Raw genomic sequence first — 115343 nt, forward strand, 5'->3', positions numbered from 1 at the left:
TCGACGGTCAGCGCATTGCTTCTGCTGAACAATTGCTCTGTGTCGCAATCAAACCCATCAATAGCTTACGGTGACAGCGCCTCGACATATGGCATCTGCCCGAGCAGATGATGAATGCAGTTGAGACGCGCACGCTTCTTGTCCACGCCTTGCACCACCCACCAGCGCGCTTCCGGAATATGGGTACGCTCGAGCATGATCTCCTTGGCGCGCGTGTACTCCTCCCAGCGCCGGCGCGATTCCAGGTCCATTGGACTGAGCTTCCACTGCTTCAGCGGGTCGTGGATCCGGCTCAGGAAGCGCGCATTCTGCTCCTCATCCGAAATCGAGAACCAGTACTTGATCAGCTGGATCCCGGAGCGTACCAGCATGCGTTCGAATTCCGGCACGGTGTCGAAGAACTCATCGTACTGCTGCTCGGTGCAGAACCCCATCACGCGCTCGACCCCCGCGCGGTTGTACCAGCTGCGGTCGAACAGCACGATTTCGCCGGCCGCAGGCAAGTGCGACACGTTACGCTGGAAGTGCCATTGCGTGCGCTCGCGGTTGTTCGGCGCCGGCAGCGCGGCCACCCGGCATACGCGCGGGTTCAGGCGCTGGGCGATGCGCTTGATCACGCCGCCTTTCCCGGCGGCGTCGCGCCCTTCGAACAGGATCACCACCTTGTGCCCGGTATGGACGACCCAGTCCTGCAGCTTCACCAGTTCCGCTTGAAGTCTGAACAGTTCATGGAAATACTGTCTGCGGTTTTCCTTCTCCTGAGCACTGCGCGCAGGTTGCGGCAGCAGCGATTCAGGATCGAGATCGCGGTCGTGGAGTTCCAGTTCCAGCTCTTCATCGTAACTGTCGGCCAGGTCGCGCTGCACGCGCAGGGTCAGATCGGGGTCGTGGTCTGCTTGCGTGCGAATCCTCGTAGAAAATGGGATTCGGGTCGATGATGCTGACGTCCGTTATGGATGTAGACCCGAAGCATGGCGCTGCCCGCGGCGCCCGGCAAAAAAAAACCGCCGGCCGCGAGGCCGACGGATAAACATGCGCTTCGTTTGAAACACAAGAAAGAGACATGCGCATTGTATTGGTGCGATATTTCCCCTGCATGACAGGTGTTTGCGCCTTGTCACGTTTCCGCTCAGGCGTCGAACGGCCCGGTCACCAGCTTGACCATGTCTCGTTCGTGGGCGTTGCCGGTTACAGCAACATAGAAACGCTCGCCGCCCGGTGGCACGCGCACCACGACGTGTCCGTCATGGCTGTGCATCCTGCGCGTCAGCCGACCGTTGGCAAGCAGGTTTTCGCGCATGACCGTGGTGGCGAATACCGCGCGCGGACCCGGATAGAGCCGCTCGCTGAACATGCGTTCCAGCTGCAGCATGTCGGGATGCGCGATGTGCCACGACGGGATGACCCAGGCCCGCGGCCTCAGGGTGCGCACGACCTCGGCGTCGATACCGTCGAACATGCCGTGGTGATCCGCGGTGGCCACCGAGACCGGTCCGGCCGCGCGCGCCGCCGGGCCAAGGACGTTGTGCCACGGCAAGGCGCCGTCCTGCGTATAGCTGGTCAGGTCCCCGGCGGTGAAATAGCTGAAGCGGCCGCTGGCGATGCGGATCGCTGCCGAACAGTGATTTTCGTTCGGTCAGTCGGCGCGCGCCAGCGGAGCCAGTGGCGGGAACAATCGGCGTGTGGCCGCTGCTTCGCCGGTCCAGACCTCGCCACTGGCGGCGATATTGCGCACCTCGAACGGTACTGATGTACGGTGGCGGCCGCGCCCCGCAAACTGGATGTTGCTGCCCACCTGGAATGCTTCGACGCGCTGCCCTGACTTGCGGCGCGCTGCGATGAAGGCGCGGTAGTTGTCGGCGAAAGGGGCCGTGATTCGCAGCGGGAAGTCGTAGTCGGGATAGCCACGGTCGACCACGGTGCCAATGGGGACCTGGGCCGCGACGTCGGTGACGCCGCTCAGCCGGTAGGCGCCGCCGGAGGCTGGCGGCGAAGCGGCTTCGACGTCACCGGTGTGGTCCGGATGCAGGTGCGTTACCAGCAGGTAGTCCAGGTCTTCCAACCCGGCGCGCACCAGGTGACGACGCGCATAGCGTCCGATCCACTCGCCGGCGCGCCGAGTGGCGTCGGGGCGCGGCGCCATCGACACATCGAGCGCGTTCAGCGAAGCGCCGGCATCGATCAGCATGCTGGTGCCGTCCGGCAGCATGACGAAGGTTGCGTTGCCGCGGCCGGTAGCGATGTGGTGGATGTCGAGCCAGCCGGGCTGCCATGGCTCCAGCGCCGTTGCCATGCGGTCCGGCGCGGCTGCAGGCGCGGGCGTCGAAGCCTGCATGGATGCGGCGCACCAGGCTCGCGGCGCCGCGCCCAGCGTCAGCGGCAGCAGGGCGCCCAGCAACAGGCGGCGGCGCTCGTTCATGGCCGCCATCAGAAGCGTCCCGTCAGGCTCAGGCCGAAGGTGCGCGGTTCGCCCGCGTAGCGCGCGCGCACCACCTGGGTCGAACGGGTCAGCAGGTATTCGGTGTCATTGGCGTTCTTTACCCAGGCCAGCACGCGCCAGCTGCCATCGGGCGATTCGACGCCGGCCGACAGGTTAGCCAGGCCGAAGCCGGGCAGCTGCAGGTTGGGATCGTTGGCGGCGCCGGTGTTGTAACTGTCCTTCCAGGCATAGCTGGCGGCGCCGACCAGGTAGCCGAACGGTACCGGGTAACGCAGGTCGGCCGCCACGCCGGCCTGGCGGCGCGGCGAGTTCGACATCGGGTTGCCGCTATTGTCGACCGTGCCGATGGCGAAACGGTCGTAGCGCCCGTCCAGGTAGGCGACGTTAGCGGACAGGTCGAGCCAGGGCGCAGGCTTGTAAGCCAGCTCGATCTCGCTGCCGTCGACCGTGGCTTTGCCGGCGTTGAAGATCGACAGGATGCCGGTGACGGTGTTGTTGACCAGCTCCTGCTTGTCGCGGTACTTCATCCGGAACAGCGAGGCGTTCATGCGCACCCGGTTGTTCAGCCACTGCGATTTCATGCCGAGCTCGAAGTTGTCGACAGTCTCGGGTTCGAACGGCGTACGAAACGCCGCGGCGCTGGCGGCGTCGGCATTGAAGCCGCCGCTGGTGAAGCCGCGCGTGGCGCTCAGGTAAGTCATGAGACCGGCGCGCGGACGCCAGGTCAGCACCGCGCGCGGGGTCACTTCGCTCCAGGCGTGGCTCAGACCATCCAGGCGGAAGCTGGCGGCAGGGCGCACCAGATCGCTGCGCGCCAGGCTGGCGCGCTTGCGGTCGCGCGTATAGCGCGCACCCAGGGTCAGGTCGAGCCGGGGCGCCAGGTGCAGCACGCCGTCGGCGAACGCGCCGATGCTGCGGCTGTCGACCCGCTGCTCGGCCAGGGTGGCGCTGGCCAGTGCGCCGGTGCGGGCTGCCAGAGCACGCACGCCCAGTTGCCGCGCGCCGTCTTCGTCGGCGAAGTACAGGCCGGCGACCAGATTGCCGCGCTCCCATCGGGGACTGGCGTAGCGCAGTTCCTGCGAGAAGGTGGCGATGTCGTCGGCGTCGCTGGTGATGCTCTGGCTGCCGCTGGCGAGCAGGGTATGGCTGGCGCCGACGCCGGAATAGTCTTCGCTCGAGACCGAGCCGCGCCAGGCACTGATCGCGGTCAGTTCTCCCGCGTCGAGGCGCCACACCAGGCGCGCCGAGGCGCCCTTGATGGTACGCCGGTAGGCCTGGGCGACACCGAGTTCCGAGGTGCGCACATCGCCGTCGTCGCCCAGCGTGTCGGACGACAGCGTGCGCCCGCCATTGTCGTCCTCGCCGTAGTCGGCGCTGAAGGTGGCGTCCAGATTCGGCGCCAGGCGCACGAAGACCTGGGCGCGCAGGTTCTGGCTGTCGATGTCGTCCTGTTCGCGCCCGCTCAGGCGGTCGCGGCCGAGTCCGTCGCGCCGGCGGCTGGAGACCGACAGCTTGAGCGCCGCCTGTTCGGCGAGCGGAACGTTGATCAGGCCCTTGGCGTGGCGTTCGCCGTGGTTGCCGGCGATGAACTCGCCCTCCAGCGCGAAGCGCTCCGGGTCCGGACGCCGGGTATTGATCACGATCGCGCCGCCGGTCACGTTGCGGCCGAACAGCGTGCCTTGCGGACCTTTCAGGACTGCGATCGATTCGAGGTCGAACAGCTCGAAACTGGCGGCACTGTTGCGCGGGATGAAGACGTCATCGACGAACACGCCGACCGGCTTGTTGACGCCAATCTGGGAAAAGGTGTTGCTGATGCCGCGAATGGCGATGGTCGGATTGGCCTGGCTGAACGCCGACACCAGCAGACCGGGCGTGAGGCGGGCAAGGTCCTGCAGTCCCTGCACCCGGTGCGCTTCCAGCGTGCGCGCGGACAGGGCAGTCATGGCGATCGGCACATCCTGTGCCGACTGCGCCCGCTTTTGCGCGGTGACGGTGACGGTGTTCAGTTCGCCGCTGGAGGCATCGGTGGACGTGCTCGACTGCGCGCCGGTGCTGGGCGCCGCGCGAAAGACCAGTACCGCGTTGCCGTCGCGCCGCACTCTCAGTCCGGTGCCGGCCAGCAGTGTGTCGAGCGCCTCGGTGGGGGGTATCCGGCCGCGCACGCCACTGCTGCGCAGCGACTGCACGTCGTCGGCACGGTACAGCAGCTGGACGCCGGTTTGCAGCGCGTATTGGTCGAGCGCGATCTTGAGTTCGCCTGCGGGAATGTCGATTGCCAGGGTCTGGGCCTGGAGTGTGGTGCAGAAGGTCAGCGCGCACAGGGCGCCGAGCAGGGTTGGTTTCGCCATCGTTATCTTTCCTGGCCATCTTTGCTTGCATGAGGGGAGCCGTGGTGGCTGCTTGGTGTTGCTTCCCTGTAAGACGGACGGCGCGACAAAATCCGGAACGCGGACCGAACAATTAATTGCGCGATGGCGGCGGCGAGGGTGATGCAGGCGGCACGGGCGACAGCACGATGCGTTCGCTACCGCGCTGCGCCTGCAGGCCGAAACCCTGTTCCAGCAGGCGCACGAAGCCGTCCAGGTTGGACGGCGCGAAGCTGCCGCCGATCGGCAGGGCAGCGGCGCTGCGGTCGGCCAGCACCAGCTGGCGTTCGTTATAGCGGTTGAATTCGGCCACCGCCTCGCCCAGCGTGGCGCCGTCGAACACGATGCGCCCGGCGCGCCAGGCCATGCGCTGCTCGGTCTGGATCGGGCTGCGTTCGGCACGCCGGATGTGGCCGGCCTCGGCGCGCGCTTCCTGGTTGCGGCCCAGTTCCACCACCTGTTCCGGCGCCAGCGCGGCATCGCGCGCGCTGACCCGCACCCGTCCCTGTTCCACCAGCACCAAGACGGACTCGCCGTCGCGCCGCACCGTGAAGCGGGTGCCGAGCACCGTCACGCGGCTGCTGCCGGCCTCGATCACGAACGGGCGCGCCGGATCGTGGGCGATATCGAAATACGCTTCGCCGCGGTCGAGCCACACCTTGCGTTGTCCATCGGGCGCGGCGCGCAGGCGGGTGGCGGTGTTGAGGGTCAGGCGCGAGCCGTCGGCCAGCGCCACGGTGCGGTTTTCCCCGGTGCGGGTGGCGTAGCGCTCGTCCTGGCGCCAGCCGAGATCGGGTGCCAGGACGGCGCCAAGGCCGCAGGCGAGCAGCAGGCCGGCGGCCAGGCGCCAGGCCGGGAACGGCGCCGACGCCCGTACCGGGCGCGCAGCCGGAACGAGAGCGGGCGCCGAAGCGAACTCCGGAGCGAAAACCGGAGCGGCACCGCCGGCCGCGCCGTCCAGGGCGTCGGCGCGGCGCCAGGCGGCGCGCAAGCGCAGGTAGGCCACGCGGTGGCGCACGTCGGCGTCCAGCCAGGCGTCGAGTTCGGCTTGAGACGAGGCCTCCCAACGTGCGCCGTCCTGGCGCGCCAGCCATTGCGCAGCCTGGTCCTCGATGCTTGCTGCTGTCTTGTTCGCCTGTTCCATTGCTACGATGATGTGGTTGAGGATGGCTGTCGATCCTGCGCATGTCGCTTGCCCAGCTTGCGTTCGAGCCGGGCGATGCCGGCGCCGATGCCGCGCGCGAACAGGGCGTCGGCGATGGCGCGCATGCCTTTCGCCAGCTGCTTTTCCACCGTGTCCTCGGTGATGCCCATTTCGGCCGCCACATCGCGCTGCGACAGGCCGTCCACCTTGCGCAGCATGACCGCCTGGCGACAACGCGCCGGCAGAGCGTCGATCGCTTCCACCAGCACATTCAGTTCGGCGCGGCCGCTGGCATGTCGCTCGGGCGTGAGCTCGCAGGCCGACAAGTCGTCCAGATTCGGCAAACGCCTCGATCGACACCACCTGCTGGCGGCGCGCGCGGTCGGCCAGCAGGTTGCGTGCGGTCGCCAGCACGAATGCCGCGGGACGTTCGGGCAAGCCGTCGCGCGCCGCTTCGTACACGCGTGCGTACACTTCCTGGCGCAGATCGGGCCATTCGGCGCTGTCGCGCCAGTTCTGGCGCAGGTAGCGCATCAGGATCGCCTCCAGCGGCAGCACTTCGGTGGTGAACCAGTCGTCCAGGTGGTTGAACATGTCTTGTGTGATAGACGAATGGCGATGAAAAATCCGGTATCGCCGCGGCGCCGGGCGCACGCAAACGGCGCCTGCAAGAGTAGCAGCGCTGTATGACCGGATGATGAACTGCGGCGCCGGCGCACGCCCCTATCCCAGGCTCCACTTGTTGATGCGGGTCTTGTAGCGGTAGCTCGGCACGTAGCGCATCTCGCAGTATTCGATCGGCTGGCGCCGGTCGGACAGGGTAATGCGTTCGCACGCCAGCAAAGGGCTGCCGGCCGGTACGCCGAGCAGCCCGGCCTCGTCCTCGCCGGCCGCGGTCGCGCTCAGGCTTTCCAGGCACTCGGACGGGTGCAGGTCCAGATCCTCGACCAGCAAGCGGTAGAGCGAACCCTTGGCTTCGAGCTGCTGGCGGCGGATGGTCTGTCCGGCCGGCAGGTGCAGCCACGAGTCCTGCAAGCCGACCGGCGTGCCGTTCAACAGGCGCAGGCGTCGCAGGCGCAGCAGCGGCGCTCCCGCTTCCAGGTGCAGCAGGCTGGCCACCGCCATGTCGGCGGCGACAGCATCCAGGCCGAGAATGCGCTGGCCCGGTACGCCGCCGCGTTTCAGCGCGTCGTCGGTGAAGCTGTCCAGGAAGCGCGACATCTGGCGCACGGCCTCCGGCGCCGCGAAGGTGCCGCGTCCATGGTCGCTATAGAGCACCCCCTGTTCCTCGAGCAGGCGGATTGCCTTGCGCACCGTGTCGCGGCTGACGCTGAACGAGGCTGCCAGCTCGCGCTCGGCCGGTAGCGGCGCGTTCGCCGTGTAGCGGCCGCGTTCGATTTCCTGCTGCAGCGTGGCGGCCAGTCGGCGGTACAGCGGCATCTCGGCCGCGCGCCGCTTGTCGTCTGATGTGTTTGGCATTGTCGTCGTGTCTCCATCCAGTCCGCAATCCTAGCACGGCGGCTCGTCCCTCAGAAAATCTACTCGGAAAAGGTCCGTACCAATTGTGACGCCGTGATGACTGCAAAGGGTGTCTACCTCACTTTGTTTGAAGGTGTTGTTTCTCTGTCTCGCAGAAGAGCGCGCCTGGCCGCTTTCAGAAAACTCTTGTTGAGTAGTGGTACGTACCAGTGTATTCTCCGGTCACAATAACGACAGCTGGTCCGGAGAGCGGTGTGCGGCCTGAGGGCCGGTTTGATCATCCAGAACAAGGGGAATATCGTGTACAAGTATGTAGGTTTATCGGCGGCGGTCTCGCTCGCGCTGCTGCAGTGGCATGGCGACGTGATGGCGCAGCAGGCCCAGGATGCGCCAACGGCTCAGGCCGCGCCGGCGCAATCGACCGTGGTCGAAGTCACCGGCAAATTGCTGGGCAAGGGCGAAACCCGCGCCAACAGCGTGATCGACGTCGAGACCATCCAGGCCCAGCCTGCCGGCCTCGATCCACTCAGGCTGCTGGCGCGGGTCCCGGGCCTGCAGGTCGGTTCGAGCGATGCGCTCACCGGCAGCTTCTCGATGCGCCTCGGCATGCGCGGCCTGAACAAGGAACAGATCGGCATCTCGGTCGACGGCGTGCCGAACGGCTCGACGCTGTCGAACGGCGGCACCATGCCGACCCGCCTGCTCGACAGCGCCAACCTGGTGCGCATCGACGCCAGCCAGACCGCGGGCGACCTCGGCACGCCGTCGGACCAGGCGCTGGGCGGCTACATCAACTTCCAGACCCGCGACCCGAGCAAGGAAGCCGGCGCCGAGATCGAGCTCACCGGCGGCAATTACGGCTACAAGCGCGGCTATGCGCGCATCGAGACCGGCAAGTCGGCGGGCGGCACCAGCGCCTATGTCAGCGTGTCGCAGTCGAGCGTGAACACCTGGCCGGGCGAGGAGTCGGGCTCGAATCACCGCCGCTACGCCAGCGTGCGCGTGCTGCAGGACCTGGGCGGCGGGTCGAGCCTGCGCGCCACCGTCAGCTACAACGACTTTGCCGACAACGACTACGACGCCGTGGCCCTGCGCTCGGTGGTCGGCACCGGCTACAAGGCGGTGTTCGAGATCGATCCGGACACCGACGGCCTGCTCGACCGCTGGACCGGCAACCCGGCCATCGACCAGAACAACCGCCGCACGCGCGGCATCAACAGCAAGGACATCCTGGCCCACGTGGACTGGACCCAGCGCTTCGGCAGCAGCGGCAAGTTCACCCTGAAGCCGTATATCCATACCCAGGAAGGCAACGGCTGGTTCTACGTGCCGTATCGCCAGCTGCCGGTCAACGGCCAGGTGTTCAGCACCGTCGCGCAGGGCGGCAGGCCGACCGGCACCGTCCAGGAATGCTATGCGAACCAGTACCGGCGCGGCGCCAACGGCGCCTTGATCCCGGTGGCGGCGGGCACGCTGCCGGCCGGCGTCAGCGCCGCCTCGCTGCGCGCGGCCGGCTGCCCGGCCGCCGCCAACTATGCGATGAATCCGCAAAGCGCCTGGGGCGAGCGCGAAGCCACCACGCGCCGCAGCGACAACGGCATCAACCGCCGCGGCGCCCTGAGCGAAGTGGCGTATTCGATCGCCGACGGCCATCGTCTGCGCCTGGGCGGCTGGTACGAGCACACGCGCCGCAAGAAGATCCGCAACTGGTTCGGCGCCAGCGATCCGGGCCGGAGCAATGTCTACGACGAGACCGACCTGTACTCGGTGACCCAGGACCGCCACTACACCCAGAACACGGCCATGGCCTATATCCAGGACAAGATGACGCTGCTGGACGGCCGGCTCGAGCTCGACGCCGGCGCGACCTACCAGCGCTTCCGCGCTTCGTACAATTCGGTAGTCGAATTCGCCGGCGAGCGTTCACTGAAGGTGTCGTCGGGCGTGCTGCCGAAGCTGGCGGCGCTGTACCGCATCAGCGACGAACTCGAAGTCTTCGCCAGCGGCTCGAAGAACTTCAGTGCGATCCCCGATTCGGTGTTCGAAGGCACGGCCGCGATCGACTCGCGCAGCGGCATCGAGCCCGAGACCTCGGTCAACAAGGACATCGGCCTGCGCTGGCAGAAGGGCGGCGCCGGCTTTGCCATCACCGTGTACGATATCGACTTCCGCGACCGCATCTCGACCCAGAACGGCAACCCGAACGGCGACATCTTCAACCGCGACGCCACCACCAGCTTCATCAACCAGGGCGGCATCGAGTCGCGCGGCGTGGAGCTGAGCGGCCGCCTGGCCGGCGCCGGTTACGAGCTGTACGCGAACTATGCGCACAACCGCGCCGAGTATGCCGGCGACACCCCGTTCGAGGGCATTCGCGCCGGCGACCCGGTGCTGGGCGCGGCGAAGCACAGTGCCTTCGCCGAGGCGGTCTGGAAGCCGGCCGGCAGCTGGCGCCTGGCGCTCAACGCCAAGTACACCGGCGAAGCGGCCGGCACCTATGGCGAGGTGCGCAATACCCTGAACAACGGCGGTCCGGCCTTCTATCCGCGTGAATACATGCCGTCGTACACGCTGGTCGGCGTGTCGGCGCGCTACAAGCCGCAACTGGGCCTGGCCTGGCTGAAGAACGCCGAACTGTCGTTCAATGTCGACAACCTGTTCGACAAGCGCTATCTGGGCGGAATCGGCGCGGAGCTGACCACCTCCAATCCGTTGACCTCGGGCCGCTACTTCCTGGGCAGTCCGCGCGCGCTGTACGTGTCGCTGCGCGGCGGTTTCTAGGCGCGCGATGACGCGGCCACGCACCTTTGCCGCACGCCTGGCAGCCATGGCGGTCCGCGGCCTGCTGCTGCTCGCCTGCCTGGCCGCAATGGCCGCACTGGCCGAGCATCTCGGCCGGCCGGCGGATGGCGACGCGCGGCTGCGCGTGGCCCTGTTCATCAACGGCGCCCTCGGCGACAAATCGTTCTTCGACGCCGCCGCACGCGGCGTGCGCCAGGCCCAGGCCAGCCTGCCGGTGCGCGCCCGCGTGGTCGAGGGCGGGACCGACCCGACCCGCTGGCAGGCCGCGCTGGCCGACCTGGCCGACAGTGGAGAACACGACGTGATCGTCGCCGGCACCTTCACCATGGCGCCGGCGATCGAAAGCCTGGCGCAGCGCTATCCCGCGCTGCGCTTCATCGTGTTCGACGCCAGCGTCGACTACGGGCGCTGCGCCTGCCCGAACGTGTATTCGATGCGCTTTCGCCAGAACGAAGGCGCCTACCTGGCCGGCTATCTCTCCACGCGCCTGCTGCAGGAGGGGGCGCCCGGGATTCCCGCCGGCGCCGGCCTGGGCGTGGTCGGCGGCCTGCAGTTGCCGGTGATCGAGGATTTCATCCTCGGCTACCGTGCCGGCGCGCAGGCGGCGGACCCCGACATCGCGCTGCAGGTGCAGTACGCCAACGGGTTCTCGGACCCGGCCGCCGGCAAGGAAATCGCGCGCCTGCAGTTCGCGCGCGGCGCCGGCATCGTGTTCCATGCGGCCGGCGCCACCGGCCAGGGCGTCAACGAGGCGGCCGAGGAGGCCGGGCGCTATGCGATCGGCGTCGACATGGACCAGGCCGCGCTGTACCGCGAACGGCAGCCCAGGCGCGCCGCCGCGATCGTCACCTCGGTCATGAAGGAGGTCGACGTCGGCCTGGTGCGCGCGCTGGGCCTGGCCCTGGACGGCAAGCTGGCCTACGGCCGCCTGGAATCGATCGGCCTGGCCGAGGGCGGCGTGCGCCTGGCGCAGGGTGCTAGCGTGATCGATGCGCTGCCGCCGCCCGTGCGCCAGCAACTGGACCTGCAGCTCGCCGCGCAGCAGGCCGCCATCGTGGCGGGCCGGGTGCGGGTGCCGTCCGCGTTCGGGAACGTGCCATGACCGTTCCCCGCCTGGCGCTGCGCGGCCTCACCAAGCGCTATCCCAACGGCCTGCTGGCCAACGACGGCATCGACCTGACCCTGGCGCGCGGCGAGATCCACGCCCTGGTCGGCGAGAACGGCGCCGGCAAATCCACCCTGATCAGGATGCTGTACGGCCTGGAGCAGCCGTCCGCAGGCGCGATCCTTCTCGACGGCGAACCCGTGCGCTTCGACGCGCCGGGCGCGGCGATCCGGGCCGGCATCGGCCTGGTGCCGCAGCATGTGCAACTGGTGCCGTCGTTCTCGGTGGCGCGCAATGTGGTGCTGGGCGCCGAGCCGCAGCGCTGGGGCTGGTTGCGCCACGGGGCGGCGACGCGCGCGGTGCACGCGCTGGCCCGGCGGTATGGCCTGGCGGCCGATCCTGACGCACTGGTGTCGACCCTGTCGCTGGGCGCGCAGCAGCGCGTCGAGATCCTCAAGGCCCTGTACCGCGGCGCCGACCTGCTGCTGCTGGACGAGCCGGGCGCCGTGCTCGCGCCCGACGAATCGAGCGCGCTGTTTGCGGCGCTGCGGGCGCTGGCCGATGCCGGCATGAGCGTGCTCCTGATCACCCACAAGATCGCCGACGTGCTGGACGTGGCCGACCGCTACACGGTGCTGCGCGGCGGGCGCGTCGTGGCATCGGGCCGCTCCTGCGACGCCGCTGCCGCCGGCCTGGCCGCGCACATCGTCGGCCGCCCGCTGGCGCCGGCCGCGCGTCCCGTTCCGCGCGCGCGCGGCGAGGTGCTGCTGCGCGCGCGCGGCCTGGTGCAGGCCACCGGCGCGGCCGAGTGCCTGGCCGGGGTCGACCTGGACGTGGCGGCCGGCGAGATCCTCGGCGTCGCCGGCGTCGACGGCAATGGCCAGTCGCTGCTGGCGCGGGCACTGGCGCGCATGCCCGGCGTGGTCCTCGTGACCGAAGACCGCCTGCACGACGGCGTCGCGCCCACCCTGAGCATCGCCGAGAATGCGGTCGCCTCGACCTACCGCGCGGCGCCGCTGTCGCGCCACGGCGTGCTCGACCTGGATGCGATCGATGCCGCCACCCGCGCGATGATCGACGACTTCGGCGTGGCGGCGACCGGGCCGCAGCAGGCGATCGGCGCGCTCTCGGGCGGCAATATGCAGAAGATCGTGCTGGCGCGCGCATTGGCTGCGCATCCGCGCGTGCTGGTGGCCTGCCAGCCGACCCGCGGCGTCGACATCGGCGCCGCGCGCTTCCTGCGCGCACGCCTGGTGGCGCTGCGCGATGCGGGCGCGGCGATCGTGCTGGTGTCCGGCGACCTGGATGAAATCCTGGAACTGTCGGACCGCATCGCCGTCATGTTCCGCGGCGCCATCGCCGGCCACTTCCGCGGACCCGGCCTGGGGGCGCGCGCGCTGGCCGGCTACATGACCGGCGCGCGCCGCCAGCCGCAGGCCAGCGCCCGGCTCGATGCGCCGTTCGTGGACGCGGGGGAGGCCGCATGAAGCCCCTGTTCGACTTCCTGGTGCCGCCGGCAGCGCGGCGCACGGTGGGCGCGGCCTGCGGCGCGCTGCTGGCCGGCCTGCTCCTGATCGCCTGCGTGAGCGACGAGCCGCTGCGCGCCTGGCTGATCCTCCTGAGCGGTCCCTTGCCCGAACTGCGCCAGGACGCCGATGGCGGCTGGCACTGGCACCGGCTGGTGCGCTTCGGCACCGTGCTCGAAGACGCCATCAACCTGACGCTGCTCGGGCTGGCCGTCCTGATACCGCTGCGCGCGCGCCAGTTTTCGCTCGGCGCCGATGGCCAGTTGTTCCTGGGCGCCCTGGCCGGCGTGGCGCTGGCGCTGGGCTGGCCGGGGCCGGGCTGGATGGCGCTGCCGCTGGCCTGCCTTGCCGCGATGCTGGCCGGTGCGGCCTGGGGCGGGGTCGCCGGCGTGCTGAAATGGCGCTGCGGCGCCAACGAGATGGTGGTCAGCCTGATGCTGAACCTGGTCGCGATCGAGTTCTACCGGCTGGCCATCACGCGCTGGTTGCGCGACCCCGGCGCCGGCTTTCCGGCCACGCCCTTCCTGGCGCCGGACGCGATGCTGACGCCGTGGCTGGCGCACACCGGCGTCGGCGTCATGCTGCTGTGGGCGCCGCTGGCGGTGTGCGCGGTGGCGCTGCTGCTGGCGCGCACGACGCTCGGCTACGAGATCCGGCTCACCGGCGCCGCACCGATCTTCGCGCGACAGGCCGGGCTGCCGGTCGGCCGCGCCACCGTCGCCTCGATGGCGCTGGGCGGCATGCTGGCGGGCCTGGCGGGTTTCCACATTGGCCACGCGGTGCTGGGACGGCTGCCGGTCGACCTGGCCCCTGGCCTGGGCTTCGAGGGCCTGCTGGTGGCGCTGCTGGCGCGCCACCAGCCGCGTGCGATCCTGGGCGCCGCGTTCTTCTATGCCTGGTTGCGCGCCGGCGGCCAGGCCATGGAGCGCAGCACCGACGTCGCGCGCGAGATCGCCCTGGTGCTGCAGGCGCTGGTGATCGTGCTGGTGATGGCTGAACGCTGGCCCTGGCGCGCAGGCGTCTGGCATCGCATACGCGCGATGCGCCAGTTGGACGGGAGCCGCGCATGAACGTCGACCACCTCGGCTGGAGCGGCGCCGCCGTGCTGGCGCTGCTGGCCTGCCTGCGCGCCGCCACCCCGGTCCTGTACGCCGCGCTCGGCGGCCTGCTGTCCGAACTGGGCGGCAAGATCAACGTGGCGCTCGAGGGGCTGATGCTGGTGGCGGCGTTCAGCGGCGTGATCGCCACCATCTTCGCGCCGTCCGGCCTGGCGCCGGCGCTGTTGCCGTGGTGGGGCGCCGGCGCGGCCTTGCTGGCGGCGCTGCTGCTGGCCGCGCTGCTGGCGCTGCTGCATCTGGCATGCCGGGCCGACCTGATCGTGGCCGGCATCGCCCTCAACCTGCTGGCTGCGGGTCTGACCGTGTTCCTGCTGGCCGAGCTGGCGGGCGACAAGGGCTCGACCGCACGCTTCGCCACGCCGGCGCTGCCGGCGCTGCGGATCGGCGGCCTGGATCGCTGGCCGCTGCTCGACCTGCTGCTCAATGGCGAAGCGGGGCGTGGCCATCACGTGCTGATCCTGGGCGCGCCGCTGCTGGCGCTGTGCCTGTGGCTGTTCCTGGCGCATACCCGGCCCGGGGCCTGGTTGCGGGCGGCGGGCGAAAATCCGGACGCCGCCCACGCCGCCGGCATTCCGGTGCGGCGCATGCAGTATCTGGCGCTGCTCGGCAGCGGTGCGCTGGCGGGGCTGGGCGGGGTCTACCTGAGCATGGGCTACCTGACCCTGTTCCAGGCCGACATGAGCGCCGGCCGCGGCTTCCTGGCACTGGCCGCGGTGTTCGTCGGGCGGCGCAGCCTGCGCGGGGTCTGCGGCGCCGCCTTGCTGTTCGGCGCGGCCGGGGTGCTGGCCACCCGGCTCGGCGCGTTCGAGGTGGCGCCGCAACTGCTGACCATGGTGCCGCCCGTCATCACCATCGCCGTGCTGGCGCTGCCGGGGTGGCGGCGCCGCGCGCACTGAATTTCATCACAAGGAAACAAGCGTGCAACGACAACAGCAACTGGAAGACCGGATCTTCGCCTCGTTGGCGCTGGCCGGCATGGGCGACGCACTGGGTGCGCCGACCGAGCAGTGGACCATCGCCGAAATCTATGCCGCCCACGGCGGCCCGGTCACGCGCTTCGTCGCGCCGCCACCGGACACCTTCGCCGGCGCGAATCGCGGCGGCTGCGCCGAAGTGACCGACGACGCCAGCCAGATGTATTACCTGGCGCACGCGCTGGCGCGCTCCGGCGGCGCGCTCGACCGGGAAGGCTGGGTCGCCTGCCTGCTCGACTGGGCCGCGCACAGTCCCAAGGCCGGCTTCATGGGACCGAGCACCGCCGGTATCGTGCAGGCGCTGCGCGAAGGCCGCGACACCGGTGGCGTCGGCGTGATCGGCGCTTCGCGCCGCAAGATGACCACGGTCGGCACCACCAACGGCGCCGCCATGCGCGTGGCGCCCGTGGGGCTGCTGCACCCGGGCCAGCCGCGCGCCGCCTGCGCCCAGGCGCTCGCCACCTGTCTGCCGTCGCACGACACCGAGGTCGCCATCTCGGCCGCCTGCGCGATCGCCGCCGCCACCGCGGCCGCGGTCGGCGGGGCCGGGTTGGATGATGTCATCGCGGCGGCGCTGGACGGCGGCGCGCAGGGAGAACAACTGGCAGCGCGCCATGCGCGCCTGGTGGCCGGGCCGAACTTTCTGGCGCGCACCCGCATGGCGCTGGCGATCGTCCACGATGCGCACGCCGCGCCGGCGGGCCCGCAGCGCGACCGGCGCTTTCTCGAGCGGCTCGAGCGCGAGGTCGGCAATTCGGTGCTGGCGGCGGAATCGGTGCCCAGCGCGCTGGCGATCCTGGCCTATGCCGCGGCCGACCCGGCGCGCACCATCGTGCTGGCGGCGTCCGCCGGCAACGACACCGACTCGATCGCCACCATGGCCGGCGCCATCGCCGGCGCCATGCATGGACGGCAGGCGCTGCCGCAGGATATGCTGGCGCAGTTTTGCGCGGTGAACGCCGCCTACGGCCTGGAGCCGCTGGCGGCGCAGCTGGCGCAACTGGCGCAGGGCGCGCATCACGCCAGATGAAGGAGAATCGATGACAGGGCAATCATGGTAATCGTATTTGGTTCGGTCAACCTGGACCTGAGCGTGCCGGTGCCGCACGCGCCGCGCGCCGGCGAGACGGTGCTGGGCGGAGCGCTGCTGGTCGACGGCGGCGGCAAGGGCGCCAACCAGGCGCATGCCGCGCGCCGCTATGGCGCCCGGGTGATGCTGGCCGGCGCGGTGGGCGAGGATGCCCTGGGCGCGCCGGCGCTGGCCAACCTGGAGCGCGCCGGCGTGGGCCTGGATGCGCTGCGCCGGATCGCGGGAACGGCCACCGGCAGCGCGCTGATCACGCTCGACGCCCATGGCGAGAACCGCATCGTGGTAGCGCCCGGCGCCAACGCGGCGGCATGCGCCGATTCGGTGACGGACGACGATCTGGCGCGCGCCAGGGTGCTGTTGTTGCAGCTGGAAGTGCCGTTCGAACAGTCGCGCCGGCTGGCGCGCCGTGCGCGCGCGCAGGATTGCCGGGTGATGCTCAACGCCGCGCCGGTGCTGCCTGGATGGCGCCCCGAGCTGGCCGACATCGACGTCGTGATCGTCAACCGCATCGAGCTGCACCAGCTGGCCGACAGCCTCGGGGTGGCGCCGGGTGCGCCGGCCACGCGCGCCCGGGCGCTGGCGCGCGCGCACGGCTGCGAGGTGCTGCTGACGCTTGGCGCGCATGGCGCCATGCTGGCGGCGCCCGACGCCAGCGTGTGCAGCATGAATGGCCACGCGCTGCCGGTGGTCGATACCACCGGCGCCGGCGACACCTTCGCCGGCGTATTCGCCGCCGCCGTCGCCGAGGGGCAGAACCGCGCCGGCGCGCTGCGCGCAGCCAACGCCGCTGCCGCCCTGAGCTGCGGTGCGCGCGGCGCCCAGGCCGCGCAGCCGCAGCGCGCGGCGGTCGAGCACTTCTTGCGCGCCGGCGCGGATCAACCGAAGGAGATTCCATGAGCATGCACGTCATCATCGATTGCGACCCCGGCATCGACGACGCCCTGGCACTGTTGCTGGCGGCCGGCCTGCCGCAGATCGAGCTGCTGGCGGTGACCACCGTCGCCGGCAACCGTCCGGTCGAGATCACGGCGCGCAACGCGCGCCAGCTGCTGGACCTGGCCGGACGCAGCGCGGTGCGGGTGTACGCCGGCGCGGCGCGCCCGTTCGGCTACCGCGAGGCGCGCTGCAACCTGGTGCATGGCGCGGATGGCCTTGGCGGGGTCGCGCTGGCGCCGGCCGGCCCGATCGCGCCCGGCGCCGCCGCGCTGCGCCTGGCGCAGTTGCTGCATGAGGCGCCGGCGCGCAGCATCGATCTGGTCGCGATCGGGCCGCTGACCAATCTGGCGTTGTGCGAGATGCTGGCCCCGGGCAGCCTGGCGCGCGCGCGCCGGGTGCTGGTGATGGGCGGCGCGCTGCGGGTGCCGGGCAATATCACCCCGGCCGCCGAATTCAACTTCCATGCCGATCCGACCGCGGCGCAGATCGTGTGCCAGGCCGGCGCCGAACTGCTGCTGTTCCCACTGGACGTCACCAGCCAGGCCGTGATGGCGCCGGACTGGATCGCCGCATTCGGCGGCGCCGCCAACGCCTGCGGCATGGTGGCCGGACAGATGCTGGCCGCCTACGCGCTGCAGGACCCCTTGCTGCACGATGCCTGTCCGGTCGCGTGGCTGGCGCGGCCGGGACTGTTCCGGACCGAGGATTGCCATGTGCAGGTCGACTGGCGCGACGGACCGAGCGCGGGCCACGTGCAGGCCTGGTTTGGCGAGCGCGGCGATGCTCCCGGAGCCCCGAACGTGCGCGCCGTGACCGGCGTCGACAACCACGCGCTGCTGGACATGGTGGCGCAGGCGATCGCGAGGCTGCCTTGAGCCGGCGCCGGGTATCGGCCATGCTTGCGCTGGCGCTGCTGCTGTGCGGCTGCGCGCAGCCTGCGCAGCTGCGCCTGATCGGCATGCATCAACTGGCCCCCGACCTCCGGGTCGATGGCACCCTGGTCGGCGGCATCTCGGGCATCGACTACGACGCCGCACGCGACGAATGGTGGCTGGCCAGCGACGATCGCGGCCAGCATGGTCCCGCGCGCCTGTACCGCGCCCGCATCGTGGCCGATGCGGCCGGCGCGCCGACGGTGGCGCCGGGCGGCGCGGTGGTGCTGCGCCAGCCCGATGGGGCGCGCTATCCGGCGTGGGGCGCGCCGGGCGTGCCGGCCGACATCGAAGCGCTGCGCATCGATCCGCGCGACCGCAGCCTGTGGTTTGCCAGCGAGGGCGACCGCCAGGCCGGAGTGCCGTCGTTCGTGCGGCGCGCCGGCTTCGACGGCCGCCACCTGGGCGAGCTGGCCTATCCGGCCGCGCTCCAGATCCGGCCCGGCTGCGAGTGCGGCGGGCGCAGCAACCTGGGGCTGGAAGGCATGGCGTTCACGCCCGACGGCGAGCGCCTGTGGCTGGCGATGGAGGCGCCGCCGCTGCAGGACGGAGCGGCGCCGGCGCCGGGGCAGGGTGCGCTGACGCGCATCACCCTGGTCACGCGCGCGGGGGCGATCGTGGCGCAATACGCGTATCCGCTGGACGGCGCGCCGGCGCCGGCCTACGACGGCGGCTTCGTCGACAACGGCCTGTCCGAGATCCTGGCCCTGGACGACACCCGCCTGCTGGTGCTGGAGCGCGCCGGACGCCAGATCGAAGGCAGGCATTTCTCCTTCGACATCCGGCTGTACGAGGTCGACCTCGCGCACGCCAGCCGGCTCGACCCGGACGCGCCGCTCGCGCGCCAGCCGCATCCGCTGCGGGCGGCGCACAAGCGTCTGCTGATCGACAGCGCGCGCCTGCCGCAAGGCTGGAGCGACAATTACGAAGCCATGGCCTGGGGACCGGCGCTGGGCGGCGCGGCGCGCACGCTGGTGATCGCTTCCGACAACAACTTCAACGGCGGGCCGACCCGTTTTTTGCTGTTCGACGCCGGCACGCTGAAGGCCGGGGCCGGGGCCGGGGCCGGGGCCGGGGAGGGGGCCCGGCATGAGTGAGCCCTGTGCGATTCTGGCGGGGATGCCGGGCCTGGACCGGGAGCGTGCATTCCATGTGCTGGCCTATGGCGACCCCAACGTCGACCTGATGTTCTCGGTTGCAGGCCTGCCCGGCGCCGGCGACAAGACGCTCGGCACGCGTCTCGGCAGCTTCGCCGGCGGCACCGTGGCCAACGCCGGCTGCGCCGCCAGCGCGCTGGGCTGCCGCACGCTTGCGTTCGGGCGCGTCGGCGACGATGCCGACGGACGCTTCCTGCTGCAGGCATATGCCGCCCACGGCGTGGCCACCGACCGGGTGCGCATGCTGGCGCGCACGCCGTCGGCGTGCGCGATGGTCATGATCGAGCCCGATGGCGAGAAGGCGCTGGTCTACGCGCCGATGCCCGGCTCGCCGTTCGATGGCGCCGCCCTGCTCACGGCGCTGGAACAGAGCGCGCTGCTGTACGCGATGCCTTACGACATTGCGGAATTCAAGACAGTGCACGCGCTGGCGCGCGCCGCCGGCGCGCTGGTGGCGATCGATGTCGAGGCGGCGATGGCGCCGCGCCCGGGCGACATCGAGCACCTGCTGCGGCTGGCCGACCTGGTGTTCATGAACGACGCCACCTATCTGCGCCTGTTCGGCCAGGCACCTGGCATCGAACACATGCGCGCCCTGCTGGCCCACGGCGCACGCGCGCTGGCGGTCACCTGCGGCGCCGCGGGCGCACTGGCGGTCACGCGCCAGGGCCAGGCGCGGCACGATGCGTTTCCCGCCGTGGCGCGCGACCGGACCGGTGCCGGCGACTGTTTCAACGGCGCTTTTCTGGCGGCGCTGTGCGAGGGCCGCGGCCTGGCAGCGGCGCTGCGCTTTGCCTGCGCGGCCGCCAGTTTCGCAGTCACGCGCGTCGGCGCGCGCGAAGGCATTCCGGCGCGCGCCGAGGTCGACGCACTGCTGCGCACCGGCGCTCAGCCGGCGTGCGCCTGAACCACACCCGGCGCCGGACGGCGCTGCGCTGCGAAGACGCCGGCAAGCGCCAGGCATGCCAGCGCGCCCGCGAGCGGGATCGCGCTCATCGCCAGCACGAGCGTCAACGTCGGCCCCGGCCCGGTGCCCGTTGCAGCGGCCTGGGAGGCCAGCATGGCCCCGATCGCCAGCGTGCCAAGGGCAGACGCCGCTTTCTGGCTGAAAGCCAGCAGGCTGAACACGACGGTCGGCGCCAGCGATGGATGCGCGCGCGCCGCAGCCAGGTCGGCGATGCCGCTCCAGAGCAGCATCGCCAGTCCATTGAGGCCAAAGCTGACCAGGAAGCCCGCGGCCGACGCCCAGGCCGCGCCGTGCGCGCCAAGCGCCAGGAAACCGGGCGCGCCGGCGAGCGCGGTCACGGCGCATGACCTGAACGCCGCCGCCCGGCTCCAGCGCGCCATGCTCGAGCGGAAAAGGTTGCTCGAATATTCCACGATGTTGAGCGTTGTATATCGACCGCGACAGCGTAGTCGGCAGACTCCCAGCCATTAACAGCGCGTCACCGCGACTGCGCGAAGCCAGCGACAGTGCTGCCATGAATTGAATTCATGAAGCGCTGCAAAGTTTTCTTTTGTCGACCCGTGGCCTTCCTGCAAGAATGGCCATCCTGCGCGGGTGACCTGGTTGCGTGAGCACCATCTCGCCGCGACGACACAGATGTCGGCGCCCTGGCTGGCGACCGCACACACATGGAGACTGACGCATGAACGCAGCGAAGCTCGCCTGCGCCTGGCTTGCCTTGGCCATCGCACCGGCTATTGCCCAGGACACCATCACAATGTACGGCGTGGTCGACATGGCGCTGGTACGCGAGGCCGGAGGCAAAAACGGTTCGCTCACCAAACTCACCAGCGGCGTGCCGATGGGGTCGCGCATCGGCATCATGGGCAGCGAACAGCTTGGCAATGGATTGAAGGCGGTCTTCGTGCTGGAAAACGGTTTCCAGGCCGACACCGGCGAGGTCGGGCAGGGCGGCCTGCTGTTCGGACGCCAGGCCTATGTCGGCCTGCAGGGCAGGTTCGGCAGCGTGCTGGTGGGACGCCAGTACACGCCCCACTACCAGGCCGTGGTCATCGCCGATCCATTCGGTTCCGGCTACGTCGCCGACAGCAAGAACCTGTTCGCCACCAGCGGCAACGCTTTCAGCCGCATGGACAACACCGTCAAGTACATCACGCCGACGATGGCTGGAGCGAGCGTCGAACTGGCGGTTGCACCCGGGGAAAGCAACGCCGGGCGCGCAGGCGGCCGCCAGCTCGGCGCCGCCGTCGATGTCAGGCGCGGCCGGCTGCGGATGCGCTTTGGTTACCACGCGCGCACGGAGGATGGCGCGCCGGGGCATGCGGCCGACACCGGCCGTAACACCGTGCTCGCCGCCGTCTACGATGTGGGTGTCGCCCGTGTGCATGGCGCCTATGGACGCAACCGGGGCCCCAACAGCGCTGTACTACGTCATACCGCGAACCCCTACGGGCAGCCGCAGCCGGCGACGGCGTCGACCGACAGCGCCGACGCGATGCTGGGCATCCTGCTGCCGTTCGGCCAGCATGCGCTGATGCTGTCCGTGATCCGCAAGGACGACCGCGGCGCACTCGACCAGGATGCGCGCCAGACTGCGGTCGGCTACCGCTACGCGCTGTCGCAGCGCACCGAACTGTATGCGGTGCACGCGCACATCGACAACCGCCACGGCGCCGCCTATACGGTCGGCAATGCCAGCGAAGGCGGCAGCGGCGACCGCGCCACCAGCCTCGGCATGCGGCACGCCTTTTGACGGAAGGCTCAGGCCGCGGGCGCGCGCGGCGCGGCGAGTTCGGCCAGCAGCCAGCGCTTGAAGCGCGCTGCCGCGCCATGCGGATCGAGTGCGCGTGGATGCACCAGGTGGTGCCCGACATAGCGCACCGTCGTGCTGCGTCCCATCAGCGGCGCCACCAGCTTGCCTGAAGCCAGTTCGCGCTGCGCCAGCAGGGTCGACTCCAGCACCACGCCCAGTCCGTCGACCGCGGCGGAGATCGCCATTGCGCTGCGGTCGAATGCCAGCGTGAAGTCGGCGGGCGTGGCCAGGCCATTGGCGCTGAACCAGCCTCCCCATTGCACCGACTGGCCTTCGCTCTGCACCAGCGGCGTCGCGTACAGGTCGTGCACCCCCGCGATGCGCTCGGCGATCCGTGGGCTGCACATCGGCGTCAATTCTTCGACGACCAGCGGGATGATCTCATGGCGCGAGGTGGCCGGCGTGCCGTACACGATGTCGATATCGTGATCGTCGTCGTCGAAGGTCGCATACCGGGTGTCGGCGGAAAAGCGCAGCGCGATGCCCGGATTGGCCTCCATGAACGCCCCCAGGCGCGGCATCAGCCATTGCGTGGCGAACGCGGGCGCGGTGTGCAGGCGCAGCGGCACCACGTGGATGTCGGGCAGCGCGCGCTGGAAGCCGCGCTGCATCTCCTCGAAGCCGCGCTGCACGTGCTCGAGCAGCATGCGTCCCTCGCGCGTGAGCACCAGTGAGCGGGTGGTGCGCACGAACAGGCCCATGCCGGCGCTTTCCTCGAGCTTGCGAATGGCATGGCTGACCGCGCTCGGCGACAGGTCGACCTCCCTGGCGGCGGCGGCGAAGGAACCGGTGCGGCCGGCGGCCTCGAACACCCGCAGCGAACTCAAGGGAATTCGGCGGAATTGCTTGACTAGTGAAAATGATTCACTACCCGGCGTAAATAATTCTTTTGTCCCACTCATCGCTTTGCGTGAAAATTGGTTCAGGCATAAAACAAGACGCCCACTGCTGAACATTTTGCATGAAACAGTAGGCGCGGCGCCATTCTTTTTCATCTCATCTACCGGGGGAGACCATGCCCGATTCAGGCGACCTTGTCGCGGCGCCAGCGCGCGCTCATGCGGCAGGCAACATTTTCGATCAACTCCAGACGCATGCCTGGCGCATGCGCCGCTTTGCCCTGCGCATGGGCGAGGTACAGGGCCAGGGCTATGTCGGCCAGGCGCTGGGCTGGGCCGACGTGCTGGCGGTGGCGTACTGCCACGCCATGAACATCCGCCCCGCCGAGCCGGAATGGGAAGGGCGCGACCGCTTTCTGCTGTCGCACGGCCATTACGCCATTGCCCAGTACGCGGCGCTGTTCGAGGCCGGCGTGCTGGCCGAGGACGAGCTCGACACCTATGGCGCCGACGACAGCCGCCTGCCGATGTCGGGCATGGCGACCTACACGCCGGGCATGGAAATCTCGGGCGGCTCGCTCGGCCAGGGGCTGGCGATCGGGGTCGGCATGGCGCTCGGGCTGCGCATGAAGGGCAGCGCAGCGCGCGTGTTCAACTCGATGTCCGACGGCGAACTGGACGAAGGCGCGGTATGGGAGGCGGCCATGTCGGCCTCGCACCACAAGCTGTCGAACCTGATCAACCTGGTCGACATCAACCGCCAGCAGGCCGATGGCGCGTCGCACGAGATCATGAACTTCGAGCCGCTGGCCGACAAATGGGCGGCCTTCGGCTGGCACGTGCAGCGGGTGGACGGCAACGACATGGCGGCGGTCATCGCCGCGTTCGACGCCGCACTGGCGCTGGACGAGCCGCGGCCGCGCGTGATCCTGTTCGACACCCTGATGGGCAAGGGCGTGCCTTTCCTGGAACAGCGCGACAAGAACCACTTCATCCGTGTGGAAGCCGACGAGTGGCAACAAGCCATCGCCGCGCTCGATACCACCTACGCCAACCGGAGCCAGGCATGATCCCGACCATTTCCGCCAACCCCGCCACCCCGGCCCCTGTCGCCAAGCCGCGCTTGACGACGTCGGCCATGATCGCCTCGATCGCTTCCGAGGGCCAGCGCACCGAAGCGGCGCCGTTCGGCCACGCGCTGGTCAGGGAAGGGCAACGCGATCCGCGGATCGTCGGCATGACCGCCGACCTGGCCAAGTACACCGACCTGCACATCTTCTCCCGTGAGTATCCGGAGCGCTTCCTGCAGATGGGGATGGCCGAGCAACTGCTGATGGCGGCCGCGGGCGGCATGGCGAAGGAGGGCTTCATTCCCTTCGCCACCACCTACGCCGTGTTCGCCACCCGCCGCGCCTACGATTTCATCCACCAGGTGATCGCCGAGGAAAACCTGAACGTCAAGATCTGCGCCGCGCTGCCGGGATTGACGACCGGCTACGGACCGAGCCACCAGGCGACCGAAGACCTGGCCATGATGCGGGCGATTCCCGGCCTGACCGTGATCGATCCCTGCGACGCGCTCGAGACCAGCCAGTGCGTGGCGGCCATCGCGCGTCACCAGGGTCCGGTCTACATGCGCCTGGCGCGCGGCCGGGTGCCGCTGATCCTGGATGAGTACGACTACCAGTTCGAAATCGGCAAGGCCAAGCTGCTGCGCGACGGCAAGGACGTGCTGGTGATCGCAAGCGGCCTGATGACGATGCGGGCGCTGGAAGTCGCCGATCTGCTCTCGCGCGACAAGATCGACGTGGGGGTGCTGCACGTGGCCACCATCAAGCCGCTCGACGTCGACACCATCGTCGCCGCCTGCCGGCGCGAAGGGCGGCTGGTCGTCATCGCCGAAAACCACAGCCAGGTCGGCGGTCTGGGCGAGGCGATCGCGATGGCGCTCCTGCAGGCGCGCGTGATGCCGCAACTGCGCCACGTGGCGCTGCCGGACCTGTTCCTGGACGCCGGCGCGCTGCCGACGCTGCACGACCGCTACGGCATCTCGCGCGATGTCATGGCGGGCAATATCCGCACCTGGCTGGGCTGAGCCAGCCGTCGCCGGTCCCGCGCGGGCCGGCGGCAAACCTGCACCGTCAAAGACGGGCATAGACACCATAAAAAGGATAACGGAGATGAATATCGAACAGGTAGTGGCGCCGGTTTCCGACGCCACGACGCAAGTGCACGGCCCGAAGAAGCGGATCTGGATCTATGTCTTCCTCTTCACGCTCACGCTCATCAACTACATCGACCGCATTTCGCTGTCGGTCGCTTCCACCGCCCTGAAAGAAGAATTCGGCATTTCGCCGGTGGCCATGGGCTACCTGCTGTCGTCCTTCGTGTGGCTGTACTTTATCGCGCTGATCCCGATGGGCTACCTGGTCGGACGCTACGGCCCCAGGCAGGTCAACACCTATGGCATCGGCGTGTGGTCGATCGCCACCGTGTGCACCGCCTTCGCCACGGGCTTCTATTCGCTGCTGGCGGCGCGCCTGGTGATGGGCGCCGGCGAGGCGACCACCTATCCTGCCGGGGCGCGCGTGGTGCGCGACTGGATGCCACTCAAGGAGCGCGGCATGGCCACCGCCGTGTTCCATAGCGGCAGCCTGGTGGGCCCGGCAGTGGGCGCGATCGGCTTCGGCTGGCTGATCACCACGGTCGGCTGGCGCATCGCCTTCGTGGTGGCGGGGGCGACCGGCTTCGTCTGGCTGGCGGCCTGGCTCAAGTGGTACCGGCATCCGAGCAAGGCGCCGTGGCTGAGCGCGGCCGAGCTGCGCGAGATCACGGCCGGCGACGCCGCTGCCAATGACGTTGCCAACACCGCCGCCGTCGGCGCCAGCGCAGCCGCGCCGCTCGGCATCCGGGGGCTGGCGCGCTCGCGCACCATGTGGGCGATCGGCCTGTCGCACGGCTGCGCCGTGTATGCGACCTATTTCTTCCTGACCTGGCTGCCGTCCTACCTGCAGGCCGAGAAGGGGCTGTCGGTCATGACCAGTTCGATGTACACCGCGATCCCTTATCTGGGCGCGGCGGTGCTGGCGATCGTGGTCGGCCGCGTCAGCGACCTGGTGGTGAGCCCGGCCGCGGCGGGGCGCGGCGGCCGCCGGCTGGTGGTCGGCGCCGTCCTGCTCGGCTCGTCGGTGATCCTGCTGGTGCCGATGCTGGCCGAGACCTGGGCCATCCTGCTGGTCATCACGCTGTCGCTGGCCACCTGCGCCTCGGCCATCTCGCTCAACCTGTCCCTGGTCAACGACCTGCTGCGCTCGAGCGAGGACGTGGGCACCGCCGCCGGTTTCGTCACCGCCGTCGGCAACCTGTTCGGCCTGCTGGCGCCGATCGTCACCGGCTACGTCGTGGCGGGTACCGGGGGATTCGCCGCCGCCTTCGCCGTGGTCGGCATCCTGCTGATCGTCGGCTCGGCCCTGTCGGTCTTCGGAGCGCGCCGCCCGGTGGGCTGAAAGCGCCGTCGCAAGACCTGTTCATCTTTATCGTCGTGAAAACTGGAGCACCATGAGTACTACCAACAAGAAGGGCAATCCGGCCCAGCCGTCCGCGCCAGCGGCCGGCACGGGCTGGCGCATCGCCCTCGTCGCCATTACCCTGTTCATCGGCCTGTTCGGCCTGGCCATGCTGGGCGGCGGCATCTGGCTGATCGCCGTCGGCGGCAGCCCCTACTATGCGTTGGCCGGCGCCGCCCTGCTGGCCGGCGCCGTGCTGCTGGCGCGCAGGAAGCGCGGCGGCCAGGCCGTGATCGGCATCGCCTGGCTGGCCACCCTGGCCTGGGCGCTGTGGGAAGTCGGTTTCAATGGCTGGGGCCTGGTGCCGCGCGTGGTCGGCGTCACGGTGCTGTTCATGCTGGCGCTGGTGTTGTCTCCGATGCTGTCCCGGGCCGCAACCGCCGGCGCGCGCCGGCGTGCGCTCGATCCGCTGCAGAGCGCTTCGGCGCTGGCCTCGATCGGCGTACTGGCGGCGCTCGGCGTGCTGGTCGCGCGCGAAGGCGTGCGCAGCGTCGAGTCGGCGCAGTTCCCGGCCGTCCTGGCCGGCGCGGGCGGCGGGACCACGGCCGACTGGCCGACCTATGGCGGCGACGCCAGCGCCCAGCGCTACAGCGCGCTGTCGCAGATCACGCCGGATAACGTCGGCCGCCTGGAGCGCGCCTTCGTGTTCCACACCGGCGACCTGCCGGCCAAGGGTGAGCGTTATTCGCCGGCCAATACGCCGCTCAAGATCGGCAACGACCTGCTGGTGTGCTCGGCCAAGAACATCCTGTTCGCCGTCAACGCCGCCACCGGCGAGCAGCGCTGGCGCTACGATCCGCAGGTGCCGAGCGAAGGCATCGCCCACGCCGCCGTCTGCCGCGGCGTGGCGGTGTACACCGCGCCCCAGCTGGCGGACGACGCCGCCTGCAAGACGCGCGTGATCAGCACCACGCTGGACGCCCGCATCGTCGCGGTCGACCTGCGCGACGGCAAGCCGTGCGCCGACTTCGGCGGCGCGGGGGGCAAGCCGGGCCAGGTCGACCTGTGGCAGGATCTCGGCAAGAAAGTGCCGGGCTGGTATTCGCCGACGGCGGCGCCGACCGTGGTGCGCGGCGTGATCGTGACCGGCGCCCAGGTGCGCGACGGCCAGGACGAAGATGCGCCGTCGGGCGTGATCCGTGGCTACGACGCCGTCACCGGCCAGCTGGCCTGGGCCTGGGACCTGGGCAATCCGGACAACGTCAAGGGTCCTGCGGCGGGCCAGACGTACACCCGCGGCACCCCGAATATGTGGACCACGGCGGTCGGCGACGAAGCGCTCGGCCTGGTCTACCTGCCGATCAGCAATTCGTCGATCGACTATTTCGGCGGCAACCGCAGCGCCGCCGAGAACAAGTACTCGGATTCGCTGGTGGCGGTGGACGTGACCACCGGCCGCGACGTCTGGCACTTCCAGGCGCTGCAGCGCGACCTGTGGGACTACGACCTCGGCAGCCAGCCGAGCCTGCTGGATTATCCCGGCGCCGACGGCAAGCCGGTCGCCGCCATCCTGCTGCCGACCAAGCAGGGCGACATGTACATTTTCGACCGCGCCACCGGCAAGCCCCTGATTCCGATCGGCAGGGTCAAGGCGCCCAAGCTCGGCTCGGTGGAGCCGGCGTTCGTGGCCGACACCCAGCCGACGTCGCTCTGGCACAGCCTGCGCAAGGACCCGAAAACCGAAGCCGACATGTGGGGCTTCTCGCCGGTCGACCAGATGATGTGCCGGATCCAGTTCCGCCAGTCGAACTACGCCGGCTACCTGACGCCGCCGTCGAGCGACAAGCCGTGGATCCAGTACCCCGGCTACAACGGCGGCTCGGACTGGGGCTCGGTCGCGATCGACCCGGTGCGCCGCATCCTGATCGCCAACTATAACGACGTGCCGAACCGCAGCCAGCTGATCCCGCGCGAGCAGGCCAACAGGATGGGCGTGCAGCCGATCTACGCCAGCAAGGACGCCAACGCCAAGGCGGCCGGCAAGGGCGAGGGCGGTGCCTCGGTCTACCCGCAGATCAACGCGCCATACGCCATCAGCGTGAATGCGGGCTGGCGCAATATCGGCACCGGGGTGCCCTGCACGGCGCCGCCGTACGGCGGCATCCGCGCCGTCAGCCTGGACACCGGCGCGACCTTGTGGGATGGTCCGCTCGGCACCGCACGCCGCAACGGCCCGTGGGGCATCCCGTCTTACATCCCGTTCGACATTGGCCTGCCCAACAACGGCGGTTCGGTGGTGACGGCCGGCGGCCTGGTGTTCATCGGCGCCGCCACCGACAACCTGTTCCGCGCGATCGACATCCGCACCGGCAAGACCATGTGGACCGACGTGCTGCCGGCCGGCGGCCAGGCCAACCCGATCGCCTATGAAGTCAACGGCGAGCAGTACATCCTGATCGCCGCCACCGGTCACGCCTTCATGGAAACCGGCAACAGCGACGCCATCATCGCCTACAAGCTGCGCAAGTAAGCCAGCGAGGCGCCATCAGGCCAGTCATCCGACTGGCCTTTTTCACTTCAGAAAGGACACTCTCATGGATCTCGGACTGCAAGGACGCAAGGTACTGGTCAGCGGCGGCTCGCGCGGCATCGGCCGCGCAATCGTCGAATGCTTCCTGGCCGAAGGCGCGCAGGTGGCGTTCTGCGCGCGCAGTGCCGACGGCGTGGCGGCGGCGCAGGACGCCCTTGGCGCGCGCGCTTGCGGTACGGCCGTCGACGTCACCGATGCGGCCCAGGTAACGGCCTGGGTGGGGGAGGCAGCGCGCCGCATGGGCGGGCTGGACATCGTGGTGCCGAACGTCAGCGCGCTGGCGGGCGGCGACGACCTGGCCACCTGGCGCCGCGCCTTCGAGACCGACCTGCTCGGCACGGCGGCGATGGTCAAGGCGGCGCTGCCGCATTTGCAGGCGTCGGACGCGGCCTCGATCGTGCTGATCTCGAGCGTGTCGGGGCGCGAGATCGACATGTTCGCCGAACCTTACGGGGTGCTCAAGGCAGCGCTGACGCATTACGGAAAGACGCTGTCGGTGCGGCACGCGGCCGACGGCATCCGCGTCAACACGGTATCGCCGGGAAATGTGTATTTCGCCGATGGTGTATGGGGCGATATCGAGCGCAATCAGCCGCAAACCTTTGCCGCCTGCCTGGCCGCCAATCCGCTCGGCCGCATGGCGACGCCCGACGAAGTGGCGCGCGCCACGGTATTTCTTGCCAGCCCGGCGGCAGGTTTTACGACCGGTAGCAACCTGCTGGTCGATGGCGGGCTGACGCGTGGGGTGCAGTTCTGACGAGCCCGCGGTATTTGTTCCGCCGAGTCCGCATGGCAGTCGCCGCCGAAGCGTACCGTCTGATCAGGAGACGACCGCAGTCCGGCGAGTCGCGGTTTGGTACACGGGAGCTCGCCATTGGACGGGCCCGTTGAAACCGGCATGCCCGGACGATGTTCTGCCGTGCACGCTGGCGCAACGACATTATGCGATCCTGTCGGGATCGGCTTAGCCCATCCCGATCATGGACTCGCAGAAACCTGACCAGCCAACTCCCGACACTCACGCACAAGCCCGGCTTCCTTTTCCGATCGTCGGAATCGGAGCGTCCGCCGGCGGCTTTCGGGCACTCGCCGCGCTGCTCGAGAAGCTGCCCAGGTCCCCGGGCGTGGCGCTGGTCATCGTCCTCCACCTGCCGGTTGACCAGCAAAGCAAAGCAGACCGCGTCCTGCAACGCTCCACCCGCCTGCCGGTCGTGCAGGTGAACCATTCGATGCCGATCCTGCCCGACCAGGTCTACGTCGTTCCGCCGGCGCGCAGCCTGAAAATGGAAGACGGGCGCCTGGTCCTGCACCAACTGGACAGCGCACCGGGCGATCCGAAGACGATCGACATCTTCTTCCGTACCCTGGCCATGGCGCATCGGGAGAACGCCGTCGGTGTGATCCTGTCGGGCATGGGTTCGGACGGCAGCGCCGGCCTGGCGTGCATCAAGGAGCAGGGCGGCGTCACCCTGGTCCAGTCGCCGGCCGATGCCGAACAAGCCAGCATGCCGCAGTCGGCCATCGATGCCGGCATGGCGGACTTCGTGCTCGCGGCCGCCCAGATGCCGGCCAAGCTGATGGAACTGCGCGGCATCACCCAGGCGATCCGGGAACACGCCCGGCATGGTCATCCGCCCACCGAGGTCGGCTTCGACATGGGCGCCGATCCGGAACGGACGCTGCAGGACGTGCTGTCGCTGCTGCAAGAACATACGGGCCACGACTTCCACCAGTACAAGCACGCAACCCTGCTGCGCCGCCTGGAGCGGCGCCTGCAGGTAAGGGGACAACCGGATTTGCCCAGCTATCGCGATCTGCAGAGGCGGGACGCCGGCGAATCGCATGCCCTCCTCAAGGACCTGCTGATCGGCGTGACCCAGTTCTTCCGCGACCGCGCGGCTTTCCTGGCACTCGAGCATACGGTGGTGCCGCATATTTTCCTGGGCAAGGAACGCGCGGATACGGTACGCGTCTGGGTGGCGGCCTGCTCGACCGGGGAGGAAGCCTACTCGCTGGCCATGCTGCTGGCCGACCATGCGGCCACGCTGGCCGACCCGCCCGCGATCCAGGTATTCGCTTAAGACATCGATGCGCAGGCCATCCGCACGGCACGGGCCGGCCTGTATCCCGCGTCGATCGCGCAGGACGTCCCGCTCGAACGGTTGCAGCGTTATTTCACGATCGAGAACGGGGCTTACAAGGTGCGCAAGGCCTTGCGCCGGCAAGTGCTGTTTGCCGAACACAACCTGCTGCACGATCCGGCTTTTTCCTCGGTGGACCTGGTCAGCTGCCGCAATTTCCTGATCTACCTGAATACGGAGATGCACCGGCAGGTGCTGGGCACCTTCCATTTCGCGCTGCGTCCTGAAGGCTACCTCATGCTTGGCAGCGCGGAAAACGTGGACGATGCGTCCGACAAGTTCGCCGCAGTCGACGCCGGCATGAGGCTGTATCGGGTGAAGCCTGGATCCCGGCCGCATTCGGCCCCTGCGCCGGCCCCTGCGCCGGCCGCGGCGCCGCGCCACGACGTGCTGCATGCCCGCGCCGAGCCGGTCGGGCGCGACCCGGCGCCGCCCGCCGGGCGCCCCAGCCGTGGGCGCCTGTTTTCCTTCGCCGAGATCCACCTGCACAAGGCGGCGGAACAGGCGCCGCCCAGCATCCTGGTCAACGGCAACGGGGAAGTCGTGCATATCGCGGCGCAGGCCAGCCGGTTTCTACGCCACGCCGGCGGCGAGCCCACGCGCGACCTGGTGTTGCTGGTCGCCCCGGCCTGGCGGCTGGTGTTGCGCACTGCGCTGTTCCAGGGGCAGAAGAGCGGCCGCGAGGTCAGCACCGGCCCGGTGCGCTACGAGCAGGATGGCGCACAGCGTGCTGTCGACATGACGGTGCTGCCATTTCACGATGAGCACGCCGAAGGCCTGCTGATGCTGGTGAGCTTCCGGGAAACGCCTGGCATCCCCGTCAGCGCCGCGCCCGCCGACGTGCGCGACCAGTCGCTGCTGGAGCGGCTCGACGCGGAACTGCGCCACACCCGCAACAAGTTGTTGGAAACCATGGACCAGGCGGAACAATCGAGTGCCGCGCTGCGTACCACCGTGGAAGAGCTGAAGACCACCATCGAACAGCTGCGCGCGACGAACGGGCAGCTCGAAGGCGCCCTGGAAAAGAAGCATGCGGCCAACCAGGAGCTCGGGATCGCCAACAGCGACCTCACGCAGCGCCTGCAAGACGTGGCCAGATCCCATGACGATCTGACCAACCTGATCGCATCGTCCGATGTGGCGACACTGTTCCTCGACCGCAAGATGCGCATCCAGCGCTACACGCCGCGCATCGCCGACCTGTTCAACGTGATCCCGGCCGACGTCGGCCGCCCGCTGCCGCACATCACCAACCGGCTCGAGCATGCCCACCTGGCCGAGGACGCGGCGCGCGTGTTCGAGACGCTGCAGCCGCTGGAGCAGGAAGTGCGCGGCAAGGACGGGCGCGACTACATCGTACGGGTGCACCCCTACCGCACCGGCTCGCACCGCATCGATGGCGCGGTCATGAGCTTCTTCGACATCACCAGCCGCCGGATCGCCGAAAAAGCCCTGCTCGCGAGCGAACAGCGCCTGGCGCTTGCCTTCGCCGCGGTCCCGGTCGGGATCTGCACCGTCGACACCGCCGGGAATACCGTCATCCTCAACGACGTCATGCGGCGCTTCCTGCCGACCCACAGGATACCGTCGCGCGATCCGGCAGAAGCGCCGCGCTGGCGCGGCTGGGACGCGTCCGGGGCGCCCGTCCAGCCCCATGATTTTCCGGGCGCGCGCGCGCTGCGTGGCGAGGACGCCGTGCCGGGCATGCAGATGCTGTACCTGGACCACGGCGGCAAGGAGACCTGGACTGAAGTGCGTGCGCAGCCGCTGCGCGACAGCGATGGCAGGATCACGGGGGCACTGAGCGTGGTGATCGACGTCGACCGCCTGAAACGGAGCGAGGAAGCGGCGCGACAAGGCGAAGAGCGCCATGCATTCCTGCTCAAGTTTGGCGATGCACTGCGCGCCCAGCCGGATGAACAATCGATCAGGGAACAGGCCGTCGACATGCTGGCCGACCACCTGCGTCTCGACCGGTGCTACATCAGCGAGGTGTTCGAGGAGCAAGGCATATCGACGGTCGGCCCCGAGCGTATCCGGCCCGGCCTGCCGCCAATGTCAGGCATCTTCCAACTGACGGACTATCCCGAAACGATGCTGCAGCTCGCGACGCAGCCCATGGTGATCCCGGACGTGACGGAGGATGCGCGTTTCTCCGAATCCGAAAGGCAGTTGCTGGACAAGTTACAGCTGCGGGCGTTGCTGGTGGCGCCACTGCGCCAGGGGCGCGGACGCGTCATCTGGGCGCTCGCGACCGCCATGGCGACGCCGCGGCAATGGAGCGACGGCGAGCGGGTACTTCTGGAAGACGTTGCCGAGCGGACCTGGTCCGCCATCGAACGCATGCGCGCGGAACGGCGTGCGGAAAGCATTCTTGAACGCATGAGCGAGGCGCATTGCGTGCTCGGCCCCGACTGCCATATCCTGGTCCTGAACGCGGCTGCCGAGCGCCAGCTCGGCAGGCAACGCGCGACGCTGCTCGGGCGGTCGTACCTGGAGGCATTCCCGTGGATGGTCGACAGCCCGGTCGAGCGCGCCTGCCGGCGTGTCGTCGAAGACGGCGTGGAACAGCATTTCACCTACCACCGCAAGGGAGGCGGGTTCGATGTCCGCCTCGAGATCGATGCCTATCCGACCGACGAGGGCGGCGTGGCACTGTTCTGGCGCGACGTCACCGAAAAGCTGCGCACCGCGCAGGCACTGCAGGCGAGCGAAGAGAAGTACCGCACGCTGTTCAACGAAATGGACGAGGCCTATGCCGTGGTCGAGGTGCTGGCTGACGCAGAAGGCAACTGGCACGACTTCGTGTTCCTCGATGCGAATCCTGCCTTCATGCGGCACACGGGCATGCCCTATCCCGTGGGCCACAGCGCGACCCAGCTTCTCGGCACCCCGAATCCGCGCTGGGCCAGGCTCTACGGGCGCGCCGTGGAGACGGGCGTGCCGATCCGCCTGGAAGAGGGTGAGCTGACGCTCGGACGCGTGTTCGATCTGAACATATTCCGCATGGGCGCAGAAGGCAGCCGCCGCGTCGCGGTGTTGTTCCGCGATGTCACCGAGGCGCGCCGCATCCAGCAGGCGCTGCGCCGCAGCGAAGAACGCTATCGCATGCTGTTCGAAGCCTCGCCGTTGCCGTTCATCGTCACCAAGCCAGACGCACCGGACTTTACCGTCGTCGGCGTCAACGACGCCTATCTCGCGGCTACCATCCGAACCCGCGAATCGTTGGTCGGGCACGGGTTCTTCGAAGCATTCCCCGACGATCCAGCCCGCGGCATCCCGAGCGTCCTGCACGCGTCATTCGAACGGGTGCTCTTCACGCGGCAACAAGAGGTGATGCCGGTGATGAAATACGGCATGGTGCGGCTGGATGGCACCTCCGAGGAACGGTGGTGGATCCCGCTGCAATCGCCCGTGCTGGACGACGACGGCCAGGTGACGGCGATCATTCACAGCGCCACGGACATCACCGACATGCACCGCGCAGAGCTGGCTTTGCGCGCCAGTGAAGAGCGGCAGGCATTCCTGCTGAAGCTGAGCGATGCAGTCAGGCCCCTGACCAGCGTGGAGGAAATCCAGTCGGTCACGAACCAGTTGCTCGGGACCCATCTCGGCGTGGACCGGGTGATGTTTGCCGAGGTCGAAGGCGCACCTGGCGCCGAGACCGGGTTCATCCGCACCCAATATGTCCGGCAGGCGCAGGCGGGCCGGGCGCCGCTCAGTCGCTTCCCCGCGCACTTCGATTACCGCTCGTTCGGGGAACACGCGATGGCGATACGCTATCGCGGAGATCTTTTCGTCGTCGCCGATATCGATGCCGGCCCGGACTTCATGGCATCCGAGCGGGCGGCCTGGGCGGCGGTCAGCGTCAAGGCCGCCATCGTCGTGCCGCTCGCCCGGGGCGGCCGGTTGCTGGCCGAGTTCGGCGTGCAAAGCGCCACGCCGCGCGACTGGACCGAGGCGGAGGTGGCGCTGGTGCGCGATGTGGGCGAGCGTACCCTGGCGGCAGTCGAACGCGCCGTCACCGCCGAGGATTTGCAGGAAAGCGAAGCGCGCTTCCGGGCGCTGGCGGAAGCCTCGCCGGCGCTGATCTGGCAGTTCGACGCCAGCGGCGCATTGAGCTATTTGAACGGGCGCTGCCAGACGGTCATCGGGGCCAGCCTGGAGCAGCTGAGCGGCACCGGCTGGCACCGCGTACTGCATCCGGACGATGCGGCCGGGTACCTGAGCGTGCTGGCGCATGCCCTGAACACGCAGGACGCCTTCCAGCAGCGGGTCCGGGTGCGCACACAGGACGAGCGCTATCGCTGGTTTGCATCCTACGCGCTGCCCTGGCATGCCGCCGACGGCCGGTTCCAGGGCCTGGTCGGCATGTCGATCGATGTTGAAGAGGCGGTCGAGGCCGAAGACGCGCTGAAGACAGCCGATCGCCGCAAGGACGAGTTCCTCGCCACCCTTGCGCACGAATTGCGCAATCCGTTGGCGCCGATCAGCAACGCGCTCCAGTCCCTGCGCTACCCGGAAGGCAAGCGCCGCGCCGACCGCCTGCTGGCCATGGTGGAGCGCCAGGTGCGGCATATGGTGCGCCTGGTCGACGACCTGATGGAAGTAACGCGCATCAGCCGCGGCAAGGTGGACCTCCAGCGGGCGCCGGTCGCCCTCGCCGAGGTCCTGAACGGCGCAGTCGAGACCAGTCTGCCCTGGTTCGAGCAAAAGCGTCAGCAATTGACGGTCGAGGCCACGGACGAACTCTTCACGCTTTATGCCGACAAAGTACGCCTGACCCAGGTATTCGCAAACCTGCTCAACAACGCCGCCAAGTACACCGCATCGGGTGGCAAGGCCTGGCTCACGGTTTGCCGCGACGGACAACAAGTCCGGGTCACGGTACGGGATACGGGAATGGGCATCGACAAGGAGCAACTCCCGCTCATATTCGACATGTTCTCTCAGCCACATGGCACGAAGGGGCATACCGACAGCGGCCTGGGCATCGGCCTAGCGATGGTGCGCAGCCTTGTCGAGCTACACGGCGGCACAGTGCAAGCGCGTAGCGAAGGTGCAGGGCATGGCAGCGAATTCGTCGTTTGTCTGCCGCTGTCCGACTGCCCTGGCTGAAACGTCACCACGATCATAGACGCTGCTGCACCATCATGTTGGGGCGGATGAAACATCCTAAGGTCTGAAGACTCGGTAGCAGCTGGTTGTAACAATCCGAGGATTTTCCCGCCGAGCAAGCTGGTATCCTGCTGCGAAAGACGGGTTTCGGCCCAAACCGTATGAACATTCCGGATGTGTACACGGAGGCCGCCGGGCGCGCGGCGGCCGATGCGGCCGCATCGGAAAACGCCGCTGCCATTCGTTCGGCACTGCGCCGCCGGCCGAACAGCCCCCAAGAAATCTTGCCATATCACTCTGCTCGGGGCCGTTGGATAGCGCTCCTTGCGCCCCACCCGCAGCACATTGAAAGCATGCATGAAACAAACACTTCTGGCGCTGGCCCTGATGGGAATGGGACTTGGCCCGGCAAGCGCCGTCCAGGCCGATCTGACCACCGCGTTGAGCGCCCATGAGGACGGCCGTTGCGATGAAGCAGTGGCGATACTCACGCCGATGGCGAAAGCGGGTGACGTTGCGGCGCAGCAGGCGCTCGGCGACCTGTATCTCGACGACGGACGGTTTTGCGAGGCAGACGGCCGCCAGACATCGAAGGCGCTACCCTGGTACCTGCTGGCGGCAGGCTCCGGGAATGTGGCGGCGCAGCGCCGCCTGATCGAACTGTATGACGGCGTCGGCACAATGGACGACCCGGTGCAGCTCACGTTCTGGCTGGCGAAAGTGGCGGCGCTGGGCGGCGCCGGCGATTTGTCGCGCCTTGCCACGCGCCACGAGCGGGCCGAGGGCGTGCCGCACGACCGCGTGCTGGCCCACGCCTTCAACCTGCTGGCCAGCCGCAGCGTGGACCGGGGCAAAAGAAAAAGCAATGACGACGAACTGGACAAGACACTGATCAGAAACGCCGCCGAAATGTCGCCGGAACAGCTGGCCGAAGCCGAGACCCTGGCCGCAGCCTGGAAGGTGGGCACGCCGCTGCCGGCCGTGTCCACGACCGGCAAGCGCGATCCGCGCGACTGGTACAAGGCTGCGGCCGAAGCGGGCGACCTCGAGGCCGCGTACAAGGCGGGCACGCTGTACTGGAAGTTTGGCTACGGCCTGACGGCGCAACCCGAGCAGGCAGCGTTCTGGCTGCGCAAGGCCGCGCAGGGCGGCATCGTGGACGCCCAATACCAGCTCGGGCAGCTGTACGCGATGGGCTATGGCGTACCGAAAGATTATGTGCTCGCCTATGTGCTGCACCGGCTGGCCGTCAAAGGCGGCAGCGAGGCAGCGCTGGCCCGTAAGGACGGGTGGGACGATGCCTTGACAGCGCAGCAGCTGGCCGAAGGCAAGGCGCTGCTTGCACGGTGGGAGAAGGGCGGCACGTTGCCGCAAGCGTCGCGCTACGGCATGCAGCGCAAGGTCAATTATGTCGAGGATGCCAGCGGAAAAGCGACGCCGACAGCCGACGTGCTGGCCCTGTTCAAGGCCGCCAACGAAGGCCAGGAAGCGCAGTTCATCGCGCTGCTGGCCAAGGTGAAGGACATCAACGACTATCTGGTCGAGGAGGAGAAGCTGCTGCATGCGCTGTTGCTGCCCGCGCAGAGCTTGCGCGCGGAAGCGGACGAATGGCGCAAGGCAGGAAAGAGCGGCCGCGACGTCGTTCACTGGAAGGCGCAGCAGGCTCGCCACGCCGCACTGTTACCAGCGAAGACGCGCATGCTGGCGCAAGCGTTGCGGCGCGGCGCGCGCGTCGATGAAGGCACCCGGCGCCACAACGCCGCGCCGCTGCACCTGGCCGCGATGTTCGGCACGCCCGACATGGTCAGGCTGCTGCTGGAACATGGCGCCGATCCGCGCCAGTACGGCGGGCAGAATAACAATATGGCGCCGCTGGAGTTCGCGCTCGACCAGAACGAGTATGCGCGGGACGTGCCAGAGCTGATCACGCCGGAGCAGCGCACCGGCAATCTGCTGGCGTTGCTGCGCGCCGGGGCGGCGCGTCCTTACATTCGCATCGATCTTGCCCAAAGCCGCAAGCAGGATGGGGACAAGAAGGCCGCGAGCAAGAAGGATGGGAGAGCAGCGCTCAAGCGGCCCGTGGCCGACTATCTGCTGTGGCCAGCCGTGCTGGCCCAGACCCGGGGCACGGCGGTGCTCGACGCGCTGCTGAAAACCGGCACCCGTCCGGCCGCCGACGATGAAGGCAGAACCGTGTTCGACTACGCGGCCGAAGCGGGCAACGTGGAGGCGATCGGCTGGCTGAAACAGCGCGTGCCGCGCTACGGTCGACAACAGCGCGATCGCTGGCTCGACGCTGCCATGCTGGCCATGCACAGCAGCGCGCCGGGACGCGAGCAGGTGCTGCAGCAGTTGCTGGTAAAGGGCATGCCATGGAGTCAGACGGGACCGCAGGACGAGGGTTACAGCCGCGACCACCGCACGCTGTACGGCGGCGAAGGTATCGCCAGCGGCACGCTGCTGGCGCACGCCACCGCCGCGCGCCGCTTCGACTGGATACCGAAACTGGCCGCGCTGGGCGCGCCGGTGACGACGGGCGGCAGCGCGGAGAGCCTGTCGGACGCGGTAAAACGAAACGATATCGAGGCCGTGAAAGTGCTGCTGGCGCAGGGCGCCGACCCGCTGGGCGGATTCGATCCGGCACTGTCATTGGCCCTGAAAACGCCCGATCATGAGGACGCGCTGCTCGATTTACTGCTCGACCATGTCGTGCGCGTGCAAAAGAAGTCGCTGGCCGAGATGCGCCGTTCGCCGCTGGAAACCGTGCTCTGGGAACCGGCGGCCATCAGCGTGACGCGGCTGCGCAAGCTGCTCGAGGCAGGTGCTTCGGTGCAGGAATTGAGCGGCAGATCCATCGATGCCGCCTTCGCGGCGCCCGACCGCGACGTGGCGCGTCTGCTGATCGAGCACGGTTTGCTGCGGCGCGCCGATCGTGACGCGGCCGGCGCCACGGCCGCCCCGATTGACACCGATGTCAGCGCTCCGGGCGAGCCGTACTTCCTGTTTTTCGCCATCTACAACAACCGGACCGACCTGCTGCCCGCGATCCTGGCCCGTCCCGAAGACCCGAACCGGCGCGTTCGGGGACGTGACGACACGTGGGAGCCAAGTCCCGTCGAATCGGCTATCTCGCAAGGAAATACCGAGCTACTCAAGGTATTGCTGGCGCATGGCGGGGTCATCGATACAAGCTCCGGCCAGCACGGTGGCACGGCGCTGGACCGCGCCGTCGGCTCGCTCGATGCCGATATGCTGCGGCTGGTCAGCAAGGACTTCAGCCAGCCATTGAACCAGGTTTGCCTCGAGGCGACGGGGCAGCTGGCCACCGTACTGCTGGACGCATCCGCCAGCTACTGGGGTCTGCTGCGCCGGCATGGCTTTGCCACTGGCAGCAGCTGCACCGGCATCCAGGCCCGCCTGGTCCGCTATCTGGCGGAGAAGCCCGACGTGCTGCTGGAAGGCTGGGTCGGACAGCGGCTGGCAGAGCGCCTTGCGCAACTGGGACCGGTGCGCGAGCGCTTCGACGGCGCGTTGTGGGCGACGGTTGCGGCCAGCGGGAACGATGCGCTGGCGCGCTTGCTGACTGCCGCTGGCTGGAAAGCAGTCGACAGTCCGGTCGCGGCGCCGGACGAAGCGGCGCCGCAACGGGACAAGGCCGCCGACGTGGCGTTGCAAGCCACATTACCAGGCCACTATTACCTGAGTGGTGTGACCGAAGTGGGCGCTGAAATCCTGCTGCGCCCCAATGGAAAATTCGAATATTCCATGGCGTATGGGGCGGCCGATGAATATGCCAGGGGCGAGTGGACGGTGTGGAACCAGCAGGTGATGTTCCGTTCCCGGCAGTCGCAAGGCAAGGCCGCATCGATGCGGCCATCGACCGATGCGCCGCCGGTCACGCTGCCCCAGGGGCAGTTGCTGGTCGACCTGCGCTACCGCGGCAAAAGCATCCCCGGTTTCAATGTGGTTGCGCTTGGCGAGGCGCCGGTCAAGGTGGAAGGCGAGACCGCAGAGCAGGGCTGGCGCACGCCGTTCGGCGGCCCGGTGCGGCACATCGCCGTAAGCCATCCCGAAATCGACCGTGGTAAATGGATGGTGTATGCCGTGCCGATGACGGACGCGCTGCGCGGCAGCTTCCAGCTCGACTTCGATCCTCCCGTCGCGGCCACGAAGGGATTCAACGCGACGCTCGTTGTGGAAGACGGCAGCCTGATATTGCGCGGTGAAGGGCGCTCCATGCGATTCGAACGACAATGATGACGGCGCCAAAAAAATGGGTCCACACTGGACGCGCAAGGCCATTTCCATTGGCGCTGTCACCGTAAGCTATTGATTGACGGGCGCGGTATCCTGGCCGACGTGCTGGCGCGCGGCGCGCGACACGGCCACTGGGGCTTGACCGGGATGCGCGAAAGCGCCCGGCTTGCCGGCGGCGAGCTCCGGATCGATAGTTCGGCAAGCGGCACCAGCATGACGGTCTGGGTGCCGCCGACGGCGGCGTGACCGGCCCGCGAACGCAGCTGATGACGGCGCACCCGGCGCGCCTGCGGCGTTGTCGCGTGCTCAGGATACCTGGCGCCGCAGCGTGATGCGGGTCAGCTCGGCCGGCACGCCAAGGCGCAGGGCGAAGCCCGGCCACAGCGCCGTGCCATTGTTCAGGTACAGCGTCATGCCGTCGACATCGTAGCGGCCCGACACGAAACCGTTGTTGGCGCGCGCCACCACGCGATCGAGCCCGACGATCATGCCGCCATGGGTGTGGCCGGACAGTTGCAGCGCGACGTTGCGGCTGGCCGAGAAGCGGGCGTTCCTGGGCTGGTGGTCGAGCAGGATCACCGGCACGCCGGCCGGCGCGCCGCGCAGCGCCGCATCGAGGTCGGGCGCCGGGGCGCCGCTGCGCGGGGCGGTCACGTCGTTGACGCCGGCCAGCACCAGTTGCCCGGCGCCGCGCCTGAGGATGGCGTGGCTGTTGTCCAGCGGCTTCATGTTGAGCCCGGCAAAATAGGCCATCCATTCGGCGTGGCCGAAAAAGTATTCGTGATTGCCGGGAATCACCCACACGCCGTCGGCGGCGCGCAGGTCGCGCAGCGCGGCCACGTCGGCTTCGCGCCGGGCGACGTTGCCGTCGATGAGGTCGCCGGTGATCACGATCAGGTCGGCGCCAAGGGCATTGGCATCGTCGACCACCTTGCGCGTCCACGGTGCGTCGAACAGGCGGCTGATGTGCAGGTCGGTCAGGTGCAGTACCCGGTAGCCGTCGAATTCGTGCGGCAGGTTGCGCACTTCGATCAGCACGTCCTTCAGCGGCGGCGACTTGATCGCCTGCATGACCCCGAGCGCGGCGAGCAGCATGGCGGCGATGCCGATCGCAATCCGCAGGCGCGGCGCGATTGCCACCCGGCGGCGGCGCACCAGCGCGACCACGGCAGTGCCGAGGTCGAGCAGCAGCTGGAACACCGCCAGCAGCAGGATGGCGCCGAAGGTCCAGTTGAACAGGATGACCAGGGGTTTTGGAAACTCCGGCGAAAACACGCTGCCCGACGACAGGCGCGACCACAGGTGATATTGCGAGGCCAGCAGCAGGACCACGGCGCTGGCCAGCTTGGCGCGCATGGACAAGGGCAACGGCCAGAGCCAGCGTACCAGCACGACCAGGCAGGGGAGGGTGAACATCAGGTGAAACATCAGGCGCGCTCCATGGAGTAGCGGTGGTGGCCCGGGTGTGCGGCGCCGTGTTGCAGGCGGGTGGCGGCGCCCGCAGATCGAATGAAGAGATTACGCATCGTGCTGTGTGTCCAAAGCTGTCAAACGGGCAAGCATAGCCTAGATTGCATGAACGCACCGGCGAGCTGGCTCGGCCGCGCCGGCAGGCGCAGCGAACTATCGTCTGCATCTGTCTGCCGCGCCGCGCCGGCAACAGCGTCGACGAGGTCGATCCGGATGCGGCCGGCGGCGCTGGGGTGTGCCGAAAACCCGATGAAAATCAGATACTTGCAATCGTAAGGTATCCGGAAGGTCAGGATTGTCGCGGCTCGTTAGAGTCCGCTTCAGGCACCCCAGAGTGCTTCCCCGAATCCCTGTCCTGACTGGAACCGCAATGAACGCACGTCGTTACGATGTCATCCAAACCGGCACATTTTCCATGCAAGACGACGCGCGCTGGCAGTTGCTGCAGCGCGTGCTGGCGAGCCCGTTCTTCATCAAGGCCCCGCGCATGTCCGCCTTGCTGTCCTTCCTGGTCACGCGAACGCTCGATGGGCTGGCCGCGACGCTCAACGAATTCACCATCGGCGTGGAAGTGTTCCGCCGCGTCGCCCGCGATTTCGATACCACCATCGACCCGGTGGTCCGGGTGCAGATGGGGCGGCTGCGCGAACGGCTGGCGCGCTACGACGCCATGCCGGGCAGTTGCCCGCAGGCGCGCATCGTCATCCCGCCCGGCAGCTACGTGCCGGTGCTGACGGCGCCCGACAGCGCGCCCGTCAGCGCGCCTCTCAGCGTGCCTCTCAGCGTGCCGCCGACGCGGCCCCGATCGATCGGATTGGCGCCGCTGCGCACCCTCTCCCCCGCTGCCAACGCCGAATTCGTGGCCGGACTGGAAGAAGAACTGGCCTTGCAGCTGTTCCGGCGCTTCGGCGCCGCACCCGTCCAGGATCGCTTGCTGCAAGACAGCCTGGAGGTGAGCGTCAGGGTCGACCGCGGCCACGTGCGCGCTTCGGTGCGCCTGAGCGAGGCCGGCAGCGGCCGGCTGGCGTGGCTGCAGCAATGCGACGTGCATGGCGAACTCGGCATTCGCTTGCAGGAAGCGCTGGCGCTGGCGATCTGCGACGATCTGCAGCGCCACGTCGGCGCTGCGGCCAGCGCTCCCGCGCCGTTCAGGCCCGCACTGCAGGCTTGAACAGCGCCGCCGGCTTACTTCGGCTGGTGGACGTTGCCTTCCTGCGGATCGTTCTGGAGCCTGGCTTCCGTGTAGCGGTTGTGGAAGACCAGGTAAAAGCGATGCTTGGCGTATTCCTGTTCGTTGACGGTGACCATCGTCATCGCGTTGTCGGCCAGCCAGTGCTCGGTCTTGGGCGCGCCTTCGCGGTCGATGATCTCGTCCCTGAAGATCCAGCCGTTGCGCGTGCTGGCATAGTCGAGCACGAACGCCGTATGGTAGGGAACGACTGCAACGACATCGGCGAAGACATCGTTCACGTGCAGCATGCCGGTGGCCAGATCGGTATAGGTATAGAACACCTCGGCAAGATGGTCGACACCGACCACCGTGACGGTGACGGTAAATTGCGAAGCGTGGCTCGCGCGCTGGCTGGATTCGGAAGTGCTCATGCGTTTTCCTCTCATGGTGAAGGTTTAACTGCGGTCAACTGACGATAGACGGAGTCGCGATAGCCGATCTGTTGCAAGCGCCTCCAGGGGATGCCTGCATCGGCCGATTGTGGCAGACACAGGGTGGTACGTGCCCAGGGGTCGAGCACTTCGAAATCCATGGTGTCCATGGCCGGCCGCAGGACGTCCAGCGCTTGCCGGCACGCCTGTTGCGCCAGCGCCGGCTGCATGCCGGCCCGATGCGCCGCAGCCGCCGCCAGCTGGGCTTCGACCAGCGCCAGCCGCACCGCCAGGCTGGCCGGATTGGCGGCCTGCAGGCGGCGCAGCTGGTCGAGCGCCGCGCCGATCTCGCGCTGCGCCCGCGCCACGTCGCCGCTTGCCAACAGGGCCGGGGCGATGCGGCCGCGCGCCACCGCCGCGCTGGTGGCCCAGCGGGCATTCTTCGGATCGAACCGGTGCGCCGCAGCCAGCGCCGCATGCACGCGCTCGAACTCGCGCAACAACGCGGCGGGCGGCTGCAGGCGCGCTTTCACCTTCAGCAGTTCGAGCTCGATGTTGGCCAGTTCAACCTGCCACTCGCGGTTGTCCTGCTCGGCTTGCGCCACGCTCGCGAACAGCGCGCGCGCCGCCTCGAAGTCGAGCAGCGCAGCGTTGTCGCGGCCGAGCGCCAGCGCCAGCGCCGCGCGATGCTGCAGCGCGCGCACTTGCCGGTGCACCCACATCGGTTCGTCGGGGTAGCGCGTGCGCAAGCGCCCCACCAGGTCCAGCGCTTGCCGGTGCAGCTGGCCGGCCGCTTCCAGCTGGCCGAGCGACTTGCGCGCCGACGCCAGCCAGGAATGGCTGTCGGCCAGTTCGGCGATCAGCATCTTGTCGTCCGGCGTGTGTGCCAGTGCGCGCTGCTTCAGCGCGATCGAGGCCGCAAACTCGGCGGCGGCCGCGGCCGGCTGGCCGCGCGCCTGCGCCAGCGAGCCGAGGTTGTTGCGCGCATAAGATTGCTCGATCCACCATGCCGGCTTGTCCGGCTCGAGCGCATGCAGGCGGTCGGCGAACTGCGCATACTGGCGCCAGGCGCGTTCGGCCGCCGCCAGGTCGTTGCGGTCCTTGTGCAGCTGGCCGATCCAGTAGGCATTGATGCCCAGGTTGTTCAGCACCCCGGCGTCGCCCGGGGCCGCCGCGTGCTGGCGCACCAGGATCGCGTTGGCCTTGTCCAGCGCATCGATGGCCTGGGTGGCGTCCCCGCGCGAGCGGCTGACTTCGCCGATCACCTGCAGCGCCCGGGCGCGCAGCGTCAGGCTGGCCGGACTGAGCGCACTCAATGTATCGCCCTGTGAGCCGCGCAGGTATTCGAGCGCCTTGCCGCTGACGCTGTCCAGCAGGTCGAGTTTACCCAGCGGGCGCAGCTTGTCGGCGAAGTCGCCCAGCATGAAATCGACCAGGCCTTCGACTTCGGCGCGGCGCGCCTCGGCGCTGCGCTGGGCGCGGTAGGCGCTGAACGCCAGCGCGGTGTCGAGGATGGCCAGCGCGATGATCAGTCCCAGCGCGGATAGACGAAATACTTCGAAGCGGCGCGCCTTGCGCACCGACAGGCGGATCAGTTCCTGTTCGGCGCCGGTCAGCGACCACAGGCCGGAGGCGCCTAACTCCCTGGCCTCGTCCAGCGGTTTGCCGCGCGGGATGAGCAGGTCGGACGCGCGGCCCTCGGCGTCCCAGCGCAATGCCCCCTGCGCCAGCCTGGCGCGTGCGCGCAGGGCCGCGCGGTGGGCGGCGATCCAGTCGCGCATGCGCGGCCAGCGCCGCAGGATCGCTTCGTGCGCGATGCCGAACACCGGCGCGCCGCCGGCCAGGTCGGTCACGAACAGGCGCGCGTCGACCAGCGCCGTCACTGCCTGGCGCGCCGCTTCGCTGCGCAGCGCCGACCATGGCGCGCGCTGGCTGGTCACCTGCTCGTCGTCGACCGACAGCACCGTCACCAGCGACATGATATGGGGCAGGGCGGCGCGCTGCGCCTCGTCCAGCCCGAGCACGACCTGCTCGGCGCGGCGCCCGATGGTGCCTTCCAGCCCGCCCAGTTCGTGGAACACGTCGAAGCTCAACTCGCCTTCGTGCGTGCGCAGGCGGTACAGCTCGTGCAGGCAGTACTGCAGCAGCGGCAGCACGTCCGGACGCGCGGCCGCGCTTTCGCACAGCACGTCGTCCAGGCTGGCCCCCGTGGCCGGGTCGACGCCGAAGCGCAGCTGCGCCGCCGCCGCCGGCTTGCGGATCATCTGCGCGATGTCGCTGAAGCCCGGCGGCGCCAGGTCGACATGGCCGCCATGCGCCTTGCATTCCATGAGCAAGGGGGTGCGCGCGATGCTCGGATAAAAGTCGTTGCGGCAGGCCAGCACGATCAGGCAGCTGCTGCTGCGCGCCAGGCGTTCGAGCGTGGCGAGAAAAGCCGTACGCTCCGCTTCGGTGATGCGGTTGCCATTGAACAGCGCCTCGAAGCGGTCGATGAAGACGGCGAAGCGCAGGCCGGGTGCGCGGCCGGCGAGCGCTTGCCGCAGTTGCGCGACCACCTCGTCGGGGGCGTGCGCCAGCCGATGCCCGAGCGCCACCGCATTGTCGCTGTCGAACACCCAGCTGTCGTCGGCCTGCAGGTCGAGCAGGGCGCCGGCCAGCGCCACGAACAGCGGCTGCCCGCCCTGGTCGGCAACGTCGAAGCTGACCGATGCCAGCAGCGTCGCAGCGCCGGCTTGCGGGCGCGCCAGCGCCGGCAGCAGGCCGGCCTGCACCAGCGAGGTCTTGCCGGCGCCGCTGGGGCCGAGCAACAGCAGCAGGGCCAGGCCGCTCGCGATCTGCGCCTGCGCGGCGCCCACCAGGCGCTGGGTCGCTTCGTCGCGGCCGTAGAACACGGCGGCGTAGGTTTCGTCGAAGGGCAGCAGGCCGCGGAATGGCGAGCCGCGTTCCCAGCGCGCCGCGCGCCCGGCGTCGTCCACGTCGAATGCGACCGGCGCCACGGTGCGGTAGCCGCGCTTGCGGATGGTCTCGATGAAGACCGGGGCGGTGGCCTGGTCGCCCAGCAGCCGGCGCAGCTGGGCGATGTTCTTGTGCACCGGGCTGTCGCCATGGATGGTGCTGCCCCAGCATGCTTCCAGCAGCTGCTCGCTGCTCACGATCGCGCCATCGGCGCGGCACAAGGCCACCAGCACGTCCATCGTGCGCGGCTCCATCTGGCGCAGCTCGTCGCCCTGGCGGAGAGCGTTGGCGGCCGGGTCGACCAGCCACGCGCCAAAGCGGAAGCGCGCCGGTTTCCTGTCGATGGGGACAGGCGGACGGGCAATGGCAAGCGCAGGGCGACGGGTCGGAGTGTCGAGAGCCATAGTAGCCAAATAGCAATAATTAATGGTAGCACTCCTGGATCGACTGGCAACCATTTCTTTTTACAAGTGGTCGTTCAACGGGCTCCGCTGTTGCGTGGTGTTGTTATCCGTGGCTGTTACTTGTGTTACGTGCGAACGGCTTCTTACCATCGACGCCGAACTACCCGCTTTACGGGAGTCGACGGCGCCAACCCCGCAGGGACATGCATGCGCGGCCGTCCATCGTGGTCCAACTCAATGAGGGTGTCATGGCAGACAGCTTGCAAAAATGGGTGGGGCGGAACCGTCCGCCGCGCGTCCAGATCACTTACGACGTCGAGATCGGCAACGCCATCGAGAAGAAGGAATTGCCGCTGGTGGTCGGCCTGCTGGCCGACCTGTCCGGCCAGCCCCTGGCGCCGCCGCCGAAGCTCAAGGAGCGCCGCCTGGTCGACATCGACCGCGACAACTTCAACGAGGTCATGGCCAAGATCGCGCCGCGCCTGGACATCTCGGTGCCGGACACCTACCAGGGCGAAGGCAACCTGAAGATCGAACTGAACTTCAAGGAGTTCCAGGACTTTCATCCCGACGCCATCGTCCGCCAGGTGCCGCGCCTGGCCAGGCTGCTCGAGGTGCGCCAGCAGCTGCGCGACCTGCTCGGCAAGCTCGACGGCAATGACGAGCTCGACGCGCTGCTGGACCGGATCGTGCAGAACTCTGACGAGCTGAAGTCGCTGCAGCCGGATGCCCCGAAAGACGCCGCCGCCGACAGCACCGAACCGGCCGCATCCTGATGGCGCGCCGCGCCGTCGTCTCTTATTTCGACTGAAAGGGTCACCATGGCCAGCACTGAAGTGGCACAGGGCGCTGCAAGCACCACCACCAACGAGGAACTCAGCCTGTTGGATCGCATCGTCCAGGAAGGAAAGATGGCCGTCGAGCCATCGCAGAAAGCTTACGCACGCACGCTGCTGGGGCAGTTCGCCACCCAGGTGCTGGACGAAGGCATGAAGAAGGCGCCGGACAAGGGCGTGGTCGACATGATCAACCTGCGCGTGGCGCAGATCGACAAGATCCTGAGCGACCAGGTGAATGCGATCATGCACGACGAACGCTTCCAGGCGCTGGAGTCGTCCTGGCGCGGGCTGCACGACATGGTCATGGGCACCGAGACCGGGCCGCGGCTCAAACTGCGGCTGCTGAACGTGTCGAAGAAGGAGCTGCTGAAGGATCTGGAAGGCGCGGTCGATCACGACATGAGCGTGCTGTTCAAGAAGGTGTATGAGGAAGAATATGGCACCTTCGGCGGCGACCCGTACTCGCTCCTGATCGGCGACTATTATTTTGGACGCGATCCGCAGGACATGGCGCTGCTGGTGCGCATGTCGAAGGTGGCCGCCGCCGCCCACGCGCCCTTCATCGCCGCTGCCGCCCCATCGCTGTTCGACATGACCTCGTTCACCGAACTCGGCGTGCCGCGCGACATGTCGAAGATCTTCGACAGCGCCGAGCTGGTGTCGTGGCGCGGCTTTCGCGAATCCGAGGATTCGCGCTACGTCTCGCTGGTGCTGCCGCGCTATGCCGCGCGCATGCCGTACGGCGCCAGGACCAACCCGGTCGAGTCGTTCAGCTTCGAGGAAGCCGTCGATGGCACCAACCATGGCAAGTACCTGTGGGCGAATTCGGCTTACCAGCTCGGCCTGCGCATCACCGACGCCTTTGCCAAGTACAGCTGGACCACGGCGATCCGCGGCGTCGAGGGCGGCGGCAAGATCAGCAGCATGACCACGCACGCGTTCAAGACCAGTGACGGCGACATCGCGCTCAAGGGCCCGACCGAGGTCAGCATCACCGACCGGCGCGAAAAAGAGCTGAACGACCTTGGCTTTATTGCCGTGGTCAACGCCAAGGGTACCGATTCGGCCACCTTCTTCGGCGGCCAGTCGGTCAACAAGCCGAAAGTGTACAACCTGGACGCAGCCAACGCCAACGCAGCGCTGTCCTCGCGCCTGCCGTACGTGCTGGCGGCATCGCGGTTTGCGCACTACATCAAGGTGATCATGCGTGACAAGGTCGGCAGTTTCCAGACCCGGCAGAGCGTCGAGAACTACCTGAACAACTGGCTGAGCGGCTACGTGCTGCTGAGCGCGAACGCCACGCAGGGTGAGAAGGCGCGCTTTCCGCTGGCGGAAGGGCGGGTCGACGTGACCGAGATCGCCGGCAAGCCGGGCGCGTATTCGGCGACGGTGTTTCTCAAGCCGCACTTCCAGATGGAGGAGCTGACTACGTCGATCCGGCTGGTAGCGGAGTTGCCGGCGGCCGCTTGATCAGTTGCCGGGCCGGGCGCCCGGTATTTTCCAAGATGGCGGTGGCATGCGCCTGCTGCTAATGCCACTGCATCCGCTTATCGGAGATTCACATGTCTGACGTTCTCATTCTCGACCTGGGCGATTCGATCAAAGGTAATTGCACTATTACCGATTACGCCAACAAGATCATTGTCAATTCGTTTTCGCACAACGCCTATCTGCCGATGAGTAACGACGCCGGTAATACGGAACGCACCCTCGGGCGTCCCGTCCTTTCTGAAATGTCGTTCTCCAAATCGTCGGATCTGTCGACGACCGAACTGTTCAAGGCCTGCACCCAGGGTACCAAGATCGGGCCGGCCAAACTGCATATTGGCCGGGTTGAAAACGGTGTTTATATGAATTTCATGACCTATGAAATGACCAACGCCATGGTTTCGCAGATGAGCTGCAGCGGTGGCGGTGGCATTCCGAATGATTCGTTCTCAATCAACTTTACCAAGATCAAGGCTGATTTTACTCAGCAACAAACGGATTCGACGGCCAAGGGGACCGGCACCTGGAACTGGAATCTGGAGACAATGAAGGCGGATTGAGTAACTTGAACGAACACGTGATCAGCGAAAACTGCAGTGACAATGCATGCGCCGCATTTGCAGGTGTCGGCTTTGCCATCCGTTGGTGACGTGTTGATCCGGCGGAGCAGCACATCGCTTTGACAAGATGATCCGGAGGAGGCAATGGGAATTTGCAAGACATGTGGAGAAAAAATAGCTGACAGCTTCAGTTATTGCGGCAAACACAACCCGAATGCAAAGAAAAATGCCAAGGCTACTCAGAAGGCCATTGAGCAGGCCGCCAGGAACGCACAAATAGAAGCTGCGCTCCGGGCTGCGGAGAAGGAAAGGTTGAAGAAGATAGCCGCCGATCTGGCGGCCAAGGAACGCGCCGAGGCGGTGATAAGACAAAAGCAAGCGCTTATCCCAGCGCAGGCTGCAGCGGCGAAGATGGCCATTCGTGGCCTGGTGCAGCAGGTGGAGACACTGCGAGCGGCAAATCCAGGGCGTCAGAATATCAACGCAGGCCAGAATGCGGATCTGCAGACGATTACGGGCGGAACCAATAATCCGCACGCGATTACCGCGCAATCGCCTGTCACAAAGGATGAAATCATCAACTACCTGTACGAGAGCGGATTTCTGGAAAATTCTGATTCCGGATTATTCAAGCACAGGACCCCGGACCAGATCTTCATTCATGTTACTTGATAACGAAGCACTTATCGACAGACGTAGCACGATAGTGGCCGCTCCCGAAAAATCCGCGCAGCGCGGGCATTGTCGTCTGGAACGCCATACGGTAAAGGCAGAGTCACGAAACCGGACAAGTTCCGAAATCAAGAAACAATTGGAGCTTCATTCTGGTCAACTTGACCAATCGTTCTCAATGTAATGCATGCATTTCCAGTTGCCACTGCGAGAAAAGTATGTCCGCTTCTGACCGCGAACTCGACTACTTTCGTCGCGAACTGAGCTACCTGCGCACCGCGTCTGCCGACTTCGCCAGGCGCCATCCAAAGGTGGCCGGCAACCTGGCGTTAAGCGACGCGCATTCGGCCGACCCCCATGTCCAGCACCTGATTGAGTCGGTCGCCTTCCTCACTGCTGGTATCCATCGCGAAATCGACGGTTTAGCATCTGCCACCGCGTCGAGTATCCTGGATCATCTCTGCCCAAATTTGGCCCAGCCAGTGCCAGCAATGACGATCATGCAGATGACGCTCGATGCAGACGAAGGCAAGGTCACGGCCGGCAGCCGCGTTGTGTGTGACACGCTGCTTTCTACAATTGGCGCGTCCGGTGCGCGGTGTTGCTTCCGTACCGGCTGGGACACCACCGTGTGGCCCCTGCATGTAAGCGCTGTGGCACTGCAGGAAGCGCGCGTGCTTCGTATCGAGTGCCGGGCCAACGACAGCGCCGACGTGGCCGACCTGGAACTGGACACGCTGCGCCTGCATCTTGGCGGCGAATTGCTGACAGCCATGCCCTTGCACGAGTTGCTGCTCACCAGCCTGGACTGCATCGAGATCGCCGGCAGCACCGGCGTACAGCGTCTGCCGGCGAGTTGCCTGAGACCGGTCGGTTTCGACGAGCACGATGCGATCTTGTCTGCTCCGGCCCATGCCCATCCGGCCTATGTCCTGCTGCAGGAATATTTCACCTTCCCGCGCAAGTTCCAGTTTTTTGATCTGCATGGACTGCGCGGCAAGCTGGGTAATGGCGTGACGTTCAGCATCCGCCTGGTCTTCAACCACAATGCTGCCGTGCTGGCACTGCTGCGCCCCGAACACATCCGCCTGAACTGCGTCCCGGCCATCAACCTGTTCCCCGTCACCAGCGAGCCGATCACTTGGGACGGGCGCCAACACGAATACCTGCTGTTCCCGGATCGCAAGCGCGACGCCACGACCGAAGTGCATTCAGTGGTCTCGGTCACCGTGTCCGACCCGCGCACCGACCGCAGCGAGACGATCCCGAGCGTATTCGCCGATACCGGCGCCGCCGGCGACACGGACGGCGTGCGCGGCAACGCGCCGCTGTGCTGGACCATGCGCCGCACTGCCAGCCTGCGTCGCGGCATCAGCGGCACCGATGTCTACCTCGGCTTCGTCGACCGCCGCGACCCCGCCACCGTCCAGACGGACACGATGGTCTACGCCAAGCTGCTGTGCACCAACCGCGAACTTGCCAGTCAAATCAGGCCGGGCACCCGTTTCTACGGCGAGGGGATGGCCGCGTCCACGGTGGTGCGCGCGTTGTACCAGCCCAGCCCCCAGCGCGCCCCGCCGCTCGACAGCGCGGCATTGTGGGCATTGGTGTCCCTGCTGCGCCTGAATCATCGTTCGCTGGTCGACGGCGGTGCGGCCTCGTTGCGCGAGATGCTCGGCCTGTTCGCCAGCGGCAGCGCGCACGACACGGTGCAGATCGCCGGCATCAAGCGTCTCACCGCCAAACCGGGCACCGCGCGCATGGGAGGCCATGAAACCGCGGGCGCCTGGCGCGGCCATTGCCGCGGCACCGACATCGTCATCGAATTCGATCCGGCCGCCTTCGCCGGTTCGTCGGCGCTGCTGCTGGCCAGTGTGCTGGCGCACTTCTTCGCGCTGTACACCACCGCCAATTCCTATGTGCGCCTGACGGTGGAGCGCGACGGCGAAACCTGGATGGAATGGCCTCCGATGGCGGGACGCCAGGCCCTGGTCTGAAGCGGGAACCGTCCTCACCGATACACCGCGGCGCGCTGTCGCTGTTACTTGTGTTACGTAGCAGCCGTTCCCTACCATCGGTTCAAGCAACAGATCCGCCAAAGCGCCTCGATACCGCGTCGCGGCCTGTCCCTCGATCCGACGATTGGCGAACGCTCATGCATTCAGTGTCTCATGTAGCCGTGCTCCCCCTGTTCGACCGTATCGGCGCCGCGCCGGATGCGCAGACCGGCGTGCGCCTGACGCCGACCGAGGCGCTCAAGCTGTCGCTGCGGCTGGACCTGGTGCGCCTGTTCAACGCCCGCAACGGCTTGACGATCGCGCAGTTCCTCGGCGGCGGGCCGACCGCGCTCGATTACGGCCTGCCGGACACGCTGGCGCTGTCGCCCCAATCGGCCACCGACCTGCAATGCTGGGAGCGCGTCATCACGCGCGCGATCCTGCTGTACGAGCCGCGCCTGCGCCAGGTACAGGTCAAGGTAACGCCGGATGCCGCGCGGCCGGCGACGGCGCGGGTGGTCATTTCCGCGACCGCTGCCGGCGCCGACGAGGCAGGGCTCTTCCATTTCGATTTCGACGCCACGCTCGACGACCTGATGCCGCACGTCGACGCCGGCGCCTGAGGATACGACCTTCGCATGCCCGATCTCCTCTCCGAGCTGCGCCGCGCGCCGCACACCTTCAACCTGTTCCAGGCCATCAGCGTGCTCGAACGGGCGGCGCCCGAGCGTGCGCCGGTCGGCGCCGGCGTCGGCAGCGATGAAGCCGTGCGCCTGGCCGCCCATGTCGACCTGGCGTTCGCGCCGAGCGACATCGCCAGCCTGCGCCCCAGCACCCAGCCCGGCCCGGCGTGGACGCTGCGCACTGCCGCCCTGACGCTGGCCGGCGCCCACGGTCCGCTGGCGACCCCATTCACCGAACTGCTGCTGGAACAGCGCAGCGCGCGCAATCCGGCCGGTCTCGACTTCCTCGACATGTTCAACGGACGCCTGCTCGGCCTCTGGCACCGCGCGCGCGCCATGCGCCATGTGGCGCTGCAACCCGGCGTTACGTCGCCGGCGCCGCTGCTGCGCACCATCGACACCTTGTCCGGCCTGGGTATCGGCCTCGGTGCGCAGGGGCCGGCCGGAGAGCAGGGCTGGCTGCGCCACGCGGCCCTGCAAAACGCGGCGCCGCGTTCGATGGCGACCCTGCTGGCATTGCTGCGCGACCGGCTCGGCGTGCGCTTCAACGGCGAGCAGTTCGTCGGCGGCTGGCAGGCGCTGGCGCCGCGCGAACGGGCCCGTCTCGGTCGCGCGCGTAGCGGCATGAGCCTGGGTGCGCGTGTCTGGGACCAGGGCGCAGGCATGGCGCTGTCAACACCTCCGCTGACGCTGCGCCAGTTCGCCGAACTGCAGCCGGGAGCGCAAAAATTCCGCCTGCTGGCCTGGCTGGTGGCGCAGCATCTGCAAGCCGATTTCCGCGTGACGCTCACGCTCACCCTGGCCGAGGCGCCCGCCACCCGCCTGCCGCGGCGCAGCGCAGCGGACGCGCCAATGCTCCGGCCACGGCTCGGCCGCAGCGCCTGGCTCTCGGGCCGCGCGCGCGACCCGAAGCGCTACCGCGCCGCGCGCTTCCTGCTGCCGGTCTGCACGGTCAACCTCGCCAAGCGCCGTTGATGCCCATGGAAACCGACATCCGCACCTTGCTGGCCCGCATCAACCCGGAGTGCAAGCGCGCCATGGGCGTGGCCGCCGAACTGTGCGTGCAGCAGACCCACTTCAACGTCGAAGTCGAGCACCTGCTGGCGGCGCTGCTGGACGGCGGCGCGCCCGACCTGGCGCTGTTGCTGGCGCATTTCGAGGTCGATCCCGGCGCGGTGCGCACCCAGGTCCAGGCTGCCCTGGACAGCTTCAAGCGCGGCAACGGCCGCACGCCGGCCATGTCGCCCGACTTCGTGGCGCTGTTCAAGGAAGCCTGGATGAGCGGCTCGATGCTGCTGGGGGCGCAGCAGATCCGTTCCGGCACCGTGCTGCTGGCGCTGCTGGAACACGACAGCCTGCGCGGCATGCTGATCGAGACGGCGCCCGCGCTGCTGGCGATTGCGCGCGAGCGCCTGCGCACTGCGCTGCCCGACGTATTGGCGGCATCGAGCGAAGACGGTGGTCCAGTCAGCGTCGCCACGAGCGCCGGTGCCACGGCCGCCGACGGCGCCACGCCCGCGCTCGACCAGTTCACGGTCGACCTGACCGCGCTGGCGCGCGCCGGCAAGATCGACCCGGTGCGCGGACGCGACCTCGAAATCCGCCAGATCGTCGACATCCTGCTGCGCCGGCGCCAGAACAACCCGATCCTGACCGGCGAGGCCGGCGTCGGCAAGACCGCCGTGGTCGAGGGCTTTGCGCTGCGCATCGCCGCCGGCAGCGTGCCGCCGGCGTTGGCCGGGGTGCGGGTCTGCTCGCTCGACCTGGCCTTGTTGCAGGCCGGCGCCGGCGTGCGCGGCGAATTCGAACAGCGCCTGAAATCCGTGATCGCCGAGGTGCGCGCGGCGGCCACGCCGGTGATCCTGTTCATCGACGAAGCGCACCAATTGATCGGCGCCGGCGGCAGCGAAGGGCAGGGCGATGCGGCCAACCTGCTGAAACCCGCGCTGGCGCGCGGCGAGTTGCGCACCATCGCCGCCACCACCTGGCTGGAGTTTAAGAAACATATCGAGCGCGACCCGGCGCTGGCGCGGCGCTTCCAGGTGGTCAAGGTCGAGGAGCCGTCGCCGGAAGCGGCGATCGGCATGTTGCGCGGCATGGTGGCGACGCTGGAGCGCCACCACGGGGTCGAGATCCTGGACGACGCCGTGCGCGACGCGGTGCGCCTGTCGCAGCGCTACATCAGCGGGCGCCAGTTGCCGGACAAGGCGATCAGCGTGCTCGATACGGCCTGCGCGCGGGTGGCCATCGCCCAGGCCGGGACGCCGCCGCAGCTGGAAGCGCTCGAACACGAGATCGTGCTGGCCGAAGAAGACTTGCGACTGCTGCGCCAGCAGCTGGGGCGTGGCGAAGGCGATGCGCGGGATGCCGGGCGCCGGCAGGCGGCGCTGGCGCGCCTGAACGAACGGCGCGCCGCGCTGGCCGCCAAGCTGGCCGACGAGCGCCGCTCGGTCGACGAGATCCTGACCTTGCGCCGGGCAATCGCTACACAGGTCGACGCACAGATCGACCCACAGGCAGACGCCGGCAGCGCCCCGGCCGACCAGCTGCACCGCCTGCAAAAAGGCCTGGAAGCGATCCAGGACGACGAGCCGATGGTGCCGGTGTGCGTCGATTCGACCATGGTCGCCGGCGTGATCTCGGGCTGGACCGGGATCCCGGTCGGCAAGATGATGGCCGACGAAGTGCACACCGTGCTGCAGCTGCACGAGCGCCTGTGCGAGCGCGTGGTGGGGCAGGAGGCGGCGCTGGACGCGATCGCGCGCCGCGTGCGCACCTTCCGCGCCGGGCTGGACGACCCGGGCAAGCCGGTCGGCGTGTTCATGCTGGTCGGCCCGAGCGGCGTCGGCAAGACCGAGACCGCGCATGCGTTGGCCGACATGCTGTATGGCGGCGAACGCAACATGATCACGATAAACATGTCCGAGTTCCAGGAGGCCCACGCCATCTCCAGCCTGAAAGGCGCGCCGCCGGGCTACGTCGGCTACGGCAAGGGCGGCGTGCTGACCGAAGCGGTGCGGCGCCGCCCCTACAGCGTGGTGCTGCTCGACGAGATGGAAAAGGCCCACCCGGACGTGCTGGAACTGTTCTTCCAGGTGTTCGACAAGGGCACGATGGAAGACGGCGAGGGCGTGGCGATCGACTTCAGGCACACGCTGATCCTGCTCACCTCGAACGCGGCCCAGGACGTGATCACGCGCGCCTGCCGCGAAGCGGACGGCAGACTGCCGGATGCGGCCGGACTGGCGGCGCTGCTGCGGCCGGCCCTGCTGCAGCAGTTCAGCCCCGCCTTCCTGGGCCGCGTGGTGCTGGTGCCCTACTACCCGCTGGGCGACGACGACGTCAAGCTGATCGTCGACATGAAGCTCGAACGCCTGGCGCAGCGATTCGCGGCCAACCACCACGCGCGCTTCAGCTGGGACGATGCGGTGACGGCGGCAATCACGGCGCGCTGCACCGAAGTCGACAGCGGGGCGCGCAACGTCGACTTCATCCTGACCCAGACCGTGCTGCCCCAGCTGTCGTCTCAGGTGCTGGAGCGGATCGCCAGCGCTTGCGCGTTCTCCGGCGTGCACATGGGCGTGGCTGGCGGCGAATTCAGCTATCGCTTCCGCGATGGCGACGCCGCTGGCGCGGCGCGGGGCAGGACATGAAAACCGGTTTCAAACAGGGCGGCCTGCTGCGCGTCAGTTCTCCCTTCGGCGCCGACGACCTGCTGCCCGATAGCCTGGAAGGCAGCGAAGGCATGTCGGAGCTGTTCCGCTTCACGCTGCACATGCGCTCGCCGAACGCCGGCCTGGCAGCGGCCACGGTGCTGGGCAAGCAGCTCACGGTCACGATCGACCCCGATGGGAGCAGCCCGCGCGTCATCAGCGGCATCGTCACGCGCTTCGTCCAGAGCGGCCAGGACCGCGACTTCGCCGTCTACGACGCCGAGCTGGCGCCGGACCTGTGGCGCCTGACCCTGGCGCGCGACCGCAAGATCTATGCAAACCAGGGCGTGGACGCCATCGTCAAGGCGGTGCTGGGCGAGTTCGGCATCCGCTTCGAGTCGAAGCTGGCCGCCACCTATGCCGCGCGCGACTACTGCGTGCGCTACGACGAGACGGCGTTCGACTTCATCGCGCGCCTGATGGAAGCGGCCGGCATCTTTTATTTCTTCACCTTCGACAGCAGCGGCCATACGCTGGTGCTGGCAGACGCCAACAGCCAGTGCGCCGACTGCGCCGGGGCCGCCGCCGTGCGCTACTGGCCCGACACCGGCATGGCGCGCCCGAACGATGCTGTGGTGCGCTTCGAGCACGAGCAGCGCCTGGCGCTGATGAAGGCCACCGTCGACGACTACGATTTCACGGCGCCCGACACCGCGCTGGCGGGCACCCATGCGGCAGCCGCCGGCAGCGGCGCCAGCTACGAATTCGCCAGCGGCCACGCCAGCGTCGACGCCGCCACGGCGCTGGCGCGCCTGCGCGTGGAGGCCGGCCGCGCCGGCGCCGAGGTGCTGCGCGGCGACAGCTACTGCCACCCGTTCGCGGCCGGCACGCGCTTCACCTTGTCGGGCCACTTCATCGAAAGCCTGAACGCCGGTTTCGTGCTGCGCCGCGTGCACCACGCCGTGCGCGATGGGCGCTACACGAATGCGTTCGAAGCCTTCCCCGCCGAGCAGCCGTTCCGCAAGGCCTTGGTCACGCCGCGCCCGCGCGTGGCCGGCGTCGACACGGCGCGCGTGCTGGGCCCGGGCGGCGAGGAAATCTGGACCGACAAGCATGGCCGCATCAAGCTGCACTTTCCCTGGGACCGCGATGCCGAAGACGACACCCAGGCGCCGTGGGTGCGGGTGGCCCAGGCGGCCTCCGGTAACGGCTTCGGCGCGCTGTTCCTGCCGCGCGTCGGCGACGAGGTGGTGGTGGCCTACATCAACGGCGACCCCGACCGGCCGCTGGTGACGGGCAGCGTCTACAACGGCAGCAACCTGCCGCCGGCCACGCTGCCGGCCGACCAGACCCAGTCGATCCTGCGCACCCGCTCGTCGAAGGGCGGCAGCGCCGGCAACGAGCTGCGCTTCGAGGACAAGAAGGACGCCGAGCAGCTCTACCTGCATGCACAGAAAGACCTGCTGGCCGAGATCGAGAATGCCTTGACCACCACCGTGAAGAAGGGCGCCGAGACCCACACGCTGGAAGAGGGCGACCGCAGCGTCGAGGTCAGAAAGGGCAAGGAAACCCACAAGGTGGCCGGCACGCGCGGGTTGACCGTCACCGGCGCCGAGACCCACGCCAACGAGGCCGCGTTCACCCACACGGTGAAAGGCGACTACGCGCTGACGATCGACGGCAGCCTGACGATTACGGTGAAAGGCGCGGTCAAGCTGGCGGGCGACGGCGCCATCGCGCTGCAGGCCGGCGCCTCGCTCAAGGCGAAGGCCGGCACCGAACTGCTGTGCGACGCCGGCACCGACTTCACCGCCAAGGCCGGCAAGACGCTGACCCAGCAGGCCGGCATGAAGATCGACAGCAAGGCCGCGATCATCAGCAGCAAGGCCGATGCCACCCACAGCGTGGAAGCGGGCGCCATGCTGACCCTCAAGGGCGCGCTGGCGAAGGTGAACTGATGGACGCGCCCGACGACGCAAACCTGGTGGAGGACTACGGCGACAACGGCCGCCTGCGCCTGCGCAGCCGGATGGCGGGCGGCCTGCTGCATGGCCTGCTGGAGCAGTTCGACGACGCCGGCAACCTGGCGCTGCTGGCCCAGTTCGAGCGCGGCCAGCTGCACGGCGCCATGGCGGTGTACGGCGCCGACGGCGTGCTGGTGCAGCGCTGCGCCTTCCGCCACGGCGTGCCGCATGGGCTGATGGAGACCTTCGTGAACGGGCGCCGCGTCGCGGCCCGGACCATGGCCGACGGCGTCGCCAGCGGCCCGTCGCTGTCGTTCGACGAAGCCGGCCAGCTGACCGCGCGCCTGCAGCTGGTGGCGGGACAGCTGGACGGTCCGGCGACGTTCTTCCACGAGGGCCGCCAGGTGCGCAGCAGCAGCTACCGCGCCGGCCTGCTGGAAGGCGAGTCGGTCGACTGCGATGCCGAAGGCCAGGTGGTGCAGCGCTGCAGCTACCGCGCTAACCTGCTGCACGGCGCGCTCAGGCGCTACTGGCCAAACGGCGCCCTGATGGAAGAGACGATCTACCAGGACGGCGTGGCGCTGGCGGCGCCGGCGCGCTTCGACCAGCAGGGCCGGGCGCTCGGCCAGACCGAGGCGCCGCCGGCGCTGTTCGAACGGCTCAAGCGGCTGGTGCGGGGGGACTGATGGGACAGCAGGTATGCGCGGGCGCCATGCTCAAGTGCTCGTTCGGCCTGGCGCCGGGAACGCTGCTGGTGCTGCCGGCGAACGGGGTCATGACGGCGGTGCCGGACGCCACCATCATGGACAACAAGCCGGTGCTGAACATCGCGCCCTTCGGCATGTGCAGTTCCCTCGCCAACCCGGCCGTCGCCGCCGCCACCGCGGCCGCCATGGGCGTGCTCACGCCCATGCCCTGCATGCCGATGACGGCGGCGCCGTGGATGCCGGGCGCGCCCACCGTGCTGATCGGCGGCATGCCGGCGCTGACCGCTGCCTGCAAGCTGATGTGCACGGCCGGCGGCGTGATCGAGATCTGCGTGCCCGGTCAGTCGACCGTGGCCGTTCCCTGACCAAACCTTGCGGAGTCAATCGATGGAATACCGCTTCAGCCTCACGTCCCGCCTGGCGGCGCTCGCCACTTTTTCCGCGCTCGCGCTGTCGGCGCTGCTGTTCGCGCTCGGCTTCATGCTGGGCCTGCGCAGCGCCGCGCCGGAGCCGGAGGCAGTTGCGGCAGCGGTCGCGCCCGCAGCGGCGCCTGCGCCGGTGGTGGCGCCGGGGGTGGCGCGATGAAGCGGAGCGCGCTGCTGCTGGCCGCGTGCCTGTCGGGCTGCTCGATGTTCGGCGGCCCCAAGCCGGTGCGGCCGGCCTGGCACGGCCTGGCCTTCGCGGCGGCGTTCGACGCCAACGCCAGCAGCGCGCTGGCGGTGGACGTGGTGCTGGTCCGGGACAAGGCGGTGCTCGACACCTTGATGGCAATGTCGGCGGCGCGCTATTTCGCGGCCAGGGCCGACCTGCTGCGCACCTATCCGGACGCCCTGAGCGTGCTCGGGGTCGAGATCACGCCGGGCCAGACCATCCGCTTCGAGCGCAAGCGCTACGAAGGCGAGCGCGCCTGGGCCGCGCTCGCCTTCGCCAACTACGCGGCGCCCGGCGAGCACCGGGTGCGGGTGGCGCTCGACGGCGCCGCCTGCCTGGTGCAGCTGAACGCCCACGACTTCGTGGTCACCGCTGCCGCAAGCGGCGCCCGCTAACCGAGGATGCATAAGCCATGCAAGAAGCACAGCTGTTCGACCGTATCCAGTGGCACGAGGGCATGTTCCTCACGCCCCAGCATTTTCAACAGGAGAGCGCGCGCGTCGACGCCCTGGTCGGCTGGCACGCGCTGGCCGGCCAGCCGGCCGCCTGGGGCGTGCGCCACATCGAGGTCGACGAAGCGCACCTGGGCGGCGGCCTGCTGCGCATCGCGGCCCTGGAAGCCATCATGCCGGACGGGATGGCGGTGCGCCATGACGCCGGGCGCGCCGCGCGTGCCGGCGGCGCGACGCTGGAACTCGACCTGGCGCCGTGGATGGAGGAGATGGCGCGCGCCGAGCTGCCGGTGTGGCTGGTGGTGGGCCGCGCCGCTTCGCTGCGCCTGCCCGGCCAGCCCTCGCGCTTTCGCGCGCTGCCTGGCGAGATGGTGGAAGACGAAGTCTCCGAGGCGCTGCCCGAGGAGGTGCCGCGCATGGGCGCCAACCTGGCGCTGGCGGCCGGCAAGATGCCGGGTGCGGCCTGGGTCTGCCTGCAGCTGATGACGCTGCGCAAGCAGGACCAGATCGTCACGCGCGGCGCCTGGTGGCCGGCCCAGCTCGAAGTCAGGCCGGCGTCGCCGGTCAGCCGGCGCGCACGCGAGCTGGCGCGCCTGATGCGCGCCAAGGCCCTGTTCCTGGGACAGCAGAGCGCGGCGCACTCGTCGCGCCTGGAAGACCGGCTGGCCCTGCTCGAGTTGCGCCAGCGCCTGGCCAACCTGACCTTCAACCTGCCGCTGCTGGAAGCGATGCTGGACGCGCCGGTGGTACAGCCGCTGGCGCTGTACCTGGCGCTGTGCGCCCAGCTCGGGCCCTTGAGCGCGCTGCGTCCGGGCGCGGTGCCGCCGCTGCCGCCGCCCTACGTGCACGCGGACAGCCATGGCGCGTTCACGACGGTGCTCGACGCGCTGCATGCGCTGGCCGGGGAGGTCAGCCAGGCGTGGCGCAGCTGCACCTTCGGTTTCGACGGCGAGCTGTTCGCGCTGCCGCTGCGCGCCGAGTGGCTGGAAGCGGGGCCGGAGGCGCGCCTGGTGGTGGGCCTGCGCGGCGCCAGCGAACGCGCGCTGGCGCAGTGGATGGCCGGCGCCACGATCGGCTCGCGCACGGTGTCGGTCGGACTGCGCGAGCGCCGCGTGCCGGGCGCCGCGCGGCGCAGGATCGACGATGCGCCCGAGCTGGGCCTGCGCGACCCTGCCGGCTGCACGCTGTTCGCGATCGCGCCGGATCCGCACTGCATCGTCGCCGGCCAGGACCTGGTGATCGGCAACCCCGGCGCGGCGCAGGGCCAGCGGCCGCAGGAAATCGTCCTGTTCATCAAGGGCCAGGCATGAGCATCCGGGAACCAGTCCCGCCGGCCGGCCAGGCCGATGACCTGGCGGCGAGCCAGTTGCGCAGCTTCATCGCGGTCCTGGCGCGCGCGCGGCACGGTGCCGGCGCCGTCAGCGAGGCCGACGGCCACGCCCGTGCGGGCGCGCTCAGCCAGGAGCTGTGCCGGCTGATCGACCTGCACAGCCTGGAGGCCGGCCGCGTCGGCGGCCGGGCCGGGGTCGACACCCACCTGGGGGCGCGCTACCTGAAGGCGGCGCTGGCCGACGAGGTGATGCTGCACACCGACTGGGCCGGCCGCGCGCACTGGCACCACGTGCTGGTCGAGGCCACGCTGTTCGGCAGCGCTCACGCGGGACAGCAGGTGTTCGACGACATCGACGCGCTGCTGGCGGAGCACGATCCGGCGCGGCGGCCGCTGGCGCGCCTGTACCTGCTGCTGCTGGCATCCGGCTTCCAGGGGCGCTACCGGGGCGACGCCAGCCTGGATCCGATCGCCGGCTACCGGCGCGCGCTGTTCCAGTTCGCCTGGCAGCGTGTGCCCGGGCAGCAGGGGCGCGACGCGGTGCTGTCCGGGCAGCCGTATGCCAGCACCCTGGCGGGCAACGCCGGCGTGCGCCTGGCTAAACCGAGCCGCCGCACGGCGCAGCTGGCGCTGGCGCTGCTGGTCCTGCTGGCCCTGTCCGAGCTGCTGTGGCTGTGGCAATCCTGGCCGCTGCGCCAGGCCCTGAACGCCCCGGCGGCCCAGGCACAGGCGGGGAGGGCGCCATGAACTGGGCGGCCGACAAGCTGGTGCTGGCGGGACTGCTGGCCGCCGCGCTGCTGATGCTGTTGCTGCTGGCCCTGGTGCTGAGCGCGGCGCGGCGCGAGGGCGACGCCACGACCGACACCGCGGCCGGAAAGCTGCGGCGCCGGTACGCCGACTCGCTGCGCCTGTCGTTCCGCAAGGCGGTGAAGCTGATCGAAAGGAATCTCGCCGCGCGCGCCGAGCGCTACAACCTGTCGTGGACCCTGGTGCTGCACGATCGCGCGCAGGCCGGGCTGCCGCTGCTGGAAGCCGGCCTGCCGGGCGCGCTCAGCGCCGACAGCAGCCTGGCCGCCTCGGCCCAGGGCATCGGCTGGCACTTCTTCGACAAGGGCGTGGTGGTGCAACTGGGCGCCGACCACCTCGGCGCGCCCGACGACCCGGCCGGCGACGGCATCTGGGACGCCTTCCTCGGCCTGTGCCGCGCCTACCGGCCGCAGCGGCCGTTCGATGCCATCGTGGTCGCGCTGCCGTGCGCGGCGCTGCTGCAGGCCAACGCCCACAGCGACAGCAACAGCGACAGCGAAAGCGAAAGCGACAGCGACCGCCAGATGGCGCTGGCGGCGCGCGCCAGGGCCATCCACCGCCGCCTGTGGCTGGCGCAGAACCGGCTGGCGCTGCGCTTTCCGATCCACCTGGTGATCAGCGGCTGCGAACAGCTGCCCGGCTTTGCCGCCTTCGGCGCCGCCTTGCCCGACCCGCAGCGCCGCGCCATGCTGGGATGGGCTTCGCCGTATGAGCTGGTGGCGCCGTTTCGCAGCAGCTGGGTCGACAGCGCGATGGACGAGGCGGTGCGCACGGTGGCCGACAGCTGCGCCGAGCTGGGTGCGCTGGAAGTGGGCGCGGCCGACAGCAGCGCCTATCTGCTGCTGCCGGGCGAACTGGAGCGCCTGCGCGCCGGCCTCAAGCTGTTCTGCGACGAACTGATGCGTCCCAGCGCCTACCACGAGGCGTTCCTGCTGCGCGGCATCTACCTGAGCGGCGACGCCAGCCCGGAAGCCATCCTCGAAGCCGGCCTTGCCCGGGACGATGTGGCGGCGCCGCCGCGCGCGCCGATGCCGGCGCAGATGCCGGTATTCTTGCGCGATATCTTCGAACGCAAGATCTTTGCCGAGACCGGGCTGGTGCGCAGTTCGCGCCAGCGCCTGCGCCATCCGGCCGGCCGCCATCTGGCCTGGTGGGCCGGCCTGGCCGCGGTCGTGCTGTGGGGCGGCGCCCTGGCCGTCGCCACCTTCCAGCTCGACCGCAGCGGCGACCAGCTGCGCGCCTACCTGCAGGCGCTGGCGCCGCCGCCGGCCAGCGCCGCCAATGACGCCAATAACGCCAATAACGCCAATGACGCCGCCGGCGGCGCAGCGAGCCGGCGCCGCGCCATCGCCGCCCTCGAGGGTTTCGAGCCGGTGGGCGGCGCGCGCTTTTATTCGGTGTCGATGCCCGGTTCCTGGCCCTTGGTCGACGACCTGAACGAACGGCTGCAGGCGCGCCTGGAGCAGGCCTTTGCCGGGAATGCGGTGGCGGCCCTGAGCGAAGCGGCCCGCGCCCGCGCCAGCCTGCTGACCGGCGTGCGGCGCGACCCGGTCAGCGGCGCCCTGCGCGAAAACGGGCAGTGCAGCCTGCCGGCGGGGTGGGAGCAGCAGGTCGCGGCGGCGCCGCCCGGCGGCCTGAACCTGAAGTCGCTGCCCGAGTACGATGCGATGCTGGCCTACATCACCCGGCTCGACGAACTCGACCGGGCACTCGGAGCGATGGGGCGGCTGGCGCAGTCCGGCGCGGCCCCCGACGGCGCCGACCTGGCGCTGGCAGTGCGCATCCTGCTGGGCAAGGAACTGCGCGGCACGCCGACCCGCACCGCCGCGCTGTTCCGCGACGCGGCGCAGCGTACGCCGCCGCCGTCGATCATGCCGATCCGGCAGGCGGCGCGCTGTTCGCTCAAATTCGCCAGCATGGCGCTGTACCGCCGCCTGTTCGACGACAACGGCCTGCTGCGCACCGAGCGCGCGCTGGTCGAGAGCGCACGCCGCCTGCGCCAGGAGGGGCTGGTTGGCCTGGAAAGCGCCGGCCTCGAGACCCATCTGGCGCCATGGCAGCGGCTGCGCGGCGCGCTCGACGCGCAGGCGGCCCAGCTCTCCAGCGGGCAGGGCGCCTGGATGCAGCAGCGCAGCCTCGACCTGGGCAGCGCCCAGGACACCGTGTTGCGGCGGATCGGCGCCAATGGTCTGCTCGGCCCGCTCGCGGTGCAGGATACGGTCGATTTCGCGGAGCAGGGATTCAACCGATTCCAGGCGGCCTGGCAGAACACGATGCCGGCGCCCGACGGCAGCGACTCGGTCGACGCCAGCGCCGGCCTGGCCTGGAGCGCCACCGGCTGGGTGTTCACGCCCGAACGCCAGGCCTTGCGCGAGGCATTGGCCGGCCTGCTGGCCCAGCCCACCATGAAGCCGGCGCCGCCGCAGCCGCTGCCGCAGGTGCCGCCCGGCGCCACCATCCGCTGGGATCGTGCCGAACTCGACCGGGCAGCCGGCCTGGCCGAGGCGCGCAAGGCCTTCCGGGCCGGTCCCTACCTGGCCTTGCCGCCGGCACTGCAGGGCGCGGCCGCCACGCTGGTCGACCAGGCCCTGGCGGCGCATGCGCGCAGCGCGCTGGCGCAAGCGATGATGCCGGCGCCGCGCCCGGCGTCGGACAGTGCCGCCGCCGATCCCGAGCGCGCGGCGGTGCTGCGCATCCAGGCCTGGCTGGGCGAGATCGGCGCCCACGCGCTGTCGGCCGAGCTGGCCGACGTGCTGGCGCGCGACGCCCTGGCGCGTCTGGCGCAGCTGGACGAGGTGTTCGCCGCGGCCCAGGTGTACGTGCCGCGCGACGCTGGCTTCGGCGGCTGGCAGGGCCAGAAAGGCGCCATGCTGGATGCCTTCGGCGGCGGCGACGCCGCCGGGCTGGACGCCTATCTGGCGGGGCAGCAGGAGTTCATCGACACCATCGTCGCTCAAGCCGACGCCATCCTGGCCCAGCTGGCCGGCAGTGCGCTGGCCACGCAGCCGCCGGTTGCGCGCTGGCAGGCGCTGGCGGCCGACCTGCGGCGCTACCGCTTGAAAAGCCCGACCAGCACGCGCCTGGCGCTGGAGACCTTCATCAGCACCGGCAGCGCCGAGATCGACGTCGGCAACTGCAGCGAGAAGCTGGGCGCGCGCCAGTCGACGCGGCGCGGCGCCGACCTGTTCGCCGAGCGCCTGCGCGCGCTGCAGGCCGGGATGCTGGCGCGCTGCCGCGAACTGGCGAACGGCAACGACCGGCGCCAGTGGCAGCAGTTCGCCGAGGCCTACAACCGCGATCTCGGGCGCCGCGCGCCGTTCGTGATGGCAGGCGGCGCCGGCGCCGCCGCTGCCTTCGCCGGGGCGGTGCCGGCCGACCGCGATGCGGTCGAGGCGGTGATGAAGCTGTACGACCGCGCGCGCGCCGCCGCCGCGCTGGCCGCGCGCGACCCCGGCCAGGGCGGCCCGCGCGACGAGGTGCGGCGCGCCGACCAGCAGCTGCGCCGCCTGCGCGCGCTGCTGGCGCCGCTGTATCCGGCCGATGACGGCCAGGCCGGCGGGCTCGACGTCGCGGTGGAGTTCCGCGTCAACACCGGGGCCGAAGCGGGCGCCGGCAACATCATCGACTGGAGCCTGGGCGTCGGTCCGCTGACGGCGCGCCCGGGCGAGACCGCGCGCGCCCTGCGCTGGGAGCCGGGCATGCCGGTGCAGCTGTCGCTGCGCCTGGCGCGCGACGCCGCCGTGGCGCCGAAGGCCGAACCCGGCCGCCCGGACCTGAGCGTGTCCGGGCGCACCGTGACGTTCCGCTTCGACGATCCGTGGGCCCTGTTCAGCTTCGTCAACGCCTACCGCGACGCCGATGGCGCGGGCGACGACGGCCGCGGCCAGCTGCTGCGCTTCGATTTTCCGCTGGCCGGCAGCGCGGCGGTGCCGGCGGCGCCCGACACCCGGGCGCGGGTGTTCGTGCGCCTGCGCGTGAGTGCGCCGGGCAAGCACGCCGCGCTGGCCTGGCCGGCGCTGTTCCCGGCCCAGGTGCCGCTGTGGCAGGACGCGCAGCAAAAGGTAGAGCAGCAAGAGGTGGAACAAAAAGAAGTGGCGCAACGAGAACAGGAGGCTTCGCCATGAGCGCGCTGCACGCCATCCCCGGCCCCGGCGCCGGCCAGCCGGACTTCGATGCCCTGCTGGCGCCGCTGGCGCCCGACATGCCGTGCGGGCTGCCGATCCGGCACGACGCCGTGTTCACCGAGATCCGCCTGCTGCGCGAGGAAGACGACCCCAGCCTGCCGATGGGGCAGTGGGAGCGCCCGCTCAAGCGCGCCGACTGGGCGCGCATCGAGCAGCTGTGCAGCGCGGTGCTGGCGACCCGTTCCAAGGACCTGCAGCTGGCCATGTGGCTGGCCGAGGCCTGGACGCGCCAGCGCGGCTTCGGCGGGCTGGCCGATGGCCTGCGGCTGGTCGAGGCGCTGCTGCGCCGCTACTGGCACGACCTGCATCCGCTGCCGGGCGAGGACGGCGACAGCGATGCGCGCCTGGCGCCGCTCGAGTGGCTCAACCGCTCGCTGGGAGGCGGCGTGCGCCTGCATGCCGCACTGTGCGTGTTCGGGGCCGACAAGGCGACGCCGGTGACGCTGGCGCTGTGGGAGCGCCTGACGCTGCAGGAGACGGCGCCGGCGGAACCGGCGGCGCGCAACGCGGCGCCGCCCGCGACCGCGCCGCTGACGCGCGCCGGCATCCAGGCCGGCGCCGCGGAGCTGGGTCCGGCGCTGGCGCAGACCGCGGCGGCGGTCGACGCCTGCCTCGCCCTGCTGGGCGCGATCGGCGCCTTGCTGGTCGAGCGCGTGCACGACCAGGCCCCGAGCCTGGGCAAGCTGACCGGCACGCTGGAGGCGGTGCTGCGGGTCCTGTCGCAGCTGCGGCCCGCGTCCTTGCCCGGCCCGGATGCCGCGCTCTTTTCGCCACCCGATGATCCCGATGGGCACGGCGTTCCGGGCGCCGCCGGGGTGGCGTTTGCCGGCCTGGAGGACGCGGACCTGGCGGCCGGCGAGCCGGCGCGCGAAGCGGGGCGCGAACTCGCAAACGCGCCGGCGCCGCAGGCCGGACCCGGGCGCTGGCGCAACCGGCGCGAAGCCTACGCCACGCTCGAGGCGCTGGCCGACTACCTCGGCGAAGTGGAGCCGCACAGCCCCACGCCGTTCCTGATCCGGCGCGCCGCCAATTGGGGACGCATGACCTTGCCGGAGGTGGTCGCCGAGATCATCCGCGAGGAAGGGGATGCCAGCCGCCTGTTCCAGGTGCTCGGCATCAAGCTGGAACACAAGACATGAGCGGCGGTTTGCTGCCGCAGCGTCACGGACACACCGAATCGCCCGGCCGGTAGCCGAGCGTTTCGGCGGCCACGACCGTGGTCGATAGCGGCAGGTAGGGGGTCAGGTTCAGCATCGGGAACAGCGGTTGGTATTTCATCGCCTGGCAGTCGGCGCCGCCGGCTTCGCAGATCCGCACCCGGACCAGGCGGACGCACACCGATCCCGGGTCGGTCCCGTTTCCATAGTGATTCGTGAGGCAGTTGTGGCGGTTCCTGCTGGGGCAGGTCGGCATCGATGCGACCGGCTCGGTGGTGAAGGACGCGCCCGTCTTTTTCACATACAGATAATCGATGCGGATGTTCGCGTCGGTCACCGGCGCGCCGAACGCGAGTTCGCCCGGCGCATTGCGGAACATGGCGCGCTGCCTGGCGCGCTCGAGCGCCGCCGCATCCCGCCAGTCGATGTTGGCGGCGCTGCGCGCCGCGCTGCGGGTGACGTCGCTCAGCGTGTTGAACATGTAGACGATGCGTCCCAGTTCCAGGATGCCGAACACGGTCACCAGGAAGGCAATGGCGACCAGCGCGAATTCGATCGACGCGACGCCGCGCTGGGCACGCCGCCGTGGATGCGGATGCGGATGGCGGGTCGGCTTCACGTCAGTTGCCCACATAATCGGTCGCCATCATCGCCTTGAAGTAGATGGGCTGTCCATAGTTGAAGAAGTAGGTGTAGGCGTCGAAAAAAGGGTCGGTGACCGTGACCTCCACATACACCAGCACCTTTTTCGGGATGTCGAATCCATTGCAGCGGCCCCAGAACTGACTCGAACCGGTCTGGCACTGGACCACGACATCGATGCCGCCGCCCGGCGCCAGGTCGGTCAGCTCCTGGCGTGCGATGCTTTGCGCGATCAGCGCGGCCGGCACTTCGGCCCCGCCGCTGGATGGCTTCATTTCCTGGTACGAGGTGGTGGCGAGAAAGCGCGCCGCGTCGTGCGCGGCTTTCTGCACCACCGTGTAATGCCACAGCACGCGGCCGAACAGCAGCAATGCCGCGGTCATGCCGATGAAGATCGGAAGGATGATGGCGCATTCGACGGCAACGCCGCCGCGCCCGCGTTTTCCGCGCTGCCGGAATGCCAGGTTCATTGATAGATCTCCACTTTTCCCGCCACCTGGTCGTCCCTGGCCAGGCCGCCGAACTCCGCATGCAGCGCGGTTCCCGCAGGCGCCACCGGCACCGTCATGAGGAATCTCCCGATCCCGAGCACGGTGGCGGTGGACCCGCTCACCGGGCAGGCCAGCAGGGGGATATTCAGCACGCGGCGCCACTTCTTGCCGGTGACCCGCCCGCTGGTGGTCGGGGCCAGGAAATACGCGGCATTGCGGGTTTCCAGGTAAGGCGTCGCATTCGGATAGGCGCCCACGCCCGAACCGGTGCCGTACAGGGCCTTCCAGACGGTCGTCGTGGCATTGAACGGCAGGTAGCCTTCGCCCGGCTCCGGCGCGCCTTTCTCGACGTAGGAGGACCATGGCACCGCGCGCGCGAAACTCCAGAGCGGGCCGTAGTCGGCCGCCACCGTGTGGTTCGGGGGGCCGATCTCGGCCACGGTCTGCAGCTTGTCGGTGCTGGACGTGTCCGGCTGCGCGCTCTGGAACGATGCCTTCGGGTCCATCCAGCCGGTGCCGGCGAATGTGTAGTGTCTGACGTTGCTGTCGGGAGGCGCGCTGTGGATGTCGCAGGTCCCGGTATAGCCGTCGAAGCGGGAATTCAGGAAGGGTCCATAGGTGCCGATCGGGAACGGACCGTGCACTCGCACGGTCGCCCCGGTGATCGACGGCACGGCCATCGTTCCGCTGCAGATATGGGGCGTATAGATCCATGACGCGAAGTTGTCGGCCGTGGTGGGTACGTTGCCGAGCGTAATCGGATCGACCTGGAAACTGGCGGCGCTGCTGCCATGGGGATTCAGGTTCATCAGGTTGTACCCGACGCCGCGCCGAAAGCCGTACTCGAGCAATTCATCGTACTGCTCGCCGCCGGCGTGCTGGCGCCTGGAATAGGAATCCGCCGACATCGCGCATACCGCCAGCGGCGTGACGTTCAGGCGCGACTTTCCGGCCACCGTCACGTGATGCAGATCGACCTCGGCCAGTGAGGACGAGAGCACCGGCGCGAAAAACGTCACCACCTTGCCGTAGACGTCGTCCAACCCGGCCGTGTCGACCTTCACATACACCAGCGCGGCCGGCGCGCCGGCCGCGTCGGTGCTGTTCCTCCAGCCGCCGTCGCGCGCGGCACTGAACGCGATCGCATTGTCGTTCCAGACGACGCGCTGCACGAATTCGTACCTGGGACCGTAGTCGGGGTCCTGCACGACCGCGCGGGCGGCGTCCACTGCAGCCTGGACGCCTTCCTTGGTACCGTTCAGGTGGGTCGCGGCAGCGATCGCGGCCGAATCGGCCAGGGTCTGCAGTTCGGCCCGGCGGTTGTACAGGCGCGCCATGTCGATGGCGAGCGCAAAGAAGCCGAGCATCAGCAGCAGCAGCACGGCGGCCATGACGGCAATGGCGCCGCCCTGGCGCCGACGGCCGCGGCGCGCCGGGGAAGGTCCGGGATCAGACGGCGGGGAATGCGGCGCCTTCATGTCGCCTCCGGTGTAGCGGAAAAGTCGTTGAGATAGAACAATCAGCTCATGCCATCCCCGATTGTAGGTGCGCGTTCAATACGGATATTGACCAAGACCAACCACAGTCCGCTGCGGCCAATCGCCCGGCGCCGCCCGGCCAGCCGGCCGAAGAGCCGCTCGGCGCCGGGCCGCGATCAGCCGCGCAGGAACGCCAGCAGCTCGGCGTTGAGGCGATCCTTGTGGGTCGCCGGCAGGCCGTGACCGGCGCCCTCGAACACCGACAGGCGGCCCTGCGGCAGCATCTCGACGGCGCGCCGTGCGGTGGTCGCCAGCGGCACGATCTGGTCGTCGTCGCCGTGGATCACCAGGGTCGGGATCGTCATCTTGTGCAGGTCGGCGCTGAAGTCGGTCTCCGAGAACTGTTTGATACAGGCATGGGCGCTCCTGATGCTGCATTGCAGGCCCTGGAACAGGAACGACTGGCGCATGCCTTCCGAGACCTTGGCGCCGGGGCGGTTGAAGCCGTAGAACGGCGTGCTCAGGTCGAGGAAGAACCCGGCGCGGTCGCTGCGCACGCCGTCGCGGATGCCGTCGAATACCGACATCGGCACGCCGTCCGGGTTGGCCGGCGAAACCACCATCTGCGGCGTCACGGCGCCGACCAGCACCGCTTTGGCCACGCGCCCGGTGCCGTGACGGCCGATGTAGCGCGCCACTTCGCCGCCGCCGGTCGAATGGCCGACCAGGGTGGCGCCGCTGATGTCGAGGGCCTCGAGCAGGGTCGCCAGGTCGTCGGCGTAGCTGTCCATGTCGTTGCCGTGCCAGGGCTTGCTCGAGCGGCCGTGGCCGCGGCGGTCGTGGGCAATGACGCGGTAGCCGTGCTCGGCCAGGAACAGCATCTGGTCTTCCCAGGCGTCGGCCGACAGCGGCCAGCCGTGGCTGAACACCACCGGGATGCCGTGGCCCCAGTCGGTGAAGTGGATGACGGCGCCGTCGCGGGCGGTGACGGTGTCGATGGTGCGTGCGTTGCTCATGGTGGTGTCCTTTCAGGAGGGGCGAGGTCTCGGTGCCGATGCGCCGGGCGCTGCCGGCCGGACAATTATCGGGCCCCTGCGCGCCCGTTCCGCGATGCGAAAGTGGGGACCACGACCCCCCATTTGGGGGGGCGGGTGAGCCCCGGTGCGCTGCCGGAAACCGGGCGCCTGTAGAATCGACCACCATCTTCCCAACCCTGCAAGCGAGACCCGATGCCACTTTCCCGCACCTTCCGTCGCACCTTGACCGCAGCCGCCCTGATGGCGGCCCTGGCCCCGGTCCACGCCGCTTCGCTCCCGGCCCCGTTCGACGCCCAGCTCACGGCCGGCTATCCCAAACTCGAAGCCTTCTACCAGGAGCTGCACGCCAACCCGGAACTGGGCTTCAACGAACGCCAGACCGCGGCCCGCCTGGCCGAACGCGCCAGGGCGCTCGGCTTCGAGGTGACCACCGGCGTCGGCGGCACCGGCGTGGTGGCGATCCTGAAGAACGGCCCCGGTCCGACCGTCATGCTGCGCACCGAGATGGATGCGCTGCCGGTGCTGGAAAAGACCGGCCTGCCGTTCGCCAGCAAGGTCACGACGAAAAATGCGGCCGGCGAGACGGTGCCGGTAATGCACGCCTGCGGCCACGACCTGCACATGGCGGCCTGGCTCGGCACCGCGCAGCTGATGGCGCAGAACCGCAAGGCCTGGAGCGGCACCCTGATGCTGATCGGCCAGCCGGCCGAAGAGTCGCTCAGCGGCGCCGCGGCCATGCTCAAGGATGGCCTGTTCACGCGCTTCCCCAAGCCGGATTATGCGCTGTCGATGCACGACGACGCCTCGATGGCCTCGGGCACGGTGATGTGGCACGCGGGGCCGTTCCGCGCCTCGGCCGACACGGTCACCATCACCATGTTCGGCCAGGGCGGCCACGGCGCCACGCCGCACGAGACGCGCGACCCGGTGGTGATGGCGGCGCGCCTGGTGATGGCGCTGCAGACCCTGGTCTCGCGCGAGAACAATCCGCTCGATCCGGCCGTGATCACGATCGGCAGCATCCAGGGCGGCACGGTCGCCAACATCGTGCCCGACCAGGTGAAACTGGGCCTGACGGTGCGCACTTTCCGGCCCGAGGTGCGCCAGCGCGTGCTGGCCAGCATCGCGCGCGAAGCAAAGGGCGAGGCGCTCGCCGCCGGCGCGCCGAAGGAACCGCTGGTCGAGGTCAAGCCGGGCACCGATTCGGTCTACAACGATCCGGAACTGATGGCGCGCGCGGTCAAGGCGGTCGAGCGCGCAGTGGGACCGGAGTTCGTCAAGGAGATGCCGGCCAAGATGACGTCGGAAGACTTCGCGATGTACGGCCAGCAGCCGGGCGTCAAGGCGCTGCTGCTGCACGTGGGCGCGGTGGAAGCGGGCCGGCTGGAGGCGGCGAAGAAGGCCGGCATGCCGGTGCCGGGCACCCACTCGCCGCAGTGGGCGCCGGACCTGAAGCCGACCCTGACCAATACCATCAAGGCCGAGACGGCGATCCTGCTCGACCTGATGGCGCCCAAGCGCTAGGCCGGCACCGCTGGCGGCGCCGGCTGCAGCTGCTGCAGTTGTGTAACGCACTCCGGCGCCGGCAGCGGGCGGCCGATGTAGTAGCCCTGGATCTCGTCGCAGCCGAAGCGTTCCAGCTGGCGCAGCTGCTCGACGTTCTCCACGCCCTCGGCCACCACCTTCAGGTTCAGGCTGTGCGCCAGGTCGATCACGGCCTTGGTGATGGCCGCGTCCTCGCTGTCGTGCGGCAGGTCGCGCACGAAGGTGCGGTCGATCTTGAGGGCGTCGAGCGGGAAGCGTTTCAGGTAGGCCAGGCTCGAGTAGCCGGTGCCGAAGTCGTCGATCGACAGGCGGATGCCGAGTTCCTTGATGCGGCCCAGGATCGCCACCGCCGCAGCCGGGTCGGCCATCAGCATCGATTCGGTCAGCTCGAATTCGAGCAGGGCCGGGTCGACGCCGGAGGCGCCCACGATGCGCTCGACGGCGCCGGCCAGGTCGTCCTGGCGCAGCTGGCGCGCCGACAGGTTGATCGCCACCGGCCGCACGGCCAGGCCCTGGGCCTGCCAGGCGCGCAGCTGGGCGCAGACTTCCTGCACCACCCATTCGCCGACCGGGATGATGAGTCCCGAGTCTTCCAGCAGCGAGATGAATTCGAGCGGCGGCACCAGGCCGCGCTCGGGATGGCGCCAGCGCAGCAGCGCCTCGAAGCCGCTGAGCGCGCCGCTGGCCAGGTCCACCTTGGGCTGGTAGTGCAGCAAGAATTCGCCATTCTCCAGCGCCAGGTGCAGCTGGGCTTCCAGGCGCAGGCGCTGCTCGGCGCCTTCCTGCATTGCCGCCGTGTACAGCTGGTGGTTGTTGCGGCCGCTGTTCTTGGCGGCGTACATCGCCGTGTCGGCGTTCTTGAGCAGCGTGTCGGCGTCCAGGCCGTCGGCGGGATAGCGCGCGATGCCGATGCTGGCCGAGACGAACAGCTGCTGGCCGCCCATCATGAACGGCCGCGACAGGGTCTCGACCAGCGCCCGCGCCAGGCGCACCAGGTCGTCGTCGCCGCCCACCGCCGGCAGCACCAGCGCGAACTCGTCGCCGCCCAGGCGCGCCACCAGGTCGCCTTCCAGCACGCACCCGCGCAGGCGCTGGGTGGCCAGCACCAGCAGCTGGTCGCCGACGTCGTGGCCCAGGCTGTCGTTGACCTTCTTGAAGTGATCGAGGTCGATGAACATCACGCCGGCGCGCCCGCCCGTGGCCGCGGCGCCCTTGATCACCTGGTTCAGGAAGTTGGCCAGGTGGCGCCGGTTGGGCAGGTCGGTGAGGGCGTCGTACTGGGCCAGGTAGGTCAAGCGCTTCTGCGCCGCCTGGCGCTCGATGGCGGTGGCCAGGATGTTGGTGATGCTGCGCAGGAAGACGTGGTCTTCGGACGCGAACGGACGCCCGTCGTCGCTGAACACGCCGATCATGCCGAACTGGCGGTCGGCGCAGATGATGCAGGCGTCGACGCCGCTGTTCACGCCGTGCGACTCACCCAGGGCGGCGAACATCGGGCGCAGGAGCTGGTCGGCCGGCTGCGCTTGCAGCACGACGGCCAGCCCGCTCAGCTGCAGGCCGGCGGCGTGCGCGAGCAGGCCGGCGCCGGCGCGCACCGTCACATGGCGCGCGCCGTCGCGTTCGTCGAATTCGAACACGGCAGCCGCGGACGCGCCGAGCGCGCTTGCAGCGGCCTGGGCGGCGGCGCCGAACAGGTGGTCAAGCTCGCCCGTGGCCAGCGCCGCGCGGCCAAGGTCGGCGACCAGCCTCTCGCGCCGCGCGTTGGCGACGATGGTGCGCTCGAACTCCTTGCGCGCGGTGATGTCGATGTCGATGCAGATATAACGTTCCAGCACGTTGTCGGCGTCGAAGATGGGGACGATGGTGCGCTGCCATTGCAGGCCGCGCGCATGGCCCAGCACCGCCACTTCGCCGGTCCAGGCGGCGCCGTCGGGCTGCCACTGCGGGCCGTCGGGGGCGCGCGTGAAGCGCGACAGCGGCTGGCCGATCAGCTCGGCGCGGGTATGGCCGCTGCTGGCCTGGAACAAGGCGTTGACGTTGACGATGCGGCCCTCTGTGTCGATCTCGGAGACGATCGCCGCCTGGTCCATCGCGCTTTTATGCTGCATCAGCGAATTCATGAGGGATTCGATCTGCTGGCCGTACTGCACCCGCAGGCTGGCGGCGCCGCGGTTGACGGCCAGGATCGCTTCCTGGATCTCGCTCGGGGCGTCGGCGCGGAACGAGGCTTCGGCCATCACCCGGCCGGCCGCCAGGTCGTGCTCGAGCAGGCGCAGGCCGCCCAGGTTCTCGAGCCAGCGGCGCAGGAAGATGTGGGTCAGCGCCAGGCTGGCCATGAACAGCACCCAGGCCACGGCCGAGGTCTCGGCGACCAGGCTCCACAACTGCGCGGCCAGCCGCTGTTCGTCGAAGGTCAGCCGGATCACGCCGTAGTCCTTGCCGCCGACCGCAATCACCCGGTTGACGTCGTAGAAGCGGTCGACGATCAGTTCGGTAAACCATGCCGGGGCCGGCGTCAGGTGCGTCGCGGCCGCCTGCAGGCGGATCGCGCCGCCGCCCAGGTCGAGGAACTCGGCCTGCTTGAACGGCGACCGGATCAGGAGCTGGTTGAGGGTGCGCTTGACGGTGTCGTAGTCGCCGATGACGACGCTTTCTTCGACGCTGCGCGTGACGATCTCGACCAGCATCTGCGCGCTGTCCTGGGTTTCCTCGATGTGCTGCAGGTACTGGTAGCGGTAGAACATGCCGAGGCCGGCCATCAGCAGCACCAGCATCGCCAGGCTGAACAGCCCGAAGACGCGGCCCACCAGCGAGCGCGGCAGGAACGAGCGCAGCCGCGATGGCGACGGCGCGGACGGCAGGGCGGCGCCCTGCATCAGCGCAGCTCGGCCGGGGCGCCGGCGTAGAAGGTGCGGTAGCTGGCGTAGTCGGCCTCGCTGGCCGCGACGAACGAGATCGGCGCCGGCGAATGGATCAGCTCGGCCGCGGCGGCCAGCACGCGCCGGCCCTCGGGGTCACGGTGCATGTTGAGGAAGGCGCGCGCCACCGCGCTCACCCTGGCGGCCGGCACCCGGGGCGAGGCCATCAGCGCCAGGTCGTTGAACGGTTCCGAACTCCACAGCACGCGGAAGGCCGCGCCTTCGCGGCCCTTCCAGTTCTCGACCAGCTGCGAATTGGCGCCCACCGCCTTGACCATGCCGGCGAACAGCTGGGTGAAGGCGGCGTCCTGGTTGCCGGCGAAGACCACGGTGACGGGGATGTCGCGCTGCAGCAGCTGGGCGTAGCTGGCCTTGTAGGCGACCAGCGCCTCGGGGCCGGGGAATCCGACCGACGCGCCGGCCAGCAGCTTGAGGCTGCGGATCGGCGAATCGGCCGGGACCACGATCTGCGAGCGCACCGGCGGCAGGTTGCGCCGTCCGAACACGGTCCAGCCCATCTTCGCGCGCTCCGGGCTGAACAAATGGTTGGTGAAGGCGAAGTCGACTTCGCGCGCCAGCACGAAGCTGGTGGTGTCGGCCGAGGTGCGGCCGAGCTTGAGGTTCATGCACACGCCGCTGCGCTCGGCCACGTAGGCGATGATCGGATTCCAGAAGCCGGCCGAGACCTGCAGGTTCCACTGGTTGACGGGCGAGAAGTTGTAGCAGGCCGGTCCGGCGGCGCGGGCGGGACCGGGGCCGAGGCCAATGCCCAGCAAGGCCAGCAGAGTGAAGGCGCGGCGCAGCGATGGCGCCCGGCGCGGGCGCGCGGGCGTGATGGTGAAATCCGTGATCATGGTGTCAAAGCGTTCCGGTATGGGAGGGGCGCGTCCCCGCCGATGGGTCGAACGGGCTGGAAGGTCGCAGGCCGGAACGGTGTCCGAAACCCTTCGTGCGGCGGATGATAGCGCGCCGGGACAGCGCTGAAACAGCCCGCTGCCCGCCGTCACACGAACGGTAAAGGTTTTTGGACGAAAAGCAAAGTTTATTTGTGGAAATACTAACGCGGTGTGACGCAGCCGCGCCACACCGCGCGCACCATCAGAAGAAATAGCGCAGCGACGCCCCGCCCGTTGCCTGCGGCACCGTCGACACCAGCAGGCCGGCGGCGGTGCCGTAGGCGATGTCGCTGGCGAACTTGTGCGGCTGCAGGGTGGCGAACAGCGCGCCCTGGAACTTGCCGAGGTCATAACTCGCCTTCAAATCGTAGCGCACATAGGTTTGCATGTCGCGCTGTACCAGCGGCGTGCCCATGTAGTAGGGGTTGCGCGCGGTGACGTAGACGTCGCCGTTCAGCGTCAGGCGGCCCGGGCCGGCCGTGCGGCGGTACTGGGCGCCGGCCTTCCAGGTGTGGGCCGGCACCGACAGCAGGGCGCCCGCGCCCGGCGCCGGATTGTCCAGCCGTGCGCGCAGGATGCGGCCGTAGCTCAGGTAGGTGCTGAACGCGCTGTCCAGGCGGTAGCGCAGGTCGACTTCGACGCCCTTGCGCGTGGTCTGGCCGGAAGCGACGAAGACGTCGGGCGCGGTGTTCACGATCTCGTCGTCGTTCCGGATGGTGTAGACGGCGCCGGACAGCTCGAGGCCGGCCAGCGGGCGCGCATTGATGCCGAGGTCGTACGAACGCACGCGGCTCGGCTCGATGTCGGCGTTGATGCGTCCGCCCGCTGCGCCGAGCGGGCCGAGGCTCCCGCTCGAACTGATCTGCTCGGCAGCCGGCGAGCGGAAGCCTTCGGCCACGTTGGCATACAGCTCGAACGCCGGGCGGACGGTCCAGATCGCGCCGACCTTCGGCGTCAGCACCGATTTGTCGTAGCCGGTCGAGGCGGCCGGCAGCTTGCGGTTGACGATCTCGTAATCGAAACGGTCGTAGCGCGCGCCGCCATGCAGCTTGAGCGACGGCAGCAGCCGGTACTGGCCCTGCACGAAGGCGCCATAGGTCAGCAGGTCGAGGTCCTGGTTGTTGACGTAGTTGGCGGTCGGCGCCAGGTTGCGGTATTGCTGGCGGAAGGCGTCGCCGCGGTCGCGCCGCGCTTCCAGGCCAACGGTCAGCAGGGCGGCGTCGCCGAAGGCCCAGTTGTTGCCGGCGCGCGCGCCATAGATGTCGCGCTCGTCGTAGCCGTAGGTGTGCTGGGTGGTGCTGGTCTGGATCGCGCGGCTGCGCGCAAAGTCCTCATAGTAGGCGGTGGCGAACCAGCCGGCCTGGCCGGAGGCAGGGCTGCGGTTGAACACCAGCGTCTTGCGGTGGGCGTCGCCGAAGCCGGGCAGGCCGTACATGGTCGCATGCGGGTCGACCAGGCCGGCCTCCATGCCCGGCAGCGACAGATAGCCGGCGCCGGCGTATTCGGATTTGTAATAAGTGGCGCGCAGGCTGTAGACACCGTCACCGAGTTTGGTCGACAGTTTATAGAACAGGTTGCTGCGGTCGTTGCCGGAGCCGTGGCGGAAACCGTCGATGCGGTAGCGATCGGCCACCAGCAGCGAGCGGATGCCTTCCCGTTCGCCCGACAACACCAGCGAGCCGCGCCGGCCGCCATGGCTTTCCAGCGTCAGTGTAGCGCTCGATGGCGTGGCGGCGCCGCCTTCGCGGGTGGCGATCGCCACCGAACCGGCGCGGTTCTGGTCGCCGAACAGGGCCGAGACTGGCCCTTTGACGACGTCGATGGTGTCGATCATGTCGCCGGTCAGCCATTCGAGGAAGGCCGGGCCGTGGCCGGCGCCGCCCTGGCTCGACGGGATGTTCTGCGGCACGCCGTCGATGTAGATGGCGGTGTCGGCGCCGTGGGTGCCCTGGGTGGCGAAGCCGCGCATGCGGAAGCCGTTGCCGGTGTCGCCCTGGTCGATGTTGTTGGCGACCACGCCCGGCACGCGCCGGAACACGTTCGAGATGTCGCGTCCGATGTCCATGGTGGCCAGGTCTTCCGAGGTCACGGTGGTGACGCTGCCGGGCAGCGCGCGGGCGCCGGCGCCGGGGGCCAGGCGCTCGTCCTCCGTGCGTTCGCCCTTGACCTCGACCACCTGGGGTTCGGCACGCCGGGTGGGCTGGACGGGCTCAGCGGCGGCCGTGGCGGAGCCGGCGAAGCTGCAGGCCAGCATGGCGGCGCAGGGGATGGCGCGCAGCGGGGAAGCGGACGGGGTGGCGTTGTACTTGGATTGCAAGATCGGGACCTCGAAGTCGATAGGGGAATGTGGGGGCAAGGAAATGGCGCCGGTCCATGGCGGCGGCGGCACTGAGCAGCAGGCCGCTCATTGCTGTTGGTAATGATAAGCCATTATCATTAACGGGAAAAGTGATTTGTTCGCTCATCGGCCGGGGCTGCCTCGAGGCATGCACGGAGCGGTTTGAGCGGGCGCATGCCTGGGGCTGTGGCCGCTCCTAGAATCGGGTGTGCCGTTCAACGTACTCGTGGAGGTTCACATGGCACACCTGTTTCGACACACCAATTGCTTCGCTTTAGCTTGCGCATTGCTGCCGGCATTCGCAGCGCCTATGGCTGAAGGTCCGGCCGCGGGCTCGGCTGAAAGCGCGCACGCCGCGCACGGCGGCGCGCACGCGCGCGAGTACAGCGTCATCAACCTCGCACCATTGCAGGCGGCCGGCTTGCTGAACGAGCGTGGCGAGGTCGCCATGGCAATGACCGAAACGCTCGGCGTGGACAACGCGGTGACCACTTACCGCTTCTTCGACGGGCGCCGCATCCGCGACCACGGTACGTTCGCAGGCCAGTCCCTCGACCTGGTCGACCTCAACGACAACGGGATGGTGGTCGGCCGCATCTCGTCGCAGGCGCAGCCGTTCAATCCGCGCGCCTTCACCTGGGCCGCGGCCAGGGGCTGGCGCATCCTGCCCAGCCCGGCAGAGGCGGGCGCGAATGCGGTGAACAACCTGAACTGGACCGTCGGCTGGACGGGCGAAGCCGCCAGCGCCAGCCGCGCGGTGCTCTGGACCAACGGCGGCGCGCGCATCACGCTCGGGCCGCCGGCGCCGCAGCGCTCGGAAGCGTCCGCCATCAACCTGTTCGGCTTCACGGTCGGCTCGGTCTTTGGCGCCGACGGGACCAGCCGCGCCATGTTGTGGAGCCCGCTTGGCGGCGCGCTCGACCTGGGCATGATCGAGGGCGGCACCGGCGCCGCGGCGACGCACATCAATACGCGCGGCGAAGTGGCGGGCAGCGCGGGCCGGCAAACCCAAAGCCTCGGTTTCTACTGGAGCCGCGAACGCGGCATGGTGCCGATCACCGCGGACAATATCTTCCGCACGCTGTCGGTGGTCGACCTGAACGAATTGGGCGACGTTGCCGGCAATACCCTGATTTCCGACGGCCAGGGCTTCTTCGCCCCCTATGTCTGGTCACTCGGCGCGGGCTATCGCCAGTTGCCGCTCGCAGGCGCGCCATCGGGCAACCTGTATGGCCTGAACAACCGGCGCGAACTGGTCGGCGACCTGCAGCTGTCGATCCAGGACCGCGCCGACCGCCGCGCCGCGCTCTGGAACGGCGCCGCCGGCCCGGTCGACCTGAATACCCGGCTGGTTCGCGCTCCGGCCGCTCTGGTGCTGGACACGGCCAGGGCCATCAACGACCGTGGCGAGATCCTGGCCGATTCCAACGCCGGGCTGGTGCTGCTGCGTCCGGGACGGACGGGCACGCCGGCGCCGGTGCTGGGACCGATCACCGGCATTCCCCGCTACACGCAGATCGCGCGCGGCAGCACGCTCGACCTGGCGGCCGCCTTTGTCGACTCGTCCATCGACGAGAGCCATACGGCGACGGCCAGCGTCAACGATGGCTGTCCGCAGAGCGCGCCCAGCGTGCGTGAAGTGCGCGGAGCGGGCGAAGTCAACCTGCGTCATACTTTCTGCCGCGCCGGTCCGGTGACGATCCGGATCCGGGTCCGCGACCGGGCCGGCAACGCCAGCGAGGTGGCCTTGTCGCGCTCGGTCCGCGAGCCGAATCCAGGCACGCAGCCGTAGTCATAACCATAACGCTCACTTATTACGCTCACTTATTCACTTGCCGAGGAAGTCCAGCAGCGCCGGGATGACCTGTCCCGGCGCTTCGTCAATCAGCCAGTGCCCCGACCCGGCGATCACCCTGCCGTCCACATCGTTCGCCACCAGCCGCGCCTGCTCGATCAGGAAGGCGCCGCTGGCCTTTTCTCCGGTGAGCACCAGCACCGGCATGCTCAAGCGGGTCCGGGCGAAGCCGGCGAAATCCCTGGCATCCTGCTCGAAAGCGCGAAAATACTCAAAGCCGGCGCGCATGCCGCCCGGCTGGGCGTAGGCGCGGGTGTAGAGCACCCGGTCGGCTTCCTTCACCGACCTGGTCCGGTCGGCGGCGAAGTCGTTCCAGAAGTGTTCGAAGTAGGTGCGCTCGCGTCCCTTGACCAGCGCCAGCGGGGTTTCGCCGTAGAAGTGGAAGTGCCACAGGTCGCGCAGCAGCCACACGTTCTTCCATTCGCCGACGCCCGGCAGAAAGGCGTCCATCAGCACCAGCCGGCTGGTCTCGAGCGGATACTGGGCGGCATAGGCGTAGGCCACCATCAGGCCGATGTCGTGGCCGACCACGGCGGCCGGCTGCTGCGTCACGCTGCGTACCAGCGCGTGGATGTCCTGCGCCATGGTCTTCTTGTCGTAGCCGGATTCGGGCTTGGCGGAAGCGCCGGCGCCGCGCAGGTCGGGCACGATCACGGTGTGGGTCTTTGCCAGACCCGGCAGCAGCGGCTTCCACATGTGGCCGGTCTGGGCATAGCCGTGCAGCAGCACCACCGGGCTGCCGCGTCCGCCGATCTGGTAGTGGATGGTGGTGCCGTTGACCTGGGCCGTGCGGTCGCTGAAGCCCGGCGCGTCGGCCGCACGCACGCGTGCCGGGAACGAGGCCAGCAAGACAGCCATCAGCGCTGCGGCAAGGACAACGCCAAGGCGGACGCACGAGGGACGGCTATTCATCATGGACTCCCGGCGGGTGAAGGGGCAGGGCAAGCAGCAGGTGCAAACCTGCCCTTGTGACGACCACGCTAACACCGGCTGCCGTGCGGCGTCATGGCCGATTGGCCGCCATGTGCGCGCGCTAGCATCGAACGCCGGATATCCCCAGGGTTTGCATGCAAGATGACGGCTTTTTGCGACGTCAGCCCGCGCGCCGGCGCTGGCGTGATGTTCCTTCGCCGTCGCTGCGGCGCATGGCGTTCACGAACGCGTCGTTGATGGCGCCGATACTGGCGGGCTTGCGGACGAACTGCACCTTCAGGTCCTGCAACCGTTCCGGCGACAGCATGTAGCCGCTGGTGAGCACCACCGGCAGCCGGGGATGGTGCGTGGCCAGCCAGCGGGCCAGCTCGATGCCGTCCATCCGGCCCGGCATCATCACGTCCGAGAACACGATGTCGACATCGGCGCCGTCCCGGGCCAGCGCTTCCACGGCGGCGTCGGTGCTGTCGGCGCGGCGCAGCGTCACGCCGAGCGACTGCAGCAGCGCGCCGGTGGCGTCGGCGACGTCGGCGTCGTCCTCGACGTACAGCACGCGCAGTCCGGCCAGGCCGGCGGCGCGCAGGGTGGCCGGGTCAAGCGCGGGCGCGGCGGCCTGCGTGCGCCCGCGCGGCAGCAGGATGCCGATGGTGGTGCCAACCGTTTCGCGCCGGATGAACGCCTGGCCGTCGCTCTGCACGGCGAAGCCGTACACCTGCGACAGCCCGAGGCCGGTGCCCTTGCCGACCGGCTTGGTGGTGAAGAAGGGCTCGAACGCCTGGCGCGCGGTCTCTTCGCTCATGCCGTGGCCCTGGTCGCTCAGGAAAATGCCGACGAACTCGCCGTCCAGGTGCGCGCCCTGCGGCAGGGCAGGGTCGGGCAGGGTCCAGTTGGCGGCCTTGAGCGTGAGCGCGCCGCCGTCGGGCATGGCGTCGCGTGCATTGCCGACGATATTGAGCAGCGCCGCGTCGAGCTGGGCCGGGTCGGCCAGCGCCGGCCACAGGTCCGGGGCGAGCTCGCGCCGCAGCTGGATATGGGCGCCGAGCATGCGCTGCGCCATCTCGGCGGTCGCACGCAGGTGGGTGTGCAGGTCGAGCGTCGTGCTGGCCAGCGGCTGGCGGCGCGCATACGCCAGCAACTGCTGGGTCATCGCGGCGCCGTGGCCGGTGGCGCGCCGGATGCCGTCCAGCGCGCGCAGCGCGCGCGCGTCCGGTGTGGCGCCGCCATCGCCCGCGCCGCCGGCGGCGCCGACTGCGCCGTTGGCCTTGTCGGCCCTGGCCCCGCCGAGCAGCATGCGCAGCAGCGTCTCGCTGCCGGCCACCACCTGCAGTATGTTGTTGAAGTCGTGCGCGATGCCGCCGGTGAGCTGGCCCAGCGACTCCAGCCGGCGCGCCTCGGCCAGCGCCTGCTCGACCCGGCGCCGCTCGGCGGTCTCGCGCTCCAGCAAACGGGTGCGTTCGCTGACGATCGAGGCGAGGCGTCCGGCATATCCCTCCAGCTGGGCGAGCTGGTCGCGCAGGTCGAATTGCAGGCGCCGTGCGCGCAGCGCCGATCGCAGCGCCATCGCCAGCGCCAGGCGGGTGGTGGGGCGGGTCAGCAGGATCACGTTGCCCACGTCCTGCAGGCGCAGGAAGCGGCCGTCGTCGATGTCGCGGCGGTCGGCGTCGGCCAGCACCAGCAGCGGCAGGTCGGACCAGGCCGGCTGGCTGCGCAGGCGCGCGCTCAACGCCTGCAAGGTGCAGCGCGCCAGGCCCTCTTCGGTGACGACCACCGCCAGCGCCTGCTCATCGAGGGCGGCGTAGAAGGCGTCGACGCCGGCGCATTCGCGCACTGCCAGCGCCTCGCGCGCGGCCACCTCGCGCAGCGCGGCGGCGTCGCCCGCGAGCGGGGCGAACACCACCAGCGCCCGGGTTCCCGGGTCGCGCTGCTGCACCGCCGCGTCAGACGCCAAGATTCTCCACCCCGATCGTATCCTCGGCGCGCGGCACGCGCGCGCCGACCTGGATGCCGTCGTCGGTCAGCTCGAGCTCGCGGATATCGGTCGCGTGACGGCCCTGGCGCTTCTTGAGCACGCACACCGCCTTGCACACCACGTGGTCGCGTTCGTAATAGCGCATCGAAATGATGTTGTCGGTGATGATGCTGACCGCGTCCGGCTCCTTCGAGGTGTCGAGGCGCTGGGAGTGGGCGCCGACCACGATCACCATCACGCTCATGTTGCTCAGGTACGAGAACAGTTCGTTCATCTGCGGCAGCAGCGACTTCTCGTCGCGGATCACGTCGAGATAGGAGTTGATGCTGTCGATGATCACCAGACGCACGTCCTGGTCTTCCACCAGGCGCCGCACCTTCCAGATGAATTCGCCGGGCGAGATGCGCGACGGGTTCACGCGGCGCAGGAAGAAATCGTGGGCGTCGTCGATCGTGCCGCCGCCGGCCGCCCCGGTCTCGTCCTCGTCGGCATTGCTGTCGCGCGCCCGTCCTTCGCCCATGTCTTCCACCAGGCGCGAGCGCAGCGTGGTCTCGGATTCGTCGAAGTTGAAATATGCCGCCTTGAGGCCGGCGCGCACCGCGGCCAGCGCATACTGCAGCGCCAGCGTGGTCTTGCCGACCCCGGACGGCCCCAGCACCATGGTCGAGCTGCCGGCGCTGAGCGGGCCGCCGAACAGTGCGTCGAAGCCCGGCACGCCGCTCAGGATATCGTTTTCACGAGGAGGACGGTGGTGTTCCTGGGCAATCAGGCTCGGGAACACCAGAATCTCGCCGCGCAGGATCTTGTAGTCGTGCCAGCCGCTCTGGAAGTCGCCGCCGCGCATCTTGACCACGTGCAGGCGGCGCCGTGCGGCGCCAAAGCTGCGTTCCAGGTATTCGAGCGAGATCACGCCGTGCACGGCGCTCTGGAGCTCGAATTCGAGACCGTCCGAGGTGATGTCGTCGAGCAGCAGCACGGTGGCGCCGATGCCGCTCAGGCGTTCGCGCAAGGCGATGATCTGGCGCCGGTAATGGGCGCTGTCGCGCGCCAGCAGGCGGATCTCGACCATCGAGTCGATCACCACGCGGCAGGCGCCGGCCCGCTCGACGCGGTCGGCGATGCGGTTCACCAGCCCGACCAGCTCGCTGTCTGTCGGCAGCAGGATGCTCTGCGGCGCCGGCTCGTCGGGGATCGGAATCATCTCGACGATCTCGACTCCGTCCAGCGACCAGCCGTGGTTGGCGGCGGTCTCGCGCAGCTCGTCCTCGGATTCGGACAGGCTCAGGTAGAGGGCGGTGTCGCCCATGCGCACGCCTTCGATCAGGTAGCGCAGGCCGAAGGTGGTCTTGCCGGTGCCGGGACGGCCTTCGATGAGGTGGATGCGTTCGCGCAGCAGGCCGCCATGCAGCACTGCGTCGAGTTCGGGAATGCCGGTGGCGACTCTGGCCGGACTGCGGGTCGGACGATGTGTCATGGAATTCCAGGTTGCTTGCCAGTGGTTGCTCGGATAAGGGGCATGACGGCGGCTGTCCGCCATCGCCTGTTTTAGTTGGAAATATGATAACAGTGCATGCGTGCAGGGTGGCGCAGGATTGGGCACCGGTCACCATGCCTGGCCTGGCAGCGCCAAGTGTGTCGAATTTGCATCATTATTGTTTACTAAACGCAGCTAAACTGCACCCTCCCACTGAAAGTCTATTGAACCATTGTAATTTCCTTTGTATAACTTCTCTTTGTTGAAATGCGAGGCGCGATCGAGTTGCAATCAGCATTCGGTCGTTTAGTAAATCGGCGTTAGCTCATCCGTTTGCGCAGCATGCGTTTTTGGAATCCAGCTGTGCAGACCGAGCCTTATCGCGTAGCGGTGCGGAGCACCTGAATGCGTTTTCACGGAAAACGCGCTGGTCTCTGCCACTGCCATAAGAAACAGCCCTAGCGGGCGAGACCAGGAGACTCACATGACCGCATCACCGAAATCCGTTACCCAAACGCGCGTTCGCGCCACGCCTGTCGCCATGGCCGTGAGCATCGCGCTGCTGTCGTTGTCGAACGCCTATGCGCAGAGCGCCGACGCCACTACCGCAGCTCCGGCCACCGCACCAGCTGCAAACACGGCCGCAACCTCGTCCGCCCAGCAAGGCGCACCGGCCACCGCGCCGTCGCCGGCCGACCAGGCTGCCTCGGCCAACAGCGCCAACACCGTGCTGGTCACCGGCTACCGCTACTCGATCGAGAAGAGCCTGGACCAGAAGCGCGACGCCAACTCGATCGTCGAGGTGGTGACCGCCGAAGACGTGGGTAAATTCCCGGACAAGAACGTCGCCGACGCGCTGCAGCGCGTGCCGGGCGTGATCATCACCCGCAGCGGCGGCGAAGGCAAGAACGTCTCGGTGCGCGGCCTGTCGTCGGAACTGACACTGACCCAGCTGAACGGCAACTACGTGGCCACCGCCGAATCGAACGGCGACCCGTCGCGTTCGTTCAACTACACCCTGATGCCATCGAACATGCTGGCCAGCGCCGAGCTGTACAAGACCTCGGAAGCGCGCTTCGACGAAGGCGGCATCGGCGGCACCGTGATCCTGCGCACCCGCCGTCCGCTGGACGTGAAGTCGGGCTCCGGCTTCCTGAACGCCGAAGGCACCTGGTCCGACACCACCAAGAAGACCGATCCGCAGATCTCGGGCCAGTACGCCTGGCACGACGAGAGCAACCGCATCGGCTTCCTGGTCGGCTACACCCAGCAGAAGCGCACCATCCGCAGCATGGGCGGCAGCACCTCGAACTGGCAATGGTACAGCGACAGCCGCGCCACCAATCCGTCGGTGGACGTCAACGGCCAGCCGAACGGACTGAACTCGTACTGGTGGGGCGAATCGGGCTTCTACACCCAGGATGGCGACTACTACACCAACTTCGCGCTGCCGACCTCGGTCAACCTGGACGTGGTGACCAACGAGCGCGAGCGCAAGGGCGGCCAGCTGACCCTGCAGTTCAAGCCGCTGCGCAACCTGAACATGACGGCCAACTACTTCCGCTTCGACCTGAAGCAGAATACCCAGACCAACTCGCTCAAGATCCCGGAATGGAGCATCGCGCGCTATAACGGCGACGGCAACTACCCGGGCGGCCGCATGCTCGACGGCTTCACCTTCGACCCGAGCGGCACCATCGTCACCGGCGCCCAGTACAGCGCGCGTCCGGGCAAGGTCTATTACTGCAACGCCGAACAGGCTGCGGCCGGCGGTCTGACCAACACCGGCGGCTTCGGTCCGGACGACTGCACCATCCCGACCCCGCAGATCGCCGGCAACCTGAACCGCGAAAAGGCGCTGTCGCAGACCGCCGACTTCGAAGTCGAATGGAAGGGTGAGTCGCTCGACGCCAACTTCAAGATTGGCCGCACCTGGGCCGAAGGCGGTCCGGAAATGTCGCTCGGCATGCCGATCAAGCCGCGCCGCCAGAACGCCGACGGCAGCTGGAGCCTGGGTAATTCGTTCTCGGCATGGGACCTGTCGGGCAGCACCCCGACCATGACCTTCTCGCCGGACCTGATGACCAACCTGCGCAACGGCATCGGCGAGATCGACCTCGGCTCGACCAGCTCGTCGTGGACCCGCAACAAGACCGACCAGAACTACGCCCAGGCCGACCTCACCTGGCACGTCGACAACAGCAGCTGGCTCGACTCGGTCCAGTTCGGCGCCAAGTACCGCGACGGCGGCACCAACCGCCGCACCGGCAACAACTACTGGGCTTGCCAGGGCACCGACAAGGGCAACTACGACAACCGCTTCCAGAACGGTTGCGACGTCAACGCCAACAAGTTCCGTCCCGAGTTCCTGTACGGCGAAGAGCTGGGCAACCTGACCAATGGCGTGAAGGCCAGCGCCTTCCCGGCCATTAACTACCCGGCCTACATCGAGTACCTGAACAGCACCTACGGCGAGATGCAGACCCGTAACGAAGACAACTTCGTCTACAACGTCAGCGAGAAGATCACCTCGATGTACGTGCAGGCCAACATCAAGACCGACCGCCTGCGCGGTAACTTCGGCATGCGCGTGGTCCGTACCCGCCAGCACGCCGACTCGACCGACCAGGTCGATTACTACAACGACTACTTCTTCAACGGTCCGGACGGCACCCCGGCGCCTTGCCTGGCAGGCGGCGCACCGGCAGCCGGCGCACCGGCCGGCTCGGGCTGCACCAGCGGCTTCACCACCGTGCCGGACAGCCAGACCAACCCGGCAAGCGGCCACATCTCGACCTTCGTGGTCAGCGCGCTGGACCGTACCTACACCGACTACCTGCCAAGCATGAACCTGGCGTTCGACATCACCGAGAACCTGCTGCTGCGCGGCGCGGCCTCGAAGGTGGTGGCGCGTCCGAGCTACAACGCGATCGCGGCCCCGGGCAGCCTGCGCAACTTCAGCCAGGAATACGTCAACGACCGCCGCTACATCGGCGGCGGCGACCAGGTCGGCTGGTTCGGTTCGGGCAGCAACAAGGAGCTGGACGCCTACAAGGCGACCCAGTATGACCTGGGCCTGGAGTGGTACTTCACGCGTGGTTCGGTGCTCGGCGCAGCCCTGTTCCGCAAGAACGTGAGCAACTTCGCGGTGCCGGTGGTGCGCGACGTGACCCTCGACATCGGCGGCCAGTCGGTGCCGGTGCAGAGCTACTCCACCAGCGCCGGTGGCCGCGATGCGGTGTCCAAGGGTATCGAGCTGTACACCCAGCACACCTTCGATTCGGGCTTCGGCTTCCAGCTGAACTACACCTACAACAAGACCAACCAGGCAGCGATCACCCTGGCCAACGGCCAGCAGATCGGCACCTCGCCGCTGGTGGGCAGCGCCAAGAACCAGGCCAACCTGACGGTGTTCTACTCGAACGACCAGATGATGCTGCGCGCCTCGTACAACCGTCGCGGCGAAGTGGTCAACGGCCTGGTCAACGGTCTGAACGTGTATGACGAGCCGTACAGCCAGGTCGACCTGAACGCGTCGTACAACTTCACCAAGGAGCTGAGCCTGACCGCGTCGGTGCTCAACCTGACCGAAGAAGAGTCGCGTGCCCGCCTGGGTAACGACACCAAGGCGCGTTACTACTCGAGCGGCTACACCGGCCGTGTGGCGTACGTGGGCCTGAACTACAAGTTCTAAGCCCGTAGCGTCACTTCTCCCCGGCCGCCGCGCGTCACGCGCGACGCGTCGGGGAGGCGTTTTCCATGGCCTTGCCCGCTCGCCGGGCAAGGTCCTCTTCCATGGATATGCCATGCATTCACAAGACCACGCGACCCATGAGCGGGTCGGCGCGATCACGATCGTCGGTGGCGGCAGCGCCGGCTGGATGGCCGCGGCTGCGCTGACCACCTACCTCGGCAAGGGCGCGACCATCCGCCTGGTCGAGTCCGAGGAGATCGGCATCGTCGGCGTCGGCGAAGCCAGCGTGCCCCACCTGCGCCTGTTCAACGGCCAGTGGCTGGGCATCGACGAGGCCGAGTTCGTCAAGCGCACCCAGGCTACCGCCAAGCTCGGCATCGAGTTCAGGGACTGGGGCCGCCTCGGCGACAGTTATATCCACGGCTTCGGCGCCCTCGGCCGCTCGCTCGGGCCGCTGCCGTTCCACCAGTTCTGGCTGAAGGCGCATCTCGCCGGCAAGGCGGGCCCGATCGGCCAGTATTCGCCGCAGACCGTGATGGCGCCGCAGGGTCGCTTCGCGCCGGGTGACCGCAATGCAGGGCCGGGTTCGCTGGTTGGCGACATCGCCTACGCTTACCACTTCGACGCCACCCTGTATGCTCGCTTCCTGCGCGAGCTGGCCGAAGGGCGCGGCGTGCAGCGCATCGAAGGCAAGATTGTTGGCGTCAACCAGCGTGCTGCCGACGGCTTCATCGAATCGGTGACGCTGGAAAATGGCGCGGTCGTGGACGGCGAACTGTTCATCGACTGCTCGGGCTTCCGTGGCCTGTTGATCGAAGAGACCCTGAAGACCGGCTACGTCGACTGGTCGCACTGGCTGCCGTGCGACCGCGCACTGGCCGTGCCGAGCGAACGGCTGGATCCGATCACCCCGTACACCCGCGCCACGGCGCAGGCCGCCGGCTGGCAATGGCGCATCCCGCTGCAGCACCGCACCGGCAACGGCTACGTGTACGCGAGCCGCCACGTCAGCGACGACGAGGCGGCCGCCACGCTGCTGGACAACCTCGACGGCAAGGCCCTGGCCGAGCCGCGCCGGCTGGCCTTCACCACCGGCATGCGCAACAAATTCTGGAACAGGAACGTGGTGGCGCTGGGCCTGGCCAGCGGTTTTCTCGAGCCGCTCGAATCGACCAGCATCTACCTGGCCCAGGCTGGCGTCACGCGCCTGCTGGCGCTGTTCCCGCGCCGCGACTTCAATCCGCTCCTGATCGAACGCTACAACCGCGAATCCGCGTTCGAATACGAACGCATCCGCGATTTCCTGATCCTGCACTACCACGCCACCACGCGCGATGACACGCCGTTCTGGAATGCCTGCCGCACCATGGCGATTCCGGACAGCCTGCGTGAAGCGATCGCGCTGTTCCGTAGCGACGGCCGCTATTCTCGCCATGGCGACGATTTCTTCGCGCTGCCTAACTGGGTGCAGGTGATGCTGGGGCAGGGCATCGTGCCGCACAACTATCACCCGATGGTCGACCAGATGCCGGACGACCAGCTGCATGCCCACGTCGACGGGGTGCGCGCGACGCTGGCCCAGGCCGTTGCCAGCATGCCCACGCATCAACAATGGATCGACCGCTACTGGAAGGCGCCCGCACCATGAACTATTCACTGAACATCCGCGCGTTCGCACGCCTGCTGTGGGCATGCGTCTTGACCATGCTGGCCGGTACTGCTCTGGCCGACACTTCCACCCGCCTGGTGATCGACAAGGGCTGGACCTTCCGCATGGTGCCCGGCCACGCCCAGAGTGCGGCGCATCCGGAAGCGGCACCGTCGCGCGCGGCCAGCGTGCCCGGCACCGTGCACACCGATTTGCTGGCGCATAAAGTCATCCCCGATCCCTACGTCGGGGCGCCGGAAGCCAAGCTGCAATGGATCGGCCTGGCTGACTGGGAATACCGCACCACCTTCGACGCCCCCGCGGGCAGCCTGCGCCATGCGCGCAGCGAGCTGGTGTTCGAGGCGCTCGACACCTTCGCCGAAGTCTGGCTCAACGGCCACAAGATCCTGGACGCCGACAACGCCTTCCGCACCTGGCGCGTGCCGGTCGAAGGCAAGCTGCGCGCCCAGGACAATATTCTGCGCATCGTGTTCCGTTCGCCGATCGCGAAGATGCTGCCGCAGGTTCTGGCGATGCCGCACAAGATCGCCGGCAACTATCCATCGCCCTATGGCGACGAGCCGAAGGATGCGATGACCGGCAACTTCGTGCGCAAACCCGGCTACCACTACGGCTGGGACTGGGGCCCGCGCTACGTCACCGCCGGCATCACCAAGCCGATCACGCTGCAGAGCTGGGATGCCGTGCGCATCGACAACCTGCACCTGCGCCAGGACCGCGTCGATGCCGCCCGCGCCGACGTGACCGCCATCGCCGCCTTCGACGCCGCGCGTGCCGGCACTTATGACCTGCGCCTGTGGCAGACCACGCCCGACGGCAAGCGTTCGCTGGCGGCGCAGAAGCGCGTCGACCTGCGCGCCGGGGGCAACCGGATCGAATTGCCGGTCAAGGTCACGCACCCGCAGCGCTGGTTCCCGAACGGCTACGGCGCCCAGCCGCTGTACCGCTACGAGCTGGAAGCGGGCGACGGCAAGGCCACCCTGGCGACGCTGTCCGGGCGCACCGGCCTGCGCAGCGTGGCGCTGCGCACCGACCAGGACAAGAAAGGCAAGGGCTTCTACTTCGTCGTCAACGGCATCCCGGTGTTCGCCAAGGGCGCCAACACGATCCCGTTCGACATGTTCCAGCCGCGCATCGACAAGACGCGCCTGCGCAAGATCATGGAGTCGGCGCGCGACGCCAATATGAACATGCTGCGCAGCTGGGGCGGCGGCTACTACGAGAACGACGATTTCTTCGAGCTGGCCGACGAACTGGGCATCCTGGTGTGGCAGGACTTCATGTTCGGCGGCGGAATGCAGCCGGCCTACGACGACAATTTCCGCGCCAGCGTGGTGCTTGAGGCCCGCGACCAGGTGCGGCGCCTGCGCAACCACCCGAGCGTGGTGCTGTGGTGCGGCAATAATGAAGAAGAGATCGCCTGGAAATACTGGGGCCACGGCAAGACGCTGAAAGCGGCCGACCCGGTCTTCGCCGACAAGGTGTGGAAGGGCTACGTCCAGCTGTTCGGCGTCGACCTGCGCCAGGTGGTGAAGGAAGAGGCGGGCGGCATCGGCTACTGGTCCAGCTCGCCGGGCGAAGACCTGCAGGAAGTCGCGAATACCCAAGCCAGCGGCGACATGCACTACTGGGAAGTGTGGGGCAACCCGGCGCATCCGGTGACCAAGTACCTGGAAATCACGCCGCGCTTCATGTCCGAATTCGGCGTGCAGGCCTGGCCGGTGCAGCGCACGATCGACGCCTTCGCCACCCGCGCCGAGCAACAGATCGACGGCCCCGTGATCGAAGCGCACCAGAAATTCCTGGCCGGGAAGGGCAACGAACGCCTGATGAAGTATGTCAACGACGAGTTCGGCACGCCGACCGCGTTCAGCGATTTCGCTTACCTGTCCCAGGTGATGCAGGCCGAAGGCATCGAGCTGGCCGCGCTGCACCACCGCCGCAGCCGTCCCTACACCATGGGCACGCTGTACTGGCAGCTCAATGACGTGTGGCCGGGCGCGTCCTGGTCCAGCATCGACTGGTTCGGCCGTCCCAAGGCGCTGCAGTACCACGCGCGCCGCTTCTTCGCGCCGGTGGCCGTGGCCGCGCTGCGCGATCCGAAAGGGACGACCGCCGTCAGCCTGCTCAACGACCGTACCCGCCGTGTGCGCGGCGAATTGCGCACCCGCGTGATGACGCTGGGCGGCAAGGTGCTGCGCGACGAGCGCAAGCAGGTCAACCTGGCGCCGCTGTCGGCCGCAAAAATAGCGGATTACCGCGACGCCGAGCTGCTCGGCAAAGCTGCCGCCACCGACACGGTCGCCGTGTTCGAGCTGCAGGCCGAGGGCGAACCGGCGTCGCGCGGCGTGGTGTATTTCGCACCCGCCAAACAGATCGCGTGGAAGGACAACGGCTCGCATTCGGACCTGCGTGCCACGCTGCGCCAGGACGGCGCCGCCTTCCTCCTCGAGATCACGGCATCGCGCCTGGCGCGCGGAGTCTGGATCGACTTCGGCACCCTGGATGCCGAGCTGTCCGACAACGCCATCACCGTGCTGCCCGGCGAGCGCGTCACGCTGCGCGTGACCTCCGCCGCCACCGAAGGCGCCTTGCGCGCCGCCCTGCAAATCCGCTCGCTGGCAGATTCCGTGCCGGCAGCCACCACCCCTCAGAACAGGAGCCCTTCCGCACCATGACGCAGAACGCAACCGCTCACGACTCCCGCCACGCCGCCCTGGCGTCCGCCCCAGAACGTAACGCATCCGCGTTCGTTCGCACAGCCGCCATGCCACGTCTGCGCACCATCGCCGTGCAGGTCGCCGCCGCGACGCTGCTGCTCGGCTGCGCCAGCACCGGCACCGATGGGCTAATCGCGAAAAAAACGCCGGCCCTGTTCTCGACCTCGTTCGAAGCCGCCGACCCGGCGCCAACCACGCTGTCCGACAACGGCGTGACCGTCGCACTGGGCGATGGCCCGGAACGTCCTTACACCGCCAAGGCCAAAGCCGGCTACAGCGGCCTGCGCGCGCTGCGCTATTCCGCCGAAGGCAGCGGTGGACGCCTGCAGCTGTTCCCGGTCGATATCGCGATCAAGGCCGACACCACGTTGTCGTGGAAAGTGCTGCCCGAGATCGTCGACGGCGATACTGCGTCCTCGACCGGCGTCTCGCTCGACCTGGTGCTGGACGATGGCCGCCGCCTGTCGGGCCTGTTGATCAACGACCACCACGGCGTGCGCGTCGGCGCCGCGGCCCAGGCCGAATCGAAGACCCTGTACCCGCAGCAGTGGGCGCACAAGGAAGTCCGCCTGGGCGAGCTGGCCGGCCGCCGCATCAAGTCGATCGAACTGGAAGTGAGCCCGTCGGCGATCGGCAGCGTGGGCAAGGCCAGCGGCTGGATCGATGATATCGTCATCGCCGACCAGCCACGCGTGGTGCCGAGCCGCCTGTCCGATTACGTACTGACCACGCGCGGCACCCAGGCCAACGGCACCTTCTCGCGCGGTAACAACATCCCGGCGGCGTCGATGCCGCACGGCTTCAACTTCTGGACCCCGGTCACCGACGCCGGCACGCTCAGCTTCATGTACAGCTGGAACGAGAAGAACGGCCCGGACAACCGTCCACGCCTGCAGGCGCTGTCGCTCAGCCACCAGCCAAGCCCGTGGATGGCCGACCGCCAGACCTTCCAGATCATGCCATCGAGCAGCGCCGGCCAGCCCGACGCCGACCGCAAGGCACGCGCGCTGTCGTTCTCGCACGACCAGGAGATCGCGCGCCCGTACGCCTACAGCGTCGGCTTCGACAACGGCATCCGCGCCGAGATCGCCCCGAGCGAACGCGCCGCCGTGTTCCGCTTCCGCTTCCCCGAGGGCGGCGACGCCAACCTGTTGTTCGACAACGTCGACAACCGCGGCGGCCTGACCCTGGACCAGGAAAAGCAGACCCTGATCGGCTACACCGATACCCGCAGCGGCCTGTCGAATGGTTCGGCGCGCATGTTCGTCTATGCCACCTTCGACCAGCGCTGGAAGAATAGCGGCGGTATCGAGACCGGCCGCCCGACTGGCTACATCAAGTTCACGCCCGACAGCAACGGCGAAGTGCGCATGCGCATCGCCACCTCGATGATCTCGATCGAGCAGGCCAAGCGCAACCTGGAAATGGAAATCGGCGACGCCAGCTTCGAGACCGTGCGCGAGCGCGCCCAGGCTGCCTGGGACAGCGAACTGGCGCGCGTGAAAGTGGAGGGCGCCAGCGACGACCAGATGACCACCGTCTACTCGAACCTGTACCGCCTGTTCATGTACCCGAACGTGGCCCACGAAAACGTCGGCACCGCCGCACAACCCGACTGGGTCCATGCCGACCAGAGCGGCTGGTCGAGCAACAATGCCGGCGGCGACGCGCTGCGCACCTCGGCCAAGGTCATCCCCGGCAAGAACTACGTCAACAACGGCTTCTGGGACACCTTCCGCACCACCTGGCCGGCCTATGCGCTGTTCGCGCCGAAGCGCGCCGGCGAGATGGTCGACGGCTTCCTGCAGCAATACCGCGACGGCGGCTGGGTGGCGCGCTGGTCGTCGCCGGGCTACGCCGACCTGATGGTCGGCACCAGCTCCGACGTGGCCTTTGCCGACGCCTGGCTGAAGGGCGTGCGCAACTTCGACGGCCACCAGGCCTATGAAGCGGCGCTGAAGAACGCGACCGCGGTGCCGCCAGTATCGAACGTCGGCCGCAAGGGCCTGGCCAAGTCGATGTACCGCGGCTATGCCGACACCTCGGTGCACGAGGGCATGTCGTGGACGCTGGAAGGCGCGCTGAACGACTTCGGCCTGGCCCAGATGGGGCAAGCGCTGGCGCAGGACGAGAAGGACCCGGCGAAAGCACGCCGCTACCGTGAAGAGGCCGAATACTTCGGCGCGCGCGCGGCCGACTACGTGCACCTGTTCGACCCGGCCACCAGCTTCTTCCGCGGCCGCGACGCCAAGGGCCAGTGGCGCCAGCCGGCAACCGCCTTCGAGCCGCGCCTGTGGGGCTCGGACTACACCGAAGCGAATGCCTGGACCTTCGCCTTCACCACGCCGCACGACGCCGAAGGCCTGGCCACCCTGATGGGCGGGCGCGACAAGCTGGCCGCGCGCCTCGACCAGTTCTTCGCCACCGAAGAGACGGCCGAGCGCAAGTTCTCCGGCCGCTACCACGGCGTGATCCATGAAATGACCGAAGCGCGCGACGTGCGCATGGGCATGTACGCGCACAGCAACCAGCCGGCCCACCACATCCCGTGGCTGTACGCCTCGGCCGGCCAGCCGTGGAAGACGCAGGCCATTACGCGCGAAGTGCTGCGCCGCCTGTACCTGGGCAGCGAGATCGGCCAGGGCTATGCCGGCGACGAGGACAATGGCGAGATGTCGGCCTGGTACACCTTTGCGATGATGGGCCTGTATCCGATGCGTATGGGTTCGCCCGAATACGTGATCGGCTCGCCGGCCTTCGACCGCACCGAAGTCAAACTCGAGAACGGCAAGCTGCTGACCGTCATCGCCAACAACAACGGCCCGCGCAACGTCTACGTGCAGTCGCTCAAGGTCAACGGCCAGCCGTGGACCAAGCCGTGGATCCGCCACGACGACATCGCCGGCGGCGCTACCCTGGAATTCACGATGGGCAGCATGCCGTCGACCTGGGGCAGCCAAGTGGAAGCCCTTCCTGCATCCATGACCGAAGCCGGCAAGGCCCCGACCATGCTGCACGACCGCAGCGGCAGCGCGCGCCGCGTGACGCTGGCCGGCGTCAAGAACCCGGGCGCGCTGCTGGACGACGACGCCGCTACCCAGCTGGCGCTGCCGGCACGCGCCACCGTGAGTTTCGCGCTGGCGACGGCGTCCACGATCAGCACCTACACCATCACCGGCGGCAAGACCCCGGTGCAGGGCCTGGGCTGGACGCTGGAGGGCCGTGGCGGCAAGGCAGGCAATCGTTGGACCGAGCTGGACAAACGCAGCGGCGAACGCTTCGACTGGGCGCTGCAGCTGCGTCCGTTCGGCGTGGCCAAGCCGGGCGCCTACCGCGAGTACCGCCTGCGCTTCGACAACGGTTCGACGGTGGAGCTGGCCGAGCTGGAACTGCTCGAAGCGGCGCCGGGCAAGGCGTCGGAAGGCGCGCTGACGCAGACGAAATTCAGCGCGAAGTAAACACGCGTCATTACCGACGCGTCTAAGCAAATGTGCGCACGGCAGGGTTGTCGTGCGCATGTTTACTAAAATCCGCTAAAACGCACCCGAATCAGGCCGGTTTCGTTGACGGCACGAAAAGACGACTGATATAAAACACCCTATCAACAGGCGCGCGCCATCCGAAGCCGCTACGCCTGCAAGACGCTAGGATAAGCGTTTATTAAACCCGATAACGGAGACCGAAGCATGCACCCGATTGCGACGCATGGCGCGCTGCGCGTCCGGCCAGGTCCGGAGGCGCAGCCATGAGCGCGGTGACCCTGCGCGACATCGCCGCCGCCACCGGCCTGTCGATCGGCACCGTATCGCGCGCGCTGAAGAACCAGGCCGGCATGACCGAGGCCACGCGCAACACCGTGCGCGAGACCGCGATGCGCCTTGGATACGATTTCTCGCAGCTGAAAAAAGGCCGCATCCGCCGCATCGCCTTTTTGCTGCACAGCCAGCACAACACGCTGACCTCCAGCCCGTTCTTCTCGCCAGTGCTGCACGGCGCCGAAGAAGCCTGCCGGCGCGAAGGCATCGCCCTGTCCCTGATCGTGGTGGGCCCGGCCGAACCGGTGATGGACCAGATCCGCCTGCACCAGCCCGACGCCATCGTCTGCGCCGGCTTCTTCGAGCCGGAAGTGCTGGCGGCGCTGCAGCAGGTCGGCAAACCGATGGTGCTGGTCGACATGCACCGGCGCGGCTTCACCTCGATCAATCCGGACAATATGAGCGGCGGCTACCTGGCCACCCAGCACCTGCTGCGCACCGGCCGCAAGCGCATCGCCATGCTGTCCGGCTCATTGGCCCACTACAGCATCCAGCAGCGCAACCGCGGATTCCGCCAGGCGCTGTTCGACGCCAAGGTGCACGCCGACCCGAACCTCGAAATCATCGTGCCGACCATGGGCGAGGGCGAGGAGGGCGTGATCGAGGCGGTGCGCAGCCTGCTCAACCTGTCCAAGCGGCCGGACGCGCTGTTCTGCTACAACGACAGCACGGCGCTGGTGGCCATGAAGTACTGCCTCAACGAAGGCCTGCGCATTCCGTCCGACCTTGCCATCGTCGGCTTCGACGACATCGCCGCCGCGGCGGCGGCGATCCCGCCGCTGTCGACCGTGCGGGTCGACAAGGAAGCGCTGGGCCGCGCCGGCGTCGAATGCCTGCTGCACAAGCCCGAACAAGAACCCGCCCAGATAACCCTGCCAGTCGAGATGATCGTGCGCGAAAGCAGCTACGACGACTGAGGCCGACCGACCCAACGCTGCTACCCCTTGAGCCCACTCTGAACCGAGCCACTATGACCACTCTCCCGAATTTCCGCAGCCCGGCCGTGCTGCTCGACCATGCCCGCCACACCATGCGCTTCTACCACCCGCGCGCGATCGATCCCGCCGGCGGCATGTTCCATTACTTCAAGGACGACGGCGCGGTGTACGACGCCACCCACCGCCACCTGGTCAGCAGCACCCGCTTCGTGTTCACCTACGCGATGGCCTACCGCCACTTCAACGACCCGGCCTACCTGGAAGGCCTGAAGCACGCGGTGAAATTCGTGCGCGAGGCGCACCGCGCCCCGGATGGCGATGGCTACGCCTGGATGCTGGATGGCGGCGCGATCGAGGACGGCACCCAGCACGCCTACGGCGAAGCCTTCGTGTTGCTGGCCTACGCCCACGCCACCATGGCCGGCGTGGAAGAGGCGCGTCCGTGGATCAATGAAGCCTTCGAGCTGATGGAAAAGCGCTTCTGGAACGAGGCCGACGGCCTGTATGCCGACGAAGCAAGCCAGGACTGGCGCGAGCTGTCGACCTACCGCGGCCAGAACGCCAACATGCACGCCTGCGAAGCGCTGCTGGCCGCGCACCAGGCCACCGGCGAGCGCCGCTACCTGGAACGCGCCTACACGGTCGCCTTCAACATCACCCAGCGCCAGGCCGAGCGTTGCGGTGGTTTGATCTGGGAACACTACGACGTCGAGTGGCAGCCGGACTGGAAGTTCAACATCGACGATCCGGAAAACCTGTTCCGCCCATGGGGCTACCAGCCGGGCCACTTCACCGAGTGGGCCAAGCTCTTGGTAATGCTGGAAGCGCGCGGCAAGGGCACGCTGGACCGCGACCTCGACTGGCTGCTGCCGACCGCCGAACGCCTGTTCAAGGTGGCGGTGGAGAAGGGCTGGGACGTGGTCAATGGCGGCCTGGCTTATTCGCTGGCGCCGGACCTGTCGATCTGCGACTACCACAAGTACTTCTGGGTCCAGGCCGAGAGCGCGGCCGCTGCCGCCATGCTGGCGCAGCGCACCGGCAACGAAGAATACTGGGTCTGGTACGAACGTCTGTGGGCCTATAGCTGGACCCACTTCGTCGACCACGAATACGGCGCCTGGTACCGCATCCTCGATCGCGAGAACCGCAAGCTGAGCGACGAGAAGAGCCCGGCCGGCAAGGTCGACTACCACACCATGGGCGCCTGCTACGACATCGTGGCTGCGCTGACGAAAGCCGATCATGCCTGACGTTCAGATGACTAACGCGCCAGTGATGCTGTGCGCCGGCGAGGCGCTCACCGACATGATCCACCGCGGCAACGAGGAATGGGTCAGCCGCGTCGGCGGTTCGACCTGGAACGTGGCGCGCGCCCTGGCCGCGCTGGGCGAGCGCACCGGCTTCGCCGGCGCGATCAGCAACGACCGCTTCGGCGACGCCCTGTGGGCCGCCAGCGAAGCCGGCGGCCTCGACCTGCGCCTGCTCCAACGCTTCGATCGTTCTCCGCTGCTGGCGATCGTCGAAAGCGAGCCACCCAGCTACTTCTTCGTCGGCGACGACAGCGCCGATCTGCATTTCGATCCGACCGCGCTGCCGGCGGGCTGGATGGACGCGCTGCGCTGGGCTCATTTCGGCGGCATCAGCCTGGCGCGCCAGCCGCTGGCCGCGAAACTGGTCGACCTGGCGCGCGAGCTGAAATCGCGCGGCGTCAGGATCAGCTTCGACCCGAATTTCCGCAACCTGATGGACGAGCGCTATACGCCGACCCTCGAAGCGATGGCGACCCTGGCCGACCTGGTGAAAGTGTCGGACGACGATCTGCGCGGCCTGTTCCCGGGCGTTGACCTGGACGAAGCCTTGGCCAAGGTACGCGCCTTCAATCCGCAAGCGCTGGTGCTGTTCACGCGCGGCGGCCAGGGCGCCAGCCTGTTCTCGGGTGACCAGCGCGTCGATGCGCGCGCGCCGAAAGTCGACGTGGTCGACACGGTCGGCGCCGGCGACGCCAGCGCCGCCGGCCTGCTGCGCAGCCTGCACCACCATCCGGAGCGCACGCTCCAATCGCACCTGCACGCCGCACTGGCGGCCGGTTCCGCCGCCTGCCTGCAGTCGGGCGCCACTCCGCCGCAATCCGCGGCCATGCAACAGCTGTTCGAACAGCTCGAAGGAGAAGTATCTTGATGAGTCGTACCCGTAGCGTGAACAACGCGCCACTCAAGCCCGCCCGCCGTAGCCTGATCGCCCTCACCGTCGCCGTGATGGCCTGCGCACTGCCGGCCACTTCGCCGTACGCAGTCGCCGCCGCCGCCAACGCCAAGCTGGCCGTCGGCAGCACCCCGGTCAACACCTTCATCGGCACGCAAGATGAAGGCAACACCTTCCCCGGCGCCTCGGCCCCGTTCGGCCTGATCCAGGTGAGCCCGATCGCCGACCACTACGCGGGCTTCCGCTACACCGACAAGAAGATCCGCGGCTTCGGCCACTCCTTCGTGTCCGGCGCCGGCTGCTGGGAGCAGGGCGGCCAGCTGTCGGTGCTGCCGGTAACCGGCACCATCGGGCCGGGCGGCGACTTCGACACCGCCAAGAAGGGCACGTTCGACCACAAGAAATACGCCGCCGAATTCAGCCACGACGGCGAAGTCGGCCAGGCCGGCTACTTCAAGGTGAAACTCACCAGCTACGGCGGCATCACCGCCGAATCGACCGCGCTGACCCGCGCCGCCGCCGAGCGCTACACCTTCGAGGGCAACGCCGCCACCGGCCACGTGCTGGTCAACCTGGGCCAGGCCAACGAGCGCCACTCGGTGATCGGCAGCGAAGTGAAAATCGTCGACGGCAACAGCGTCGAAGGCCGCATCGTGACGCGCAGCTTCTGCGGCGGCGCCAAGTACACCACCTGGTTCCGCATGACCTTCGACCAGCCGGTGGTGGCGCACGGCGTGTGGGACGACCGCGCCGGCTGGCCCGGCGCCACGGGCCCCAGCCAGCAGGGCGAAGCCAAGCCGCACGGCGTGTGGCTCAGCTTCGACCTGAAGAACAAGCGCTCGGTGACCGCGATCAGCGCGATCTCGCACGTCGACCAGGAAGGCGCGCGCATCAACCTGCAGGCCGACGGCATGGACGGCGGCAAGCCGCTGACCTTCGACGCGATGAAGGCCAAGTCGCAGGCCCAGTGGCAGCGCGAGCTGGCCAGCGTGCGCATCGAAGGCGGCAGCACCGACGACCGCACCGTGTTCTACACCTCGCTGTACCACGCGCTGCTGCACCCGATGACCGGCAACGACGCCGACGGCCGCTATCGCGGCTACGACGACAAGATCCATACCGCCAAGGACTGGACCTACTACGAGTACTTCTCGCTGTGGGACACCTACCGCAGCCAGAACCAGCTGCTGGCGCTGCTGCGTCCGGAGCGCGCGCGCGACATCGCCAACTCGGTGCTGAAGATCCGCGAGCAGGGCGGCTGGCTGCCGCGCTGGGGCTACGCCAACTTCGAGACCAACATCATGACCGGCGACCCGGTCACCCCGTTCATGGTCGACCTGTGGCGCTTCGGCGCGCTGAAGGGCCGCGAACAGGAAGCCTGGACCGCGCTGCGCGAGAACGCCTTCGGCGTGCCGGCGCACGGCATCCGTCCGCAGGGCCGTTCGGGCAATCCGAGCTACCTGAAGAACGGTTTCGTCCAGCACGACCGCAGCTTCATCTCGAAGGGCATGGACACCGACCCCCACCACGGCGCCTCGTCGACGCTCGAATACGCGCTGGCCGACGGCTCGCTTGCGATCATGGCCAAGGCGCTCGGCAAGACCGAGGATGCGCAAACCCTGGCGCAGCGCGCCGGCAACTGGAAGCAGGTGTGGGATGCGAGCGTGGTCGACGAACCGACCGGCGAGCGTGGCTTCCCGCGTCCGAAGACCGAAGACGGCAAGTGGTTCACCGACGTCGGCAGCAGCTACGATCCGCGCGGCGACCATGGCTTCCATGAAGGCACCGCCTGGCAATACCAGTGGCTGGTGCAGCAGGACGTGCCGGGCCTGGTAGCGGCAATGGGTGGCCATGACCACGCCCTGAAACGCCTGGACCAGTTCTTCGACTACCCGGCGGTGCTGGCCGACCCGAACGCGGTGCGCAAGTCGTGGGTGGTGGGACCGTACAGCTACTACGCCCAGTTCCGCTACAACCCGAACAACGAGCCGGACCTCCACGCGCCATGGATGTACACCCTGATGGGCCAGCCGTGGAAGACCGCCACCGTCCTGCGCGGCGCCGAGACCCTGTTCACCAACGGTCCGGGCGGCGTGACCGGCAACGACGACCTGGGCACGATGTCGGCCTGGTACCTGTTCAGCGCCCTGGGCATCTACCCGGACATGCCGGGCAGCGGCCGCTTCCTGCTGCATGCGCCGCGCTTCGCCAGTGCCGAGATCGACCTCGGCACCGGCAAGACCCTGCGCATCGAAGCCCCTGGCGCCAAGCCGGGCCAGCGCCGCTTCGTCCAGTCGGTGAACTACGGCGGCCGCGCGGTGGAGCGCGTGTGGCTGGACTGGGAACAGATCCAGGCCGGCGGCACCCTGAAGTACAAGCTGACATCGCAGCCGGACACCAAGGGCTGGGGCACGCGCGCCAGGGATCTGCCGGCGGCGCCGGCCGGCATGGCGCGCTGATTTGAATTGATGCGGTAAGCAGTACCGAAACGCCGAGGCGATCCCTCGGCGTTTCGTCTATACACAGTCGGGCAACCGAACAAGAATCGAATACCAGGAGACAGCATGGCAAACATGGCATACAAGGCGCCCGCGGCGCAGCAGGATGGGCCCGCGGGGGCCCAGCAACTCGACGGCAACAACAGTGCGCTCGTCATCGTCACCATCCTGTTCTTCATGTGGGGCCTGATCACGTCGCTCAACGACGTCCTGATCCCCCACCTCAAGGCAATCTACACGCTGACCTATGTCCAGGCCATGCTGGTGCAGTTCTGCTTCTTCGGCGCCTACGCCATCGTGTCGCTGCCGGCCGGCGCCCTGATCCGCCGCATCGGCTACCAGAAGGGCGCCGTCACGGGCCTGCTGATCGCGGCGGTCGGCTGCGCGCTGTTCTACCCGGCCTCGTTCAGCGGCTATGGCGTGTTCCTGTTCGCCTTCTTCGTGCTGGCATCGGGCATCACGGTGCTGCAGGTGGCGGCCAACCCCTATGTCGCGGTGCTGGGACCGGCGCGCACGGCCTCGAGCCGTCTGACCTTGACGCAAGCCTTCAATTCGCTCGGCACCACCATCGGCCCGGCGGTCGGCGGCCTGTTGATCCTGTCCGCCGTCGGCGCCACGGCCGGCGCGGTGCTCGATCCGGCCACCGAAGCGGCCAGCGTACGCGGACCCTACCTGGCGCTGGCTGGCACGCTGGTGGTGCTGGCGGTGCTGTTCATGATGGCGAAATTGCCGAAGATCGACGACGGTGAAGAGATCGCGGCAGCCACCGAAGCCAAGGGCTCGGTGCTGGCGCACCGCCACCTGCTGCTGGGCGCGATCGGCATCTTCCTGTACGTCGGCGCCGAGGTCAGCATCGGCAGCTTCCTGATCAACTTCCTGGGCGAGTCGCACATCGCCGGCCTGTCGCACGCCGACGCCGCGCACTACGTCAGCATCTACTGGGGCGGCGCCATGATCGGCCGCTTCATCGGCTTCGCCGTGATGCGCGTGGTCAGCCCGGGCAAGACCCTGGCCTTCAATTCGCTGCTGGCGATCGCGCTGGTGCTGGTCGGCACCTTCGGCCAAGGCAGCCTGGCGATGTGGGCGATCCTGGCGGTCGGCCTGTGCAACTCGATCATGTTCCCGACCATCTTCAGCATGGCGCTGCACGGCCTGGGCAAGCAGACCGGCCAGGCGTCCGGCATCCTGTGCATGGCCATCGTCGGCGGCGCACTGGTGCCGTTCGGTCAGGGCGCGATGGCCGATTCGATGGGCGTGCAGCTGTCGTTCCTGCTGCCGGCCGCGTGCTACGGCTTCATCCTGTATTTCGGCGCCAAGTACGCGTCGATGTACGCCGCGAAGTAAGCACCGTTCCACCCGGTTCCGCTTGATGGGAAGTCAAGCGGAACATTCGTGCAAATGCATTTGCGCTATAATGACGGCTTGCCCCGCAAGCCGCCATCATGCTTCCCGAGAACCCTCAGCACGACGTCCGTAGCGCGTTTCAGCGCGAAATCATCTCCCCCAATATCTGGCATACCCGCATCGTGGTGGTCGGCATGGCCGCCGTCGCCGGGCTGGTCGTGGTCGGCTTCACCTGGCTGGCCGAGACCGCGTTTTTCGCTTTCCTCGGCCTGAGCCGGGTCGCGTGGTGGGCGCCGCTGCTGTGGACGCCGCTGGTCTGCGCCGCCATCGCCTGGACCACGCGCCGCTACGCGCGCGGGGCCGGCGGCTCGGGCATCCCGCAGGTGGTGGCCGCGCTCGACCCGGCGCTGTCGGGCGGACGCCGGCCGCTGCTGGTGTCCTTGCGCCTGAGCCTGGCAAAGATCGGCCTGACCTCGGCCGGTTTCCTGGGCGGGATGTCGCTCGGGCGCGAAGGCCCGTCGGTGCAGATCGCCGCCGGCGTGATGCTGGCCGCGCGCCGCTGGCTGCCCAGGCGCAGCGGCGTCAGCGCCCACGCGCTGCTGGTGGCGGGCGGCGCGGCCGGCATCGCCGCCGCCTTCAACACGCCGCTGGCCGGCGTCATGTTCGCGATCGAGGAATTGTCGCGTAATCCCGAGCAGCGCAACAGCGGCCTGCTGGTGGCGGGCATCGTGCTGGCAGGCCTGATCTCGGTCTCGGTGTATGGCAACGGCACCCATTTCGGGGTGATTCACCCGGGCCCGATCGGCCTGGCGCTGCTGGGGCCGGGCGTGCTGGTGGCGCTGGCCTGCGGCCTGGCCGGCGGCCTGTTTGCGCGCCTCTTGGTGACGTGCCTGCGCGGCCAGTCGCCCGACCTGCCGACGCGCTGGCGCGCCCGGTATCCGGTGCGCTTCGCGGCCGGCTGCGGCCTGGCGGTCGCACTGATCGGCGTGGTCAGCGGCGGCGCCACCTACGGCAGCGGCAACGAAGCCACCGCCGGCCTGCTCGGCAACGAGGCCAGCGTGCCGGCCGCTTACACCCTGTTCAAATTCGCCGCCACCTGGCTCACCGCCTGGTCGGGCATCCCGGCCGGCATCTTCGCGCCCTCGCTGTCGATCGGCGCCTCGCTCGGCCACGACGTGGCGCTGCTGACCGGCTATTCGGGCGGCGCGGCGCTGATCGCGCTGGGCATGGTCGGCTTCCTGGCGGCGGCCACGCAGGCGCCGCTGACGGCCTTCATCATCGTCATGGAAATGGTGGACGGCCACAGCATGGTGCTGAGCCTGATGGCGTGCGCAGTGGTCTCGAGCACGGTGTCGCGCGTGCTCAGTCCACCGCTGTATGGGGCGCTGGCGACGCTGCAACTGCCGCCACGGCCGGAGCGCTGACGCGTTATTGACAGGCCGGTCGCGCCGCCGCAATGAGCGGCGACGCGACCGGCACGGGTTTAACGGAAGGTGTAGTTGGCGCTGGCGTAGAAGCGGCGGCCGCGCGGGTCGGTGTAGCTCGGATCGTAGCCGGACAGGAAGTAATAGGCCTGGTTCGAATACGGCGGGCTTTCGTCGAACATGTTCTGCACGCCGACACGCAGCTTGAGCGGCGTGCTCACCTGCCACGCGCCCGACAGGTCCCAGCGCGAGTACGATTCGACACGGTTCTGCGCCACCACGCTGCCGTCGTCGATGTTGATCGCCGTATTCTGGTCTTCATAGCCGCTCGACCAGGTGTTCTGCAGGCTGGTCGAGAACGGGCCGCGCTCCCAGTCGAAGCTGACGGTGTGGCGCCAGCGCTGCACCACGCCGTCGGTAACGAAGCGGTTCAGGTTGCTGACGAACGCGTCGCCGGGCGCGTTCTGGATCTTCGATGACAGCACATAGGTGCCGTTCAGGCGTCCGCCGAAGCGGCCGAATGCCGTGTCGACGCCGCGCACCGTCACTGCCAGGTCCAGCCCGCGCGCCAGTTGGGCGCCGCGGTTTTCCTTGCGCAGTTCGATGTAGTCGATCAGGCCATCCTCGTCGCGGACCACCAGGCTGCCGTACTTGGCCAGGTTGCCGAGGATGATGTCGTCGCCGATCTCGCTGATCAAGTCGGTGCGCTTGATGTTCCAGTAGTCGAGCGAAGCGCTGACGTGGCGGCCGGCCGCGAACACCGCGCCGAGCGAGAACTGGCGGCTCTTCTCGGGTTTCAGTTCGGTGTTGCTGTAGCGGCGCGTGTCCCAGTTGTCGGCGCAGTCGGCGTAGTTGTTCCCGACCGTGGCGCAATACACCGGGTCGGGCAGGGTGGCGGTGCTGCTGTAGACGGTCGGGCGGTGCAGTTCGTTCATGGTCGGCGCGCGGAAACCCCGGCCCGCCGATGCGCGCAGCAGCAGCGCGTTGCTCGGACGGTAGCTCAGGCCGATCTTCGGGCTGGCCGCGCCGCCGACTTCCTGGTAATGGTCGTAGCGCGCCGAGAGCTGCGCTTCCCACTGCCTGGCGAAGGGCAGCAGCACTTCGCCGTACAGCGCCGCGACGTTGCGGCTGTCGCTGGTGGCGCGGCCGCCTTCCGGCGCGGCGTCGTTGTTGATGTTGTCGCTCAGGAGCAGGGCCGAGGGCGTGAAGCGGTTCTGCTCGCGCCGCGCTTCGCCGCCGATCGCCAGCGCCAGGTCGCCGCCTTCCATTGGCGCGAGGGCGCGCGAGAACTTGAAGTCGAACGAATCGAGCGTGCCGCGCGCGCGGCGCACCACGTCGTTGACGTGGATGCTGTCGAGCAGGGCGCGGCCTTCGGCGCTGGAAGGACCGAACGGGTTGATGCGGCCGTCGGCGATCCCTTCGAGCAGTTCGTTATATAGCACGTAGCCGTGGGTATCCTTGTCCTTGACGGTGTTGACGCTGTGGTTGAAGGCGGCGTCGTAATCCCAGCCGCCCAGCGTGCCGTTCATGCCGACCACGAAGCGCATGCCTTCGCTGGTCAGTTCGCTGGTGCGCTGGCCGGCTTCGTTCAGGCGCATGCGCAGTTCGAGTTCGCCCGGATAGTCGTCGTCCAGCTGATCGAGGCCGGTGCCGGCAAGTTGCGGCACCATCGAGTAGTCGATGTAGCCGGTCACGCGCGCGGCCGAGCCGGTGTACCAGGTCCTGGAGCGGGTCAGCGCCACTTCGGCATAGGCCTGGTGGCCGGCGCCGACCTTGATCACGCCACGGCTGAGCAGACTCGCCTTTTCCGACTTCGGATACAGCTCGGTGTCGCCCATGTAGTTGTAGGTGCAGGCGTCGACGCCGCCGGTGCCGGCCGGCAGGTAGAGGTTGGCCGGCGGCGCGCAATCGGGCACCGACAGGTTGATCAGGCGGTTGGTGATCGGGCGGCCGTTGATGGTGAAGCCGAGTTCCTGCAGGTGGTCGCGCTGGTTCGAGGTCAGGCGGATGTTGGCCGGGCCGGTGTAGCCGGACAGCAGGTGGCCGAGGCGCTGCTCGACCTGCAATCCCGGGATGAAGCTGCGCTGCGAGGTGTTCAGCGCATTGGTGCGCTGGAAGTCGGCCACCGCGAACACATTGTAGCCGTCGCGTTCCAGTTCGCCGGTGCCGGCGCTGATGCTGGCAGTGCGTTTGCCGGCGCCGCCTTCGTCGGTCTTGCCGCCGTAGACGTTCAGCTCCAGGCCCTGGTAATCCTTGCGGGTGATGAAGTTGATCACGCCGCCGATGGCGTCGGTGCCGTACAGCGCCGAGGCGCCGTCGAGCAGCACTTCGACGCGTTCCAGCGCGGCGGCCGGGATGTTGTTCAGGTCGACGCCGCTGTCGTCGCCGGGCGAGGCGAAGTTGGCCATGCGGCGGCCGTTGAGCAGCACCAGGGTGGACGAGGTGCCGATGCCGCGCAGGTTGGCGCTGTTGAAGCCGCGCTGGTCGCCGCCGACGTTGATGCTGGCGCCGTCGGTCAGGCCATTGACGTTGGCCGAGACGCGGCCGAGGATCTCGGCGGCGGTGGTGACCCCGGTCTTTTCGATCTCGGCGCGCGAGATGATTTCGACGGGCAGGGCGGTTTCGGATTGGACGCGGCGGATGGCGGAGCCGGTGACTTCGACGCGCGGCAGTTCGGCCGCGATTTCCTGCGCCACGGCAGTGCTGCCGAGTGTGCCTGTCAGGGTGGTCCAGGCGCCCGCAAGCAGGACGGCGCGGACAGCGCGGGCTCCCGCTTTCAGGTTCGTGTTCATTGTTTCTCCTTGATTAAACTCGGCTTAAACCGGGATGGTAATCGGGAGAGAAACTGGGTGGGTAAATATTAAATTAAGTTGCAACGGGTGTTGTAAATATGAAACGTGGTCGTGATCGGGGTGGTGGTGCATATGTTGACAGCGCAGTGAGGTGCTGATCTCGCTTTTATGGGGATCCTAAGCGGACGCCGGAGATTTCATGCGGCGCAGTCCCGGATGGGTGTTTCCTGGTTTGTCTTCAAGGCATAACAGCCGTGTAGTCTACGACGACCATATACAGCAGCATCCGGTCTCGGCTTGTGCATAAGTGCCCGGTGACCTTGTTCCTTGAACGCGTGAGCATGCCTGTGATCGTTCTGCATTCGGGATGATGGCGCAGACCGGTCGATGTGGTGCTGGATGTGCCGAGCAAAGTGCAGGATTCGGCATTCATCCAACTCCGTGCGGAATTGGGCAGCGCGCGCAATGGCTCCGCAATCGGCAGGGTGCTGAATCGTTGATCATCGCGCGGACCGATTTCGGCCAGTAAAGTCATGTAATCGGTAGGGCCGGGTATTCCGCCTTTATATTCGGGGGGGCAACCACTTCCCAGCGTGCACTGGTGTAAGGAAATTGCAAATCGAGCAGGTCTCTCAGCGCAGCGATATTGGTCGAGGACTTATCTTGATCTTCCTTTGAAACACACGCGGTCAACAATATCGCTAGAACAACGGGCGCGAGAATCCTGTGCATGATGGGCAATCCATTCCGAAAAGACTGCGAGTGCGTAGATGGCATGGTGGAACCGAAGTGGGAGCAAGCTCCTCATTTCCGGTGTTCGCGCGAAACCGCATTCCAGATTTTTTCCAGATGGGAGCGGCATGCCGACATTCCTTCCCCACCGAGTGCTTCTTCAAAACGATGCTCACCCCCAAACGGCTGCTGGTTGAGAAAAGCGGTCAGGGAATTGCCGCGGACAGCCAGTTTCGTCGTGCCCTCCCGCAGAATGACTTTCACCGTGCGTGGCTCTATGCCGCCGCCACAAAACAGATAGTATGGCAAGGTCACTTCCACGCGCGTGCGAGTGTCGGTCTCAGTCGCATGAGATTCCATCGACACTGCTTTAAAAGCCTATCATGTCATAGCTTCGACGTTTCGTCCAGAATCTCGAAATACTCTTCACTTGTGCGCTGCCTGATGACGGGACTCGGCGTGTTCGAATCGCCCAAGTAATCTCCGGTACAAGAACTCACCCCTATTTGCTTGCCGCCTTTATAAGCCGAGACGGTGCGGACGCCTTTTACAGGATCGCTGATTTCGTAAACGTATCCGGAATTCTCAAACCAGATGACCGTACTGGCGGAGCTTGCGCCAAGGAGTGTGGCACGATTGAAAACACGGCTGCTCGAAGTTGCGTCAGCGCGATACAAGAACGGTGTAGCGCCGTCGTGGGCAGAAAACCGATACTCGACATAGGAATTCCGAGCCTGTTCTGGCGATGCGCATAGCGAGATGGTCTTTTTTCCTGCTGTGCAGGAAAACACGATTTCTTCGTCGGCAACGCAGTTGGTTCGCGCCGCGGCAGCAATGGCACTGCAGGTTGTTGCAAGGATCGAGAGAAAAACAATACATGAGGCTTGCGAAGACATGAGTCTCCTTATCTATACTTACAGAATAAACGCGGAAAAACCGAATCGCGCGACACTGTGCTGCACAGCACTAGGTGAAGGCACTCCATAAGGATTAGGCTAGGCCCAGCGTCATCAGTATTGCCACGAAAAGTTTGATGAATATGTGGCGATTACTATGGCTCAAGGATATAGCATTCAAAATGGGATTGGTTGGGCTGGATAATTTAAGTGAAAGTCGTTAGCGCTAAAAATGATACCGAATCAGCTCATTGTTTCTAAGTATATGAAATCAATATTTTCACGTGCGGGAGGGCGTTATCGCGATTTAGTACAAACGTCAAAGCGTGCCTTGCCGAGGCTGTTATCTGGCACAATCATTTGGACGCGATGTCGTCCTAGTTGGTCAGGTATGATGCAGAAATTTGCAACATAAGAGATTATATTTGAACCTTCTTCCTTTGCAATTATACTTAAGTAATATATTTTGTATAAATCAAGGGGTTTTGGGGTGCTCTGTGTGTGTGCCTCGAGTTTTTCACCGTACCGGATACATTGATCGGGATGCAGGTGACTTCGAGGAGGGAAGTTCAGATCCTCGGATGTCCACATATCTTTCACTAATTCTTCAGGCCCTTCCATCCGGTCTTCTTTAACGAAAATCCCATAAAACGGGACGCCATTACGTGTTTCCCGATTCATGGGAATCGCGAAGCATGGATAATCTTGGTCCTGGCGAACCTCTGCGGTACCAAGCCGAGAAGTCGCAGAAGACGGAAGGGGCATCAATATTAATGGAATGGCCCCGATGATGCTGGCAGTGATAGAAACTTCTCCACCGGAGCAGACGCATCGAGCTCGCGCGCACCGTCATTCGCCGTGAGGGCATCCTGCCCACCAACGCCGGCATGGAACTTTCCACTCTGCTCCGGATCGACCTGCCCGATGAAATCCTTCTGCGCCTGCTGCGCATCCTTGCTCGACAACGCCTTCTGCTGACCGGCCGCATCGATCAGTACAGTATTCAATTGCGCAGCCCCGCGCAGCAACCCCACCGCCTCCGCGCTATCGAGCTGCGTCGACGTCACGCCGCTGCCTTGCTGCGCCCGCGCCGTCGCCGAAATCAAGGTCCCTTCACCGCCGCGCACCACCGCCCAGGCATCGGTCCGCAACTCGAACCCCTGCCCACGATAACTTCCGCGCTGCGCCGAGCCGACCGCTTGTTGCACCAGATACCCGAGATTGAGCTGCGTGGCCGCGCTGCTGGTCGCCAGCCGCGTGCGCACCTGCCCGCTGGTGTCGTCGACCACCCACTGGTTATACCCGCCGCCATCGAAGTTATTGCTGTGTATCCCCGAGATCACGCCCGCATGATTGACCTCGGTATCGACCCCGGCCGAGAANTTCACCGCCACGCACCACCGCCCAGGCATCGGTCCGCAACTCGAACCCCTGCCCACGATAACTTCCGCGCTGCGCCGAGCCGACCGCTTGTTGCACCAGATACCCGAGATTGAGCTGCGTGGCCGCGCTGCTGGTCGCCAGCCGCGTGCGCACCTGCCCGCTGGTGTCGTCGACCACCCACTGGTTATACCCGCCGCCATCGAAGTTATTGCTGTGTATCCCCGAGATCACGCCCGCATGATTGACCTCGGTATCGACCCCGGCCGAGAACGGCGGCGTATCCGACCCGGTGTACAGCTGCGCCACCACCAGCGGCCGGTCCATGTCGCCTTCGATAAAGTCGACCAGCACTTCGGTGCCGATGCGCGGCGTGAACTGCGAGCCCCAGTTCGGCCCGGCCAGCGCTTCGGCCACCCGCACCCAGGTGCCGGAGGCGTCGTTGCCCGGTGCATTGCCTTTTTCGTCGGTGTCGTGCGCCAGTCCGCCCGGGTTGCTGGCCGCGCCGCGCTGCCAGGCGAACTGGAAGGGACGGGTATGCCACCTTTATCCTCGAGCGTGGCAACCACTTCTCAGCGTGCGCTGGTGTGAGGAAATTGCAAATCGATCAGTTCTCTCAGCGCAGTGAGATTGGTCGAGGATTTGTCTTGTTTATCCTTTGCATCACACCCGATTAACAGTATCGCGAGAACAGCAGCCANTGCGCACCTGGTGCTCGCGGGTGGTGGTGTTGATCGTCTCCGGCAGGCCGACGATCAGCGCCGTCTGCGGTCCGAGCGCGGCGCCGGCGAAGCGCGCTGCACTGGCGCGCGGCACGATGGCGACCGTGTCGCGCACGCAGGCGAAGCGGTTGCGATAGGTGCCCGGTTCCAGCTCGTCGCCGACGAAGCGGGCGAGGGCGCCTGCAGCCTCCTTGCCCGCCGCCAGCAGCTGCTTGATGGCGCCGTCCAGCGCCGGTCCGAAGTTGTTGCGCGACTCGTGCTCGACCCACAGCGCCGTGAACAGGTTGGCGCCGTCGCCATGGTTCTCGTGCTGGGTCAGCTGGAAGCCATGCCCGGCCGCCATGCGCCGCACCGCGCCGGCGCCCTCGAACTGTTTGTTGTCCAGCTCCAGCGCCTGCAGCATCAGGCGGCTGTGCAGGTCGGCGTCGGCATTGTCGAGGTGGCGCCGCTCGGCGCTGCCGTCGTAGATCGCCAGCGCCGGCAGTTCGCCGATCTCCAGGTTGCTGCTTTGCTCGGCCGCCGGCGCCAGCAGCTGGGTCGGATCCCAGCTGCTGATGGTGACCGCATTGGCCGCTACCTGCCGCCGCGCGGCGAAGCCGTCGATCGCGTCATCCACGTCGGTGGCGCGCACGCCGTGAAAGCGCAGTACGTCGCCGCCGGGCGTCGCGGGCAGGGCGGCCATGCTGTCGAAGAACACGACCTTGTGCCGCGCGTGCTGCTGGCCATCGGAGGGCGAAGCGTCCCCCTGGTCATGCTCGAAACGCCAGCTCAATCCCTCCGCCGCCAGCACCCGCTGCAGGAATTCCAGGTCGCTCTCGCGGTACTGGGTCCAGATCGGCCGCACCGCCAGTTCCTGCGACACGTCGAACTCGAAGCGCACTTGCGGATAATCCGACAGCAGCTCGGTAATCAGGTCGCGCGCGTTCTTGTCCTGGAAGATGTAGCTGTCGCGCCGCAGTCCGAGCAGGGCCAGCGCCGGCTGCAGGTGCAGGCGATAGCGGGCCAGCCCGCCATCGGCGCCGAGCCATTCGGCATCCACGCACAGGCCGTGCCACGAACGCCGCGATCCATCCGGCTGCAACAGGCCGAGCGTGATCTCTTCGCCGATGAATTCGGCCAGATCGAGGTCGGTCGAGGTGCTCAGCGCGTCGATCTCGAAGTCGAACAGTTCGTTGACGCCCTCGCGCCCCGAGAATCGTTCTGCCACCAGCGCCTGCGGCAGCGCCGCATCCTGCGCGGTGGCGAGCGTGATCAGGCGCGCATGCTGGCTCAGTTTGACGCCGAACAGGGCGTCGATGCCGGCCAGGCCCGCCAGGTCCGACAGCGCGATCACGGCAGCGTGATGGTCAGGTTGGCCTGCCGGGGCGCCAGTTTGACGACGTCGTTATAGGCGCTCAGCGTCGTCTCGGTGCCTTTGCCCAGCATGGTGCGCAGGCCCATGTAGCCGAGCGCGCACACCAGCGCGAACACCGAGCACAGTACCCACAGCGGCACGTCATTGCGCAGCTTGTGGATGATCTGGTCGGGCCGTTCGGCGTGCGGGGCGAAGCCGCCCTTGCGGCCCTTCATGTGGGCGATCTCGTCGCCCAGGCGCGAGGTCAGGTAGGCCAGCTTCTCGGAACCCTCGATCATGTAGCGGCCTTGGAAGCCGAGCAGCAGGCACATATGGAAAACCTCGAGCGCTTCCAGGTGGGCGCTGCCGCGCGCGCGAAGGTCTTCCAGGCGGTTGAAGAAGTTTTCGCCGGCCAGCTGGTCGCCGAACAGCACCAGCTGCAGCGGACGCCGGGCCCAGTCGTCGCGGATGGCGTAGGGCGAACGCAGGATGATTTCGTCGACCGCGGCGCAGAACGCATATTTGGCGTTGTCGATGTCGTCGGGCGAGGCGTTCTGCTTCCTGGCGTCGCGCGTGAAGTCGTCCAGGAAGCGGGTCAGCTTGTTGCGGAACTCGGCTTCGGATTGCGGGCCGTTGCCGTTCTTGAGCATGAACAGGGCGTAGAACCCGTCGTACATCAGGTCCATCAGCGTGTGTTCGGTGCCGGGACCGGCCGCCACCACGGGCGTAAACGATGGCTGGCCGCCGGGGATCAGGGAAGGAGCGCTGGAAGTCATGGCAAAAACAGGTCAGGTTCAGGAAGTGACGGCGACCAGGTCGAGCTTCAGGTCGCGCAGGCCGGATGGCACGTAGATCGAGATCGATTGCGCCTGCAGCATGCGCTCGTACATCTGGCCCTTGGGGTCGAGGGAAAAATAATAGGTGTCGGGCCGCACCGGTACCGCCGCCGGCACCTGCGGCGCGTGCGCCAGACGCACGCCGGGCATCGCCGACAGCACGAACTTCTCGACGTCGTCGGGGGCGCCGACCTTGAAGCGCAGCGGCACGATGTCCACCAGTTCCACGCCCGGCAGGTCGGCCGAGACGCCGAGATAGAAACTGGTCTGGGCGTCGATCTTGCCCGAGTCGAGCATGCCGTGGTGGTACGACGGCTTGACCTCGTTGAGGGCGATCGCGAAGTACTTGGACGAGATCACGGTGTCGAGCAGCTCGCGGATGATCGCGTGCAGGCGCGCGAAGCCGGGGCCCGGGTTCAGGTGCTCGTAGGGCGGCAGGTCGCCCAGCGACACGCTCTTGGAGAACGTCATCAGCGCCCCGGCCAGGCTCAGCAGCGCTTCGTACAGGCGCTCCGGATGCAGGGTCGGATGATGGAAGTAGTGGCTCAGCGAGGCGTGCGCCGAACTGGCCGTGTGCAGCAGCCAGAAGCTCGACATGTCGCCCGAGCGGAATTCGATCACGTGCTTGCTCGGCTCGCGGTGGTGGCCGTACAGGGCGTCGACCTTGGCCTGCAGCGCGTCGAGCAGGCGGCGCAGCTGCAGGAACAAGAGCGGCGCGCTGCGGATCGACAGGCTGGGCGGGATGAAGGTCGGGTCCTGCTCGAAGCCGCCGGTGGACAGGCGGCGCAGGCGCAGCAGCGGTACCGAGACGTAGGAGTCGCGCGGCTCGGATTCCTGCACCAGACGCAGCGACTTCTTCAGGTAGGCCAGCTGGGCGCTGGCGGCCTGGGTGTA

The 115343-nt window shown here is 68.1% G+C and carries 78 protein-coding genes and 2 pseudogenes (1 of these 80 running past the window's edge); 49 read left to right on the top strand and 31 right to left on the bottom strand.

The window, feature by feature from the left end; translation table 11 throughout:
* Positions 1–65 precede the first annotated feature (65 nt).
* From ppk2 to QPK27_RS11215, 7 genes are all read right to left on the bottom strand, one after another.
* Positions 66–872: a polyphosphate kinase 2 gene (ppk2, locus tag QPK27_RS11180; protein ID WP_290418457.1), complete on the bottom strand. Its 807-nt coding sequence runs from the start codon at positions 870–872 to the stop codon at positions 66–68.
* 257 nt (positions 873–1129) lie between these two features.
* The gene (locus QPK27_RS11185) at positions 1130–1537 is read right to left on the bottom strand and encodes a hypothetical protein (RefSeq protein ID WP_290418313.1); all 408 of its coding nucleotides are present in this window, start codon (positions 1535–1537) and stop codon (positions 1130–1132) included.
* Positions 1538–1636: 99 nt separating this feature from the next.
* The gene (locus QPK27_RS11190; protein ID WP_290418314.1) at positions 1637–2419 is read right to left on the bottom strand and encodes an MBL fold metallo-hydrolase; all 783 of its coding nucleotides are present in this window, start codon (positions 2417–2419) and stop codon (positions 1637–1639) included.
* A gap of 8 nt (positions 2420–2427) precedes the next feature.
* Positions 2428–4791 carry a TonB-dependent receptor gene (locus tag QPK27_RS11195; protein ID WP_290418315.1) on the bottom strand — a complete coding sequence of 788 codons (2364 nt, stop codon included), beginning with the start codon at positions 4789–4791 and terminating at the stop codon, positions 2428–2430.
* A gap of 112 nt (positions 4792–4903) precedes the next feature.
* A complete protein-coding gene (locus QPK27_RS11200) occupies positions 4904–5953 on the bottom strand; it encodes a FecR domain-containing protein (protein WP_290418458.1) in 1050 nt (349 codons plus the stop codon).
* Positions 5954–5955: 2 nt separating this feature from the next.
* Complete coding sequence (locus QPK27_RS11205; protein WP_290418459.1) at positions 5956–6297, bottom strand: RNA polymerase sigma factor; 342 nt, start codon at positions 6295–6297, stop codon at positions 5956–5958.
* A gap of 379 nt (positions 6298–6676) precedes the next feature.
* Entirely contained in the window at positions 6677–7432 is a 756-nt protein-coding gene (locus tag QPK27_RS11215; RefSeq protein ID WP_290418316.1) for a GntR family transcriptional regulator, read from the bottom strand.
* A gap of 300 nt (positions 7433–7732) precedes the next feature.
* Here QPK27_RS11215 and QPK27_RS11220 point away from each other — a divergent pair, with 300 nt between their 5' ends.
* The 10 genes from QPK27_RS11220 to QPK27_RS11265 are packed head-to-tail and all read left to right on the top strand — an operon-like array spanning position 7733 to position 19979.
* A complete protein-coding gene (locus tag QPK27_RS11220; protein ID WP_290418317.1) occupies positions 7733–10213 on the top strand; it encodes a TonB-dependent receptor domain-containing protein in 2481 nt (826 codons plus the stop codon).
* A 7-nt stretch (positions 10214–10220) separates the two neighbouring features.
* Entirely contained in the window at positions 10221–11336 is a 1116-nt protein-coding gene (locus QPK27_RS11225; RefSeq protein WP_290418318.1) for a BMP family protein, read from the top strand.
* Entirely contained in the window at positions 11333–12826 is a 1494-nt protein-coding gene (locus tag QPK27_RS11230; RefSeq protein ID WP_290418319.1) for an ABC transporter ATP-binding protein, read from the top strand. The genes QPK27_RS11225 and QPK27_RS11230 overlap by 4 nt, the downstream gene beginning before the upstream one ends.
* Entirely contained in the window at positions 12823–13935 is a 1113-nt protein-coding gene (locus tag QPK27_RS11235; RefSeq protein ID WP_290418320.1) for an ABC transporter permease, read from the top strand. Before QPK27_RS11230 ends, QPK27_RS11235 begins: the two co-directional genes overlap by 4 nt.
* The gene (locus QPK27_RS11240; RefSeq protein ID WP_290418321.1) at positions 13932–14879 is read left to right on the top strand and encodes an ABC transporter permease; all 948 of its coding nucleotides are present in this window, start codon (positions 13932–13934) and stop codon (positions 14877–14879) included. Before QPK27_RS11235 ends, QPK27_RS11240 begins: the two co-directional genes overlap by 4 nt.
* Positions 14880–14901: 22 nt before the next feature.
* On the top strand, positions 14902–15987 hold the full coding sequence (locus QPK27_RS11245; RefSeq protein WP_290418322.1) for an ADP-ribosylglycohydrolase family protein: 1086 nt from the start codon (positions 14902–14904) through the stop codon (positions 15985–15987).
* Between the two features lie 24 nt (positions 15988–16011).
* Positions 16012–16944 carry a PfkB family carbohydrate kinase gene (locus QPK27_RS11250; RefSeq protein ID WP_290418323.1) on the top strand — a complete coding sequence of 311 codons (933 nt, stop codon included), beginning with the start codon at positions 16012–16014 and terminating at the stop codon, positions 16942–16944.
* Positions 16941–17858: a nucleoside hydrolase gene (locus QPK27_RS11255; RefSeq protein ID WP_290418324.1), complete on the top strand. Its 918-nt coding sequence runs from the start codon at positions 16941–16943 to the stop codon at positions 17856–17858. Before QPK27_RS11250 ends, QPK27_RS11255 begins: the two co-directional genes overlap by 4 nt.
* Before the next feature lie 20 nt (positions 17859–17878).
* On the top strand, positions 17879–19012 hold the full coding sequence (locus tag QPK27_RS11260) for an esterase-like activity of phytase family protein (RefSeq protein WP_290418325.1): 1134 nt from the start codon (positions 17879–17881) through the stop codon (positions 19010–19012).
* Positions 19005–19979, top strand: a complete 975-nt coding sequence (locus QPK27_RS11265) for a carbohydrate kinase family protein (protein WP_290418326.1) — start codon at positions 19005–19007, stop codon at positions 19977–19979. The genes QPK27_RS11260 and QPK27_RS11265 overlap by 8 nt, the downstream gene beginning before the upstream one ends.
* Here QPK27_RS11265 and QPK27_RS11270 read toward each other — a convergent pair.
* Positions 19961–20452 carry a hypothetical protein gene (locus tag QPK27_RS11270; protein ID WP_290418327.1) on the bottom strand — a complete coding sequence of 164 codons (492 nt, stop codon included), beginning with the start codon at positions 20450–20452 and terminating at the stop codon, positions 19961–19963. The two genes, QPK27_RS11265 and QPK27_RS11270, sit on opposite strands and share 19 nt — an antisense overlap.
* Positions 20453–20721: 269 nt before the next feature.
* Between QPK27_RS11270 and QPK27_RS11275 the strand changes: the two genes are divergently transcribed.
* Positions 20722–21792: a porin gene (locus tag QPK27_RS11275; RefSeq protein ID WP_290418328.1), complete on the top strand. Its 1071-nt coding sequence runs from the start codon at positions 20722–20724 to the stop codon at positions 21790–21792.
* A gap of 8 nt (positions 21793–21800) precedes the next feature.
* Here the strand turns inward: QPK27_RS11275 and QPK27_RS11280 are convergent, their stop codons facing one another.
* Positions 21801–22679 (bottom strand): LysR substrate-binding domain-containing protein, encoded by an 879-nt coding sequence (locus tag QPK27_RS11280; RefSeq protein ID WP_290418329.1) that lies wholly within the window; start codon positions 22677–22679, stop codon positions 21801–21803.
* A 278-nt stretch (positions 22680–22957) separates the two neighbouring features.
* Here QPK27_RS11280 and QPK27_RS11285 point away from each other — a divergent pair, with 278 nt between their 5' ends.
* The 8 genes and pseudogenes from QPK27_RS11285 to QPK27_RS11320 all read left to right on the top strand — a co-directional run bounded on the left by QPK27_RS11285 (position 22958) and on the right by QPK27_RS11320 (position 40303).
* Entirely contained in the window at positions 22958–23761 is an 804-nt protein-coding gene (locus QPK27_RS11285) for a transketolase (RefSeq protein ID WP_290418330.1), read from the top strand.
* The gene (locus QPK27_RS11290) at positions 23758–24786 is read left to right on the top strand and encodes a transketolase family protein (RefSeq protein ID WP_290418331.1); all 1029 of its coding nucleotides are present in this window, start codon (positions 23758–23760) and stop codon (positions 24784–24786) included. The genes QPK27_RS11285 and QPK27_RS11290 overlap by 4 nt, the downstream gene beginning before the upstream one ends.
* A gap of 85 nt (positions 24787–24871) precedes the next feature.
* The gene (locus tag QPK27_RS11295) at positions 24872–26197 is read left to right on the top strand and encodes an MFS transporter (RefSeq protein ID WP_290418332.1); all 1326 of its coding nucleotides are present in this window, start codon (positions 24872–24874) and stop codon (positions 26195–26197) included.
* A gap of 52 nt (positions 26198–26249) precedes the next feature.
* A complete protein-coding gene (locus QPK27_RS11300; RefSeq protein ID WP_290418333.1) occupies positions 26250–28727 on the top strand; it encodes a pyrroloquinoline quinone-dependent dehydrogenase in 2478 nt (825 codons plus the stop codon).
* Between the two features lie 64 nt (positions 28728–28791).
* On the top strand, positions 28792–29544 hold the full coding sequence (locus QPK27_RS11305; protein WP_290418334.1) for an SDR family NAD(P)-dependent oxidoreductase: 753 nt from the start codon (positions 28792–28794) through the stop codon (positions 29542–29544).
* A 223-nt stretch (positions 29545–29767) separates the two neighbouring features.
* Positions 29768–31210, top strand: a pseudogene (locus tag QPK27_RS25460) (CheR family methyltransferase); the annotation flags it as partial.
* Between the two features lie 630 nt (positions 31211–31840).
* Entirely contained in the window at positions 31841–36046 is a 4206-nt protein-coding gene (locus QPK27_RS25465; RefSeq protein WP_374047056.1) for a PAS domain-containing protein, read from the top strand.
* A 357-nt stretch (positions 36047–36403) separates the two neighbouring features.
* A complete protein-coding gene (locus QPK27_RS11320; RefSeq protein WP_290418335.1) occupies positions 36404–40303 on the top strand; it encodes a hypothetical protein in 3900 nt (1299 codons plus the stop codon).
* Positions 40304–40609: 306 nt separating this feature from the next.
* On the opposite strand, the gene QPK27_RS11325 is transcribed toward QPK27_RS11320, so the two are convergent.
* Positions 40610–41731, bottom strand: coding sequence for a metallophosphoesterase (locus QPK27_RS11325; RefSeq protein ID WP_290418336.1), 1122 nt, complete (start codon positions 41729–41731; stop codon positions 40610–40612).
* Between the two features lie 457 nt (positions 41732–42188).
* Between QPK27_RS11325 and QPK27_RS11330 the strand changes: the two genes are divergently transcribed.
* Positions 42189–42944 carry a hypothetical protein gene (locus QPK27_RS11330; protein ID WP_290418337.1) on the top strand — a complete coding sequence of 252 codons (756 nt, stop codon included), beginning with the start codon at positions 42189–42191 and terminating at the stop codon, positions 42942–42944.
* Between the two features lie 14 nt (positions 42945–42958).
* Here QPK27_RS11330 and QPK27_RS11335 read toward each other — a convergent pair whose 3' ends face one another.
* A complete protein-coding gene (locus QPK27_RS11335; RefSeq protein ID WP_290418338.1) occupies positions 42959–43375 on the bottom strand; it encodes a hypothetical protein in 417 nt (138 codons plus the stop codon).
* Positions 43376–43386: 11 nt separating this feature from the next.
* Positions 43387–46734, bottom strand: coding sequence for a winged helix-turn-helix domain-containing protein (locus QPK27_RS11340; RefSeq protein ID WP_290418339.1), 3348 nt, complete (start codon positions 46732–46734; stop codon positions 43387–43389).
* Between the two features lie 248 nt (positions 46735–46982).
* Between QPK27_RS11340 and tssB the strand changes: the two genes are divergently transcribed.
* From tssB to tssA, 17 genes are all read left to right on the top strand, one after another.
* Complete coding sequence (tssB, locus tag QPK27_RS11345) at positions 46983–47510, top strand: type VI secretion system contractile sheath small subunit (RefSeq protein WP_290418340.1); 528 nt, start codon at positions 46983–46985, stop codon at positions 47508–47510.
* A 45-nt stretch (positions 47511–47555) separates the two neighbouring features.
* Positions 47556–49043, top strand: coding sequence for a type VI secretion system contractile sheath large subunit (gene tssC, locus QPK27_RS11350; RefSeq protein WP_290418341.1), 1488 nt, complete (start codon positions 47556–47558; stop codon positions 49041–49043).
* Positions 49044–49135: 92 nt separating this feature from the next.
* Entirely contained in the window at positions 49136–49621 is a 486-nt protein-coding gene (locus tag QPK27_RS11355) for a type VI secretion system tube protein Hcp (RefSeq protein ID WP_290418342.1), read from the top strand.
* Between the two features lie 144 nt (positions 49622–49765).
* Positions 49766–50293, top strand: coding sequence for a hypothetical protein (locus QPK27_RS11360; protein ID WP_290418343.1), 528 nt, complete (start codon positions 49766–49768; stop codon positions 50291–50293).
* 218 nt (positions 50294–50511) lie between these two features.
* Positions 50512–52290 carry a type VI secretion system baseplate subunit TssF gene (gene tssF, locus QPK27_RS11365; protein WP_290418344.1) on the top strand — a complete coding sequence of 593 codons (1779 nt, stop codon included), beginning with the start codon at positions 50512–50514 and terminating at the stop codon, positions 52288–52290.
* A 182-nt stretch (positions 52291–52472) separates the two neighbouring features.
* A complete protein-coding gene (tssE, locus tag QPK27_RS11370; RefSeq protein ID WP_290418345.1) occupies positions 52473–52913 on the top strand; it encodes a type VI secretion system baseplate subunit TssE in 441 nt (146 codons plus the stop codon).
* Positions 52914–52928: 15 nt separating this feature from the next.
* Positions 52929–53948, top strand: a complete 1020-nt coding sequence (gene tssG / locus QPK27_RS11375; RefSeq protein ID WP_290418346.1) for a type VI secretion system baseplate subunit TssG — start codon at positions 52929–52931, stop codon at positions 53946–53948.
* A 5-nt stretch (positions 53949–53953) separates the two neighbouring features.
* Entirely contained in the window at positions 53954–56626 is a 2673-nt protein-coding gene (tssH, locus tag QPK27_RS11380; protein ID WP_290418461.1) for a type VI secretion system ATPase TssH, read from the top strand.
* Entirely contained in the window at positions 56623–58584 is a 1962-nt protein-coding gene (locus QPK27_RS11385; RefSeq protein ID WP_290418347.1) for a type VI secretion system Vgr family protein, read from the top strand. Before tssH ends, QPK27_RS11385 begins: the two co-directional genes overlap by 4 nt.
* Positions 58584–59276, top strand: a complete 693-nt coding sequence (locus QPK27_RS11390; RefSeq protein WP_290418348.1) for a toxin-antitoxin system YwqK family antitoxin — start codon at positions 58584–58586, stop codon at positions 59274–59276. Before QPK27_RS11385 ends, QPK27_RS11390 begins: the two co-directional genes overlap by 1 nt.
* The gene (locus QPK27_RS11395; RefSeq protein WP_290418349.1) at positions 59276–59662 is read left to right on the top strand and encodes a DUF4280 domain-containing protein; all 387 of its coding nucleotides are present in this window, start codon (positions 59276–59278) and stop codon (positions 59660–59662) included. The genes QPK27_RS11390 and QPK27_RS11395 overlap by 1 nt, the downstream gene beginning before the upstream one ends.
* Before the next feature lie 22 nt (positions 59663–59684).
* Positions 59685–59882, top strand: coding sequence for a hypothetical protein (locus tag QPK27_RS11400; RefSeq protein ID WP_290418350.1), 198 nt, complete (start codon positions 59685–59687; stop codon positions 59880–59882).
* On the top strand, positions 59879–60343 hold the full coding sequence (locus QPK27_RS11405; protein WP_290418351.1) for a hypothetical protein: 465 nt from the start codon (positions 59879–59881) through the stop codon (positions 60341–60343). The genes QPK27_RS11400 and QPK27_RS11405 overlap by 4 nt, the downstream gene beginning before the upstream one ends.
* A gap of 17 nt (positions 60344–60360) precedes the next feature.
* Positions 60361–61710, top strand: a complete 1350-nt coding sequence (gene tssK, locus QPK27_RS11410) for a type VI secretion system baseplate subunit TssK (RefSeq protein ID WP_290418352.1) — start codon at positions 60361–60363, stop codon at positions 61708–61710.
* Positions 61707–62477, top strand: coding sequence for a DotU family type IV/VI secretion system protein (locus QPK27_RS11415; protein ID WP_290418353.1), 771 nt, complete (start codon positions 61707–61709; stop codon positions 62475–62477). The genes tssK (QPK27_RS11410) and QPK27_RS11415 overlap by 4 nt, the downstream gene beginning before the upstream one ends.
* The gene (locus QPK27_RS11420; RefSeq protein ID WP_290418354.1) at positions 62474–66661 is read left to right on the top strand and encodes a type VI secretion system protein; all 4188 of its coding nucleotides are present in this window, start codon (positions 62474–62476) and stop codon (positions 66659–66661) included. Before QPK27_RS11415 ends, QPK27_RS11420 begins: the two co-directional genes overlap by 4 nt.
* Complete coding sequence (gene tssA, locus QPK27_RS11425; protein ID WP_290418355.1) at positions 66658–67860, top strand: type VI secretion system protein TssA; 1203 nt, start codon at positions 66658–66660, stop codon at positions 67858–67860. Before QPK27_RS11420 ends, tssA begins: the two co-directional genes overlap by 4 nt.
* 22 nt (positions 67861–67882) lie before the next feature.
* Here the strand turns inward: tssA and QPK27_RS11430 are convergent, their stop codons facing one another.
* From QPK27_RS11430 to QPK27_RS11445, 4 genes are all read right to left on the bottom strand, one after another.
* Positions 67883–68512, bottom strand: coding sequence for a TadE/TadG family type IV pilus assembly protein (locus tag QPK27_RS11430; RefSeq protein WP_290418356.1), 630 nt, complete (start codon positions 68510–68512; stop codon positions 67883–67885).
* Entirely contained in the window at positions 68499–68990 is a 492-nt protein-coding gene (locus tag QPK27_RS11435; RefSeq protein ID WP_290418357.1) for a TadE family protein, read from the bottom strand. The genes QPK27_RS11430 and QPK27_RS11435 overlap by 14 nt, the downstream gene beginning before the upstream one ends.
* Complete coding sequence (locus tag QPK27_RS11440; protein ID WP_290418358.1) at positions 68987–70489, bottom strand: pilus assembly protein TadG-related protein; 1503 nt, start codon at positions 70487–70489, stop codon at positions 68987–68989. The genes QPK27_RS11435 and QPK27_RS11440 overlap by 4 nt, the downstream gene beginning before the upstream one ends.
* Before the next feature lie 176 nt (positions 70490–70665).
* A complete protein-coding gene (locus tag QPK27_RS11445) occupies positions 70666–71505 on the bottom strand; it encodes an alpha/beta fold hydrolase (protein WP_290418359.1) in 840 nt (279 codons plus the stop codon).
* A 213-nt stretch (positions 71506–71718) separates the two neighbouring features.
* Here QPK27_RS11445 and QPK27_RS11450 point away from each other — a divergent pair, with 213 nt between their 5' ends.
* Entirely contained in the window at positions 71719–73050 is a 1332-nt protein-coding gene (locus QPK27_RS11450; RefSeq protein WP_290418360.1) for an amidohydrolase, read from the top strand.
* Here the strand turns inward: QPK27_RS11450 and QPK27_RS11455 are convergent.
* From QPK27_RS11455 to QPK27_RS11465, 3 genes are all read right to left on the bottom strand, one after another.
* Positions 73047–75947 (bottom strand): EAL domain-containing protein, encoded by a 2901-nt coding sequence (locus tag QPK27_RS11455; protein ID WP_290418361.1) that lies wholly within the window; start codon positions 75945–75947, stop codon positions 73047–73049. The two genes, QPK27_RS11450 and QPK27_RS11455, sit on opposite strands and share 4 nt — an antisense overlap.
* Positions 75947–76843: a phosphate/phosphite/phosphonate ABC transporter substrate-binding protein gene (locus QPK27_RS11460; RefSeq protein ID WP_290418362.1), complete on the bottom strand. Its 897-nt coding sequence runs from the start codon at positions 76841–76843 to the stop codon at positions 75947–75949. The genes QPK27_RS11455 and QPK27_RS11460 overlap by 1 nt, the downstream gene beginning before the upstream one ends.
* A gap of 244 nt (positions 76844–77087) precedes the next feature.
* Entirely contained in the window at positions 77088–79202 is a 2115-nt protein-coding gene (locus tag QPK27_RS11465) for a TonB-dependent receptor (RefSeq protein ID WP_290418363.1), read from the bottom strand.
* A gap of 331 nt (positions 79203–79533) precedes the next feature.
* On the opposite strand from QPK27_RS11465, the gene QPK27_RS11470 reads away from it, so the two are divergent.
* Positions 79534–81015, top strand: coding sequence for a hypothetical protein (locus QPK27_RS11470; RefSeq protein ID WP_290418364.1), 1482 nt, complete (start codon positions 79534–79536; stop codon positions 81013–81015).
* 36 nt (positions 81016–81051) lie between these two features.
* Here the strand turns inward: QPK27_RS11470 and QPK27_RS11475 are convergent, their stop codons facing one another.
* From QPK27_RS11475 to QPK27_RS11485, 3 genes are all read right to left on the bottom strand, one after another.
* The gene (locus tag QPK27_RS11475; protein ID WP_290418365.1) at positions 81052–81936 is read right to left on the bottom strand and encodes an alpha/beta fold hydrolase; all 885 of its coding nucleotides are present in this window, start codon (positions 81934–81936) and stop codon (positions 81052–81054) included.
* Between the two features lie 235 nt (positions 81937–82171).
* Positions 82172–83959 (bottom strand): response regulator, encoded by a 1788-nt coding sequence (locus tag QPK27_RS11480; protein ID WP_290418366.1) that lies wholly within the window; start codon positions 83957–83959, stop codon positions 82172–82174.
* Positions 83949–85454 (bottom strand): ATPase domain-containing protein, encoded by a 1506-nt coding sequence (locus QPK27_RS11485; protein WP_290418367.1) that lies wholly within the window; start codon positions 85452–85454, stop codon positions 83949–83951. The genes QPK27_RS11480 and QPK27_RS11485 overlap by 11 nt, the downstream gene beginning before the upstream one ends.
* Before the next feature lie 484 nt (positions 85455–85938).
* On the opposite strand from QPK27_RS11485, the gene QPK27_RS11490 reads away from it, so the two are divergent.
* The 10 genes from QPK27_RS11490 (at position 85939) to QPK27_RS11535 (ending at position 105758) form a co-directional block, all read left to right on the top strand.
* Positions 85939–89148, top strand: a complete 3210-nt coding sequence (locus QPK27_RS11490; RefSeq protein ID WP_290418368.1) for a TonB-dependent receptor — start codon at positions 85939–85941, stop codon at positions 89146–89148.
* Between the two features lie 112 nt (positions 89149–89260).
* On the top strand, positions 89261–90796 hold the full coding sequence (locus QPK27_RS11495; protein WP_290418369.1) for a tryptophan halogenase family protein: 1536 nt from the start codon (positions 89261–89263) through the stop codon (positions 90794–90796).
* Complete coding sequence (locus tag QPK27_RS11500) at positions 90793–93495, top strand: glycoside hydrolase family 2 protein (RefSeq protein WP_290418370.1); 2703 nt, start codon at positions 90793–90795, stop codon at positions 93493–93495. Before QPK27_RS11495 ends, QPK27_RS11500 begins: the two co-directional genes overlap by 4 nt.
* A gap of 89 nt (positions 93496–93584) precedes the next feature.
* The gene (locus QPK27_RS11505; RefSeq protein WP_290418371.1) at positions 93585–96995 is read left to right on the top strand and encodes a GH92 family glycosyl hydrolase; all 3411 of its coding nucleotides are present in this window, start codon (positions 93585–93587) and stop codon (positions 96993–96995) included.
* Positions 96996–97282: 287 nt separating this feature from the next.
* The gene (locus tag QPK27_RS11510; RefSeq protein ID WP_290418372.1) at positions 97283–98269 is read left to right on the top strand and encodes a LacI family DNA-binding transcriptional regulator; all 987 of its coding nucleotides are present in this window, start codon (positions 97283–97285) and stop codon (positions 98267–98269) included.
* Between the two features lie 53 nt (positions 98270–98322).
* Positions 98323–99540, top strand: coding sequence for an AGE family epimerase/isomerase (locus tag QPK27_RS11515; protein WP_290418373.1), 1218 nt, complete (start codon positions 98323–98325; stop codon positions 99538–99540).
* A gap of 7 nt (positions 99541–99547) precedes the next feature.
* On the top strand, positions 99548–100468 hold the full coding sequence (locus QPK27_RS11520; protein ID WP_290418374.1) for a carbohydrate kinase: 921 nt from the start codon (positions 99548–99550) through the stop codon (positions 100466–100468).
* Positions 100468–102951 carry a GH92 family glycosyl hydrolase gene (locus QPK27_RS11525; RefSeq protein ID WP_290418375.1) on the top strand — a complete coding sequence of 828 codons (2484 nt, stop codon included), beginning with the start codon at positions 100468–100470 and terminating at the stop codon, positions 102949–102951. The genes QPK27_RS11520 and QPK27_RS11525 overlap by 1 nt, the downstream gene beginning before the upstream one ends.
* Positions 102952–103056: 105 nt before the next feature.
* The gene (locus tag QPK27_RS11530) at positions 103057–104334 is read left to right on the top strand and encodes a sugar MFS transporter (protein ID WP_290418376.1); all 1278 of its coding nucleotides are present in this window, start codon (positions 103057–103059) and stop codon (positions 104332–104334) included.
* A gap of 98 nt (positions 104335–104432) precedes the next feature.
* The gene (locus tag QPK27_RS11535; RefSeq protein ID WP_290418377.1) at positions 104433–105758 is read left to right on the top strand and encodes a chloride channel protein; all 1326 of its coding nucleotides are present in this window, start codon (positions 104433–104435) and stop codon (positions 105756–105758) included.
* Positions 105759–105817: 59 nt separating this feature from the next.
* On the opposite strand, the gene QPK27_RS11540 is transcribed toward QPK27_RS11535, so the two are convergent.
* The 9 genes and pseudogenes from QPK27_RS11540 to tssK (QPK27_RS11580) all read right to left on the bottom strand — a co-directional run.
* Entirely contained in the window at positions 105818–108550 is a 2733-nt protein-coding gene (locus QPK27_RS11540; RefSeq protein WP_290418378.1) for a TonB-dependent receptor, read from the bottom strand.
* A 238-nt stretch (positions 108551–108788) separates the two neighbouring features.
* Positions 108789–109085, bottom strand: coding sequence for a hypothetical protein (locus QPK27_RS11545; RefSeq protein ID WP_290418379.1), 297 nt, complete (start codon positions 109083–109085; stop codon positions 108789–108791).
* 269 nt (positions 109086–109354) lie between these two features.
* The gene (locus QPK27_RS11550; protein ID WP_290418380.1) at positions 109355–109642 is read right to left on the bottom strand and encodes a hypothetical protein; all 288 of its coding nucleotides are present in this window, start codon (positions 109640–109642) and stop codon (positions 109355–109357) included.
* A gap of 26 nt (positions 109643–109668) precedes the next feature.
* Positions 109669–110178, bottom strand: coding sequence for a hypothetical protein (locus tag QPK27_RS11555; protein ID WP_290418381.1), 510 nt, complete (start codon positions 110176–110178; stop codon positions 109669–109671).
* Between the two features lie 770 nt (positions 110179–110948).
* Positions 110949–111566 carry a type VI secretion system Vgr family protein gene (locus QPK27_RS11560; RefSeq protein WP_290418382.1) on the bottom strand — a complete coding sequence of 206 codons (618 nt, stop codon included), beginning with the start codon at positions 111564–111566 and terminating at the stop codon, positions 110949–110951.
* A 13-nt stretch (positions 111567–111579) separates the two neighbouring features.
* Positions 111580–112086: pseudogene (locus tag QPK27_RS11565) on the bottom strand (type VI secretion system Vgr family protein); the annotation flags it as partial.
* Positions 112087–112221: 135 nt separating this feature from the next.
* On the bottom strand, positions 112222–113613 hold the full coding sequence (locus QPK27_RS11570; RefSeq protein ID WP_290418383.1) for a type VI secretion system tip protein TssI/VgrG: 1392 nt from the start codon (positions 113611–113613) through the stop codon (positions 112222–112224).
* Positions 113610–114389, bottom strand: coding sequence for a type IVB secretion system protein IcmH/DotU (gene icmH, locus QPK27_RS11575; protein WP_290418384.1), 780 nt, complete (start codon positions 114387–114389; stop codon positions 113610–113612). Before icmH ends, QPK27_RS11570 begins: the two co-directional genes overlap by 4 nt.
* An 18-nt stretch (positions 114390–114407) precedes the next feature.
* On the bottom strand, positions 114408–115343 hold the 3' portion of the coding sequence (gene tssK / locus QPK27_RS11580; protein ID WP_290418385.1) for a type VI secretion system baseplate subunit TssK. 411 nt of this gene lie beyond the right edge of the window; the window shows 936 of its 1347 coding nt (coding positions 412–1347); the start codon falls outside the window, past its right edge — the gene reads right to left on this strand; the stop codon is at positions 114408–114410.

Source organism: Massilia sp. YIM B02443 (genome assembly GCF_030411955.1).
In the GTDB taxonomy this organism is placed as follows: domain Bacteria; phylum Pseudomonadota; class Gammaproteobacteria; order Burkholderiales; family Burkholderiaceae_D; genus Telluria.

Bases quoted from the DNA above. Each gene is read 5' to 3' on its own strand.
- QPK27_RS11405 (WP_290418351.1), top strand. From the start codon at position 59,879: ATGAAGCGGAGCGCGCTGCTGCTGGCCGCGTGCCTGTCGGGCTGCTCG.
- tssF (WP_290418344.1), top strand. From the start codon at position 50,512: ATGTCCGCTTCTGACCGCGAACTCGACTACTTTCGTCGCGAACTGAGC.
- QPK27_RS11555 (WP_290418381.1), bottom strand. From the start codon at position 110,178: ATGTCTTCGCAAGCCTCATGTATTGTTTTTCTCTCGATCCTTGCAACA.
- QPK27_RS11535 (WP_290418377.1), top strand. From the start codon at position 104,433: ATGCTTCCCGAGAACCCTCAGCACGACGTCCGTAGCGCGTTTCAGCGC.
- QPK27_RS11530 (WP_290418376.1), top strand. From the start codon at position 103,057: ATGGCAAACATGGCATACAAGGCGCCCGCGGCGCAGCAGGATGGGCCC.
- QPK27_RS11520 (WP_290418374.1), top strand. From the start codon at position 99,548: ATGACTAACGCGCCAGTGATGCTGTGCGCCGGCGAGGCGCTCACCGAC.
- QPK27_RS11495 (WP_290418369.1), top strand. From the start codon at position 89,261: ATGCATTCACAAGACCACGCGACCCATGAGCGGGTCGGCGCGATCACG.
- QPK27_RS11545 (WP_290418379.1), bottom strand. From the start codon at position 109,085: ATGACTTTACTGGCCGAAATCGGTCCGCGCGATGATCAACGATTCAGC.
- QPK27_RS11275 (WP_290418328.1), top strand. From the start codon at position 20,722: ATGAACGCAGCGAAGCTCGCCTGCGCCTGGCTTGCCTTGGCCATCGCA.
- icmH (WP_290418384.1), bottom strand. From the start codon at position 114,389: ATGACTTCCAGCGCTCCTTCCCTGATCCCCGGCGGCCAGCCATCGTTT.
- tssA (WP_290418355.1), top strand. From the start codon at position 66,658: ATGAGCGCGCTGCACGCCATCCCCGGCCCCGGCGCCGGCCAGCCGGAC.
- QPK27_RS11250 (WP_290418323.1), top strand. From the start codon at position 16,012: ATGGTAATCGTATTTGGTTCGGTCAACCTGGACCTGAGCGTGCCGGTG.
- QPK27_RS11390 (WP_290418348.1), top strand. From the start codon at position 58,584: ATGGACGCGCCCGACGACGCAAACCTGGTGGAGGACTACGGCGACAAC.
- tssG (WP_290418346.1), top strand. From the start codon at position 52,929: ATGCCCGATCTCCTCTCCGAGCTGCGCCGCGCGCCGCACACCTTCAAC.
- QPK27_RS11550 (WP_290418380.1), bottom strand. From the start codon at position 109,642: ATGGAATCTCATGCGACTGAGACCGACACTCGCACGCGCGTGGAAGTG.
- QPK27_RS11445 (WP_290418359.1), bottom strand. From the start codon at position 71,505: ATGAGCAACGCACGCACCATCGACACCGTCACCGCCCGCGACGGCGCC.
- tssC (WP_290418341.1), top strand. From the start codon at position 47,556: ATGGCCAGCACTGAAGTGGCACAGGGCGCTGCAAGCACCACCACCAAC.
- QPK27_RS11395 (WP_290418349.1), top strand. From the start codon at position 59,276: ATGGGACAGCAGGTATGCGCGGGCGCCATGCTCAAGTGCTCGTTCGGC.
- QPK27_RS11430 (WP_290418356.1), bottom strand. From the start codon at position 68,512: ATGTGGGCAACTGACGTGAAGCCGACCCGCCATCCGCATCCGCATCCA.
- QPK27_RS11360 (WP_290418343.1), top strand. From the start codon at position 49,766: ATGGGAATTTGCAAGACATGTGGAGAAAAAATAGCTGACAGCTTCAGT.
- QPK27_RS11340 (WP_290418339.1), bottom strand. From the start codon at position 46,734: ATGGCTCTCGACACTCCGACCCGTCGCCCTGCGCTTGCCATTGCCCGT.
- QPK27_RS25465 (WP_374047056.1), top strand. From the start codon at position 31,841: ATGGACCAGGCGGAACAATCGAGTGCCGCGCTGCGTACCACCGTGGAA.
- QPK27_RS11420 (WP_290418354.1), top strand. From the start codon at position 62,474: ATGAACTGGGCGGCCGACAAGCTGGTGCTGGCGGGACTGCTGGCCGCC.
- tssK (WP_290418352.1), top strand. From the start codon at position 60,361: ATGCAAGAAGCACAGCTGTTCGACCGTATCCAGTGGCACGAGGGCATG.
- QPK27_RS11485 (WP_290418367.1), bottom strand. From the start codon at position 85,454: ATGACACATCGTCCGACCCGCAGTCCGGCCAGAGTCGCCACCGGCATT.
- QPK27_RS11330 (WP_290418337.1), top strand. From the start codon at position 42,189: ATGCAAGACGACGCGCGCTGGCAGTTGCTGCAGCGCGTGCTGGCGAGC.
- QPK27_RS11435 (WP_290418357.1), bottom strand. From the start codon at position 68,990: ATGAACCTGGCATTCCGGCAGCGCGGAAAACGCGGGCGCGGCGGCGTT.
- QPK27_RS11225 (WP_290418318.1), top strand. From the start codon at position 10,221: ATGACGCGGCCACGCACCTTTGCCGCACGCCTGGCAGCCATGGCGGTC.
- QPK27_RS11295 (WP_290418332.1), top strand. From the start codon at position 24,872: ATGAATATCGAACAGGTAGTGGCGCCGGTTTCCGACGCCACGACGCAA.
- QPK27_RS11400 (WP_290418350.1), top strand. From the start codon at position 59,685: ATGGAATACCGCTTCAGCCTCACGTCCCGCCTGGCGGCGCTCGCCACT.
- QPK27_RS11490 (WP_290418368.1), top strand. From the start codon at position 85,939: ATGACCGCATCACCGAAATCCGTTACCCAAACGCGCGTTCGCGCCACG.
- QPK27_RS11470 (WP_290418364.1), top strand. From the start codon at position 79,534: ATGGCTGAAGGTCCGGCCGCGGGCTCGGCTGAAAGCGCGCACGCCGCG.
- QPK27_RS11195 (WP_290418315.1), bottom strand. From the start codon at position 4,791: ATGGCGAAACCAACCCTGCTCGGCGCCCTGTGCGCGCTGACCTTCTGC.
- QPK27_RS11450 (WP_290418360.1), top strand. From the start codon at position 71,719: ATGCCACTTTCCCGCACCTTCCGTCGCACCTTGACCGCAGCCGCCCTG.
- QPK27_RS11235 (WP_290418320.1), top strand. From the start codon at position 12,823: ATGAAGCCCCTGTTCGACTTCCTGGTGCCGCCGGCAGCGCGGCGCACG.
- QPK27_RS11290 (WP_290418331.1), top strand. From the start codon at position 23,758: ATGATCCCGACCATTTCCGCCAACCCCGCCACCCCGGCCCCTGTCGCC.
- QPK27_RS11325 (WP_290418336.1), bottom strand. From the start codon at position 41,731: ATGTTTCACCTGATGTTCACCCTCCCCTGCCTGGTCGTGCTGGTACGC.
- QPK27_RS11335 (WP_290418338.1), bottom strand. From the start codon at position 43,375: ATGAGCACTTCCGAATCCAGCCAGCGCGCGAGCCACGCTTCGCAATTT.
- QPK27_RS11505 (WP_290418371.1), top strand. From the start codon at position 93,585: ATGCCACGTCTGCGCACCATCGCCGTGCAGGTCGCCGCCGCGACGCTG.
- QPK27_RS11255 (WP_290418324.1), top strand. From the start codon at position 16,941: ATGAGCATGCACGTCATCATCGATTGCGACCCCGGCATCGACGACGCC.
- QPK27_RS11305 (WP_290418334.1), top strand. From the start codon at position 28,792: ATGGATCTCGGACTGCAAGGACGCAAGGTACTGGTCAGCGGCGGCTCG.
- QPK27_RS11475 (WP_290418365.1), bottom strand. From the start codon at position 81,936: ATGGCTGTCTTGCTGGCCTCGTTCCCGGCACGCGTGCGTGCGGCCGAC.
- QPK27_RS11440 (WP_290418358.1), bottom strand. From the start codon at position 70,489: ATGAAGGCGCCGCATTCCCCGCCGTCTGATCCCGGACCTTCCCCGGCG.
- QPK27_RS11500 (WP_290418370.1), top strand. From the start codon at position 90,793: ATGAACTATTCACTGAACATCCGCGCGTTCGCACGCCTGCTGTGGGCA.
- QPK27_RS11540 (WP_290418378.1), bottom strand. From the start codon at position 108,550: ATGAACACGAACCTGAAAGCGGGAGCCCGCGCTGTCCGCGCCGTCCTG.
- QPK27_RS11415 (WP_290418353.1), top strand. From the start codon at position 61,707: ATGAGCATCCGGGAACCAGTCCCGCCGGCCGGCCAGGCCGATGACCTG.
- QPK27_RS11320 (WP_290418335.1), top strand. From the start codon at position 36,404: ATGAAACAAACACTTCTGGCGCTGGCCCTGATGGGAATGGGACTTGGC.
- QPK27_RS11215 (WP_290418316.1), bottom strand. From the start codon at position 7,432: ATGCCAAACACATCAGACGACAAGCGGCGCGCGGCCGAGATGCCGCTG.
- tssH (WP_290418461.1), top strand. From the start codon at position 53,954: ATGGAAACCGACATCCGCACCTTGCTGGCCCGCATCAACCCGGAGTGC.
- QPK27_RS11230 (WP_290418319.1), top strand. From the start codon at position 11,333: ATGACCGTTCCCCGCCTGGCGCTGCGCGGCCTCACCAAGCGCTATCCC.
- QPK27_RS11525 (WP_290418375.1), top strand. From the start codon at position 100,468: ATGAGTCGTACCCGTAGCGTGAACAACGCGCCACTCAAGCCCGCCCGC.
- QPK27_RS11355 (WP_290418342.1), top strand. From the start codon at position 49,136: ATGTCTGACGTTCTCATTCTCGACCTGGGCGATTCGATCAAAGGTAAT.
- QPK27_RS11200 (WP_290418458.1), bottom strand. From the start codon at position 5,953: ATGGAACAGGCGAACAAGACAGCAGCAAGCATCGAGGACCAGGCTGCG.
- QPK27_RS11515 (WP_290418373.1), top strand. From the start codon at position 98,323: ATGACCACTCTCCCGAATTTCCGCAGCCCGGCCGTGCTGCTCGACCAT.
- QPK27_RS11385 (WP_290418347.1), top strand. From the start codon at position 56,623: ATGAAAACCGGTTTCAAACAGGGCGGCCTGCTGCGCGTCAGTTCTCCC.
- tssB (WP_290418340.1), top strand. From the start codon at position 46,983: ATGGCAGACAGCTTGCAAAAATGGGTGGGGCGGAACCGTCCGCCGCGC.
- QPK27_RS11300 (WP_290418333.1), top strand. From the start codon at position 26,250: ATGAGTACTACCAACAAGAAGGGCAATCCGGCCCAGCCGTCCGCGCCA.
- QPK27_RS11265 (WP_290418326.1), top strand. From the start codon at position 19,005: ATGAGTGAGCCCTGTGCGATTCTGGCGGGGATGCCGGGCCTGGACCGG.
- QPK27_RS11455 (WP_290418361.1), bottom strand. From the start codon at position 75,947: ATGCAGGGCGCCGCCCTGCCGTCCGCGCCGTCGCCATCGCGGCTGCGC.
- QPK27_RS11260 (WP_290418325.1), top strand. From the start codon at position 17,879: ATGCTTGCGCTGGCGCTGCTGCTGTGCGGCTGCGCGCAGCCTGCGCAG.
- QPK27_RS11510 (WP_290418372.1), top strand. From the start codon at position 97,283: ATGAGCGCGGTGACCCTGCGCGACATCGCCGCCGCCACCGGCCTGTCG.
- QPK27_RS11240 (WP_290418321.1), top strand. From the start codon at position 13,932: ATGAACGTCGACCACCTCGGCTGGAGCGGCGCCGCCGTGCTGGCGCTG.
- QPK27_RS11285 (WP_290418330.1), top strand. From the start codon at position 22,958: ATGCGCCGCTTTGCCCTGCGCATGGGCGAGGTACAGGGCCAGGGCTAT.
- QPK27_RS11190 (WP_290418314.1), bottom strand. From the start codon at position 2,419: ATGAACGAGCGCCGCCGCCTGTTGCTGGGCGCCCTGCTGCCGCTGACG.
- QPK27_RS11460 (WP_290418362.1), bottom strand. From the start codon at position 76,843: ATGATCACGGATTTCACCATCACGCCCGCGCGCCCGCGCCGGGCGCCA.